The organism is Curvibacter gracilis ATCC BAA-807, assembly GCF_000518645.1.
In the GTDB taxonomy this organism is placed as follows: domain Bacteria; phylum Pseudomonadota; class Gammaproteobacteria; order Burkholderiales; family Burkholderiaceae_C; genus Curvibacter; species Curvibacter gracilis.
In genome coordinates, this window is record NZ_JADZ01000011.1 from 1 (window position 1) to 113660 (window position 113660).

Here is a 113660-nt window from a genome sequence, read left to right on the forward strand (position 1 = left end):
CCGTAGTGGGCCTGGGCACCCGACATCGGGGCGACGTGGCCGATCTTCACGACCTGAACGTCTTGTGCCGAGGCAGCGCCTGCCAGAACTGCCAGGGCAGCAACAGCGGTGATTTTCAACTTCATTTGCATAAGAGACTCCGAGATAAGTGCTGAGGTTGATCTTGACTCAGTGCGAAGCACGATAGCGCAATCCTCACGAATGAAACATCAGGGAACACGATAAGTTAAGAAAAACAACATCGATGACCTGAGGTGGATCAAACCGGGCTCACGGCCCTGTCATCGCGGTGAGGCCAGCTCCTGCGCCAAGGCCTCACTGAGCGAGCCTCGGACCACGGAGTCCAGCTCTTCGCGCAGCCTGGGCAGGAGGCTGCGCGTCTGCTCCTCGATCACATGGGTCACGGCCTGCCGCACCCGCTGCTCCAGCAAGGCGTCCACGCGCTGCATGACCCGGTGCACCAGTTGCTCTTCAAACGCCAGCGCGTCGAAGGCGGGCGGCGCCGCGGGCGGCGCCGCCACCTGCACCACCTCGGTCAGGGTGGGCACGAAACGCGGGGGAACTCGGGGGGGTTGGTTCATCAAGCACCTCCTTTGACCTGGATGTCGTGGCGCTGGATGGCATAGCCACGATCGGCATAGTGGCGCCAGCGGGCGCGCCCGGCCTGGCGGTCTGCGTCTTCGAGGCTGACCATCTCGATCACGCGCTCAAAGCGCTCGAAGCCGGACGGCACTTCAGCGCCGACATTGACCAGGACCTGGGGTTGGCTCTGCAGCGACAGGTCGGCGGTCAGCAGCACGGGGGAATGCTGCAGCACATGGGCTTCGGCACCCGCCGCACAGTGAGGGATGAACTCGTGGGGCGCCAGCTCCCACAGGCGCGTGTCCACCGTGCGCAACTGGGCCTCGGCCCCGGTCACGGTGACGCGCGCCCCGGCAGCCACCGCCTTGCGGATCAGCCGCAGCACATAGGGCAGCTTCTGCGGCATGTTGAAGTGGAAGGCGATCTCGGTCATGCCTTCTTGGCGGCGGACGGTTTGGCACGCGGTGCGCTGGCCTGGGCGATCACCTTGACGGGTGCCTTGGCGACGGCTTTGCCCGGCTTGCCGGCGGTCACGGTCTTGGCCGGCGCCTTGGCAGCGGGCTGGTGCGCATCGTGGTTGGCCTGGCTCAGCAGGTACTCCAGCAACAGGCCCACCGGTCGGCCCGTGGCCCCCTTGGCGCTGCCGCTCTTCCAGGCCGTGCCCGCGATGTCGAGGTGGGCCCAGGGGAACTTGCCGGCAAAGCGCTGCAGGAACTTGGCTGCCGTGACAGCACCACCGGCGCGCCCCGCCACATTGGCCACATCGGCAAAATTGCTCTTGAGGCCTTCGGCATAGTCTTCGTCCAGCGGCAGACGCCAGCACAGGTCTTGGGCCCGGTCACCGGCGGCCTGCAAGGCGTTGGCCAGGGTGTCGTCGGTGGCAAACAGGCCCGAGCGCACCGCACCCAGGGCCACCACGCAGGCCCCGGTGAGGGTGGCGATGTCGACCACGGCACGCGGCTTGAAGCGCTCGGCGTAGGTCAAGGCATCACACAGGATCAGGCGACCTTCGGCGTCGGTGTTCAAGACCTCGATGGTCTGCCCACTGAGGCTGGTCACCACATCGCCCGGCTTGAGGGCACGCCCGTCGGGCATGTTCTCGCAGGCCGGGATCAGGCCCACCACGTTGATCTTGGGCTTGAGTTCGGCCAACGCACGGAAGGTGCCCAGCACGCTGGCGGCACCGCACATGTCGAACTTCATCTCGTCCATTTCGCCGGCCGGCTTGATCGAGATGCCACCGGTGTCGAAGGTGATGCCCTTGCCCACCAGCACCACGGGTGCCTGGGTGCGGGCCGCGCCCTGGTAGCGCAGCACGATGAAGCGCAGCTCCTGCTCGGAGCCCTTGGCCACCGCCATGAAGGAGCCCATGCCCAGTTTGGCCACATCGCGCGGCAGCAGAATCTCGCATTGGACACCGGAGCCCCGGTTGGCCAGCGCCTTGGCGGCCGCCGCCAGATCGGTGGGCGTGGCATGGTTGGCCGGACGGTTGCCCCACTCCTTGGCCAGTTCAATGCCCAGCACGGCCGCGCTGGCCTGGGCCAGGGCGGCGCGCTGTTCGGCATTGGGGGTGGCGGCCAGACCCAGGGTCACTTTTTGCAACACACGGGCATCGGCGCGCGGCTTGGTGGCGGTGTAGACATAGCTGCCATCGGCCACGGCCTGGACGGCCGAGCGCACCGCTTGGGCGGAGACCTCAGCGCCGGCGAACACCAGCGTCAGGCGCTTGACGGATTCGGCCCGCACCGAGGCCACGGCCGCCTGCACGGCCTGACGAACGGCCTTGGCCGCGCCATCGCCCACACCGGCAAACACCACCCGGGCGCTGCCGACACCGGCCAGCCGGTAGGCCGACAGCAGGCGGGCCGCCTTGGTGCTGAAGTCTTCGGCCTTGAGCGCCTGCGCCAGCACGGTGGACAGGGTGTCCGGGCCGGGCTTGAAGCCCTCGGGCACCAGGATCACCAGAAGATCAGCCTTCTCGGCAGCGGCCGCAGACAGGCTGAGGGGTTTCAGTTCAAAGTTCATAATCACCCTTTTATCTCGTTCTATGTTATTCCATTCAACTCTGCGCAAGGAACTGGCCCGCAGTTTCGGCGCCACGCTGGTGGTGCTGGCCACGGTGGTCATGACCATGATGCTGATCCGCACCCTGGGACAGGCCTCGCGGGGCGCCGTCAGCCCGTCCGACGTGATGATGGTGATGGGCTACACAGTGCTGGGCCATCTGCCCACCATCCTGGCGCTGAGCCTTTTCGTATCCATTGTCGGCACCCTGTCGCGCATGTACCGCGACAGCGAGATGGTGATCTGGTTTGCCAGCGGACGCGGCCTGGCCAGTTTCGTCTCGCCCCTGTTCCGCTTCGCCTGGCCCGTGCTGCTGGTGATCGCGCTGCTGGCCCTGGTGGGCTGGCCCTGGTCCAACCAGCAGGTGCAGGACATGCGTGACCACTATGAGAAGCGCGGCGACGTGGAGCGGGTGGCGCCAGGCCAGTTCCAGGAATCGGCGAACGGGGCCCGGGTGTTCTTTGTGGACAAGCAGACCAATGACAACACCAGCGGCAGCAATGTGTTCATTGCCGCCCAGGAACATGGCAAGGAAGCCGTCACCTCGGCCCGTACGGCACGCATCGAAACCCTTCAGCAGGGGCGCTATGTGATGCTCAGCCAGGGCCAGCGCATGGAGCAGCTGATGAGCGACGGCAGCATCAAGGTCAGCGATTTCAGCGAATACGGCACCCTGGTCGGCAGCAACAACCTGAGCGACGCCGATGACGGACCGACCAAGGCCCTGTCCACCCTGCGCCTGTTGCGCGACCCGACCCCGCCCAACCTGGGCGAGCTGACCTGGCGCCTGGGCCTGGCCCTGGCCGGCCTGAACTTTGTGGTGCTGGCCCTGGCCGTGTCGGTGGTCAACCCGCGTGCCGGGCGCGCCGGCAGCCTGGTGTTCGCGCTGTTCGCGTTCGTGGTTTATTACAACTTCATCAACCTGGGGCAGAACTGGGTGGCCAACGGCAGCATCCAGGCGGCTCAGTTCATGCTGCTGCTGCACGGCGGTGCCGGTGTGGTGGGCCTGGCCCTGCTGGCCAAGCGCCACTACAACTGGAGCTGGCGCCACCTGCTGCTGCGCCGACTGAGCGCTGGGGAGCCGGCATGAACACCATCCGCCGCTACCTGTATGGGCAGATCCTGAGCGCGGTGTCCTTCGTGACCCTGGGCTTTCTGGCGCTGTTCTTCTTTTTCGATCTGGTCGACGAGTTGCGCTGGGTGAACCAGGGCAGCTACCACATCACCCAGGCCCTGATGTATGTGGGCCTGGCGATTCCCAGCCACCTGTATGAGCTGTTCCCGATCACCGTGCTGATCGGCACCATCTTCGTGATGGCCAACCTGGCGCAAAGCTCCGAGTTCACCATCCTGCGCACCAGCGGCCTGGGTCCCTGGCGCGCCCTGGGCACCCTGCTGACGCTGGGCCTGGCCTTTGTGCTGACCACCTTTGCCGTGGGCGACTACCTGGCGCCCGCTGCCGAACGGGCCGGGCAACTGATGAAGGCCCGCTACCAGGGCCGGCTGACCACCGGCCAGACGGGCGCCTGGATGAAGGAGCGCCAAGCCTACAGCTCGTATGCCGTGAACATCGCGCGCATGCGCCCGGATGGGGGCATGCAGAAGATCCGCATCTTCGAGTTCGACCCGCAAGGGCACCTCGTGTCGATGACGCGGGCCGAGACCGGGCGCTTCAATCAGGACGACTCGTGGCAACTCGAGAACGTGCAGCGCAGCGAGTTTCCCAACGATGAGCGCTCCAGTGCCCGCATCGACCAGCGCAAGCTTCCCGAGCTTCGCTGGCCGACCCAGATCACGGCCGAGATGGCCTCGGCCGCCCTGCTCAAGCCCGACCGCATGCGCACGATTGACCTGTTCGAGTACATCCAGCATCTGGACGCCAACGGACAGAGCGCCCAAAGCTACGAGATCGAGTTCTGGCGCAAGGTGTTCTACCCGCTGAGCTGCCTGGTGATGGTGGTGCTGGCCCTGCCCTTTGCCTACCTGCACTTCCGCTCGGGCGGCATTGCCACCTATGTGTTCGGTGGTGTGATGGCGGGCATCAGCTTCTTTCTGCTCAACAACGTGTTCGGCTACATCGGCAACCTGCAGAACTGGGTGCCCTGGGTGGTGGCCGCCGCGCCCGGACTGATTTATTCACTGATGTCGCTGGCCGCTTTTGGCTGGCTGGTGCTGCGCCGCTGACCCCACAGCCTGCAGCCCGAGAAAGTACCCCCACCCCATGACCGCCATCATCCTGTTTGCCCATGGCTCGCGCGACCCGGCCTGGGCGCGCCCGATCGAGGCCGTGGCCCAGCGCGTGCGCGAGCGTTCGCCCGGCACCCCGGTGACCTGCGCCTACCTCGAACTCACCTCCCCCAGCCTGCCCGAGGCCGCCGCAGCGCTGATCGCCCAGGGCGCCACGCGGGTGCGCGTGGTGCCCATGTTCCTGGGTGTGGGCCGCCACGCCCGCGAAGACCTGCCCGTGCTGATGGCCGAACTGGCCCGCCAGCACCCGGCGGTGGCCTTCGATCAAAGCGATGCCGTGGGTGAACACCCCGACATCCTGGACGCCCTGGCCGTGGTCGCCCTGGCACCGTGAAGAGGGTCTGGGGCCGCCGGATTCATTAGACTTCTGCAGCATAATGCCCAGCATCTTTAGCCGATATTCGATATGAACCTGCACCAATTCCGCTTCGTCCAGGAGGCCGCCCGGCGCAATCTGAACCTGACCGAAGCTGCCAAGGCGCTCCACACCTCGCAGCCCGGCGTGTCCAAGGCCATCATCGAGCTCGAAGAGGAATTGGGGGTTGAGATCTTTGCCCGCCACGGCAAGCGCCTCAAGCGCATCACCGAGCCGGGGCAGCACGTGCTCAAGAGCATCGAACTGATCATGCGCGAAGTGGGCAACCTGCGCCGCATCGGCGAGCAGTTCAGTGCCCAGGACAGCGGCACCCTGTCGATCGCCACCACCCACACCCAGGCCCGCTATGTGCTGCCGGTGCCGGTGGCGCGGCTGCGCGAGGCCTACCCCAAGGTCAATGTCAGCCTGCACCAGGGCGCCCCCGATCAAGTGGCCCGCATGGTGCTCGACGAGGTGGCGGAGATCGGCATCGCCACCGAATCGCTGGCCGACTATGCCGACCTGGTCACCCTGCCCTGCTACGAATGGCAACACGTGCTGGTGCTCCCGCCGGAGCACCCCCTGGTGCAGAAAGAGCGCCTCAGCCTCGAAGACATTGCCAACGAGCCGCTGATCACCTACCACCCCTCCTTCACGGGCCGCACGCGCATCGACCAGGCCTTTGCCGCCAAGAAGCTGCAGCCCCGCATCGCCCTGGAAGCCATCGACTCCGACGTGATCAAGACCTATGTGCGCCTGGGCCTGGGCGTGGGCATCGTGGCCGAGATGGCGGTGCGCGATGACCCGATCGGCGACCTGGCCGTGCGCCCCATGGGTCACCTGTTCGGTCAGAACGTGGCCCGCGTCGCCTTCAAGCGCAGCGCCTACCTGCGCAATTTCGTGTACAAATTTGCCGAGTTGCTGAGCGACCGCCTCAGCCGCGAACTGATCGCCAAGGCCTTGAGTGGCCATGTGAACGATTACGAACTCTGATCTGAACCCACTTCATCCGTCGTCCGCCATGAGCACCAACGCCAGCCCGGCCACCGGCCGCACCCCTCCGCTGCAAACCAAGCTGCCCGCTGTGGGCACCACCATCTTCACGGTGATGTCGGCCCTGGCCACCGAGACCGGCGCCGTCAACCTGGGCCAGGGCTTCCCCGACTTCAACTGCGACCCACGCCTGGTGGACGATGTGACCCAGGCCATGCAGCAGGGCCTGAACCAATACCCCCCCATGGCCGGCGTGCCGGCCCTGCGCGAGGCCATCTCGCGCAAGATCGAAGCCCTGCATGGCCGCCACTACAGTGCCGCCGACGAGATCACGGTCACGGCCGGCGCCACCCAGGCCATCATCACCGCCGTCCTGGCCATCGTGCGGGCCGGCGACGAAGTCATCGTGCTGGAGCCCTGCTACGACAGCTATGTGCCCAACATCGAGCTGGCCGGCGGCGTGGTGGTGCGCGTTCCGCTCTCGCCCGGCACCTTCCGCCCCGACTTTGACCTGATCGCTGCCGCCATCACGCCGCGCACCCGGGCCATCCTGATCAACTCGCCGCACAACCCCAGCGCCACCGTGTGGAGCGAAGCCGACATGCTGCGCCTGCAGGAGTTGCTGACCCCCACAGACATCTTCCTGATCAGTGACGAGGTGTACGAACACATGGTGTTCGATGGCCAGACGCATCAGAGCGCGGCCCGCTTTCCCGGCCTGGCCGCACGCGCCTTCATCGTCTCGAGCTTTGGCAAGACCTACCACGTGACCGGCTGGAAGGTGGGCTATGTGGCCGCCCCGGCACCGCTGACGGCCGAGTTCCGCAAGGTGCACCAGTTCAACGTGTTCACCGTGAACACCCCGGTGCAGCATGCCCTGGCCCGTTACATGGCCGACCCCACGCCCTACCTGGACCTGCCGGCCTTCTACCAGCGCAAGCGCGACCTGTTCCGCGCCGGGCTGGAGCGCACCCGTTTCAAGCTGCTGCCCAGCGAGGGCAGCTACTTCCAGTGCGTGGACATCTCCGAGGTCAGCGACCTGGGCGAGGCCGACTTTGCCCAGTGGCTCACGCGTGAGATCGGCGTGGCGGCCATCCCGCTGTCGGCCTTCTATGGCAATGGCTTCGACCAGCGCGTGGTGCGCTTTTGCTTTGCCAAGAAGGACGAGACGCTGCAGGCGGCGCTCGACCGACTGGCCAAGCTGTAAGCCGCCACGAGCGCACGGTGAAAGCGCTCAGACCTCGGACCAGATCTCGTCGAGGTACTTGAAGCCCCACTTCTCCTTGTCTTCCACCGCCACGATCTTCTCGTGGTTGTGCCGACCGGCCAGGTCCAGCACCTGGCGCGAAATGGGCTCGTTCGACTTGAGCGAGAAAAACACCGTCACCTTGGGCGTGAGCAGCGAGCTGTCGTTCTGCTCCGTCACCACCCCCAGGCGGCCGGACTCCAGCCGCACCAGCGACCCGACCGGGTAGATGCCGATGCTGCGGATGAAGGCCTTGAGGATCACCGGGTCGAAATGGCCGGCCCACGAATTCATGCGCCGGATCGAGGTGCCCGGATCCCATCCGGCCTTGTAGGGGCGGTTGGAAGTGATGGCGTCATACACATCGCAGACGGCGCCCATGCGCGACATCAGCGTGATGTCGGTGCTCTTGAGCCGATGCGGGTAGCCGGAGCCATCCACCTTCTCGTGGTGGTGCAGTGCGATGTCGAGGGTGGCCGCCGTGGCACCGCCCCCCTCCTTGAGCAGCTTCCAGCCGGCCTCGGGATGGCGTTTCATGATGCCGTACTCGTCCTCGGTCAGGCTGCCGGGCTTGTTGAGCACATCCAGAGGCATCAAGGCCTTGCCCAGATCGTGCATCAGCCCGCCCATGGCCGCGTCGCGGCTCTGCGCGTCGTCCAAGCCGAGTTGGCGGGCCAGCGCCACCATCAGCGCACACACCGCCACCGAGTGCATGTAGGTGTAATCGTCACGGTTTTTCAGGCGCACGATGCTCACCAGGGCGCCCGGGTTGCGCATCACCGACGAGGTCACCTCTTCGACCAGTGGTACTGCACCATTGACATCGATGGCCTTGCCCAAGCGCACGTCGTTGAACAGGGAGGTCACCGCCTCGCGGCTTTGCAGCAGGATGCGCTTGGCCTGCACCAGCTCCTGGCTCATGCTGGTGCCCGCTTGCCGCACGGGGGCTGGCGGCCCTGCCGGTGCCGGTGCGGGTGCCGGGGCGGGCGGTGGCGCGGGCTCAGCCACAGCCACCGGCGCCGCTGCGGGCAAGCCGCAGCCGCGTGAAAGATCGATCCACAGCTCGCTGACCCCACTGGCCAGGATCGCATCCAGGTCTTTTTGATCTTCCAGCAAAAAGGCACTGCGCCAGAAAGGGTGGTTCAACCAGGACCCTTCGAACTTGTGCACATACATGCCGAGCCTCAATTGCTTGGCATTTATGAGTTTCAACATGTTTCTATTCTAGGAAGTGACGAGCCCGGTCCTGGCTATCAGAGCAAAAAATCAAGGCAATTCAACGAAAATGCCGCACGACAAGTGCTATTGCGATCAGAAATTTTGCAGCACCCCCGCCCAACGAACAAAGCCAACCGGTCCTCTGTCCACACGACCCTCCCCATATGACGCCACTGCAGCAACTTGACGCCTTGAATGCCCGCTTCGATGAATTTCGCCAGGGCCGCCTGCCCCCCCATGAGTTCAGCCGCCAGGCCCGGCAATTCGACACCTTGCTGGCGGCACTGCCGCCGGCGTTCAGCGAGGTCCAGGGCCAGTTGCTCGACCGACTGGAATCCTCAGCCCTGTTCTCGGAAGAAAGCTGCTCGTTCAGCCAGCAAGGCCTGATCGACCACCTGCAGGTCTGGATCGAGAAGGCCCGCAGCCGCCTGACTTGACCTGGCACAGAAAGCCCCCGCGGGCTCGGCTTATCATCACGCCATGCGTCGTCCCGGCCTGCTGCTGCTGATCTGTCTGCTCACCCTCAGAGTGTGGGTGGGCGACGCCATGGCCTTCGCCAGCCTGCCGACCCTGCAGGGCAGTGCTTCGATCGCGGCAACCGAGCAGCCCCTGCCGCCCTGTCACGAAGCCGCCGCATGGGCCACCGCCATGCCGACCGACCCCACCCCCGATGCCGGGCCCGCCGATCACGGTGGCCCGTGCAATGCCTGCCAGGTGTGCCATCTGCCACTGCTGGCCTTGGCCTTGCCGGCCTGCCTCGGCAGCCCCCTGCCCCAGGCCGTGCACACAGCGCCTGTGGTTCGCTTCCGGAGCGCCCACCTGGCGCCACACCTCAAACCCCCCATCGGCTGAGAACCCCCTTGCCCTGCCCCGCCAGGCTCCTTCGAGCCTGCGGTGCCGTGTCCGCCTGCCCAGGCCTTGTGCCAGGCGGCGTCTGTTCTCACGATTCCGGAGTGACCCTCATGTCCCAATCCCCGGGTGGCTGTCGCCGCCCTGTATCCCTTCTCGCGTCCTGCCTGCTGGTGGCCGGCCTGCTGGGCGCTTGCGCCTCGCCGGGCAGCAACGCCGATGGCTCCGACACACCCGAAGTGCGCACGCTGGTGCAACAGCACGGCGGCCCCGAAGCCAAGCAATGGCAAGCCCCGGCCGGCGAAAGCGTGGGCGACGCCCGCCAACGCCTGCTGTCACACCCCCTGGACGCCGACGCGGCCCAGCGCCTGGCCCTGCTCAACAACCCGAACCTGGAGGCAGCGCTGGCCGCGTTGGACGTCTCAACCGCCCAGCGCCAGCAGATGGCGCTGTGGCCCAACCCCACGCTGGGCCTGGGGCGGGTGGTGGAAGGCCAGCAGGTCGAAATCGAGCGCCTGCTGCGCATCGACCTGTGGAGCCTGGTCACCCTGCCCTGGCGCCTGCAGTGGCAAGACCGACAACTGGCCCTGGGCCGCCTGCAGACCGCCCAGGAGGTGCTGCGCCTGAACGCCGAGGTGCGCCGCGCCTGGGTGCGCGCCGTGGCGGCCCAGCAGACGGCCGACTACCTGGCCCAGGTGCAGGAGGCCGCCGAGGCGGCCGCCGAGCTGGGCCAAGCCATGGTGCGGGCCGGCAACTGGAGCCGGCTGCAACAGGCCCGCGAGCAGGCCGTGTTGGCCGACATACGGGCCCAGCTGCAACGCAGCCGCCTGCAGGCCCAGGCCAGCCGGGAACAGCTGATCCGACTGCTGGGCCTGGAAAGCGGCGAATTGCTGCAACTGCCCGCCCAGCTGCCGGCCTTGCCCGACGCCCTGCAGCCCGCCCCCGACTACGAAGCCCAGGCCCTGCGCGAACGGCTGGATGTGCGGGCGGCCCAGGACGAATACCGCCATGTGGCCGCCAGCATGGGCTTCACGCGGGTGACGGGCTATGTCAGCGCCTTCGAGCTGGGCGCGGGCTACAACACCGTGACCAGCCCGGGCAACCGCGACAGCAAGCGCATTTTTGAAATCGCCGTGCCGCTGCCGCTGTTCGACCAGGGCCAGGCCCGCCAGGCCCGTGCCGAGGCCCAGTTGCGCCTGGGCCAGGCCCGGGTGCGCGAGGTGGCCGTGCTGGCCCGCAGCGAGGCCCGCACGCGTTGGCAGGCCTGGCAATCGGCCTGGGCCCTGGCCCGGCACTATGAGACCGAGGTGCTGCCGCTGCGCCGCCAGCTCAGCGACGAAACCCTGCTGCGCTACAACGGCATGCTGCTCAGCGTGTGGGATCTGCTGAGCGAAACCCGCAGCACCCTGCTGAGCGTGAACGCCGCCATCGAGGCCCGGCGCGACTTCTGGCTGGCCGACACCGACCTGCGCCTGGCGCTCAACGGCACCTCGCCCGGTGCCCTGAGCCTGACCGCCCCCCAAGGCGCCGCCCCCACCGCCCCACCCCAAGGACATTGAACATGCAAAGACGACAATTCTTCTCGGGCGCGTTGGCCGGTGCCGTGGCCAGCGCCGCCGTGGCCCGCAGCGCCCTCGCCGCCCTGCCCGACCCCGTCAGCCAGACCGACGCCGACAGCGCCGCCCCCTGGCGCCCCGAGGGGGCGACCTACAACCCGGTGCTGACCCTGAACGGCTGGACCCTGCCCTGGCGCATGAATGCCGGGGTGAAGGAGTTCCACCTGGTGGCCGAGCCCGTGGTGCGGGAGATGGCCCCCGGCATGAAGGTCAATCTCTGGGGTTACAACGGCCAGAGCCCCGGCCCCACCATCGAGGTGGTCGAGGGCGACCGGGTGCGCCTGTTCGTGACCAACCGCCTGCCCGAACACACCAGCGTGCACTGGCACGGCCAGCGCCTGCCCAATGGCATGGACGGCGTGGCCGGCCTGACCCAGCCGGCCATCCAGCCCGGTCAGACCTTTGTCTACGAGTTCACCGCGCGCCGCCCCGGCACCTTCATGTACCACCCGCATGCCGACGAAATGGTGCAGATGGCCATGGGCCTGATGGGCCTGTGGGTGACCCACCCACGCCAGCGCCACCCGCACATTGCCAAGGTCGATCGTGACTTCTGTTTTCTGATGGCGGCCTACAACATCGAGCCCGGCTCGATGACGCCCCAGGTCAGCACCATGCTCGACTTCAACCTCTGGACCTGGAACAGCCGGGTGTTTCCGGGCATCGACAGCCTCAACGTGCGCCAGGGCGACCGGGTGCGCATCCGGGTGGGCAACCTGACCATGACCAACCACCCACTGCACCTGCATGGCCATGAGTTCACGGTCACCGGCACCGATGGCGGCCCCGTGCCCCCCTCGGCCCGCTGGCCGGAGGTGACCACCGATGTGGCCGTGGGCCAGGTGCGGCAGATCGAGTTCGTGGCCGACGAGGAAGGCGACTGGTCGCTGCACTGCCACAAGAGCCACCACACCATGGGCCCGATGGGCCACGCCGTGCCCACCATGATCGGTGTGGACCAGCGCGCCGTGCTGGACAAGATCCAGAAGCTGGTGCCCGACTACATGCCCATGGGCGACCGGGGCATGGCCGACATGGGCGCCATGCGCATGCCCCTGCCCGAGAACACCCTGCCCATGATGACCGGCACCGGCCCCTACGGCCCGCTGGAGATGGGGGGCATGTTCAGCCTGCTCAAGGTGCGGCGCGGGCAGAAACCCGGCGACTACAGCGACCCCGGCCCCTTCCATCCCCCTGCCGGCAGCGTGGCCCGCGAGTGGACCGGCCCGCTGCCCGAGCCGGTGCGGGCCAAGGGCAGCCCGCCGGCGGCCCCGGCAGCCAACACACAGGGCGCCATGCACCACCACGGGCATGACCATGGACAGGCGGCAGGCGCGGCCGGCGATCATTCAGCCCACGGTACCCAGGCCGTCGAAGCAGCGCCCCCCGCCGCCAGCCCGCCGGTGCCGGAACCCGGTCTGCCCAGCGTGCGCAAGCCAGCCGCAGGCGCCCATGTGCACTGAGAAGGTCCACGGGGTCTGACGAGGTCAGAGGCGCTCAGGCCCCCGGCTTGACGCCCGGCAGCGCCCATAATCGGGCGCTGCCCGTCATCGCCACCCGCCCAACCCCATGACCACCGCCGTTCGTTCCCCCCGCTCCACCCCACCCACAGCGCCACGCCGCCGCCACCCCGGCAGCATCACCGAGGTACCCGGCATCGAGGTGGGGCATTTCACCGACCCGCGCCGCCCCACCGGCTGCACCGCCATCCTGGCGCGCGACGGGGCGGTGGCCGGGGTGGACGTGCGCGGCGCCGCCCCGGGCACCCGTGAAACCGATCTGCTCGACCCCTCGAACCTGGTGCAGCAGGTGCATGCCATCGTGCTGGCCGGCGGCAGCGCCTGGGGGCTGGAGGCCGCCACGGGCGCCGTGCGCTGGCTGGAGCAACAGGGTGTGGGCTTCAACGTGGGCGTGGGCCGGCTGCCCATCGTGCCCTCGGCCGTGTTGTTCGACCTGCTGGTGGGCGACATGCGCATCCGCCCGGACGCCGCAGCGGGCTATGCGGCCTGCTCGGCAGCCGGCACCCGCCGCCCGGCCGAAGGCAATGTGGGCGCCGGCACGGGTGCCGCCGTGGGCAAGATCTTCGGCATCGACCGGGCCATGAAGGGGGGCGTGGGCACGGCCTCTTTGACGGTGGCCGGCGTCACCGTGGGCGCGCTGGTGGCCTGCAATGCGCTGGGCGACGTGATCGACCCGGACACCGGCGCCGTGGTCGCCGGGGCTCGGACCCTGAACGGCAAGGGCCTGCTGGACAGCCGGCGCGCCCTGCTGCGCGGCGAGCCCCCCAAACCCTTGCTGCCCGGCACCAACACGACCCTGGCCGTGCTCGCCACCGACGCCCCGCTGAGCAAGGCCCAGGCCCATCGCCTGGCCGTCTCGGGGCACGACGGCCTGGCCCGGGCCATCAACCCGGTGCACACCCCCTCGGATGGCGACACCGTGTTCGCGCTGGCCACCGGCCGCGCCGCCAACTCGCCGGGCATGATGGTGCTGGCCACGCTGGCCGCCGAAGTCACCGCCCGGGCCACGCTGAACGCCGTGCTGGCCGCCCGGGGCCTGAGCACGGCCGAAGGCCTGCACCTGCCCGCCGCAGCCGATCTGCGCCGGGTTCGCTGAGGGGTCACCATGTCCAAGCTCTCACGCACCCTGCGTTATTACCTGCTCACCCTGCGCGACCTGCTGGTCTCGGCCGGGCCGATCGCGCTGTTGCCGGTGCTGCTGCTGGGGCTGGCCTACTGGTGGCTCAACCCCAACCCGCCGCGCGAGGTGACCCTGGCCACCGGCCCGGCCCAGAGCGCCTACGAACGCTTTGGCAAGGCCTATGCCGAGGCCCTGGCCCGCGAAGGCATCACCGTGCACCTGCTGCCGTCCGAGGGCTCGGCGGCCAACCTGCAACTGCTGGCCGAAGGCCGCGCCGACCTGGGCTTTGTGCAAGGGGGCACGGCCTCGGCAGAGAGCGCCGATGATGATCAGGCCCTGGTGTCGCTGGGCAGCCTGTTTGTCGAGCCGATCTGGGTGTTCTACCGGCCCAACCCGGCCAGCCCCGAGCCTGCGGGCAGCAAACTCACGCTCAACAGCCTGGTCCAGTTGCGGGGGCTGCGCGTCAACGTGGGCGCCCCCGGCACCGGCGTGCCGGCCCTGATGAACCAGATGCTGCAGGCCAATGGCCTGGACCCGGCCCGGCTCAAGCTGTCGCACCTGGCCCAGACCGAGGCCACGGTGGCGTTTCTGGCCGGCGAGCTGGATGTGGTGGTGTTTGCCTCGGCCCCCGAATCGGCCTTTGTGCGCATGCTGCTGCAGACGCCCGGCGTGCAGCTGATGAACTTTGTGCAAAGCGAGGCCTATGCGCGGCGCTTTCCCTACCTCAGCCCGGTGACCCTGCCGCGCGGCATGGTGGACCTGGCGCGGGACCTGCCCGGGCGCGACCTGCGCCTGGTGGCCTCGACCACCTCGCTGCTGGCCCACGAAGACACCCACCCGGCCCTGCAGCAGCTGTTTGCCCAGCAGGCGCTGCGCCTGCACGGCGGGGCGGGCTGGTTCAACCGGGCGCGCGAGTTCCCCAACCTCAACCACAGCGAGCTGCCACTGAGCCGCGAAGCCGAGCGCGCCTACACCGAGGGCCCGTCGATCCTGCAGCGGCACCTGCCCTTCTGGCTGGCCAACCTGGTGCAGCGCATGGCCCTGGCCCTGGGCGTGATCGTGGCCATCGTGCTGCCCCTGAGCCGGGTGATACCCCCGCTGTACACCTTCCGCGTGCGCTCCCGGGTGTTCCGCTGGTACGGGCGCCTGCGCGACATCGAAGGCCGTTTCGACCGCCAGGAGGCCGACGCCCCCAGCCTGCTGGCCGAACTGGACGAGGTGGAGCAGCAGCTCAGCCACATCCACCTGCCCCTGTCCTACACCGACGAGCTGTACGCGCTGCGCAGCCACCTGCAGTGGGTGCGGCGGCGCCTGCGCGGCGAAACGGACGCCAGCATGCCCGGCACCGAACCCGGCAACCTACCCAACTACGCCCCCGCCAACAGCACCACGCCCTGAGCCGCACCGAAGCGCTGCGATCCCGGCGATCTCGGCGATCCCGTCGTGTTCAGCAATCAGCCCCGGCCCTTGGCGGGACGGGGCTCTGGCGCCGCATCGGCCCCCGGCGTGGAGACGGTGTTGCGCAAGGCGGTGCGTGCCACCTCGTCCAGCGCACCGGCCACCACGGGCTGGGTGCTGAGCACACGCATCAGGCCTTCGCGCATCATGCGTTCGCGCATGCGCCGGGTCATGGACTGGGTGCTGCCATCGGGTCGGGTGAACAGGAACAAGGTGCCATGCGGGCTGGCCCAGGTCAGCTGGGTGCGCTGCCAGCCCTTACCGGTGTTCATCTCCACCCAATTGCCCAACTCCAGCGCGGGCAGCTCCTCGTCGGCCAGCATCGGCAACAGGGGCACCGCCTCGTCCTCGGCGGGCTTTTCGGTGGGCAGGGTCAGGAAGCCCGAGTCCCGCGCCTCTTGCGGCGCCAGCCAGGCCGGGTTGTCATCCAGTTCGATCTCGGTGCGGCTGCCCGCTGCCTGCTCGGGGCTGGCCGTGGCCGGCTGGGCGGGTGCCGCGCTCGGCGCCGGTGCCTGCGCAGGCAAGGGCAGCTGGGTGCGGTAGCCCGCCTGGTGCAACACGATCAGCTTTTCGAGAAAGGCGCTGGTCTGCACCGGCGGGTAGTCGATGGTCTTGAGGCCCTCGCGCAAGCGGCCCAGCAGGCTGGGGATCAGCCGTGTCAGGCGCCCCGGGTTGCGCCGGGTGAGCACGGGCTGGGCGCTCCAGAGCAATTCGTCGACCAACGCCAGGTAATGCCCCGGGTCCCCTTCTGACGCCCGTTCGCCCAATCGGGCCTGGGCCATCACCTGGGCCCACGGGCCCAGCAGGAACTCACTCACCTCGGGAGAGACCTGCGCCAGGTCCGGCAAGGCGCGAATCTCCTGCCGGATGCGGGTGGCCAGCAGATTGCGTTGTTCGGCATGCAGCAAGGCCTTGACGGCCAGATCGCGCTTGCGGCGCTCGGCCTCCTGGTGCTCGTTCCAGGCGCGCTCCAGTTCCTTGAACGCCACCTCGAAGGGGCCGGGGCCATCGATGGCGGCCTTGCCCAGCATCTCCACCACCTGGCGCACCGGGGCCATGAAGGCCTCAAAGCCCGCAGCGCTCTCATTTTCAAACGCCAGGCTGCGCTGGGTCAGCTCATCGAGCAGGCGGCGCGCCGGATGCGCCTTGTCGCTGAAAAAGCGCTGATCGGCCACCACCAGTTGGGCCAAGGGGGTTTCCAGCTCACGCACCGCCAGACGCACCGCCTGCGGCAGCCGGGCGTCACGCGTGATGTTGTCGATCATCAGGGCGACCACTTCCAGCGCCACCAGCGGCCCCACTTCCTGGCCTTGCTGGCGCAGCTGCTCGCGCAGTTCGCGCACACTGATCGGGCGGCCGATCGGGGCCACAGCCCCCTGGCGCTGTGCCAGGCGCTGCAGCACCTGACTCATCTCGCGCTCGTTGCTCAGGGCATCGAAAGCGGCCGGCAGGGTGCTGTCGAAATCGGTGTGCGACACCTCATCGGCCTCGGCCTCGGCTTCGAACCGCTGTTCGAACTGCTGGGCAAAGGCCTCCAGCCGCGCAGCATCCGGCCCCGCAGCGCGCGCCCCGGCCCCACGGGCAGGGCCATCGCTGGCCAGAAGACGCCGCAATTGGCCCACCGTGATGGCTGGCACGTCGCCCGAGGCAGACGGATTCGAGGGGCTCAGCGGACCGGGCTGGGACTGGGGCAAGGCATCCAGATACAGCGGCGGGGCCCCCGAACCGGTTCGGCGACCGGCGCTCGGCAAGCCCTGGGAGGCCGGGACACGATCGCCGGCCGAGGCTTGACGCGGCGCAGCCCCCCCCGGGCCCGCCCCGCCCACCCCAGGCGGCCCGCTGGACGCTGCGCCTCGGGGGGCGCTGCCTCGGCCCGCCGAGGGAGGGGCCTCCACAGGCAGGACATCCGGCACATACACGGGTCGGCTGCTGGCCTCCTGCTGGGCCACGGTGTAGAGGGCCGGCTTGATGCCGCGCTGCTTCAGCTTGTGGTTCAGAAAGCGGTAGAAATCGTTGAGCTCGGTACCCAGCAGGCTGCACATCTGCTGGGTCCACACCATGCGCACGGCGGCCGACACCGGCACGCTCTCCAGCGAAGCCTGCAGGGCGCGCAGGTACATCTCGGGGCGAAAGGGGTTGCGGTCGGGGATCACCACCGGCAGGCCTTGCAAGGCGCAGCTCAGGGTGTTGAGTTCGGGCAGCGTGGGATCGACCGCGTGCAGGGTCATCTGCAGGGCGCGCGCCAGCTCGACCCGGCTTTGCACCTGGTCCTCGTCCATCAGCTCCAGCTGGTCGAACTTGAGCTGCATCAGCGACTGGTTCTGGGATTTCTCCGTGGCGGCCTGAGGCGACTCCACCAGCCCCTGGTTGACCCGGGTCACAAAGCCGTCGACCAGCACCGTTTGATGGCGCCCCAACTCATCGATCGCCGCGGTGACCGCGTTGCGGTCGGTGAAGCTGCGCCCGGCGCTCTCGCGCTGACGCAGGTTGTGGCGGGTGAAATCGACCAGCTTCTCGATCAGCAGGCGCGCCTCGCGACGCGCGTCTTCCAGGCACTCCTGAAGCACGGCAGAGGGCGGGCTGCTGGGCGGCTGGGCGGACATGGACAGGCTCCTAGGGTACGGCCCGACCCGACACAAAAACGGGGCCATGGGGCCCCGTCATTGTTTCAGTTTTTTACGCTTATTTCAGTGCCTTGAATCGGACACGCTTGGGTTTGGCGCCTTCTTCACCCAGGCGCTTCTTCTTGTCGGCTTCGTACTCTTGGTAGTTGCCGTCGAAGAAGGTCCACTGGCTGTCGCCTTCGGCCGCCAGGATGTGGGTGGCGATGCGGTCCAGGAACCAGCGATCGTGGCTGATGACCAGGATGGTGCCGGCGAACTCGAGCAGCGCATCTTCCAGGGCGCGCAGGGTTTCCACGTCCAGGTCGTTCGAGGGTTCGTCCAGCAGCAGCACGTTGCCGCCTGCGATCAGGGTCTTGGCCAGGTGCAGACGGCCACGCTCACCGCCCGACAACAGGCCGACCTTCTTCTGCTGGTCGCCACCGTTGAAGTTGAAGCGACCGCAGTAGGCGCGGCTGGCCATCTGGAACTTGCCCACGGTGAGGATGTCCAGCCCGCCGGACACGTCTTCCCAGACGGTCTTGTCGTTGGCCAGCTCGTCGCGGTTCTGGTCCACATAGGCCATCTTGACGGTCTGACCCACCACCACTTCGCCCGAATCGGGCTGCTCGCGGCCCGCGATCATCTTGAACAGCGTCGATTTACCGGCCCCGTTCGGGCCGATGATGCCGACGATGGCGCCGGCCGGGATGTTGAAGCTGAGGTTGTCGATCAGCACGCGGTCACCGAAGGACTTGCTCACGCCCTTGAACTCGATCACCTGGCTGCCCAGGCGGTCGGCCACAGGAATGAAGATTTCCTGTGTTTCGTTGCGCTTCTGGTATTCGTAATCGCTCAGTTCCTCGAAGCGGGCGATACGGGCCTTGCTCTTGGCCTGACGGCCCTTGGCGTTCTGGCGCACCCATTCGAGTTCCTTCTTGAGCGCCTTGGCACGGGCTTCCTCGCCCTTTTGCTCGGACTCCAGGCGGGCCTGCTTCTGGTCCAGCCAGGTGCTGTAGTTGCCCTTGTAGGGAATGCCATGGCCCCGGTCGAGTTCCAGAATCCACTCGGCGGCGTTGTCCAGGAAGTAGCGATCGTGGGTGATGGCCACCACGGTGCCCGAGAAGCGGGCCAGGAACTGCTCCAGCCAGTCGACCGATTCGGCGTCCAAGTGGTTGGTGGGTTCGTCGAGCAGCAGCATGTCGGGCTTGGACAGCAGCAGGCGGCACAAGGCCACGCGGCGCTTTTCACCGCCCGAGAGCTTGCCGATCACGGCATCCCAGGGCGGCAGGCGCAGGGCGTCGGCCGCGATTTCGAGTTGGTGGTCGGAGGCGTCACCGGCGGTGGCGATGATGGCTTCGAGCTTGGCCTGCTCAGCGGCCAGGGCGTCGAAATCGGCGTCTTCCTCGGCGTAGGCGGCGTACACCTCTTCGAGGCGCTGCTGGGCGGCCTTGATCTCGCCCATGCCGCTTTCAACCGATTCGCGCACGGTCTGCTCGGGGTCGAGCTGGGGCTCCTGGGGCAGGTAACCGATCTTCAGGCCGGCCATGGGGATGGCTTCACCCTCGATCTCCTTGTCGATGCCGGCCATGATCTTCAGCAGGGTCGACTTGCCCGAGCCGTTCAAGCCCAGCACGCCGATCTTGGCGCCCGGGAAGAAACTCAGCGAAATGTCCTTCAGGATCTGACGCTTGGGCGGCACGATCTTGCCGACTCGGTTCATGGAAAAAACGTATTGGGCCATGTTCTGCTTTGATGGAAAAAGTGACGAATCAATCCGTGATTATCGACTCATGCGACAATCCCCCTCGTTGCGCTCACCAGTAAACGCAACATCAGCGATCTGCTGCGGGCCAGAAGGGCCTGAACCAAGCCCTTGCCTGACCCACCCTGAAGTTCATCTGCCTAGACTGGCCCAGCGCTGCCAAGCGCCTGGACAGGCCGATTCCCCAGTGCCCGGCAAGGGCACCACACCATGACTTTTGACGATCTGAACCTCGCTCCGGCGATTCTCAAAGCCGTTAGCGAACAAGGCTACGAAAACCCGACCCCCATTCAGGCACAGGCGATTCCCGCCGTGCTCGAAGGCCAGGATCTGCTGGCAGGTGCCCAGACCGGCACCGGCAAGACCGCCGCCTTCACCCTGCCCGTGCTGCACAAGCTGAGCCTGGGCAACCGCGCCACCAACCGCACGGGCGGCGTCGGCATCCGCGCCCTGGTGCTCACCCCCACCCGCGAACTCGCGGCCCAGGTGGAAGAGTCGGTGCGCGACTACGGCAAGTACCTGCAACTGACATCCGCCGTCATCTTCGGCGGCGTGGGCATGAACCCGCAGATCAGCACCCTCAAGCGTGGCGTCGACATCCTGGTGGCCACACCGGGCCGTCTGCTCGACCTGCAGCAACAGGGCCACCTGGACCTGTCCAGCGTGCAGATCCTGATCCTGGACGAAGCCGACCGCATGCTCGACATGGGCTTCATCCACGACGTGAAGAAGGTGCTGGCCCTGGTGCCCAAGGAAAAGCAGAGCCTGCTGTTCTCGGCCACCTTCAGCGACGAGATCCGTGACCTGGCCGCCACCTTGCTGCGCAACCCGCAAAGCATCCAGGTGACCCCGCGCAACACCACCGTGCAACGCATCACCCAGGTGATCCACCCGGTGGGCCGCGGCAAGAAGAAAGCCCTGCTGACCCACATCATCCAGGAGCACAACTGGAGCCAGGTGCTGGTGTTCACCCGCACCAAGTTCGGCGCCAACAACGTGGCCGAATACCTGACCAAGAACGGCATCAAGGCCATGGCGCTGCACGGCAACAAGAGCCAGAGCGCCCGCACCCAGGCCCTGCAGGGCTTCAAGAGCGGCGACATCCGCGCCCTGGTGGCCACCGACATCGCCGCCCGTGGCATCGACATCGATGAGCTGCCGCACGTGGTGAACTACGAAATCCCCAACGTCAGCGAAGACTACGTGCACCGCATCGGCCGCACCGGCCGTGCCGGTGCCAGCGGCGAGGCCGTGAGCTTGGTCTGCCTGGACGAAGAAGGCTTCATGCAGGACATCGAGCGCTTCACCAAGCAGAACATCGACGTCAAGGTCATCGAAGGCTTCGGCCCCGAACCCGGCGAGCGCGCCGAACCTATCGCCATGGGTCGCCAGACCATCTGGGGCGGCGCCGGCAAGCCGCCCAGCCGTGAAATCATGGCCGCAGCGGCCAAGGCGGCCCGTGCCGAGATGATGCAACGCATCCGCGAGAACAAAGCCGGCCAAGGCGGCGGCAACGGTGCAGCCCAGGGCAACGGCGGTGGTCGTGGCCAGGGCGGCGGTGCCGCCGGTGGCGGCCAGCGCAATGGCAACGGCCAAGGCCAAGGCCCCCGTGGCGGCCGTCCGGCCCGCGACGGCCAGGGTGAAGGCGGTGCTCAACGCGCCCAGGCGCCGCGTCCGCCGCGTGCCCCGGGTCATGGCCAAGGCCCGCGCGGCCCCCGCCAAGGCGGTGGCGGTGGTGCCGACCGTTTTGAAAGCCAGGCCGGCGTGCGCCACGACGCCTCCGCCGCACTGGCCAGCCTGACCGGTCGCGCTGTGCCGGCCCAGCGCAGCACGCCCGTGGGCCAGCCTGACCCGATGCGCACCAGCGTGGACAGCATGGCCGATCGCGGCCGGGGCGGTCGCGGGGGTCGCGGCGGCTTCGGTGGTGGTGGTGGCGGCCGCTCGGGCGGCGGCGGCTTCGGTGGTGGCAACCGCTCCGGCGGTGGTCGTTCCTTCGGTCGTTGAACCCAGCCATGTCGCAAGACCTGGCTCCTTCCTCCGGCGGCACCCGGTACGCCACCCTCTCGGTGGCGACCTGCAATGTGCTCAACCTGGCCAACCCTGGCCGGGTCTACTACCCCAACCAAGACCCTTACACCCAGCACGAGTTTGACCACAAACTCGCCTGGCTGGGTGAGCGCTTCGCCACCCTGAACGCCGACATCCTGGCCGTTCAGGAGGTCTGGGATGAGGCCGCCTTCAAGGGCGCCATCCACCGCAGCAAGCTGCACTACAACGAGATCCGGGTGCCAGGTGCCGAGAACAACGCCCACCAGCAGGGTGCCAGCGGCACCCCTAGGCTGGGCCTGGCCACCCGACTGGGCGTGGAAGAGATCCGCTCTCTCACCGACTACGCCCTGCCCCAGGCGCTCGACATCCCGGGCTGCGGCGTGCACGGACAGTTCGAGCGTCCGCCGCTGCTGGCCGTGTTGCGCATGAAGCATGGGCAGCGCATCAGGCTGCTGAACGTGCACCTCAAATCCAAGCGCCCGCGCTTTCTGCTTGACGCTCAGGGCCGGTCGCTGGAAGACCGGGACGACCCCAAGATCATGGCCCTGGCCACCCTGCGCTCGCTGATGATGCGCGGCGCCGAAGCTGCCGCCTTGCGGGGGCTGGTGGTGGACCTGCTCAACACCGACAACGCCCCTCTGGTGATGGTGGGCGACTTCAACGACAGCCCGACCAGCGTCACCACCCAACTCGTGGCCGCCACCTCCGAGGTGGCCTACGACAAGTCGGCCCGGCGCCTGGCCTTGTTCAATGCCTACGACGTGCAAAGCGAGATGGCGCTGCGCAAGGACGTGGCCTACTCCCACATCCACCAGGGCCGACCCGAGGTGCTGGACCAGATCCTGGTGAGCGAGGGCTTTCTGGCCGAAGGCCGCTTCAGCCTGGGCGATGTGCGCCGCATCCAGTACTTCACCGACCACCTCAACGAAGGGCACAGCCGCACCCGCTCGGACCATGGCTTTGTGCGCGCCCTGCTGCGCCTGCGCCTGCCCGAGGACTACCGGCCCTGACGCTGGAGGGCCTGCTGCCGCGACCTCAGTCGCGCAGGAACACGGTCACCAGCGGGTCGGGCCCCACCTGCCGGCTCCAATGCCCATGCACGGCCGGGTCGAACACCGCGCCTGCCGGCAGGGTGTCGGCCGAGTAGAAGTGCTGGCCCGGCCCGAACACGCGCGAGACCCCACCCTGCAGGCCGATCTCCATCTGCCCCTGCAGAATGAACACCCACTGCGGCTCGCCCGTGCAGTGGAAATCGCTGCGAAAGCCCACCGGGCTGTGGCGCAGCTGGTAGCCCTGAGCGCTCTTGAAGGGGCTCAGTTGCGAGGCCGGCTTGCCTTCGCTCAGGGGCAGCGATTCTTCATGGAAATAGGCTCGGCCATCGGCGCCGGTGGCCAACACCACACGGGTGAAACTGGATTGGCCGCTGGCGGCATCGGTTTGAATCAAGGGTGACATCGGATACGGAGCCCGGGGGCTGGAATGAGCGCCAAGCATAGCGCCTGTGAAGCCATGCTCAGGGCAACTGGGCAAGCTGTTAGCATGCCCCGATGACTTTCCCAAGCTCTTCCATCTCGTTCGGCCTGCAAGGCCGTGTGGCCATCGTGACCGGTGGCTCGCAAGGCATCGGCGAGGCCTGCGTGCGCCGCTTTGTGCGCGAACAGGCCCAGGTCGTGATCGCCGACGTGGCCGACGCCCGCGGCCAGGCCCTGGCGGCCGAGACCGGCGCCCTGTATGTGCACTGCGATGTCAGCCGCAAGGCCGATGTCGATGCCCTGGTCGCCCGCACGCTGCAGGCCCACGGCCGCATCGACATCCTGGTCAACAACGCCGGCATCTTCAAGGCCGCCGATTTTCTGGACATCACCGAGGCCGACTTCGATGCGGTGCTCGACGTCAACCTCAAGGGAGCCTTCCTGGTCGGCCAGGCCGTGGCCCGCGCCATGGTGCAGCAGGCCGGCACCGCCCCCGAGCGGGCGCCCGGCGCCATCATCAACATGAGTTCGGTCAACGGCGTGCTGACCATCCCCACCATCGCCAGCTACAACGTGAGCAAGGGCGGCATCAACCAGCTCACCCGCGTGATGGCCCTGGCCCTGGCCGACCACGGCATCCGTGTCAACGCCGTGGCCCCGGGCACCATCGCCACCGAACTGGCCGCCCAATCGGTGCTGACCAGTGACGAAGCCCGTCGCCGCATCATGAGCCGCACCCCGCTGAAACGCCTGGGCACGCCCGACGAGATGGCCGACGTGGTGGCCTGGCTGGCCAGCGATGCCTCCAGCTACGTGACCGGCGAGATTGTGGTGGCCGATGGTGGCCGCATGACGCTCAACTACACCGTGGCCACCTGAGCCCCTGGGCCGAAGATCAGGCCCTGGCCGCCTCTCCAGAGGCCGCCGGCCCCGGCGCAGGCTCGACCAGGCGCTCCATGCAGTCATCGATCAGCCCATGCAGGGCCACCACCGTGGACTCGCCCAGCATCTCGTTCAGGCTGAGTTGCGCCACCCGCCACAAGGCCTGCGCCTCGCGGCGTTTTTCGCGCCCGGCCTCGGTGATGTGAACCAGACGGCTGCGGGCGTTCTGCCCCGGGCCCAGCAACAGCCAGCCGGCGTCCATCAGCGGGCGCAGGTTGCGCGTGAGCGTGGAGGCGTCCATGGCCATGCTGCGCGCCAGCTCGGACGGCTGGATGGGCCCCAGGCGCTCCACCGTGTTCAGCAAGGAATACTGCGTGGTCTTCAGGCCGCAGGTGTTCATGTGGGCGTCGTAATGCTGGGCCACCTGTCGCATCAGACGGCGCAGCTTGAAATTCGTGCAGCCCTGCGGACGGGCTGTCGCGTCCTTGACAGTTTCGGAGGGGGTGCGCTTGTTCATGAGTTCATTGTATTTGCAATAATTGCATCTGCAATATTTGACGGAATTCAACCATGCGCACCGCCAACCCGCCCAGCAGCCACGCCGACACCGATCCTACGGCAGACTCCCGTGAAGCCACCCTGCAGCGTTGGCTGCAGGAGGAAGCCGCCATCCGCGCCCAACTGGACCAGGGCCCCGGCCCGGGCGTGGCCCGGCCCGAACAGATTGCCGGCAAGAACGGCCTGCAACAGATGCAAGCCCTGCTCGAGGGCACCCTGCCCTATGCCGAGATGGCGCGCACGCTGGATTTTCTCATTGTCGAAGTGGGTCCCGGGCGCGCCGTGTTCCAGGGCACGCCCAGACAACAACACCTGAACCCCATGGGCACCGTGCACGGAGGCTGGTTTGCCACCCTGCTCGATTCGGCCCTGGGTTGCGCCGTGCACACCTGCATGCTGCCGGGTCGGGGCTACACCACGGCCGAGCTGGGCGTGAACCTGGTCAAGGCCATCACCCCCAAGGTCGGCCGGGTGCGGGCCGAGGGCCGCGTGATCCATTGCGGCCGCCAACTGGCCACGGCCGAGGCGCGCCTGGTGGGGCCTGATGGCACCCTGTACGCCCATGCCACCACAACCTGCCTGGTGTTCGACCTGCCCACGCGCTGAGCCCCGAATAAGGCCGCAGAATAGGCGCCTTGTCTTTGCCTATTGATGGACCCTCGAATGCGGTTTCTGCACACCATGCTGCGCGTTGGCAACCTCCAGCGCTCGATCGACTTCTACACCCAGGTGCTGGGCATGCAATTGCTGCGCACCTCGGAAAACCCCGAGTACAAGTACTCGCTGGCCTTCCTGGGCTACGGCCGCAACCCCGAACATGCCGAGCTGGAACTGACCTACAACTGGGGCGTTGAAAGCTACGAACTGGGCACGGCCTACGGCCACATCGCCCTGGGCGTGCCCGACGCGTATGCCGCCTGCGAAAAGATCAAGGCCGCAGGCGGCAACGTCACGCGTGAGGCCGGCCCGGTCAAGGGCGGCAGCACCGTGATCGCCTTTGTGACGGATCCGGATGGGTACAAGATAGAACTCATCCAGCGCGCCGAGCACGAAGAAGGCAAGGGCCTGCGCTGAGGCCCTCGACCCTCAACAGGTCTCGCGCGGCAGGAAGCGCCCGGCACGCGCCCGTTCGTGCGGCTCACCGCCCACAAAGCTCAGCACGCCGTTGACCCACACCTGCTCGATGCCCGCGCTGAATTGCTCGGGCTGGTCGAAGGTGGCCCGGTCGCGCACCTGGGCCGGGTCGAGCACCACCACGTCGGCATGGGCCCCGGGCCGCAATTCACCGCGATCGGCCATGCGGAAACGACGCGCCGACAGGCCTGTCATCTTGTGGATGGCCAGCTCCAGGCTCAGCATCCCGGTATCGCGCCAATAGCGGCTCAGCACGCGCGGGAAAGCCCCCCACAGGCGCGGATGCGGGCGTTCGTCGTGGGGCAGGCCGTCAGAACCGATCATGGACAGGGGATGGGTCACCACCCGGTCGACGTCGTCCTGGTGCATCTGGAAGTAGCAGGCGCCGCCGGGCATCAGGCGCTCGCAAGCCTGTTGCTGGCTGACACCCCACTCCTGGGCGATGTCGGCGAGTTGCCGCCCGGCCATCTCCGGGTGGGGCACGCTGCCGGTGATGAGGATGTCGATCACGCCGTCCACCAGATCGGTGCGCAGCACCGTGGAGCCCGCCGTGTAGGGGTAGACGTCCAGGCCCAGTTCCTGGTCTCGGGCCAGGGCCTCCAGCAGGGGCAGGGTCTCGCGGGTGCGCCCCCAATTGGCAGGCCCGGCACATTTGTGGTGCGAGATCACCAGCGGCAAGCCGGCCTGGCGGGCGGTGCCTGCGGCCTCCAGCAAAGCCGGCAGGATGGCGTCGAGTTCGTCGCGGATGTGGGTGGCATACACGCCCCCGGCCCGTGCGGCCACGCTGGCCAAAGCGACCAATTCGTCGGCGTCGGCGGCATAGGCCTCCTGGTAGAACACCCCGGAGGACAGCCCCAGTGCGCCGGCGTCCATGGCGTCTTGCAGCTCGGCCTGCATGGCGGCCAGTTCGGCGGCCTGGGCGGGGCGGCTCAGATCCGCCATGTGGCGGATGCGCAGCGCGCTGTGGCCCACCAGGGCGGCCACGTTGACTGCAGGCCGTGCCTGCTCCACCGCCGCGGCGTAGTCGCTCATGCGTGGGTGGCGGAACTGGTGTGGGCCCAGCAGCTTGAGCAGGCCCGGCGGATCCTGGCTGAGCACCGGCACCAGCGAGATCCCGCAGTTGCCCACGATCACCGTGCTCACGCCCTGGGACAGCTTGGGCAGCATGGCCGGGTGGTCCAGCACGGCTGCGTCGTCATGGGTGTGGACATCAATGAAGCCCGGGGCCAGCACCCGGCCCTGGCAATCCACCACCTGGCAGCGCGGGTGGGCCGCCAACAGCGCTGGCGGGATCTGCCCCACGGCCAGCAGGCGGTCCCCCACCATCAACAGGTCACCCACCTGGCCAGGCCGGCCCGTGCCATCAACGATCAGGCCCTGGCGCAACAGGGTGGCAGGGGCTTGGTCAATCGGCATGTCGGCGCTCATCGGGGTTCATGCCGACAAATTCGGCACTGTCAAAGCCATGCTGCTCCAGCAGGTGGCGGAACTGCTGCAGGCCTTGGGTGGCCACCGGCCCCATCTTCTGGGCCAGGCGCACGGTCAGGATCTCGATCATGACGAGGTGGGCCAGGTAGGCCTCCGTGCCCACGCGCATGACGGCATCGGGCGGCACCGACACCTCCAGCAGCAGGTCGGCCATGGCCGCCAAGGGGGTTCCAGGCTGGGTCAGAGCCACCACGGTGGCGCCGCGTGACTGGGCAAAGCGCGCGGCCTCCAGGGTGTAGGGCATGCGCCCCACATGGGACACCACAAAGGCCACGCCCGTGGGCCCCAGGGTGTGCGCCGATACCAGCTGCTGATGGGCATCAAAAATGGCATGGGCCGGTCGCCCCAGGCGGAACAGGCGGCTTTGCAGCTCACTGGCCATGAACGTGGACGCCGCCCCGACCGAGTAGCAATCGATGCGCGAGGCCGCGGCCAGCTTGTCCACCACCTGGTCCACCCGGTCAGGGTTGATGCGGCGCCCCAGATCGGTCAGCGACGACACTGCCGCATGGATGATCTTGCTGGCCACATCGGGGCCAGAGTCCTCGTTCAACACCGAGCGATGCAGGTGCGAACCCGTGACAGCCAGGTCTTGCGCCAGGCTGACCATGAACTCGCGCACCGAGTCGTGGCCGAAGCTGCGTGCCGTGCGCACAATCGTGGGCATGGACACACCGGCCTGCTGGGCCAGTTGCTCCACCGTGGCGGCCACGGCCGCGCGGGGGTCGGACAGCACCAGTTGCACCACACGGCGTTGGGCCTCAGGCAGATCCGCCTGCCGATCACGCAGCTGCCGCAGCAGGCTGGGGTTGGTAAATTCAGACATGCGCGAGTGGCCTCAAAAATGGGTGCTGATGGCGGAGACAACCCGCCCTTGTTCGTCGAGCACAGGCATCCAGCGCCACTTGTCGAACGTGGTGCAGGGGTGGGAAATGCCCAAGCCCACCCGATCGCCCACCGCAGGCACCGGCCCGGCCGGATCAAAACGCAAATAGGCGTGGTGGTCGTTGAGAGCGTCGATGCGCCAATCGGCCGGCACGGCCTGGGCCTGAAGCAGGCTGCGTACACCGCGACGGGCCATCTGCAAGGGCACGGGCATCTCCAGGTCGTAGGACAGATCCCGTCGGCCACACGACAGCAAGGCCAAGCCCGGCTCAGGCACCGACTGCACCAGGGCCCACACGGTCAGGGCCGCCTGCAGCGAATCCGCCAGGCCCTCACGCTGCTCCAGCAACTTCAAAAAGCGCTGGTAGTTGCCATGGTCGTGGGTGATGTAGCAGCCCGAGCGCAAAACACCGCACACCGGGCGAGACAGGCCTTGCGCCTGCAACAGCGGCAAGACCAGATCAAACACCGCCGAGCCCCCTGCCGTCAGCAGGATCTCATCGCCCGACAGCAGGCCCTCGTCGTCGCAGGCCCGTGCAATGGCCAGCACACGGCGCACCAGATCGGTCACCTCACGGCTGTCGTGTGTGCTGTCACAAATGGCCGCGCCGCCCTCGTAACACTCGATGCCCCCAAGAAGGACGGCCTGGGAGGCCGCCAGGGCGCGCGCCAGGGTCAGGGCCTGCTCCAGGCTGCGGCAGCCGGTGCGCTTGCCCGGGATGCCCACCTCCAGCAGCACCTCGAAGGGCCGGGAACCGGCTCGGCGTGCCGCCCAGTCTTCGATCAGGGCCAGCTGGGCAGTCGAGTCGACCAGAAACCAGACCCGAAGATCCGGGTGCTGGCCCAGCAGCGCCTGCAAGCCATCGAGATCGGCATCGGCCAGCACCTGGTTGGCAATGATCACCCGCCGGGCCCCTGCCGCCACCCCCACGGCCGCCTGGTAGACCGTGGCAAAGGTCAGGCCCCAGGCGCCCGCCTGCAATTGCAGGGCGAACAGTTCGGGCGACAGGCTGGTCTTGCCATGGGGCGCCAGTTGCACCCCCCGGTCGTTGGCGTAGCGCTGCATCCAGGCCAGGTTGTGGCGCAAGGCGGCCTCGCTCAACACCGCCATCGGGTAAGGCAGGTCGTCGTTCAACAGCTGCCAGTTCAGCTCGCTCAGCTCGGCGGCTGGCCGCGCCGCGGCGGCCTGGGGGAAGTTCTTGTAGCGCCCCGTCAGGGTGAAGCCGGTCAACAGGGTGTCAGGAATCAAAGAGCTCATTCATTCTCTCCAGCAGGCCGTCCAATGGCCTGCGGACACTTCGCGCAAGGGGGTTGCAGACTCGGCACAACGGGCCTCGGCCTGCGGACACCGGGTGCGGAACACGCAACCCGAAGGGGGGTGGGCCGGGCTGGGCAGATCGCCCTTCAAAGGAATGATCGTGCGCCGCTGCATCGGGTCCAGCACCGGAGCCGCCGCCAGCAAGGCCTGCGTATACGGGTGCCGGGAACGACTGTACAGCGTGGCCGTGGGCGCCATCTCCATCACCCGCCCGAGGTACAGCACCACCACCCGGTCGCAGAGGTACTCGACCACGTCCAGGTCATGCGAAATGAACAACAGCGTGAGCCCGAGCTGTTCTTTCAGGTCGCCCAGCAGGTTCACCACCTGGGCCTGGATGGACACATCGAGGGCCGACAGCGGCTCATCGGCCACGATGAACTCTGGCTCCACGGCCAGAGCCCGGGCGATGCCGATGCGCTGCCGCTGCCCGCCAGAGAACTCATGCGGCAAGCGATCGGCATGCTCGGGCCGCAAGCCCACCTGCTGCAGCAGGGCCTGGATGCGCGGCTCCCGCGCCGCCCCCCGGGCCAGCCCGTGGGTGTCCAGCGCCTCGCCCAGCACCTGCCGGATGCGCATGCGCGGGTTCAGGCTGGCATAGGGGTCCTGGAAGATGATCTGCAGCCGCGCGCGCAGCGGCCGGTAGGCCGCCGCACTCAGCGCGGCCAGATCGGTCTGGCCCTGCTGGCTGTCCTGGTAGAGCATCTGCCCCGCATTCGGGTCGAGCAGGCGCGTGATCAGGCGCCCGATCGTGCTCTTGCCCGAGCCCGACTCACCGACCAGGCCCAAGGTCTCGCCGCGCGCGATCGAAAAGCTCACGTCGCTCACGGCACGCACCGGATGAGGCCCGGAGCCAAAGTGTTTGCTCAGGCCGCGGATGTCGAGCAAGGGTGGTTCGGCCTGGGGATTGCGCACAGGGTTCATGCCATGACCTCATCGTTGGAATGGATGCAACGGGACTGCCGTTGCCCGCTCAGCGCCCGCAACTCAGGCATCGCCAACTCACAGGCCGCCTCGCGCTGGCTGCAGCGCGGCCCGAAGGCACAGCCCGGTGGGGGGGCCAAGGGGCTGGACACCTGCCCCGGAATCGCCACCAGGCGCTGCCGCCCCGCGGGCCTTGCCAGCGGCGGCGCGCCCGCCCTCCCCGCCCCTTCGGCCTGGCGCCGTGCCATGCCGGGCAGGCAGGCCAGCAGGCCCTGGGTGTAGGGGTGGCTGGGGGCCCGGAACAAATCCTGCACCGGTGCCGACTCCACGATGCGGCCGGCATACATCACGGCCACCTGGTCGGCGTACTGCGCCACCACGCCCAGGTTGTGCGTGACAAACAGCAGCGTCATGCCGGTCTGCTTCTGCAGCCGCCCCATCAGGGCCAGGATCTGCGCCTGGATGGTCACGTCCAGGGCGGTGGTGGGTTCATCAGCGATCAGCAGGCTGGGTTCGCAGGCCATGGCCAGGGCGATCATCACGCGCTGCCGCATGCCGCCGGACAGCTGATGGGGATACTCGCCCAGGCGCTGCGCAGCGGCCGGGATTTCCACCCAGTCCAGCATCTCACGCGCCCGGGCCAGGGCGGCCCGGCGGTCCAGCCCCTTGTGCAGGCGCACCGATTCGGCGATCTGCTCGCCCACCGTCAGCACCGGGTTCAGGCTGGTCATGGGCTCCTGGAAGACCATGGCCACCTCGTTGCCCCGCAGGCGGCGCATCTCGGACTCGGGCAAGGCCAGCAGATTGACCCGCTGCCCATCGCGCCGCACAAACCAGGCCTCGCCCGCCACTTCAGGGCGGGCGCTGCGCGCATGCAGCCCCATCAACGACAGGCTGGTCACCGACTTGCCGGAGCCCGACTCGCCGACCAGGGCCAGCGTCTGGCCGGCCGGAATCTGAAACGACACCTCGGCCACGCTCTGGATGCGCCCTTCGGGCGTGCCGAACGAGGTCGACAGGCTGCGCACGTCCAGACGCGGCGCGGGGTTTTCAAGCGGCTTGTTCATGCGGCCTTCCTCAGTTTGGGGTCCAGCAGGTCGCGCACGCCATCGCCCAGCACCTGCAGCGACAAGGCCGTGAACACGATGGCCAGCCCCGGGTAAAGAATCACCCACAGGGCGCGGTCGGCGTAGTCGATGCTGCCGGCGATCATCGTGCCCCAGGTCGGGATCTCGGGCGGAACGCCCACCCCCAGAAAGGACAAGCCTGCCTCACACAGAATCGCATAGGCAAAAATGAAAGTCAGTTGCACCAGGATGGGCGAGGCCAGGTTGGGCAGGATGTGGCGCCACAGAATCCAGGGGGTGCGCACCCCCAGGGCGCGTGCGGCGTCAATGAACAGCAACTCGCGCAGCACCAGGGTGGCGGCCCGCACCACGCGGGCCACCCGTGGGGTGTAGACGATCACCAGGGCCAGCACCACGTTCCACAACGAGGGCCCCAGAATCGCCACCAGAGCGATGCCCAGCAGGATGTCGGGGAAGGACATCATCGCGTCCACCAGCCGCATCAAGGGCGCATCAAGTCGTCTGAAATAGCCGGCCAGCAGGCCCAGCAAGGTGCCCAGCACCACCGCCCCCGCCGCCGTCACCGAGCCGATCAACAGCGAGAACCTTGCCCCGTGCACGATGCGCAGCCACACGTCACGCCCCAGTTCGTCGGTGCCCGCCCAATGCGCGGCAGCAGGAGGCTGAAGGCGGGCACTGATGTCGATCGCACTGGGATCGGCGCTCGACAGCGCCGGCCACACCAAGGCCAGCGCCACCACCCCACCCAGCAGCACGGCGGCCACCAGCACCACGCGCCTGAGGAACAGGCGCCCCAGCACGGAACGCCAGGCGGGCACGGGCCGCCCCATGGCTTGCACAGTCGTCATTTGGCCTCCAGCCGGATGCGTGGGTCGACCACCGTGTAGAGCAGGTCGACCCCCAGGTTGATCAGGACATACACCGCAGCGATCACCAGCAAGGTGCCCTGGATCACCGGGTAATCACGCCGCAGCACCGCACGAACCACCAGATTGCCCACGCCGGGCAGGTTGAAGACCGTCTCGGTCACCACCGCCCCGCCAATCATCAGTGCCAAGGTCAAACCCAGCACGGTGACGATGGGCACCAAGGCGTTGCGCAGCACGTGGTGCAAGAGGATGCTGCGCTCGGGCAGGCCTTTGGCCCGCGCCGTGCGCACATAGTCTTCACTGAGGATGTCGAGCACCGAGGCCCGCGTGAAGCGGATGATCAGCGCCGAATTCAGCAGCCCCAGCACCAGGGCGGGCAGCACCAGGTGGTGCAGGCGCTCCAGCAGCGGCGTGTCCGGGTCACCATAGCCCGAGGCCGGAAACCAGCCCAGCTTGACGGCAAAGAACTGCATGAAGAGCAGGCCCAGCCAGAAGCTGGGCACACTGGCGCCCAGCATGGCCACACCGCTGAGCAACTGGTCGGCCCAATGGCCGCGCCAGACCGCGGCCACCGTGCCGCAGGGAATGCCGATGAGGGCCGCCACCGCCACAGCAAAGCCGGCCAGGAACAAGGTGGGCTCAGCGCGCTCCAGCAAGGCCTGGGTCACCGGGCGCTGCAGAAACAGCGACTCCCCGAGGTTGCCCTGTGCGACCTGGGCCAACCACAACAGAAACTGCGTGCCCAAAGGGCGATCGAGGCCGTATTCGGCCCGCACACGGGCAATGTCTGCCGCCGTGGCCTGATCGCCGAGCAACAAGGCCACCGGATCGCCCGAGGCGAGCCGGGTCAGCAGGAAGACCAGCACCGCCACCAGGGCGAGCACCATCAAGGCACCGGCCAGACGCCGGGTCAGAAATCGAAGCATGTCGAGGCCCCTGCTCAGCCCAGACGCACGTTGCAGAAGAAGGGCCAGACCAGCGGCACGTAGCCTTGCAGCTTGCTGGAGCGGGCCGACAGGGCGTTGAACTTGCCCAACTCCATGAACGGAACCTCGTCATAGACCAGTTGCTGCACACGGCCCCAGAGTGCTGCACGCTTGTTCAGGTCGGCTTCCTGGTTGAAAGCCGCCAGGTGCTGCCGCTTGGCCGGGGTGTCCCACCAGCCCGGGGCGTCGTCCCCCATCTGGGGTGGCGAGACCATGGGCTCAGGGAACAGGCCGGAGTGGGTGAAATACACATCCCAGAGTTTGGGATCGTTGCGGCGCTGAACCAGCGTGGCCCAGTCGACCACCACCAGCTCGGTCTTGAAGCCGGCCTTCTTGAGTTGCTCCGCCAGCACCAGGGCCATGTTGTAGTGGAACTCGTACTGCCGGCTGGCCATGATGCGGATCGGCTGCCCGTTGTAGCCCGCCTTGGCCGCCTGATCGCGGGCCAGCTGAGGGTTGCGCTCGTTGTAGAGCGTGGCGCCAGCGGTCGAGAAATATGGCGTGCCCTTGGGAAAGAAATTGGGCTCCACCGCAAAGAAGCGCCCGTCACCAAAGCCGGCCGCCAGCATCTCACCACTGCCGGCGGCCGTCTGAACCGCCCGGCGCAGGGCCTGAGAGGCCAGCACGCCTTCTCGGGTGTTGAACACCACATAGGGGAAGCCAAAGTTGGGCGTGAGGATCGCCTGCACCGCAGGCGCTCCTTTTTCGAGGCGCCCCATGGCCTCCACCGGCAGCAGGTCCGAAAAATGGAACTGTCCCGACAAAGCCCCTTCGACGCGGGTGTTGGCGTTGGGCACGGGCACAAAGCGCAGCTCGTCGATCAGGGCCTGGCGGCGCCCGGCGTAGCCATCCGCCGCCTCGGTGCGGGCGACATAGCCGGCGAACTTCGTCAGAACCGTGAACTGGTCGGGCCGGCGCTCCTTGAACCGGTAGGGACCGGTGCCGATGAACTCCTTGAGTTGCGGCGCCAGGCTCTCCTTGGGCATGATGGCGGCCATGGCCCCCGGCAGGGCCAGCTGGGCCAGCAAGGGGGCGTAAGCGGCCTTCAGCCGGATCTCCACCGTCAAGGGGCCGGTGGCCGTGAGCGAGGCCACCTCCTTGGCCACCGCCTTGCCACGTGCGGCCAATTCCATCCAGCGCTGCAGCGAGGCCACCACGTCGCCAGAGTTCATCTCACGCTCGTTGTGAAAGCGAACGCCCTTGCGCAGGGTGATGGTGTAGCTCAAGCCATCCTTGGACACCTTGGGCAAATCCTGCGCCAGCATGGGCGCCACGTTCCAGCGCGAGTCAAAGGTGTAGAGCGGCTCATAGACGTGCTGCATGATGGTGGCCACCAGGTCCGACGAGCTGAGCATCGGGTCCAGGCTCTGGGGCTCGGCCACCATGGCCAGGTTGACCGCACTGACCCCTTGGGCCCGGGCCGCACCGGCGCCCAGAAGCATCCCCCCGACCCACGCCCCGCCCGCCAGGCCCAGACAACTTCGCCGATCGAGGAGCGGGCCCGAGCCCTCGGGAGAAACATGAATGCTGGCTGAGTCTGAACGCTGAGTCATGGGGCCTCCAAGTAAAGTTATTACAATATTAACGAGTTAGGAAAAAATAAAACAAGGTATTTCTACCTATCTCGCCGTGTTTGTGTAATTTTCTTACAAAGGCAATCCTATGACTTCTCGTCGATGTGTCGAAATGTTGGGCCAAGCCCCCTTGGCCTCTGATCGGCTGGCACGCCCTCTTTCGCCCGCCACCCGCGCGGGCGACTTCGTCTTTGTGTCGGGCCAGGTGCCGACCGATGACAAGGGGCAGGTGATCGTGGGGGGGATTGAAGACCAGACCCGCCAGGTCTTCAAACGGGTGGAAGAAGCCTTGGCGCTCGCCGGCGCCACGCTCAAAGATGTCGCCAAGGTCAGTGTGTGGCTGGCCGATGCACGCGACTTCGGCAGCTTCAACCGGGTCTACATGGAGTGCTTTGGAGACCACCGACCCGCGCGGTCGACGGTGGAGTCGAGGCTGATGATCGATGCCAAGGTGGAAATCGACGTCACCGCCTACAAACCTCTGGACTGAAGACGCAAGCAGCGCTGCCATGGCGCTGGCTGCCGGTGTTCAAAGGGCCGGGCCACCCGCAAGAAGGCCCGGCAACCGCCCCGGATTCACCCGCGCAGGTGGCACCTCGGGGCTGTGGGGGCTCAGGCCCGCGGCAACTGGCTGGCCTCGCGCGCCAGCGCCTCGATGCGGGCCCAATCGCCCTGGGCCACGGCGTCGGCCGGGGTGAGCCACGAGCCGCCCACGCAGGCCACGTTCGGCAAGGCCAGAAACTCGGCCGCATTGGAGGGGCTGACGCCGCCCGTGGGGCAGAAGCGGATGTCGCCAAACGGGCCATGCCAGGCCTTGAGCATGGCGGGGCCGCCGGCCTGCATGGCCGGGAAGAACTTCAGCTCGGTCAGGCCGTCTTCCATGGCGGCCATGATCTCGCTGCCGGTGGCCACGCCGGGCAGCAAGGGCAGCGCCAGATCACGGCAGGCCTGGCCCAATGCGGCGGTGTAACCCGGGCTGACGCCAAAACGCGCGCCCGCGTTGACCGCGGCGCGGGCGTCGGCGGCGCTGCGCAGCGTGCCGGCACCGGCCACGGCCTCGGGCACCTCGCGGGCGATCGCTTCGATACAGGCCAGGGCCTGCGGCGTGCGCAGCGTCACCTCCAGCATGCGGATGCCGCCCGCGACCAGGGCACGGGCCAGCGGCACGGCATGGGCCACATCGTTGAGCACGATCACCGGGATCACCGGGGCATCGCGCATCACGGCGATGGCGTTCAGGGGGGTGGCAAGGGGTTTCACAGCCATGTGCAGGCTCCTTCTTCAGCGGTGAGGGCATGCCTGCGCATGCCGGTGAACAATTCGCGCCCGCAACCGAGCGCATTCGATGCCTGCAGCTCAGCAGGCATCTGGGCCAGCGCGCGCGCCGCCCAGGTGGTTTCATCGACCAGCACGTCCAGCGTACCGGCCACGGCATCGAGGCGGATCAGATCGCCGTCCTGCACCTTGGCCAGCGGACCGCCGGCCAAGGCCTCAGGGGACACGTGAATGGCCGCCGGCACCTTGCCCGAGGCACCGCTCATGCGGCCATCGGTCACCAGCGCCACCTTGAAGCCCCGGCCTTGCAGCACGGCCAGCGGCGGCGTGAGCTTGTGCAGCTCAGGCATGCCGTTGGCCCGCGGCCCCTGCCAGCGCACGACGCAGACCAGATCGCGATCCAGCTCGCCGGCCTTGAAGGCCGCATGCAACTCGTCCTGCGAGTTGAACACCCGGGCCGGGGCCTCGATCACATGGCGGTCTTCGGGCACGGCCGACACCTTGATCACGCTGCGGCCCAGTCGGCCCTGCAACAGGCGCAGGCCACCGGTGGCGCTGAAAGGCTGGCTGGCCGGGCGCACCACGCTGTCGTCGCCGCTGGCACCGATGTCGCGCCATCGCAAGGCCTGGCCGTCGGCGCCGGCCTCGGGGATGCGGGTGTACTCGCGCAGGCCGCCGGGGCGCACCGTCAGCACGTCCTCGTGCATCAGACCGGCATCCAGCAGTTCGCGGATCACATAGCCCGGGCCGCCCGCGGCCTGGAACTGGTTCACATCGGCACTGCCATTGGGGTAGACGCGGGTCAGCAGGGGCACCACGTCGGAGAGTTCGGAGAAATCGTTCCAGTCGATCAGGATGCCCGCGGCACGGGCCACCGCCACCCAGTGGATCAGGTGGTTGGTCGAGCCACCGGTGGCCAGCAAGGCCACCATGGCGTTGACGATGCAGCGCTCGTCCACCACACGCCCGATGGGGGCAAAGCGGCGCGCGTGGGTGATGCCCAGCACGGTGCGGGCGGCCTCGCGGGTCAGCTCGGCGCGCAGGGCCTGGCCCGGGTTGACGAAAGCCGTGCCCGGTACATGCAGGCCCATGGCCTCCAAAAGCATCTGGTTGCTGTTGGCCGTGCCATAGAAGGTGCAGGTGCCTTCGCCGTGGTAGGCCTTGATCTCGGCCTCGAGCAGGGCTTCGCGCCCGACCAGGCCTTGGGCGGCCTGCTCACGCACCTTGGCCTTGTCGTTGTTCGACAGGCCCGAGGTCATGGGCCCGGCGGGCACGAACACGGTGGGCAGGTGGCCGAACTGCAGCGCGCCGATCAAGAGGCCTGGCACGATCTTGTCGCACACGCCCAGCATCAAGGCGGCATCGAACACGTCGTGGCTCAAGGCCACCGCCGTGCTCATGGCAATCACATCGCGGCTGAACAGGCTCAGCTCCATGCCGGCGGTGCCCTGGGTCACACCATCGCACATGGCCGGCACACCACCCGCCACCTGGGCCGTGGCGCCCTGCAGGCGGGCCTCGGACTTGATCAGATCCGGGTAGTGCTGCAGCGGCGAGTGGGCCGACAGCATGTCGTTGTAGGCCGTGACGATGCCGATGTTGGGGGCTTTTTCAGCCACGATGCGGAACCGGTCGTTGCCGGGCACGCCGGCAAAGGCGTGGGCCACATTGGCGCAGCCCATGCGGTCGGCGCCCCGGGTCTGGCGCGCGGCGGCATCGATGCGGGCCAGGTAGGCGCCGCGGCCTGGGGCACTGCGCTCGACGATGCGGCGGGTGACGGCTTCAACGGTGGGATGGAGTTTCATGGTTTATGTAACTAAATTACAGGCCTATGGTAACGCCGAAGGCCCTGCCATGGGCCCAGCCCTGGTTACAGAATGGGTACGAACTTCACGGCGGCCGCGCCGGCCGCCGCGCGGTGCGCCCGCGCCACCCCCGGCAGTCTGCCTATCCTGCGGCTGTTTGACCATGGTCAAATTTGTGCACTGCCCCAGGCAAGCTACCCAAACCAGCATCTGAAACAATTCAGACATGCTTTTGCAGGTAGCCAGCAAGCCCACCCCCAGGCCATTCAGTGGCCCGACAGGGAACCGGACGCCCGCAAGCACTACGTAGCATCCACACGCCGGCCCCGGAGGGCCTGAGGGACACTTTGCGGGGCGCTAGCGCACCCACAAAAACAATTTCAAGCCAACTCATCATCTTATGTGCGCCATTTGGCGCTGTGATGAATCCATCTGAGGAGAAAGACAGCATGTACAAACACCTTTTCGTCCCCGTCGACGGCTCTGAACTGTCGCACCGTGCCATGGACGGCAGCATTGAACTGGCCCTGCAACTGGGCGCCAAGATCACGGGCTTCGTGGTGGAGCCCGACATGCCGCTGTCGACCATCAGCAGCGACGCCACCGTGGCCACGGCGCGCATGAAAGAACACGAAAGCCGCAACCAGAACCACTCGCATGCGCTGCTGAGCCAGTTCGAAGAGCGTGCCAAGGCCGCCGGGGTTGGCTTTGCCGGCCTGACCGTGACCGCCTACGCCGTGGACCACGCCATCCTCGAAGAGGCCGAGAAGGCCGGCTGCGACATGATTGTCATGGTCACCCACGGCCGTGGCCCGCTGGGCGAATTTGTCTTTGGCTCGCACACCAAGAAGATCATCGCCCGCAGCAAGCTGCCGGTGCTGGTGCTGCACTGATCTCACGCCGGGAGGCGGGGCGCGGCCCCTCGCCTCCCCCCCTGCTCCGCCCCGCAATGCCCCAGTCTGAGGCTCCACCTGCGCGGACAGTGCACCATTTTCCAACCTGCCTGAAGCCGCAGGTTCGGCCCGCTCCCCCGCCCCGACGCGGGGCTTCTTCTGCCTTTTTCCCTCTGTACGCCTGCAGCTGAGCAGGGGTTTGGCCCTGCCTCGCCCCCCGGATGGGCAGGGTTGGCACAGCGTTTGCATTCCTTCTTGTATCCAAGCTTGAATGCATTGACATGGTGCACCACCTCACTCCTCAGCAGACCAACCCGGCACCGGCCAGCACCGGCGCCGAACCGGCCTGGCTCCACCCGCTGGCCAAGCCCCTGCAGACCCACACCGGGGGCGCGTTGGCGGGCTTGAGCTTCGCGGTCAAGGACAACATCGATGTGGCAGGTCTGCCCACCACCGCGGCCTGCCCGGCCTTCAGCCACCCGGCGGCCCACCATGCCACGGCGGTGCAGCGTCTGCTGGCCGCCGGCGCCAGCTTGCACGGCAAAACCAATATGGACCAGTTTGCCTGCGGTCTGAACGGTACCCGTTCGCCCTACGGCCCGGTGCCGAATGCCTTCGACCCGCGCCTGGTCAGCGGGGGTTCCAGCTCGGGCTCGGCCTGGGTGGTGGCCACCGGCCAGGTGGACTTCGCCCTGGGCACCGACACCGCGGGCTCGGGCCGGGTGCCGGCCGGGCTGAACAACATCGTGGGCCTGAAACCCTCCAAGGGCCTGATCAGCACCCACGGCGTGCTGCCTGCGGCCCAAAGTGTGGACTGCGTGTCCATCTTCGCCCGCACGGTCGATGTCGCGGTGCAGGTGCTGCACACCCTGGCCGCGCACGACCCGGCCGACCCCTACTCGCGCGCCCTGCCCCTGCTCGACCAGCCCTTGCCCGCCGCCTTCGTGTTCGGCGTGCCCGACCGGCTGGAGTTCTTCGGCGACGAGTTGGCCCGGGCCGCTTTTGACGAGGCCCAGGCCCGCCTGCGCTCCCTGGGTGGCACCCCGCGCACCATCGACTACGCGCCGCTGGCCGAAGCCGCCGCCCTGCTCTACGAAAGCGCCCTGGTGGCCGAGCGCTATGCCGCCGTGCGCGACTTCTTCGACGCCCACGAAGCGGAGGTCATCGAGCCCGTGCGCAGCATCCTCGGGGCCGGCCGCCGCTACAGCGCGGCCGATCTGGTGCAGGCCCAGCTCCGCCTGAAGGCCTGCGCCCAGCGCGTGGTCGACCTGTGGCGGCAGATCGATGTGCTGCTGGTGCCCACCGCGCCCACCCACTACAGCATCGAGGCCATGCTGGCCGACCCGGTGACGCTGAACCGCAACCTGGGCCAGTACACCAACTTCGTCAACCTGCTCGACTACGCGGCCCTCTCGGTGCCCAGCAGCCTGCGCCCCGACGGCCTGCCCTTCGGCATCACCTTGATCGGCCCCTGCGGCAGCGACCTGCAGCTGGCCGAACTGGGCCAGCGCTACCACCAGGCCAGCGGTCTGCCCCTGGGCGCCACCGGCCAGGCCTTGCCAGCCCCCCAGCCCTTGCCAGGCCTGCGCAGCAGCACCGCCCCTGCCTGCCTCAAGCTGGCGGTGGTCGGCGCCCACCTGTCGGGCATGCCGCTCAACCACCAACTCACCGAGCGCGGCGCCACCTTGCTCGAAGCCACCACCACCTCGGCCCATTACCGGCTGTATGCGCTGCCGGGCACCACACCGCCCAAACCCGGCCTGCAACGCCGCCCGGGCCAGGGTGCGCCCATCGCCGTCGAGGTGTGGCGCGTGCCCATGGACCAGGTCGGCAGCTTTCTGGCCGGGGTGCCCGCGCCCCTGGGCCTGGGCAGCCTCGAGCTGATCGACGGCCGCTGGGTGCATGGCTTCATCTGCGAAGGCCACGCCCTGGAAGGCGCCACCGACATCACCGCCCGTGGCGGCTGGCGCGCCTACGTGGCCGACAGCAACGCAGGCCGCTGAAGCCCCTCTGACCCCACGAACCGTCCACCCGCCCACCCGACCAGGAGCCCGCCCATGAGCCCAGCCCCCCGTTCACCCCTCGCGCTGACCCGACGCCACCTGCTGCAAGCCGGCAGCACCCTGGCCCTGGCGGCCCCCGCCGTGCTGCGCGCCCAGAGCGGCCCCAAGATCCGCATCGGCTACTGGCCCATCGCCGCCGGCCTGCCCTTTTATGCGGCGGTGGAGATGGGCTTCTTCAAAGAGGCTGGCCTCCATGTGGAGGTGCAGCGCCACGCCGGCGCACAGCAGATCATGGAAGCCATGCTGTCGGACCGCTGCGACGGCAGCGCCAACGGCACCGGCTCGGCCAACATCGCCATCGGCGAGCTGGCCGCCCCCGGCACCTTCAAGATCTTCTGCTCCAACCCCAGCAACGCCAAGTACGTGCTCGATGAGGTGCTGGTGCCCAGCGCCAGCCCGGCCAAGGTGATGGCCGACCTCAAGGGCAAGCGCATCGCCTCGGGCCCCGGCATCCAGAACGTGACCCTGGCCAAGACCGTGCTGGAGCGCGGCGGCGCCACCGGCGCCACCGTCATCGAGCTGCCCATCGGCCAGCACGTGGCCGCCCTGGCCGCCGGTCAGGTCGATGGCTGCTACACCCTGGAGCCCACCGGCACCATCGGGCGCCTGAACAGCAGCACCCGGGTGCTGGAGGCCGGCGTGATCTCCCGCTACGTGCTGGGCGACCCCATGGCGCCGTGGTTCGGCGGCTCGGCCTCGCTGACCTCGGCCTTCATCAAGAAGTACCCGGCCGAGGCCCAGAAGTTCATCGCTGCCTATGCCAAGGGCGTGGCCCATGTGCGCAGCAAGCCGGCCGACGCGCGTCAGTACCTCAAGGGCTACACCGCCATCGAAGGCCCCCTGACCGGCGAGGTGCCCCTGGCGGCCTACACCCTCTACAACGAGTTCACGGCGGCCGACATCGCGCACTTCCAGAAGTTCTTCGACCTGTTCTCGGACAAGGGCATCTTCGCCTCGCGTCTGCTGGTCGACAGCATGCTCTACAAGGCTTGAGCGCCATGGGCACCGCCACCCCGACACCGGTTGCAACATCGGCTGCGACATCGGCTGCGATGTCGGCCAATGCACCGGCCACGACGCAGCCCGCCGCCCGCCCCTGGCAGGCGCCCTCGGCCCAGGCGCCGCAGGCCCCGCGCCGCTTCGCCTCCTCGGCCTCGGCCGCCCTGCCCTTTGCCGGCCCGCTGCTGCTCTTCATCGTGTGGGATCTGGTGGTGCGCGTGGGCTGGGTCAAGCCCATCCTGCTGCCGGCGCCGGCCGACACCCTGGCCACCTTGATCACCGGGCTGGCCGGGGGCGCCCTGCTGGGCGATTTTCTGACCACCGTGTGGCGCACCGTGCAGGCCTTTGTGATCGCCGCCGTGCTCGGCGTGCCCCTGGGCGTGCTGCTGGGCAGCCAGGAGCGTGCCTACCGCAGCGTCGAGTTCCTGATCGACTTCTTCCGCTCCACGCCCTCGTCGGCCCTGATCCCGCTGTTCCTGATGATCTTCGGGGTGTCCGACGTCAACAAGATCGCCATCGCCGCCTTCGGCGCCTGGCTGATCGTGGTCTTCAACAGCGCCTACGGCGTGATCAATGCACGCAAGCAGCGCGTGATGGCGGCCCAGGTCATGGGGGCCAGCCGCTGGCAGACCTTTCGCGACGTGCTGATCTGGGAAAGCCTGCAGCCCAGCTTCGTCGGCCTGCGCTCGGCCGTGTCCATGGCCCTGGTGATCGTCATCGTGGCCGAGATGTTCATCGGCGCCGACAGCGGCCTGGGCCACCGCATCATCAATTCACAGCAGGTGATGAATGTGCGTGACATGTACGCCTCCATCCTGGCCGCAGGTGCACTCGGCTATGTGCTCAACATCAGCTTCTTGCTGGCCGAACGCCGCATCGTCCACTGGAGCGGGAGATAAACCATGAGTGTGGTCGCCAACGCCCCTGTCTTCGCCGACCTGCCCACGCCGGCCTTTCGCCCCGGCCCGGCCGGAACCCACATCACCATCCGCGGCCTGACCAAGTACTTTGCCGGCTGGCCGCTGTACGAGAACTTCGACCTCGACATACCCAAAGGCAAGATCGTCTCGGTGTTCGGGCCCAACGGCTGCGGCAAGAGCACCCTGATCAACATGATCGCCGGCCTGGTGCCCATCGATTCGGGCGAGGTGCTGTTCGACGGCAAGTCGCTCAAGGACACCCAGATCGGCTACGTGTTCCAGAACTACCGCGAGGCGCTGTTCCCCTGGATGCGCACCCTGGACAACATCGCCTACCCGCTCAAGCTGCAGGGCTGCAGCAAGGCCGAGGTGGACCGGCGCATGGAAGAGCTGGTGGCCTCGTTCGACGTCAAGTTCGACCTGCGCCGCTACCCCTACGAGCTGTCGGGCGGCCAGCAGCAGACCGCCTCCATCATGCGGGCGCTGGCGCCACGGCCCGAGGTGCTGTTCCTGGACGAGCCCTTCTCGGCGCTCGACTTCGAGATGACGCTGTTCATCCGAGAAAAGCTGCAGGAGGTGTTCATGCAGACCGGCACCACCATGTTGCTGGTCTCGCACGACCTCGAAGAAGCCGTCTACCTGGCCGACGAGGTGCTGCTGCTGACCAAGCGCCCCACCCGGGTGGCCGAGATCCTGCGCTACGAGGCGCCCCGCCCGCGCACCGTCGACACCCTCAGCGAGCCCGATTTCGTGAGCACGCGCCGGCGCAGCCTGGAGATCTTCCAACGCGAGGTGCGCCGATGAGCCCGGACACCTCGCCCGAAGCCCTGGCCCGCTACGTGGAGGCCGCCGCCGACGCCCTGGGCCTGTCGCTGACCCCCGAGCAACGCCCCGGCGTGCAGGCCTATTTCGGCATGGCGGCACGCTTTGCCGCCGTGCTCGAAGCCACCGAGCTGCATGCGCACGATGAATCGGCCCTGCGCTTCGAGCCGGTATCCGCTGTACCCGCCCTGCCGCCTGTGGGAGCCGACCATGCCTCATGATGCCCTCCCCTGGCTGGGCCAGGACGCCAGCGCCATGGCCCAGGCCGTGCGCACCGGCCAGCTCAGCGCCAGCGCCCTGATCGAGGCCAGCCTGCGGCACATCACGACGCACGACACGCAGCTCAATGCCTTCACCTCGGTGCTGGCCGATCGGGCAAGGCAACGGGCGCGCCAGATGGATGCCGATCCACTGCTGCGCCAGGGCCCGCTGGCCGGCGTGCCCTTCGCCGTGAAGAACCTGTTCGACGTCGCCGGTCTGCCCACCCTGGCCGGTTCGCACATCGAGCGCGACAGCCCGCCCGCCAGCACGGACGCCTTGCTCGTGCGCCGGCTGGAGGCAGCGGGCGCGGTGCTGGTGGGCGCACTCAACATGGACGAATACGCCTATGGCTTCACCACCGAGAACAGCCACGAAGGCCCCTGCCGCAACCCACACGACACGGCGCGCATCGCGGGCGGCTCCTCGGGCGGCTCGGGGGCCGCGGTGGCGGGTGGGCAGGTGCCGCTGAGCCTGGGCTCGGACACCAATGGCTCGATCCGCGTGCCGGCCTCGCTGTGCGGGGTATTCGGCCTCAAGCCCACCTTCGGCCGCCTGCCGCGCACCGGCAGCTACCCCTTTGTCTCGAGCCTGGACCACCTGGGCCCGTTTGCCCGTTCGGTGCGCGACCTGGCCCTGAGCTACGACCTGATGCAGGGCCCCGAGGACGAACGCCAGGCCCGAGACCCCGGTTGTGCCCAGCGCGCGGTGCAAGCCTGCAGCCCGCTGCTGACCCAAGGCCTGGCCGGCCTGCGCGTGGGCGTTCTTGGCGGCTGGTTCGAAGAGCAGGCCAGCGCCCCCGCGCAGCGGGCCGTGCAGCAGGTGGCCCAGGCCCTGGGCGCCACCACCCGCCTCGAACTGCCCCTGGTCGAGGCCGGGCGCGCGGCCGCCTTTGTCATCACCAATGCCGAGGCCGCCAGCGGCCACCTGAACGATCTGCGCCGCCGCGCCGACGACTTCGAGCCCCTGTCGCGCGACCGCTTTCTGGCCGGCGCGCTGATCCCGGCGGCCTGGGTGGCCCGCGCCCAGCGCGTGCGACTGCGCTATGCCCAGGCCGTGGCGGCGGTGTTCCAGCAGGTGGACCTGCTGCTGGCCCCGGCCACCCCTTGTGTCGCCACACCGATCGGTGCCGAGACCCTGCAGCTCGGCGAGCGCCGACTGCCGCTGCGCCCCAGCATGGGCCTGCTCACCCAGCCCATTTCGTGCATCGGCCTGCCGGTGTGCAGCGTGCCGGTGTGGGGCTGCGACCCCGAGCTGCCCCACCTGCCCATCGGCGTGCAACTGATCGCCGCGCCCTGGCGCGAAGACCTGACCCTGCGCGCCGCCGCCGCGCTGGAGGCCCTGGGCCTGGCCCGGGCCCCGATCGCGCCGGACTTCCTGCCCCGATGAGAGTGATTGCCATGCCCCACGCCCCCTCCACCCTGCTGCCCATCAACCTGCCCGAGGTGCTTGCCGAAGTCCAGGCCGTCTTCGCCCGCTACGAAGACGCGCTGGTGCACAACCGCGTCGAGGTGCTCGACGAGCTGTTCTGGAACAGCCCGCACACCCTGCGCTACGGCGCCACCGAAAACCTGCTGGGCTACCAGGCCATCCAGGCCTTTCGCGCCGGCCGCTCGCCGCAAGGCCTGGCGCGCAGCCTGCACAACACCGTGATCACCACCTACGGGCCCGACTTTGCCACCGCCAACACCGAGTTCCGCCGTGCCGGCAGCACCCGCCTGGGGCGCCAAAGCCAGACCTGGATGCGCACGCCCGAGGGCTGGCGCGTGGTGGCCGCCCACGTGAGCCTGCTCGACTGAGCCCCCTTTTCTCTTGGGCAGCGTGGACCGGGGTTCCCGCTGTCAACCCTTGCAAGTGCCCCCGACCTGAACCCATGGAGCCCGAAACATGAACCGCAAGCTGAACCGCCGTCTCGCCCTGCAAACCCTCGCCAGTACCGGCGCCGTGGCCTCGTTCGGCCCGCTGAGCCTGCTGGCCCATGCCCAGAAGCCGCTCACCGTCGGCGTGATCTACGTCGGCCCGCGTGACGACTACGGCTACAACCAGGCCCATGCCCAGGCCGCCGCCGAGCTCAAGAAGCTGCCCGGCATCAAGGTGGTCGAAGAAGAGAACGTGCCCGAGACCGCCGCCGTGCAAAAGACCATGACCGGCATGATCGCCCAGGACGGCGCCGGCCTGCTGTTCCCCACCTCCTTCGGCTATTTCGACCCGCACATCCTGGCCCTGGCGCCCAAGTACCCCGATGTGCGCTTCTCGCACTGTGGCGGCCTGTGGACCGAAGGCAAGCACCCCAAGAACGTGGGCAGCTTCTTCGGCTACATCGATGAATGCCAGTACCTCAATGGCGTGGTGGCCGGCCACATGAGCAAGAGCCGCAAGATCGGCTTCGTGGCCGCCAAGCCGATTCCGCAGGTGCTGCGCAACATCAATGCATTCTTGCTGGGCGCGCGCTCGGTGCACCCCGACATCACCTGCAGCGTGATCTTCACGGGCGACTGGTCCATGGCCGTCAAGGAGGCCGAGGCCACCAACAGCCTGGCCGACCAGGGCGTGGACGTGTTCACCATGCACGTCGACGGCCCCAAGGTGGTGGTCGAGACCGCCGCCAAGCGCGGCAAGATGGTCTGTGGCTACCACGCCAGCCAGGCCAAGCTGGCCCCGGCCGCCTACCTGACCGGTGCCGAATGGAACTGGCTCACCGCCTACAAGACCATCATCGAGGCCGCCCAGGCCGGCAAGCCGCACCCCAACTTCCTGCGCGGCGGCCTGAAGGAAGGCTACGTGAAGATGTCGCCCTATGGCAGCAGCGTGAGCGAGGCGGCCAAGAAGAACGCCGACGAGGTCAAGGCCAAGATGCTCGCGGGCAGCTTCGACATCTTCAAGGGCCCGCTCAAGGACAACAAGGGCAACACCATCCTGGCCGCCGGCAAGGTGCTCAAGCAGACCGACCTCGAGCTCGAGAAGATGAACTACCTCGTCGAGGGCGTGGTCGGCTCGATCTGACGCCCGCACGGCCCACCCATCATGCGCAACGCCCTGCGGGAAATCGCTCTGCCCATCGGCGCCCTTGCGGCGGCGCTGCTGGTGTTCGGCGCACTGGTCTGGCTGGCCGGTGTGGATCCGTTCGACATGGCCTGGCTGCTCTTCAAAGGGGCCTTCGGTGATGCCTTCTCATGGCAGAACACCCTGCAACGGGCGGCCCCGCTGATGCTGACCGCGTTGTGCGTGGCCCTGCCGGCCCAGGCCGGCCTGGTGGTGATCGGGGGCGAAGGCGCCCTGGTGCTGGGCGGCCTGGCCTGTGCCGCCGCGGCCACCCAGCTGCCCCTGCCGGCCAACCTGGCCGGCAGCGTGCTGGCCTGCGTGGCCGGCGCCCTGGCCGGGGCGCTGTGGGTGATGCTGGCAGGCGCGCTGCGCCAGGTCCGGGGCATCAATGAGACCATCAGCAGCCTGTTGCTGGCCTATGTGGCCATCGGGCTGTTCAAGCACCTGGTCGAAGGGCCGCTGCGCGACCCGGCCAGCCTGAACAAGCCGTCCACCCTGTCGCTGCCCGAAGGCCTGCGCATCGGTGGCATCGCGGGCTCCGATGTGCACTGGGGCCTGGTGCTGGGCGTGCTGGCCTGCTTGCTGCTGGGCGGCTGGCTGCGCCTGACCGCCTCGGGCTTTGCGCTGCGGGTGGTGGGCGGCAACCTGCGCACGGCCCAGCTCATGGGCCTGCCGGCCACCCGCCTGGTGCTGCTGGCCTGCGCCCTCGGGGGCGCCTGCGCCGGCCTGGCCGGCGCGGTCGAGGTGGCCGCCGTGCACACCAATGCCAATGCCTCGCTGATCGCGGCCTACGGCTACGCGGGCATCCTGGTCTCGTTCATTGCGCGTCACCAGCCCCTGGCCATCGTGCCGGTGGCCATCCTGTTCGGCGGCTTTGGCGCGGCCGGCAGCCTGCTGCAACGCCGCCTCGGCCTGCCCGACGCCTCGGTGCTGGTGCTGCAGGGCCTGACCTTTGTCTTCATCCTGGCCAGCGAGGCCCTGCGCCAGGGCGACCCGGCGGCGCTGTGGCGCCGCCTGTGGCCGGCCCGTCCCGCTTTGAAGGAGTCCAGCCCATGAGCGCCGATCAATGGATCACCCTGCTGGCCGCCATCGTGGGCGGGGCCTTGCGTGTGGGCGCGCCTTTTCTGTTCGTGAGCCTGGGCGAGTGCCTGACCGAGAAGTCGGGCCGCATCAACCTGGGCCTGGAGGGCGTGCTGGTGCTGTCGGCCATGGCCTCGTTCGGTGGCGCCTACCTCAGCGGTTCGCCCTGGGTGGGGGTGCTGTGCGGGGCCCTGGCGGGCGCGGCCCTGGCCAGCCTGCATGCGGGCCTGTGCAGCCTGCCCGGTGTCAATGACGTGGCCACCGGCATCGCCCTGATGCTGCTCGGCACCGGCCTGGCCTTCTACCTGGGCAAGCCCCTGATCCAGCCGCAGGCGCCGCAGCTGCCCGCCCTGGCGCTGGGCCAATGGAGCAGCAGCCCCGCCGTGCAGGCCGCCTTGCAGGTGAATGCCCTGCTGCCGCTGGGCCTGGTGCTGGCCGGCCTGATGAGCTGGGCCTTTGCCAACACCCGCCTGGGCCTGCTGGTGCGCCTGGCGGGCGATTCGGCCGATGCCGCTCGGGCCCTGGGCTATTCCGTGGGCGGCATCCGCTGGGCGGCCACGGCCGGCGGGGGGCTGATCGCCGGCCTGGGCGGCGCCTCGCTCACGCTGTTCTACCCGGGCAGCTGGAACGAGGGCATCTCCAGCGGCCAGGGCCTGATCGCCGTGGCCCTGGTGATCTTTGCCCGCTGGAGCCCGCTGCGCTGCGTGGGGGCTGCCGCCCTGTTCGGCGGCGCCGGCGCCATCGGCCCGGCCCTGCAGTCGGTGGGCATCGGCTGGGGCTACCACCTGTTCAACACCGTGCCCTATGTGCTGACCCTGCTGATCCTGGTGATCACCTGCCGCCCCGGCAGCGTGGCCGCCGGCAGCCCGGGTGAATTGTCGTCACGCTGACCCCTTGATCGGAGCCTCTCTCGCCATGAGCCCCCTCCTTCCCACACCGACCGAACTCCACGTCGACGCCCAGCCCTATGCCTGGCCCTGGAACGGCGCCCTGCGCGCCGACAACACCGCCCTGATCGTGATCGACATGCAGACCGACTTCTGCGGCCCCGGCGGCTATGTCGACGTGATGGGCTACGACATCTCGCTCACCCGGGCCCCCATCCAGCCCCTGCGCCAGGTGCTGGCCCGGCTGCGCGCGCTGGGCTTTCTGGTGATCCACACCCGGGAGGGCCACCGCCCCGACCTGTCGGACCTGCCCGCCAACAAGCGCTGGCGCTCGCGCCAGATCGGCCGCGACGGCCTGGGCATCGGCGACGCCGGCCCCTGCGGCCGCATCCTGGTGCGCGGCGAGCCCGGCTGGGAGATCATCCCCGAGCTGGCCCCGCTGCCCGGCGAGCTGGTGATCGACAAGCCCGGCAAGGGCTCGTTCTACGCCACCGACCTGGACATGGTGCTGCGCCTGGCCGGCATCGAGAACCTGATCCTGGGCGGCATCACCACCGATGTCTGCGTGCACACCACGATGCGCGACGCCAACGACCGGGGCTTCGAGTGCCTGCTGCTGTCCGACGGCACGGCCGCCACCGACCCGGCCAACCACCAGGCCGCCCTCAACATGATCACCATGCAGGGGGGCGTGTTCGGCGCCCACGCCAGCTCGGATCAGCTGCTGGAGGCCCTGTCGGGGCTTTCATCCATCTAGGCGCAGGAGCCCACCATGCCCGACATGACCCGACCGCCCCAGGCCCCCCACCAGCACCAGCACCAGCACCAGCACCAGCATCCCATTGGCGCGCTGCCCCCAGGCACCGGCGCCCTGGCGCTGGACACCTACCGCCTCACCAAGCGCTTTGGCGCCTTCACCGCGCTGGACAGTGTGGACCTGAAGGTGGCCGCCGGCAGCGTGCACGCGCTGCTGGGCGAGAACGGCGCCGGCAAGAGCACGCTGGTCAAGTGCGTGGCCGGCTTCCAGCGCGCCGAAGAGGGCAGCGTGCTGATCGACGGGCGCGAGCAGGCCATCAGCAACCCGGTGGTGGCCCGGGCCCTGGGCATCGGCATGGTGTACCAGCACTTCACGCTGGCCCCGGGCATGAGCGTGGCCGAGAACCTGCTGCTGGCCGGTGGCCAGGTGCCGGGCCTGATCCACTGGCGCGACCGGCGCAGCGAACTCCAGCGCTTCATCGAGTCCACGCCGTTCCGCCTCGACCTGGATGCCCGGCCGGCCGAGCTGGCGGCTGGCGAGAAGCAGAAGCTCGAACTGCTCAAGCAGCTGTACCTGCGCCCGCGCCTGCTGATCCTGGACGAGCCCACCTCGGTGCTGACCCCGCAGGAGGCCAACGAGGTGCTGGGCCATGTGCGGGAGCTGGCGCGCCAGCGCCTGTGCACGGTGCTGATCATCACGCACAAATTCCGCGAGGTGATGGCCTTTGCCGACGCCGTGACCGTGCTGCGCCGCGGCCAGGCAGTGCTGCACGCCGAAGTGGGCGACACCAGCCCGGCCCGGCTGGCCCGCGCCATGATGGGCGAGACCGAGGCCTGTTCCAATACGGCCCCCGACGCCGCCCCCCACGCAGCGGCAGGCCAGCCCCCGCGCCGCGCCCTGCCCGCCGAGGCCCCCGTGGCGCTCGAGGTGCAGGGCCTGCAGGCCCCCGGCGACCGCGGCCTGCCGGCCGTGCACGGGCTGAGCCTGCAGGTGCGGGCCGGCGAGATCCTGGGCGTGGCCGGGGTCTCTGGCAACGGCCAGCGCGAGCTGGTCGAAGCCCTGGTCGGGCAGCGCGCGCGCACGGCCGGCAGCGTGCGCGTGGCAGGCCAGCCCTACCTGGCCCGGCGCGAGGAAACCCGCAGCCTGCGCGTGCGCAGCCTGCCCGAAGAGCCGCTGCGCAACGCCTGCGTGGGCGAGCTCAGCGTGGCCCAGAACATGGCCTTGCGCGATTTCGACCAGCCCCCGCTGAGCACCCATGGCTGGTTGCGACCCCGGTTGTGGCGCCAGCGCGCGCGCGACTGGATTGCGGCCTATGGCGTCAAGACGCGCAGCGAGAACGCGCCCATCAAAAGCCTGTCGGGCGGCAATGTGCAGCGGGCCGTGCTGGCGCGCGAGCTGGCCGGCGACATCCAGGTGCTGATCGCGGCCAACCCGGTGTTCGGCCTGGACTTTGCCGCCGTGCGCGAGATCCACCAGCGCATCGTGCAGGTGCGCGAGCGCGGCGGTGCGGTGCTGCTGGTCAGCGAAGACCTGGACGAGCTGCTGGAACTGGCCGACCGCGTGGTGGTGATGAGCGAAGGCCGCATCGTCTACGAAACCCCGGCCGCCAGCGCCGACCGGCTGGAGCTGGGCGCCCACATGGGCGGTGGCGCGCATTGAGGCGCCGCCAGCCAAGCATCCTCCCGCCACCCTGCCCCCCACCTCTGCACGGAGCCCCCATGAGCACCCTCACCCTGGCCGCCCGCCCCTTCGACTATGTGTTCGACCCGGCCCACACCGCCCTGCTGATCATCGACATGCAACGCGACTTCGTGGAGCCCGGGGGCTTTGGCGAGTCGCTGGGCAACGACGTGAGCCTGTTGCAGGCCATCGTGCCGGCCTGCCAGGCCGTGCTGCAGGCCTGGCGCGCGCTCGGCGGCTGCGTGGTGCACACGCGGGAAGCGCACCGCCCCGACCTCAGCGACTGCCCGCCGGCCAAGCGCCTGCGCGGCCAGCCCCGCCTGCGCATCGGCGACCCGGGGCCGATGGGGCGCATCCTGGTGGCCGGCGAGCCCGGCAACCAGATCATCCCCGAACTGGCCCCACAGCCCGGCGAGATCGAGATCGACAAACCCGGCAAGGGGGCTTTTTACGCCACCGGCCTGCATGAGTTGCTGCAGCAACGCGGCATCAGCCATCTGATCGTGATGGGGGTGACCACCGAGGTCTGCGTGCAGACCAGCCTGCGCGAGGCCAACGACCGCGGCTACGACTGCCTGCTGCTGGAAGACTGCACCGAGAGCTACTTTGCCGCCTTCAAGGCGGCCACGTTGGAGATGGTGAGCGCCCAGGGCGCCATCGTGGGCTGGGTGGCGCCCAGCTCCGCCTTGCTGGGCCTGCTGCGTCTGCAGGCGCCGGCCGCCTGATACAGTCCTGCCGTGCACACCACAGGTCAACAGATTCCCCGCGCCGCGCGCGCTCCCGCCCGGCGTTCGCGCGCCGACGATGTCTACGATCAGCTCAAGGCCGACATCGCCGGCTTCCAGCTGGTGCCCGGCGACCGCTTTTCCGAAAACGAGCTCTGCGACCGCCTGCAGGTGTCGCGCACGCCGGTGCGCCAGGCCCTGGTGCGCCTGCAGCAGGAGGGCTATGTCGAGGTGCAGTTTCGCAGCGGCTGGCGGGTGCTGCCCTTTGATTTCGAGCAGTTCGAGCAGCTCTACGACCTGCGCCAGGTGCTGGAATCGACCGCCGTGCAGCGCCTGTGCTCGGGCGACGAGAAGGTGGACCAGGCGCTGCTGCGCCAGCTCGAGGCCATCTGGCTGGTGCCCGAGGCCGAACGCAGCCACGACGGCACCGAGGTGTCACGCTGGGACGAAGGCTTTCACTGCGCGCTGGTCGAGGCCGCCGGCAACCGGGAGATGGCCCGCGTGCACCGCGAGGTGACCGAGCGCATCCGCATCATCCGCCGCCTGGACTTCACCAAGCAGGACCGCATCGCCGCCACCTACGAAGAGCACGGCAAGATCCTGAGCGCCATCCGCTCGCACCGCAGCGACCAGGCCGTGATGCTGTTGCGCGCCCACATCCAGACCAGCCAGGCCGAGGTGCGCAAGATCACGCTGCACCAGGTGCATCTGGCCCGCGCCGCGTCAACACCACCGGGCTGAGCCCTGTTGACGGTGTGAGGGCTCAGCCCAGGGCCACCAGGCAGGCATTGTGGAAGCGCGGCAGGCGCGGCAGGCCCACGGCGGCCAGGGTGTCGATCTCGCCCAGGGTCAGGGCCCCGCTCAGATCGGCCTGCCCGCTTTGCTGCTGCAGGGCCTGCAGCTCCTGCAAGGCCTGCTCACCGAGGTGCATGCGCCGCCCCGCGCAGTAGAAGTGCAGCCAGCGGCGGGTGGCCGCGCTGCCCTGACGTTCGGCCACGAAGGTGGCCAGTTCGCTCACCGCCGTGCCCTGCCCACCCTCGGGCGCACGCAGCAGGCGCATCAAGGTGTTGGGCGGAATCTCGCCCACGCAGATCAGCGAGCCGTCTTCGCCCAGCGCCACCGGGATGCGCACCAGCACATCGACCATCGTCACCAGGCCGAAGGGGAAATGCACCGCGTAGTCGTAGAAGTTCTCGCGGGTCAGGTGCACGCCGTACTCTTCGAGGATCAATTGCTGGTACACGTCAAAGGCCGGCCGGTGGTCGATGGTGTCGATGCGGTTGCCCTGGCCCGTGGTGGCGGTCATCAGCGCACGGCTGACCGGGTAGCCATGGCGGGTCAGCGCGTCCACCGCCGGGGGCAGCAGCAGGCTGATCACGCCCATGCCGGCCTGCCGCTCGGCATCGAACAGGCAGGCCATGGGCTGGAAGGTTTCGCTGCCCGCATTCACCCCCGAATAGCGCACCGGCTGTTCCAGCGCCATGTGGAGCTCGTCCACCAGCGAGCCCACGTCGGGCAGCATGCCGTCGAAGATCATGAAGAGCAGCGGCTCGGCACCGGGCGCCACGGGCTGGGTGGCCTGCATGAAGCGCACGGCCTCGTGCCAGGCCTCGCGCCCCGCAGCATCGAGCACGGGCTGGAACAGCCAGGGGGGCATGGGGGCCAGGCACAGCAGCAGCACCTGGTCGGTGACAAATCCCTGGGCGGTGAACAGGCTGGGGAACACCGCCCCCAGCAGCGGCACGCCGCGCTCACGGCACGCGGCCTGAAGGCTGGGCACCCGCTCGGCCAAGGCCTCGGGCACCAGGGCCAGCACGCCCATGTCAGGCCAACGGGTCTGCCAGGCCGAGAGCGTGGCGGACAGGTCTTGGAGATCGGCTGGGATCAGGTGCTGGGCGGCAAACATGGGCACGGCGAGGTTCTGGCGGAACGCCCATTCTCACACGTCGCCCGGCCCTTGACGGGGTTCCGTCACATGACAGACGCCTGCCAGCTGCGCAGCTTGCCGGGGTTGAGCAGGCCTTGCGGGTCGAAGCGCCGCTTCATGTCCAGCACGCCCTCGGCCAGCTTGCCGGCCTGCTTGCCGTCTTCCACCACGAACACATGCGGGTTGTTGATGAACACGCCGTGGTCGCGGTAGATCTGCATGATGGCGTTGAGGCGCTCCTCGGTGCTGTAGCGGATGATCTGCAGCCCGCTGCAGGTGAACACGCCCTCCTTGGTGCGCAAGAACTCCAGGTGCGTCATCACCTCGCCGGACAGAACCTCCTCCAGCGCCAACACCTGGGCCAGGTGGCGGCTGGGGTCGAAGCCGCTCTGGATGTAGGTCAGGCCCTTGTCCACCTTGAGCGCGTGCAAGGTGCTGTGGTTCCAGGTGTACTCCAGCAGGGTGCGGTGGCTGTCGGCCACCTCGTCCGCGGTCTTGCGGTAGCTGATGCGCCCGCCGTGGCGCGCCAGCAGGGCCTGCATGCCGACCTCGGCCGCCGGCGCCAGGATCAGCAGCACGGCGTGGCTGCCGGTGGGCAGGTGCTCGGCCAGATTGACGAAGTAGTCGGGGATGGGCGCGCCCAGAAAACACACCTCTTTCTTGAGCAGGCCCGGGGCGGCGCCGAATTCGCTGGCAAAGCGCAGCCCGGCCTCGAAATCCTCGAACACCGCGATGCACTCCAGCCAGGGCGTGGCCGGGGCCAGGGCCACCTCCAGCTCCAGCACGATGCCGTTGGTGCCGTAGGTGTGGTGCAGCAGCATGGCGTCTTCGCCGCGCAGCTCGGTGATCTGCGGCTCGGCTTCGACCGACATCACCCGCACCCCCAGCACATTGCCGCTGGCGGCCAGCGGGCCCCAGGTGATGGAACCGGCCCCGCCAAAGCCGCCACCGAACAGGCCGCCCAGGGTGGCGCTGCGGTAGGTGGAGGGCAGCCAGCGCAGCTCCCAGCCCAGGGGCTGGCTGCGCTGGTCGAAATCAGCCAGGCGGATGCCGGCCTGGGCCCGGCCCACACCGTCGCGGCACCACATGAAGCCGTTGTAGGCGCTCAGGTCCAGCACCACGCCGCCCGCCAGCGGTGTGCTCTGGCCGTAGTTGCCGGTGCCGCTGCCACGCACCGTGATGGGCACGCCCTGGCGCGCGCACAGCGACACCACCTGCCGGATCTCGTCTTCGGTGCGCGGGCGCACCACCACCTCGCCCACCTTGCCGCCCAGCTCGCGCTTGAGCACGGGGCTGAACCAGGCAAAGTCCTGCGACAGGCGCGCCACCCGGGAGGGGTCGGTGATCCAGTCGATCTGGGGCAGTTGGTCGGGCAGTTCGGCAGCGGTCAGGCTGGGGGCGGTCATGGTGGGGTCTCCGGAAAGCTGGGGAGGATCAAAGAGTGCTCAGGGAAGAGGCTCACTCGTGGGAGGTCTCGCTGGCATGCCAGCCGCTGAGGGCGCGCCGGCTCAGCCAGGCCATCAGCGCGAACAGCGCCACCCCGGTGAGCGAGATCAGCAGCAGCGCGGCAAACATGCGCGGGATGTTGAGCTGGAAGCCGGCCTGCAGGATCTGGTAGGCCAGCCCGGCGCCGGTGCCGCCGGTGCCAGCCACGAACTCGGCCACCACCGCCCCGATCAGGGCCAGGCCGCTGGAGATGCGCAGGCCGCCAAAGAAGTACGGCAAGGCGCTGGGGATGCGCAGGCGCACCAGCGACTGCCAGCGCGTGGCGTGGTTGAGCCGGAAGTAGTTCTGCAGGTCGGGCTCGATGCTGCGCAGGCCCAGCGTGGTGTTGCTGATGATCGGAAACAGCGCCACCAGCGCGGCGCAGATCACCATCGACAGCGTGGCATCGCGCACCCAGATGATGATCAGGGGGGCCACCGCCACGATGGGGGTCACCTGCAACAGCACGGCATACGGGAACAAGGCGGTCTCGATCAGGCGGCTCTGCACGAACAGGAAGGAAATCAGCACGCCCACCACCACCGCCAGGGCGAAGGCCAACAGCGTGATCTTCAGCGTGACCCACAGGGCCAGGCCCAGGGTGGCCCAGTCCTTGATCAGGGTCTGCAGCATCAGGCCCGGCGAGGGCACCAGGTAGGGGGGCAGCTCCAGCCCGGTGACCAGGCCCTGCCACAGCGCCAGCAGGAACAGGCCCACCAGCAGCGGGTAGACCACGCGCTGCACCTCGGGGCGGTGCAGCCAGGCCACGGGGGCTTTGGGTGCAGGGGCATGCGGGCTCATGGCTGGGGCTCCTCGGTGCTGGCGCGCAGCAGGCTGTCCTGCAACTGGCGGGCGTACTGGCTGAACTGGGGTGAGACCATGAAGTCGGCCTGCCGCGGGTGCGGCTCGTCGATGAAGAACTGCTCCACCACCCGGCCGGGGCGGGCCGCCATCATCACGACGCGGCTGGACAGGAACACCGCCTCATGGATCGAATGGGTGACGAAGATGACCGTGAGCTTCTTCTTGCGCCACAGCTCCAGCAGGTCGGCATCGAGCTTGTGACGGGTGATCTCGTCGAGGGCGCCGAAGGGCTCGTCCATCAGCAGCAGATCGGGCTCGGTGACCAGGCCGCGGGCAATCGACACCCGCATCTGCATGCCGCCGGAGAGGGCCCGGGGCAAGGCCCGGTCGAACTTGGACAGGCCCACCAGGGCCAGCACCTCGCTCACGCGGGCCTCGGCCTCGGCACGGGGCACGCCGGCCAGGTCCAGGGGCAGGCGCACATTGCTGCGCACGCTGGCCCAGGGCATCAGCGTGGGCGACTGGAACACAAAAGCCATGCGCCGCCCGGTCTGGGCCAGATCGGCCACGGGCTTGCGCCACAGCAGCAGGCGCCCGTCGCTGGGTTCGAGCAGGCCGGCCACCATCTTCAGCAAGGTGCTCTTGCCGCAGCCCGAGGGGCCCAGCAGGGTCACGAATTCGCCTTCGCGCAGGCTCAGGTCCACCGGCAGCAAGGCCCGGGTGCCGTTGGGGTAGATCTTCTCGGCCGACAGGATGTCGACGGCCGGCACCTCGGGCACAGGGGCCAGCTCGAGGACGGGTGGCCGGGGCGCGGAAGGCAGGTGGCTGGGGTCGGGTTTCATGGCGGGGCTTTCCGGATCGAGGCGGCCTGTGAGCGGGCACAGGCCGCCCTCAGCAAGGGCAATGCAGCAGAGTCACGGCAGCAGGGTCAATGCAGCAGAGTCAAGGCAGGACCTTCACGTCCTTGACGAACTCGGTGCTGTAGGCCTCGTTCACCTTGACCTTGGCCGGGTCGATCAGCTGGGTGCTGACCAGGAAGTCGTAGCTGGCCTTGATGCGCGCCTCGGTCATCACGCCGATGCCCAGCTTGGCCGCATCGCCGCCCCCCACCATGCCGGTTTCCTTGAGCTTGGCCACGCTGTAGGCCAGTTGCTCGTCGGTCATCTGCGGGTTGTCTTTCTTGATCAGGGCGTTGCCCGGGGCCGGGTCGGCCAGGTAGCTCTTCCAGCCCTCGATGGAGGCCTTCACAAAGGCGGCCACCGCCTTCTTGCGGGTCTGGGTGGTCTTGTCCATGCAGGAGATGGTGGTGGCATAGGCCGGGAAGCCGTGGTCGCTGAACATCAGGGTGTTGGCCTTGACGCCGGCCTTCTGGATGGCGAAGGGCTCGCTGGTCAGGTAGCCCTGCTGGGCCGTGTTCTTGTCGGCCACAAAGGGCTGGATGTTGAAGGTGTAGGGGCGGGTCTGGGCGTCGGTGAAGCCGTACTTGGCCTTGAGCCAGGGCCAGAAGCCCTTCTGGGCCGAGCCGGCGATCAGGATGGTCTTGCCCTTGAGGTCTTCGAACTTCTTCACGTCCTCATGGGCGATCAGCACCTGCGGGTCTTTCTGGAACAGCGCGGCCACGTTGACCACGGGCACGCCGCCTTCGCGGATCTGCACCATCTGCAGATCGCTGGAGCCCATCACGTAGTCGGCCTGGCCGGCGGCCATGATCTGCACCACATTGACCTGGGGGCCACCCATCTTGATGCTCACATCCAGGCCGGCCTTCTTGTACAGGCCGGTGGCCAGGGCCTGGTAGAAGCCGCCATGCTCGGCCTGGGCGTACCAGTTGGTCATGTACACAAAGGGCTCATCGGCCCGCACGGCACCGGAGCCCAGGGCGCACAGGGCCAGGCTGGCCAGGGCCAGCGGGCGCAGGCGGCGAAGAGTGGACGACACGGCAGAGAAGGTCATGGCATAGCTCCAGTGGGGGTGGTTGAAACAGGGGGGAACGGTGGATGGCAGCGGCACAGGCACAAAGCGGGCCAGGCCTCAGCCCTCGATGTGGCCGGTGTGCTGGGCGCGGCCCCAGGTGGGCTCGGCACGCGGTGCCCAGCTCAGCTCGTGCAACTCGGTGATGGCCTGGGCCCAGCTCTCGGCCAGCGAATCGAGGATGGCCTGGCCCTGCTCGGCCGTGGCCGGCAAGGGGTCGCCGATCACCCCGCTGGGGCCGAAATCACGCGCGCTCCAGGCGCAGGCGGGCCGCCCGTCGGGTGACAGCAGGCGCGAGGGGAATTCGGGGGGGTAGTTGCTCACGGCCAGCGACATGTCCACGGTGTCGGGGGCCAGGGCCAGCATGAGGGCCGTCTCGGCATGGCCGGCGTGCATGGCCAGCTTTTTCTCGCGCTCCGACAGGTAGCGCCCGGCCACATGGGGCACGCGCCATGTGAAGCTGGGCACCACGATGAAGTCACCATGGCGCAGGCGCAGTTCGCGCGCCGCCATCTCCATCACCTGGGGCTGGCCGCCGTGGCCGTTGACGATCAGCAGCTTGCGAAAGCCGGCGCGGTACACCGATTCGCCGATCTCGTTCATGGTGGCCAGCAGGGTTTCGCCGCTGAGCGTCATGGTGCCGGGAAAGTGCAGGTGCTCTTCGCTCTTGCCGTAGGTGATGGGCGCCATCGCATAGGCCGGCACCGAATCGCCCAGGCGGGCCAGCGCGTGGCCCACCACGCCGGCGGCGATCACCGAGTCCACCGCGCACGGCAGGTGCGGGCCGTGCTGCTCGGTGGCACCGGTGGGCAGCACGATGACGGTGTTGGCCGGGTCGGGCAGGTCAGCGATCTGGCGCCAGCTCAGGTAGGGCAGGTAGCGTTGGGGTGGGTTGTAGCCGTGCAGCATGGGGGTTCCTTGGGGTCAACGCCGGGGTTCAACGCAGCGGCAGGTAGGCGGTGGCCTCGACCTCGATCACGATGTCGGGGCTGGGCAGCATGCCGCTGACCTCGACCACGGTGGAGGCCGGCGGCTCGCCCGGGAAGAACAGGCGGCGCACCCGGCTGTAGCGGGGAAAGTCGTCCAGGCACTTGAAGTACTGGACCAGCTTGAACACATCGCTCATCTGGCCGCCGGCGGCCTCGATGGTGAGGCGGATGCGGTCCAGCACGAACCAGCTCTGGGCCAGGATGGGGCCGTCCTTGTAGTCGCTGGAGAACTCACCGGTGCGCCCGATCAGCTCGGCCGCCTCGTCCGGGATGTCGGCAAAGCCGCGCACGATCTTCTGCTGCGCCGGCTCCACCGCGATCACCCCCGACAGGAAGATGAAGTCGCCGGCGCGGCGCCAGGCGGCGTAGCGGGCCAAGGGTTGGGCGATGGTGGCGGGCTGACTCATGAGGTGGCCTCGTGCAGTGGATTCGAGGGGCTGAGACGCCTGCCCTGGCGCAGCACCACGCGGCGCGCGGTGCGCGAGGGAAAGCCCCAGGCGTTGGCATCGGGAAAGATCAGCAGGTCGGCCTCGCTGCCCACGCCCCAGGGGCGGGCTGCCCCGGTGCGGGCCAGCCAGTCGCGCCGGCACAGGGTGTCGGTCCAGTCGTCGAAGGCCTGCGTCAACTGCCCCATGGCCACCCCGACGCCAAAGGCCTCCAGCGGGTCGAAGCTGCCCAGGGGGCAGAAAGGGTCTTGCACGTTGTCGCTGGCCAGCAGCAGCGGGATGCCACGCGCCCTCGCCTCTTTCACCAGGGTCAGCCCGCGCTGGCGTGGCGTGCGCCCGGTGACGGCGTCCTGCAGCAGCAGGTTGGTGATGGGCAGGGTGACCAGGGTCAGGCCGGCGCGGGCCACCGCGTCCAGGGTGCGCAGGGCCCGGTCTTCGGGCATGGCGGCCAGGGCACAGGTGTGGCCGCACACCACGCGCCCCTGCAGGCCCAGGGCCGGCACCAGCTCGGCGATGTGAGCCAGGCCCTGGGCGCCGGCCTGCAGTTCCTCGTCCACATGCAGGTCCACATCCAGATCGTGCTGGCGGGCGGCCATCAGCAGGTGCCTGAGGGCCTGCGGGTCCCAGTTGGTGCTGTGCACAAAGCCCCCCAGGCAGGCGCCGGGGCCGGAGGCCGCCACCCGGGCGGCCAGTGAAAGCGCGGTGTCCAGCTCGGCAAACAGGTGCAGCGGGATCAGGCTGACGCGGTCGAGCTGCACCCGGCCACGCCAGTCTTCGGCCAGCTCGCGCAGCACCGGCCAGGCCACGGGCGTGACCTCGGGCTCCCACCAGTCGCAATGGCTGCGCAACTGCACCACCCCGGCGGCATGGGCCCACTGCAGGCCCTGGCTGGCGCGCTGGTGCACGTCCTGAGGCGTCCAGTGGGCGCGGTCGGCCATCATGGCCTCGATGGCACCCAGCAGGCCAGGCTGCACCTGGCCCATGCGCGGCAGGGTGAAGGCCTTGTCGAGGTGGGTGTGGGCATCGACCAGGCCGGGCAGCACAGGCGAGCCGCCCAGGGCCCAGGCCCCCGGCGGCAAAGGGGCGGCGCCCTGAGGGCGCACGGCGGTGATGCGCCCTCCTTCCAGCAGCACATCGGCCAGCACGGGCAGGCCCTGGCTGCGGGGCCACTCGGCCGGCAGCGCCCAGGCGGGCAGGCGCGCACCGCCCAGGGCGGGTGGTGCGTCGTCCAGGACGGCACCTGTGTTCAGGTTCAGGTTCAAGTTCAGGTCCAGCGGGCTCATGCGAAGCGCCTCATGGCCTGGCCGACGCGGGCCTTGAAGGCCTCCAGCGTCTTCGGGGTGGCCACGTTCATGTGGTAGTGGGCGTGGTAGCTGACCTTGGCCCCGCCGCCGGTGAGCAGGCGCAGGTAGCGCGAGATCACCTTGCGCGGCGGGTCGCCCATCAGCAGCGCCGTCCAGCGCGGGCGTCCGTAGGTGACCACGGCCGAGATGTGGCGGATGTGGGTCAGCGAGGGTTTGACGTTTTGCGGGTCGCTGATGTCGAAAGCCACGCCGGGCATCAGCACCCGGTCGAAAAAGCCCTTGAGGATGGCCGGCAGCCCGAAGCACCAGGTGGGGAAGCAGAACACCAGGGCCTCGGCCCACAGCAAGCGGTCCACATAGCGCTGCACCGGGCGCTGGTTGTGCGGCACCTCGTGGTAGCCCAGGCGCTCTTCACGCGACATCACGGGGTTGAACTCTTCTGCGTACAGATCGCAGTCATCCACCTCGTGGCCTGCCTGACGCAGGCTCTCCAGCACCTGGCGGTGCAGCGCCGCATTGAAGCTGGTCTCCACCGGGTGGGCGTATATCACCAGAATCCGCATCGACTTCTCCCCTTTCGTGGCGAAGGAATCAACCCCAGCGAAACCCGTTCGACTGAAAGCTGACCGTTTGATTTGATCAATCGGTCAAATCACTTGCAAACGCTGTGCCAGGCCTGTTTCGAGGCCAAAGCAGACATGACCCGGGTCAAGCGGCGCCGGATGCCCCAGGGCGATGCACCGGTGCGTCATCCGCGGGCAGACCGCAGCCCAGCAGCACGAAATTGGTGAGTTCCTGCACGATCGGCCCGCGTTCGATCGGTGCATCGGGGGGCAGCCCCAGCATCACCCGCACCTGCACGCCGTAGTCGGCGTAGTGCTGGGTCATGCCCCAGATCTGCATCAGCAGCACGCGCGGGTTGAGGGGGCGGATCAGCCCCTGCGCCATCCAGCGCTCGATGATGGCCACCTTGTCATCGGTGGACTGGCGGGCGATCGGCCAGTAGCGCCCCAGCTTGCGCCCGCCGGCCAGCACCTCGCTGGTGAAGATGCGCGACAGGCCGGGGTTGTCCAGCGCGTAGTCGAGCTTGCGGCGCACGTACTCGCGCAGCACCTCGCGCGGCTCGGCGGCATTGCCGTCGAACACGAAGGCATTGCTCCAGCCGGCCAGCACCGAACCCAGCAGTTCTTCGTACAGCTCGTCCTTGCCGCGGATGTAGTAGTGCAGCTGGGGCTTGGTCAGGCCGGCGCGCTCGGCAATGGCCTGGGTGGAGGCGCCCTTGAAGCCGTGCAGGCTGAACTCGGCGATGGCCGCCTCACGGATCAGCGCCAGCGTGCGCTCACGGCCCAGCCGATGCCGGGCCTGGGGGGCGGGCTCGTCCAGTGAGAGGGGCTCGGCACTCATGCGGGGCCTTTCAGACCTTCCAGGCGCCGACGTGCGAACGGCTGGCTTCTTCGATCAGCGCCGGGCCGATGCACTCGATGGCGTAGGGCGAGGCCTCGAACACATCGCGACACGACAGCTCGGCGTCGCGTTGGTCCAGGCGCTCGCCACGGAAGGCGCGCAGCCGCCAGGCGTCAATGCCGTACACCACGCGGCGGATGTTGGACCAGTAGATGGCCCCGGCACACATCACGCAGGGCTCGCCCGAGGAATACAGCGTGGCCTGGGCCAGCACGTCCCGGGAGTAACGGGGGCTGACGGCGCGCACCAGGCTGGTCTCGGCATGGCCGGTGCAGTCACCGGTCTCTGTGGTGTTGCACCAGGCCTCGCCCATCACCTCGCCTTCGGGTGACACCAGCACCGCCCCGAAGGGCCGATTGCCACGCGAGCGCCCCAGATCGGCCAGGCCGATGGCCTGGCGCAGGTAGCGGCCATCGCGCTCGTCCAGGGGCACTTCGGCCGGCAAGGCGGGGGCGGTATCAGGGGTTGCCAGAGGTGAATCAGAGGACATCAGGAACAGGCCCGAAGGCGAAATGAAGGAACACGGAGCCGCCGCAACCAGGGCCTGAAAGGCCACCGGCCCGAGCCCGGACCGAAGCATTTCCCATGCCACGGCGCAAGGGCTGCGCCGCGCCGGCGGATTGAAAAAACGACTTGACCCCAGCCTGAACGGCCCGGGATACTCTCGCCGCCGATCGGAAAATGATCATTATTAACAATTCAGACCGCTCCATGAACACCGCGCAGAACACCCGGCCCAAGCAGAAGATCGCCATTCTGGGAGGTGGCGTCGGCGCCATGACCAGCGCCTTCCAGATCACCAGCGAGCCCGGCTGGCAAGACCGCTACGAGGTGACGGTGTACCAGATGGGCTGGCGGCTGGGCGGCAAGGGGGCCAGCGGGCGGCGTGCCCCGCACTGGCGCATCGAGGAGCATGGGCTGCACATCTGGCTGGGCTTCTACCACAACGCCTTTCGCATGATGCAGCAGGCCCTCACCGAGGTGAACCCCGAGGCCGCACCGGTGGCCGTGGGCCACACACCGCCGCGCATCGCCAATGGCGTCTTCCTGCGTTGCGAGGACGCCTTCGAACCCCACAGCTATGTGGGCGCCTACGAGGCCTTCGACGGCGACCCCACCCCCTGGATGATGCAGATGCCCACCAATGACCAGAAGCCCTGGGAGGGCGGCGCCCTGCCCTCGCTGTGGTCCTACCTGTCCGAGCTGGTGCAGCTGCTGCTGGGCCAGGCCGGTCAGTCGGTGCATGCCCGGGTGTACCGCAATGAGCACCCGATCCACCACCACGGACTGATCGGCTGGATCAAGGAACAGGCCGAGGAACTTGCCCTGACCGTGGAGGAGGTGGCCGTCAGTGCGGGCCTGGGTGCCCTGGTGCTGTTGCAGCACCTGCTGGCCCGCCTGGCCAAGGACCCTGCGGCGCACCAAGCACGCGAGCGCGCGCTGATCGAAAGCCTGCTGGGCCACCTGCAGGCCTGGGTGGGGCACGAGTACGAGCGTCTGGACCCGGACGACCTGGCCGCGCTGCGTCACCTGCTGATGGTGGATCTGGTGGTGTCGGTGCTGCGCGGCCTGCTGGTGGACGAGGTGCTGGAAGGTCGCCCCCTGGGTGAGCTGGACGAGGAGATCCGGGTCTGGCTGAAGCGCCACGGCGCCATGCCGGCCACGCTGGACACCCGCATCAACCCCTTGCTGCGCCTGTTCTATGACTTTGTGTTCGCCTTCGACCGTGGCGACAGCGCAGACACCGAGCGCACGGCCAACTACGCCACCGCGCCCACGGTGCGCACCCTGTTTCGCATGTGCTGCACCTACAACGGCGCGATCTTCTGGAAGATGCGCGCCGGCATGGGCGACACCATCTTCACCCCGCTGTACAAGGTACTGGCCCAGCGCGGGGTTCAATTCCGCTTCTTCCACAAGGTGCAGAGCCTGGGCCTGTCGGAGGACCGCCGCTCGATCGAACGCATCGCCATGGTGCGCCAGGTCGACACCGCCGCCCCTTACCAGCCCTTGGTGAACGTCAAAGGCCTGGACTGCTGGCCGGCCGAGCCCGACTACAGCCAGCTGAGCCAGGGTGAGGCCTTGCGCCAGGCGGTGGCCGAACAGGGCCTGGACCTGGAATCGCTGTGGTTCCGCTGGGACAACGCGGCCGAGTTCGAGCTGCAGCGCGGGCGCGATTTCGACACCGTGGTGTTCGGCATCTCGCTGGGCAGCGTGCCCTTGCTGTGCGAGGAGCTGTGCCGGGCCGAGCCGCGTTGGCAGACCATGGTCGATCGGGTGAAGACGGTGTGCACCCAGGGCGTGCAGTTCTGGCTGCGGCCCAAGCTGCCCGAGCTGGGCTGGATCGCCCCACCGCCCATCGTCGACTCCTTCGTCGAGCCGCTGGACAGCTGGGCCGACATGAGCCACCTGCTGCCGATGGAGGTCTGGCCCGAAGGCCAGGCCCCGCAGAACGTGGCCTATTTCTGCGGGGCCCTGGACGAACCGCCGCTGGACCCGCAAGACACGGCCACACCGTACCGCGCGCTGGACAAGGTCAAGGCCGCCACCGCCGCCCTGACGCGCGAGCATGTGCGCCTGCTGTGGCCCCAGGCGGTGGACGGCGCGGGCGCCCTGCCCGCCGACACCGTGGTCGAGGTCTACCAGCGCGCCAACGTCGACCCCTCGGAACGCTATGTGATGTCGGTGGCCGGCAGCGCCTCGGCGCGCATCAAGGCCAATGAGACCGGCTTTGACAACCTGGTGATCACCGGCGACTGGATCGACAACGGCTTCAACGCCGGCTGCGTGGAAGCCGCGGCCATGGCCGGGCTGCAGGCCGGCAACGCGGTGCTGGGACGCCCGCTCTACGAAGGCGTCACAGGACAGGATCTGTGCTGAGCGGGCAGTTGCTGGCAGCCAGCGCCGCGCGCGCTTCGCGCACCACCCAGGTGTCCTGACCTTCGGTGACCTGGGCCAGCAGCTCGGGCAGCCAGGGCGCTGGCGGCCCGCCCGCCTGCGCCACCCGCCACAGCTGGGTGGCGATGCGCAGGCCCCAGGGCAGCTGGTGCAGGCGCTGGGCCAGCTCCAGGCCCCTGCGCAGATGGGCCAGGCCGAGTTCGGGCTGCTGCGGGTGGCGCAGCAGTTCAATCTCGCCGCGCACGCGCAGGATCTCGATGCGGCAGAAGAAATCGTCGTTCGCCTCGCAGGCCTGCAGCGCCGCTTCGATCTCGTCCGAGGCGTCCTGGTACTGGCCATCGAGCATCAGCGCCTCGGCCAGCTTGCAACGCCATTGGGGCTGGATCACCCCCACACCGATCGACCCCTGGAAGGCCAGCGCCGAACGCAAGGCCTCGATGCCCTCGGACAGGCGCCCGGTCATGGCCAGGGCCCAGCCCCGGCTGGCCGTGGTGGTGGCCAGCCAGAACACATGACCGACCTCGCGGCAATAGGCAATGTGCTGGTCGATCTCTTCGAGCAGGTGTGCGGGTTCATGCACCATCACGTTGTAGGCACTGCGGAAGGCCAGGCTCCAGGCCTGGCTGAAGGGGTGGTTGAGCGCACTGGACCAGCGCCCGGCGCGTTCGATGGCGGCCTGGGCCTGGTCCGTCAGGCCCAGCGCCCACAGGGCATACGAGCGGTAGCACTCGGCGGCCACGCGCGGATCGGAGCCGTAGATGCGGCAGGTCTCGGCATCGCGCACGGGGTCGTAGACCTCGACCGCGCGCAAAAAGGTTTCGTTGGCACGGCGGAAATCGCCCGTCCACAGCAGGGACACGCCGACCGAAAACGTGGCCTGGGCCAGCATGGTGGGTGCACCGGCACGCTGCACGAAGGCCAGGTTCTGCTCGGCCAGTTGCACCAGCCCCGACTGCTGCCCCTTGACCTGGCGGTAGCCCCAGACGCCATTCAGGGCCACAAAGATCTCGGGCCGGTCCGGCATCACCTGGCACAGGGCCTCGACCCGGGCGTACAGGGTTTCCAGTTCAGGAGCGGTGAAACCACGGGTCACCTTGATGGCCGGGGCCAGGGTGCCCAGCAGGCTGAGCTCGAGCTGGGCGCCCTCCTCCGGCGGCAGGTGTTTGACCAGCGCCAGGCCGGCACGCAGGTGCAGCACGGCTTCGTGGTTGGCCGAGCGGGCCAGGGCCATCTGGCCGGCTCGCAGCCAAAGCTGCACGGCCTTGGACCATTGGTGGGCTTCGCTGTGGTGGTGCGCCAGCAGTTCGGGCTGACGCTGCATCAGGCCGGGGTCACGCCGCACCAGCTCACCGGCCAGCAAGCCATGCAGCATGAGCCGATCGCGCCGCAGCATCGAGTCGTAGGCGGCGGCCTGGACCAGGGCGTGCTTGAACTCAAAATCCTGGTCACTGCCTTCCAGGGCAAACACCAGGCCAGCCGAGAGCAGTTCCTGCAGGCCCTGCTGCACCAGGGCCTCGTCGGCGCCGCACAGGGCGGCCAGCAGACCGCGCTGGAAACGCCGCCCGATCACGGACGCCCGCCGCGCCACGGCACGCCCGGCGTCGAGCCGGTCCAGGCGCGCGGCCAGCGAGTCGCGCAGGTTGTCCGGGATCAGCGCCACCGGCAAGGCCACGCGCAATTCAAAGCCGCCCGGGGTTTCCTGCAGCACATCGGATTCGAGCACGGTGCGGGTGAACTCTTCGATGAACAGCGGCACCCCGTCGGTGTTTTCGATGATGCGGCGCACCACCACCGCCGGCAGTCGCTTGCCATCCATGCATTGCAGCAACAGCGCCTCCGCCGCTTCGCTGGGCAGGCGGTCCAGCAGCAGGTGCCGCGTGCTCAGGGTCGGGGCCCAGCGTGCACTGTCGCCGGCGCGCTGGGTCAACACCAGCAGCAGCCGCTGCGAACCCAGATCCTCCGCCAGTGAAACAGCAAGCGCCAGGGTGGAGGGGTCGGCCCAGTGCAGGTCTTCGACGGCCAGCATCAAGGGGTGTTGCTGCACCACCAGTTTGAGCCAGCGCAGCACGGCGGCCTCGGTGCGCTTTTTGGCCAGTGCCGGGGCCAGGTTCAAGGTGACAGGCGGGCCCTCGGGGGCCGCCCGCAGCAGGCGCGCCAGCAATTGCACGTCCTGCTCATGCTCGAGCATGCCCTGGGGCAGGCATTTCAGCAGCTTGCGGTAGCGCTCATGGGCATCGTCGTGCGACTCGAACTGGGCCAGGCGCTCCATGCCCTCCACCACCGGAAACCATTCACTGGCCGCGTGGTAGGGCGAGCAGCGCAGCACCAGCGAGAGGGCGCTGCTCGCCTGCGCCTTCTGCCGTAACTGCGCCAGCAGATGCGACTTGCCAATCCCGGGCTCGCCCTCGATGAGGACCACGCGGGGTTGGCCGGCCAGGGCCTGCTGCCAGTCCTGCTCCAGGAGTGCCAGTTCAGCATCCCGCCCGATCTGGCGCCTGGCATGGGTGGGCCCCACCAGGGCGCCGGCTTCGCCGATGCGGCTCAAGCGCCAGGCCTCCACCGGGTGGGCCACGCCGCGCAGGCTGAGCGCCCCCAGCGCTTGCCAAGGCAGCGTGTCACGGATGCCCTGGCGTGTGGTGCCCGAGACCACCACCTCGTTGCCCTGGGCCACGGCCTGCAGACGGGCCGCGATGTTGGGGGTTTCGCCGATGGCCAGGCGCTCGTGGCGCGCCCCGGCCCCCACCTGCCCCACCACCACCATGCCGGTGTGGATGCCGATGCGCACCTGCAGGTCCACGGTGGTGATGTGGCGCAGGCGCGCGCTCAGGCGCGGCAAGGCCGAAATGATGCCCTCGGCCGCGCGCAAGGCGCGCGCCGGGGCGTCTTCGTGCGCCCGCGGGTAGCCGAAATAGACCAGCAGACCGTCACCCAGGTACTGCGCGATGTAGCCGTCGTACTGGCGGATGATGTCGGCCGCGATCGCCTGGTAGGCCTGGATGATCTCGCGCAGGTCTTCGGCGTCCACCGCGCCTGACAGGGCGGTGGAATCCACCAGGTCACAGAACAGCACGGTGAGGTGGCGCTTCTCGGCCGAGTCGGCGAGTTCTCCAGGGCCCGTGCCGGCGCTCTGAGAACTCAGACGGGCGCCGCACGAGGCACAGAAACGATGGGCCGGTGCCGCCGGGGTGCCGCAAGCCGAGCAGCGCATGCGCTGATCCTGCCCGCAGTGCGCGCACTGTGGGTCTCCATCGGCCAGCAAGCCGTGGCAGGCAATGCACAACATCTAGCAGACTCCTGGTGGTCGCCGCGCGGGCCCTCTCAAAGGCATGGCGACAGCGAACATGACAAACGGCCGGAGCACCCTGGTTTTCATGACGGGGTGCTGCCGGGCGGGCTGGCCCATCGGGGGCCATGGACAAGACGCTCGATCGCATTGAGCCAGCGCGGTGCCTTGGGGTCGACCGACCAGGTGTGCAAGGTGGCCTGGACCTCGCCCAGCAACTCGGTGGGCAGGACCAGCGGCCGGGTCTGACTGAGCAGAAAGGCCCAGACATACTGCTGCCCGATCAAGCGGGTGAAGAAGCGCGCCAGGGAAAAACCGGGCACGAACACGCGCACCAGCGCATCCAGTCCTCGCGTGACGGCCATGCCGAAGTTGAAGATCCAGGTGCTCAAGCCCCCCGCCGGGGTGCGCACGCCGATCTCGCGCGCCACCTCCTCACCGCACAGATGCTGAATCATCAAAGGCCCCACGGGCTTGAGCAGGCGCAAGGGAACAACACTTTCGAGGTTGGCCACCAGGGCGCGACCCAGCAGGGGGCGCACGTCCGGCATGGGCCGGCCGGCGCGGGCACGTTGCTGGATCAGGGCGAACAGCTGGGCCGCATCGCCGAAACTCCAGGCCAGCATCGCGTCGCTCACGCCCAGCAGGCGGGCGGCCCGGTTCCAGCAATGCAGGTAGGCGGTCTCTTGCTCCGGGCGCAGACCCAGGCCCAGGCGCCGCAGGCTGCGCAGAAAGACGTAGCTGAAGGTCAGCAAGGTGTAGCCCAGCTCTTCCTGGTTGCAAGGCATGCCATGCTGCTGCAGGTCCCATCCGTGCGACAGCAGGCTGGCCTGCAGCCCCTGCACCGGTGCGGCCGACGGCAGCGGGGGCACCATGCCCTGGGGCGTGCCGGCGGCCCGGCGCACCGACTCCAGCACCGCTTGAGGTTCGCCGCGCAGGATCAGGTGGCGGATGGTGGCATGGATCAGGCGCACCTTGAGGATCTGCCCCACCCCACGCCCGCTGGCCGAGGTCAGCCCACCGGGCAACATGACCGGAAAGATCATGGCGGCAGTGGCGCGGATGCGGTGGTCGGTATGCTGCTCCAGTTGGCCCGCCACATGCAGAACGTCGGACAGGTCGGGCACCACGTAGCACTCGGGCAGGCTGGCACAGAATTGAATCAGGCAGGACAACACGCCCAGCTCGGCAAACACCTGCTCGGCCTGGTCGACCTGCGGATCGGTCTCCCAGGCGTAGCCTTGCAGGGCCTGCTGAACATAGTCGACCAGGATGCCTGCCAGATCAGGGTGGGCCGGGGGCGGCAGAGGCCGCCAGTCGGCCAGACCACCATTGACCGGCATCTGGTGCAGCAGACGGGTGGCCGCGTTGAGGCGCTCCAGCGGCACCTGGTTGAGTTGCTGCAGCTGCTCGAGGCTTTGGCCTGCCTGGGGCCGGACCCAATCGTGCATCAACCGGGCCACCGTGGCATCGGCCAGCGGATCGCCAACGTACCGCAGCGCGTCCAGCGCTTCATTGCTCCAAGTCTGCATGGAACCCTTTTTGAGATCGATGGGTAAAAATATCATATTGAAACGAACAATCTGAAGAAATACTGTCGCCAACGGCAAATCCGCCTCTTTTCTGGCGTTCGATTCGATGGGAATACCGGTGGAATCATTCTGAAAACCACACGCGAGCCCACCGGCCCGGTGCGCTGGCGCAAAATACCCACTCCACACTGACCGCAGCGTCCCGGATTTCGATGCACCCATGAGTGAATTCACCCCAGCAGGCATGACGGCCTTGCGCGACCCCGGCCCCATGTTGGAACACACCCGACGCCAGTGGGGCGGGCAGCACGACTTGTGGGTCTTTGCCTACGGATCGCTGATCTGGCGCCCCGAGTTTGCGTTTGATGAGCAGCGCCCGGCGCGGGTGCATGGCTGGCACCGCGCCCTCAAGATGTGGAGCCGCATCAACCGGGGCACGCCCGAGTGCCCGGGGCTGGTGTTCGGCATGCTGTCGGGCGGGAGCTGCCAGGGGGCGGTGTTCCGCATCCCGCGCCACGAGGCCGAATCGGCCCTGGTGCGCCTGTGGCACCGCGAGATGATGACCGGGGTGTACGACCCGCGCTGGCTGCGCTGCCACACCCCGCAGGGCCCGGTGTCGGCGCTGGCCTTCACGCTGTCGCGGCGCAGCCCCAGCCACACGGGCAACCTTAGCGAAGCCGATTACCGGCGCATCTTCAGCCAATCCTGCGGCAAGTTCGGCACCACCCTCGACTACGTGCGCCAGACCCATGAGGGGCTGCTGAAGCTGGGCATTCACGACCGCAGCCTGGCGCGCCTGTTGCAGCTGGCGCCCTGCAGCCCAGGCTGATCAAGGCCACAGGCGGACGACTCGGGCCGCGCGGGCCAGGTCGTCCAGGGTGTCGATGTCGGTCACGGTGCCGGCATCGTCCAGGTCCAGCGTGAGCACCTGCCCCAGCGTCTGCCATTGCCGCAGCACCGAGGCCGCGCCCACATCGCCCGACAGGCCCAGCAAGCCTTCGCGGCAGACGGCAGCAAAACCCACCGGATGGCCTTTTTCACCGGCATGGCGCGGCAGCACGACCGGCCAGCTCGACAAGGCCTGCGCCACGCGCCGCAGGCTCTCGGGCCGCACCAGCGGCAGGTCCCCGGGCAGGATCAGCCAGCCCGGGGCCTGGGCGGTGGCCCGCACGGCCGCCGCAATGCTGTCGCCCATGCCCGGGTGGCCCCGGTCTTCCAGATGCCAGGCCAGGCCGCTGGCGCGCACTGCGTCCAGGGTGCGCTGCAGCACAGTACGCCCTCCCAGATCGGCCTGCAGCTTGTGCGTCTGGCCACCCGAGGCGCGAAAACGTTCGCCTCGCCCTGAAGCCAGCACCAGCACGACCGGGCCCGGGCCAGGCGGGGCATGTGCGGGTTCGAAGGCCGTCTTGTGCTCATGTTCCATGCGCCCGATTCTGCCCATGCGGGCGACTCGGACACTGGGCCCGGGCGAAAAAAAGACGAGCCCGGGCTCGTCTTTCGGATGGCCGCCCCGCGAAGCACGCGGGGCGGCCAGGATCAGATCAGCGTGACGCCGGTCTTGGATTGCAAGAACTCACGGGTCACGCCCGGGGCCAGTTCCACCACCTTGAGGCCTTCGGGGGTGACGTCCATCACGGCCAGGTCGGTGATGATGCGGTCCACCACACCCACGCCGGTCAGCGGCAGGGTGCATTGCGGCAGGATCTTCAGGTCTTCAGTGCCGTCCTTCTTCTTGGCCACGTGTTCCATCAGCACGATCACGCGCTTGACGCCGGCCACCAGGTCCATCGCACCGCCCATGCCCTTGACCATCTTGCCCGGGATCATCCAGTTGGCCAGGTCACCCTTCTCGCTGACCTGCATGGCGCCCAGGATGGACAGGTTGATCTTGCCGCCGCGGATCATGGCAAAGCTGTCATGGCTGCCGAAGATGGACGAGCCCTTGATGGTGGTGACGGTCTGCTTGCCGGCGTTGATCAGGTCGGCATCGACCTCGTCCTCGGTCGGGAAGGGGCCGATGCCCAGCATGCCGTTCTCGGACTGCAGCCACACCTCGATGGTGGAAGGCACATGGTTGGCCACCAGGGTGGGGATGCCGATGCCCAGGTTGACGTAGAAGCCGTCTTCCAGCTCGTGCGCGGCACGGGCCGCCATTTGGTCTTGATTCCAGGGCATGTTCAGACTCCTGCCTTTTCGGTGATGGTGCGTTTCTCGATGCGCTTCTCGGGCTGGGTGTTGAGCACCAGGCGGTGCACATAGATGCCGGGCAGGTGCACGTCATCGGGCGCGATCTCGCCCACCTCGACGATCTTCTCGACCTCGACGATGCACAGCTTGCCAGCCATGGCCACGGCCGGGTTGAAGTTGCGCGCGGTGTAGCGGAAGCGCAGGTTGCCGGCCTTGTCGGCCACATCGGCCTTCACCAGGGCCACGTCGGGCACCAGGGAGCGCTCCATCACATAGGTCTCGCCATCGAATTCACGCAGTTCCTTGCCGTCGGCCACCACGGTGCCCACGCCGGTCTTGGTGAAGAAGGCCGGGATGCCGGCGCCGCCCGCGCGCAGCTTTTCGGCCAGCGTGCCCTGGGGGGTGAATTCCAGCTCCAACTCGCCCGCCAGGTACTGGCGTTCGAACTCCTTGTTTTCACCCACATAGCTGGAGATCATCTTCTTGATCTGGCGGGTTTCGAGCAGCTTGCCCAGGCCGAAACCGTCAACACCCGCGTTGTTCGAGATCACGGTGAGGTTCTTGGCGCCGGTGTCGCGCAGCGCGTCGATCAGGGCCTCAGGGATGCCGCAGAGGCCGAAACCGCCGACGGCCAGCAATTGCCCGTCACTGACCACGCCCTTGAGCGCTTCGGTGGCGGAGGGAAAAAGTTTGTTCACAAATGTCTCCTGAAGATGCGTGCAGGTGGAACTTAGAATTGCAGAAGATACTACCTATTTGAATACGTAGAAGCTCGTAAGCAAGACCCTGTAGGACAACCCCCTTGATTCCACTGGACTACCGCCTGGCATTCGACCTCGCCCCCGTCGGGCTGGTGTTGTCGCGCCACCGCGCCATCGTGGACTGCAACCTGCATGTGTGCGAGATGTTCGGCACCACGCGAGACCAGCTCGTGGGCCAGTCGTTCAAGGTGCTGTACCCGAGCGCCGACGAGTACGAGCGCACCGGTGAACGCATCGCGCCCATCCTGAATGCCCACGGCCATTACTCGGACGACCGGGTCATGAAGCGGGTGGACGGGCGCTTCAAGGGCGAGACCTTCTGGTGCCACGTGACCGGCCGGGCGCTGAACCGCGACAACCCGCATGAGGCGGGCATCTGGACTTTTGAAGACCTGAGCTCGCGCCGCCCCGTCAAGGCCGAGCTGACGGCCCGCGAACGCGAGGTGGCCGCCCATTTGATGAACGGCTTGACGTCCAAGGAGATCGGGCGCTCCCTGGCCATCAGCCACCGCACCGTCGAGATCTACCGCGCCCGTCTGATGCGCAAGTACAAGGCCAACACCACCGCCGACCTGGTGCACCGGCTGCTCGCGGGGTGATGATGGGGTGATCGTGAGCGGATCGGCAGACATGCCGGTTTTGACGGATCATCACGGCTTTCCGCGTTACACAACAGAAAGCCCCCATGAGCATTTCGATGTACCAGGCCAGCGTGCCCGTTTTTGTGCGCCAGTTGAGCGCCCTGTCCCACATTCTTGAAAAAGCGGCTGCCCATGCGGCGGCCCAGGGCACCGACCCCGCCACCTACGGGCAGTTGCGCATGGCGCCCGACATGCTGCCCCTGACCAGCCAGGTCTTCATTGCGGCCGACACCGCCAAAGGCTGTGCCGCCCGCCTGGCGGGGGTGGAAGCGCCGGCCTTCCCGGACACCGAAGTGACGCTGGCCGAGCTGCAGGCGCGCATCGCCAAGACCCTGGACTACCTGAAGACCATCGCCCCGGCCCAGATCGATGGCTCGGAGGCCCGTGAGGTGGTGCTGAAGCTGCGCAGCGGCGACCGGCACTTCACCGGCATCGACTACCTGTTGAGCTTCGCCCTGCCCAACTTCTTCTTCCACGTGACCACCGCCTATGACCTGCTGCGCCACCAGGGCGTGCCCCTGGGCAAGCTGGACTACCTGGGCGCTCGCTGAGCCGCGGCACCGCCCCTGGGCTCAGGCGGCGGTGCCCCAGCCCACCGAGGCCGCCCACTCCTGTACGCTCTGCCACCAGGCCTGCTGCCACGCCTGGTCACCGACATTCAACGTGACGGCCCTCATGACAGGCCCCCGTTGGGCCAAAGCTGCACCATCGCCCAGATCAGGCCCACCCCATTGATGCCCAGTCCGAGCCACTGACGGCTGCGTGTGAAGCTGAGTCTGCGCCCAGGCGCTGTGGTCTTCGCTTGCATGGGTTTCTCCTTCAGTTTGTCATCATCGAATGACCTGCACGGATGGTAGGCCGGCCCTATCCATCGGTAAATTCAATTAAGAAAATTCAGTTGATAGTTTTTATCAACCAACTTTTGAGGACAGCCATCGGCATTCGGTATGCGCCCTATGATGAAAGTCGACATCGACAACGACACGGAGACACCGATGAGTACTTCACGCTACGCGCCGCCCGCCCTGGACCAGATTCCGGACGACATCCGCGAAAAGATTCTGGCGGTGCAGGAAAAAGCCGGCTTTGTTCCACAGGTCTTCCTCGGCCTGGCCCGACGCCCGGCAGAATGGCGGGCCTTCTTCGCCTACCACGACGCCCTCATGCTCAAGGAAGAAGGCTCGCTGACCAAGGGCGATCGCGAGATGATTGTCACCACGACCAGCGCGGCCAACCAGTGCCTGTATTGCGTGGTGGCCCATGGCGCGCTGTTGCGCATCTACGAAAAGAAACCCCTGGTAGCCGACCAGGTGGCGATCAACTACCGCAAGGCCGACATCAGCCCGCGCCAGCGCGCCATGCTGGACTTCGCGATGAAGGTCTGCGAACGCTCGCACGAGGTGGACGAGGCCGACTTCACCGCGCTGCATGCCCACGGCTTCTCAGATGAAGACATCTGGGACATTGCGGCCATCACGGCCTTCTTCGGCATGTCCAACCGCATCGCGAGCTTCAGCGGCATGATGCCCAACCCCGAGTTCTACCTGATGGGTCGTGTGCCCAAGGCCAAGGCTTGACGGGCGGGCCATGACTGCGCAGAGCACCTTGCATGTTCGCAGGCTGGAGGTCGACCTGAGCACCGGCTTCGAACGCCATTGGCATGGCGGCGACGCCTTTCGCAGCATGTTCTTCAATGCCCTGTCGATGAGCTTTCCGGTGGGCGAGCAGTTTTTCATCGACTCGGTGCGCGAGGCCCTGAAACGACTGCCCGAGAAGCCCCGGCACGAGGCCTTGCGCGAGACGATCCAGGGATTCATCGGGCAGGAGGCCACCCACCGACGCGTGCACGGTCTCTACAACGAACAGCTCGAGCGCCAGGGCCTGGTCAACCGCTGGCAACACTGGGCGCAGCGGCGCATTGAGCGCGCTCGCCACCTCAAGCCCCTGCACCCCTTGGCCGTGACCTGCGCTTACGAGCATTGCACCGCCGTGCTGGCCGACCTCACGCTGCGCCACGGCGCCTTGCTGGCCGGTGCCGAGCCCCGCATGCAGACTTTGTGGCGCTGGCATGCCGCCGAGGAGACCGAGCACGGTGCCGTGGCGTTTGACCTCTACCAGGCCTTGGGGGGCAACCTGACCTGGCGCCGCCGCTGGTTCACCTATGTGCTGATCATCTTCAGTCTGGACTGCCTGGGCCAGACCCTGCTCAACCTGAAGCGGGACGGCAGCCTGTGGCGCCTGGGCACCTGGCGCAGCGCGCTGCATTTCATGCTGGGGCGAAACGGCGTGTTGCGGCTTTCTGTGCCGGCCCTGCTGCGTTATTACCGGGCTGATTTCCATCCGGCACATCAGGCCGACAGCCGGCCTGACCGGGGCGAGCACGCGGGCGTCTCGGCCCAGCAGTTGGCACAGCGCTGGCTGCAGGCCAACGCCGAGCACTACCGCGTGGTGCGCTGAGGCTTCAGTCGGCCACGTGGGCGCGCATCCAGTCGGGCAGAGGCACCGCCTTCTGCTTCGGGAAATCCACCCAGATGGTGGTGGCCCCGCCGGCCGCACAGATCACGTCGGGCTGGTCCACCCGGGCCAGCGTGGCCCAGGTCTCGAAGGTGGTGCGGGCCGGGTCGCTCACGTACATGCGCGCCAGCACCTCGCCCGGGTATTCCAGCTGGCGGTAGAAATTGCAGAAAGCATTGACGATCACCGGGCCCTCACCCTGGGGTGCCGGCGGGCAGCCGATGGACTGCATCCAGGCTATGCGCAAGGTTTCAAGGTAGCGGAAATAGCTGGTGTTGTTGACGTGGCCCATGGCGTCCATGTCACCCCATCGGATGGGGATGCGCATCTCATGGACCAGTCGCTTGCGTTCGGGGATCTCGATGCGCACGATGCCGCGCCCTCAGACGGCAAAACCGTCGTCGGCCGCGATGATCGCGCCGTTGACGAAATGGCTCTGATCGCTGGCCAGCATCACCAGCAGAGCGTCCAGGTCTTCGGGCTTGCCCACGCGCTTGCGCGGCAGCATGTTGACCAGCTTCTGCCCCTGTTCGGTCTGCCAGTGGTGGTGGTTGATCTCGGTGTCGATGTAGCCAGGGCAGATGGCGTTCACATTGATGCCGAAACGGCCCCACTCCAGCGCCATGGCCTTGGTCATCTGCACCACGGCGGCCTTGCTCATGCAGTAGGCGCCGATCTGGGGCAGCACCTTCAGGCCCGCCATCGAGGCGATGTTGATGATGCGCCCACCGGTGTAGGTGCCGGGTGCGGCGCCGCGGGCACGCGCCAGCATGCGCTTGCCCACCTCTTGCGCCACGAAGAAGGAACCCTTGACATTGGTGTTGAAGATGAAGTCGAAATCGTCTTCGCCCACGTCCTGGATGCGCTGCGTGGTGCTGACGCCCGAGTTGTTGACCAGGATGTCGATCGAGCCCACCTCGGTCTCGGCATGCGCGACTGCGGCGCGGATGCTGTCCAGATCGGTCACGTCCAGGGGCAGCACATGGGCACTGCCGCCCTCGCCCTCGATGTGGGCGCGCAGCTCCTTGAGCTTCTCGACCCGGCGGCTGGCCAGCACCACGGCGGCACCGGCACGGGCCAGCGTGCGGGCAAACTGGGCGCCCAGCCCACTGGAGGCCCCGGTCACAAAGGCCACACGGCCCGACAAATCGATGCTGAAAGCCATTTACAGTGTCTCCACAAGGACAAAAAAACGAACGACCGTTCTAATTCAACCATGCTGCGAATAAAATGCCGCGCAGCCGGTTACAACTGAGTCACCGAAACCAAATCATTATCCAGCGAGACGCCCCATGACCAACGAAGAAATCCTGTCCCAATACGGCCCGCGAGAGGCCATGGAATACGACGTCGTCGTCGTGGGGGGCGGCCCGGGCGGCCTGGCCACCGCGATCCGGCTCAAACAACTGGCCGCCGAAAAAGGCACGGACGTGTCGGTGGTGGTGCTGGAAAAAGGCTCCGAGCCAGGCGCCCACATCCTGTCGGGCGCCATCATGGACCCCAAGGCCCTGACCGAGCTGCTGCCCAACTGGAAGGCCGATGGCGCCCCGCTGAACCAGCCGGTGACCGACGATGCCTACATCTTCCTCGGTGAGAAGTCGAGCTTCCGCGTGCCCAACCGGCTGCTGCCGCCCTTTGCGCACAACGGCGGCAACTACATCGTGAGCCTGGGCGCCGTCACCAAGTGGCTGGGCGAACAGGCCGAAGCCCTGGGCGTGGAGATCTTCCCCGGCTTCAGCGCGGCCGAAGTGCTCTACAACGACGACGGCTCGGTCAAGGGCGTGGCCACGGGCAACATGGGCATCAACAAGGAAGGCGAGCCCACGGGCGACTTCCAGCTGGGCATGGAACTGCATGCCAAGTACACCGTGTTCGCCGAGGGCGCACGCGGCCACCTGGGCAAACAGCTGATCGCGCGCTTCAAGCTCGACGAAGGCCGTGACCCGCAGAGCTTCGGCATCGGCATCAAGGAGTTGTGGGAGATCGACCCGGCCCGCCACAAGCCGGGCTTTGTGATGCACACCGCCGGCTGGCCCATGGAGTCCGACACCTATGGTGGCGCCTTCCTGTACCACCTGGAAGGCAACAAGGTCGCACTGGGCTTTGTCACCGGTCTGGGCTACAGCAACCCCTACCTGAGCCCGTTCGAAGAGTTCCAGCGCTGGAAGACGCACCGCAACGTGCGCTACTACTTCGAAAACGACAAGGGCGAAGTCACCGCCAAGCGCCTGTCCTATGGCGCCCGTGCCATCAACGCCAGCGGCATCAACGCCCTGCCCAAGACGGTGTTCCCGGGCGGTGCACTGGTGGGCTGCAACGCCGGCTACCTCAACGTGAGCCGCATCAAGGGCAGCCACGCCGCCATCAAGACCGGCATGCTGGCCGCCGAAGCCGCCTACGACGCGGTGGTGGCCGGTCGCCAGCACGATGAGCTGACGGCCTACCCCGAGGCCTTCGAGAAGAGCTGGCTGCACACCGAACTGAACAAGGACCGCAACTTCAAGAACTGGTTCAAGTACGGCCTGACCACGGCAACCCTGATGAACGGTTTCGAACAGTTCGTGCTGCGCGGCCACATCCCCTGGACGCTGCGCCGCAACAAGCCCGACCACGCCTACCTGAAGCCGGCGGCCGAGTGCCAGCCGATCACCTACCCCAAGCCCGATGGCAAGCTGACGTTCGATCGCCTGTCCAGCGTGTTCATCAGCAACACCAACCACGCCGAAAACCAGCCGGCCCACCTGACGCTGAAAGACGCCTCGGTGCCAGTGAAGGTGAACCTGGCCAAGTACGCAGGCCCCGAGGCCCGCTACTGCCCGGCGGGCGTGTACGAGTTCGTCAAGAACGCCGACAACAGCGACCGACTGCAGATCAACGCCCAGAACTGCGTGCACTGCAAGACCTGCGACATCAAGGACCCGACCCAGAACATCGTCTGGGTGACACCCGAAGGCGGCGGCGGCCCGAACTACTCGGGCATGTGAGCCCGGGGGTCTTCCACCGCGGCAGGCCCTTCGCCCCCTTCAAAGCGCCCCTGGTGGGCGCTTTTTCTTTGCCGCGGCACCGTCAAGGCGGCTGGAAGTCACCTGGACGACCCGCAGGCGTTGGTGGCCTGCCAAAGCTAGCGAAAACCCGGATTCAGCCGTCCGTCCCCGCCCCGCATAATGAAAAAGTTGTATGACAAATTTACTTTGACTCGCAACCGAAACAAGCACAAGCAAGGAGACAAGATGACCATTTCCCGCACCGCACTGTCCATGATGCTGGCCGCCGGCCTCACAGGCGCCGCCTTCGCACAGACCACCACGCTGAAGATCGGCTATGCCACCACCAAGGACTCGCATTACGGTGTCGGCTCCACGGTGTTCTGCGACGAGATCGAGAAAGGCACCCAAGGCCGTTACAAGTGCCAGCAGTTCCCCAGCTCCGCCCTGGGCGGCGAGCGCGAGATGATCGAGGCGGTGCAACTGGGCACGCAGGATCTGGTCAACACCTCGACCGGCCCGGTGGGCAACTTTGTGCCCGAAGTGAAGATCGTCGACATCCCCTTCCTGTTCCGCGACTACGACCATGCCCGCAAGGTGATGGACGGCCCGATCGGTCAGGACCTGCTGAGCAAATTCCCCTCCAAGGGCCTGATCGCCCTGGCCTGGACGGAAAACGGCTTCCGCCACATGACCAACAACAAGCGCGACATCGTCAAGCCCAGCGATGCCGCCGGCCTGAAGATGCGCACCATGGAGAACAAGGTGCACATGGAGGGTTACAAGACCTTCGGCATCCTGCCCACACCCATGGCCTTCCCCGAACTCTTCGGCGCCCTGCAGCAAGGCACGGTCGACGGCCAGGAAAACCCGATCCCGGTGATCCTGTCGTCCAAGTTCTCCCAGGTGCAAAAGCACCTGTCGCTGACCGGCCACGTGTACTCGCCCGCCCTGCTGCTGGTGTCCCAGCGTGTCTGGAGCAAGCTCAGCGACGCCGACAAGAAGGTGTTCCAGGAGGCCGCCAAGAAAGGCGCCGTGGCCCAGCGCAAAAAGGTCAACGATGACGAGAACAACGGCATTGCCCAGTTGGAGAAGGACGGCATGACCGTGACCCGCAAGGTCGACAGCGCGGCCTTCCGCGAGGCCCTCAAGCCCGCCTACGTGAGCTACGCCAAGGAGTTTGGCGCCGACAACATCAAGAAGATCCAGGACGTGCGCTGAGCGCCGCCCTGCCGGCCCGGTGCCCCTTGCGGCTGCCGGGCCGGCCCCCGCGCCGCCGCTGTGGCGGCGCGCATCCACCCGCCCCGGGCGCACCGCGCTGAATCCCCATGAACACCTTTGAACGCTACTTTGTGGCCACCAACCGCTGGGCCCTGATCGTGCTGCTGGCGGCCATGTCGGTCATCATCTTTGCCAACGTGGCCCTGCGCTACCTGACCAATGCCTCGATCGAATGGGCCGAAGAAGTGGCCCGCCACATGATGATCTGGCTGACCTTCATCGGCTCGGGCATGGTGATGCGCTACGGCGGCCACATCGCGGTCGAGAACCTGCAGGATGCGTTTCCCCGCCCGGTGGGCCAGGCCATCCGCGTGCTGGTGGCCATCCTGCTGATGGCCTTCTTCGTGATGATGACCTGGATCGGCTGGCAATACACCCAGCGCGCCATGTTCCAGATGACGGCGGCCACCCAGATCCCCTTCGGCTACATCTACATGGCCATTCCCGTCGGTGGGCTGCTGCTGTGCGTCCACTTCCTGCTGGTGCTGCGCCACTACATCACCGACCGCAAGTTCGCCACCGATGCGCAGTTCGATGCCACGGCCAGCGCTTCCATCTGACCCCGCAAGGCCTTTCCCATGAACCCCAGTCTTGTTCTGATCATTGCGGCCTGCGTGTACCTGGCCATCGGTGTGCCCGTGGCCTTTGCCCTGGGCCTGGCCACCGCCACGGCCCTGGTGCTGACCGACAGCTACCCCTTGCTGGTGCTGCTGAAGGAAACCTTCACCGGCGTCGACAGCTTTCCGCTGATGGCCGTCCCCTTCTTCATCCTGGCCGCCGAGTTGATGAGTGGTGGCTCCCTGACCGAGGTCCTGCTCAAGTTTGCCGGCCAGTTCGTGGGCCACAAGCGCGGCGGCCTGGGCTACACCAACGTGGTGTCGCTCACCTTCTTCTCGGGCATCTCGGGCTCGGCCCTGGCCGATGCGGCCGGCCCCGGCTCGATGCTGATCCGCATGATGGACAAGGCCGGCTATGACAAGTCGTACGCCGCCGCCCTGACGGCCTCGACCGCCATCGTGGGCCCCATCATCCCGCCCTCGATCACCATGATCGTCTATGCGCTGCAAGACGAGAGCGTGTCGGTGGGCGCCCTGTTCGTGGCCGGCATCCTGCCGGGCATCCTGATCGCCGTGGCCATGTGCATCGTCAACTGGCATGTCTCGAAAAAGCGCAACTACAAGGGCGCCGGCCAGTTGCCCCCGCTCAAGGAGATCCTGGTCAACACCTGGAAGGCCCTGCCCGCCCTGATGCTGCCCATCCTGATCCTGGGCGGCATGCGCGCCGGCTGGTTCACGCCCACCGAGGCCTCGGTGGTGGCGGTGTTCTATGCGCTGTTCTGCGGCAAGTACGTGTACCGCACCCTGAAGTGGTCGGCCGTGCCCAACATCCTGGCCTATTCGTCGCTGCTGACGGCCTCGGTGCTGATCATCATCGGCCTGTCGGGTTCGTTTGCCTGGCTGCTGACCATCGAGGGCCTGCCCCAGCTGATGGCCGACTGGCTGATCGGCATGAACCTGTCGCCCTGGATGTTCCTGATCGTGGTGAACGTGTTCCTGCTGGTGTTCGGCATCTTCATCGAGCCGCTGCCCGGCGTGATGGTGCTGGTGCCCATCCTGGCACCGGTGGCCCTGAAGCTCGGCGTGGACCCGATCCAGTTCGCCATGATCGTGATCTACAACCTCACACTGGGCATGATCACGCCGCCGGTGGGGGGCTTGCTGTTCGTGACCTCGAACGTGTCCAAGGTGCCCTTGTCTGAGCTGACGCGCGAGCTGATGCCCTTTCTGTGGGCCCACGGTGTGGTGCTGGTGGTGATCACCTTTGTGCCGGCGCTGAGCAGCTGGCTGCCGCACGCGCTCGGTTTCAAATAATCGGCCCCAGGCCTGGGCGGCCACGTTATACTGCCGCCCGTCAGGAGAGAGCCCGATCCCGAATCGGGCCGCCGAAGGCGAAAGCGAAGCCCACCGACCGGTGCATCGCCCTAACGCTCAGGCAGAAGGACTGACACCCGTCTGGCAACAGACGTTTCCCAGCTGGAGAGAGGCTGCACCATCTGAGCATGGCGCGGCCCACCGAAGGAGCAAGCCCGCATCGCCGGGTGAATCTCTCAGGTAAAGCGGACAGCCGGGGCCCCTGCGCAGCAGCCGTTGTGGCTGCGCGTGCCGTGCCCCCTCTGCCAAAGGCTTGACCGTGACCGATTCCGCTCTGCTGACCACCCCCCTGAACGCCCTGCACCTTGAACTTGGCGCCCGCATGGTGCCTTTTGCCGGCTACTCGATGCCGGTGCAGTACCCGGCCGGCCTGATGGCCGAGCACCTGCACACCCGCAGCGCCGCCGGCCTGTTCGACGTGTCGCACATGGGCCAGTTGCGCCTGGTCGGGCCCGATGCGGCAGCCGCCTTCGAGAGCCTGATGCCGGTCGATGTGATCGGCCTGGGCGTGGGCAAGCAGCGCTATGGCCTGCTGCTCAATGACGAGGGCGGCATCCTGGACGACCTGATGTTCGTGAACCGGGGCGACGACCTGTTCGTGATCGTGAACGGCGCCTGCAAGGTGGCCGACATCGCCCACATCCAGGCCCGCATCGGCCAGCGCTGCCAGGTGATCCCCCTGCCCGAGCAGGCCCTGCTGGCCCTGCAGGGCCCGCAGGCCGTGACGGCCCTGAGTCGCCTGGCCCCTGGCGTGGCCCAGCTGGTGTTCATGACCGGAGGTGCCTTCAGCATCGACGGCATCGACTGCTATGTGACCCGCAGCGGCTACACCGGTGAAGACGGCTTCGAGATCTCGGTGCCCGCGGCCCAGGCCGAGGGCCTGGCGCGCACCCTGCTGGCCCAGCCCGAGGTCAAGCCCATCGGCCTGGGCGCGCGCAACTCGCTGCGCCTGGAAGCCGGCCTGTGCCTGTACGGCAACGACCTGGACACCAGCACCACCCCGGTCGAGGCCGGCCTGACCTGGGCCATCCAAAAGGTGCGCCGTGCCGGTGGCGAGCGCGAGGGTGGCTTCCCGGGCGCAGCCAAGGTGCTGGCCCAACTGGCCGACCTGCAGGGCACGGCCGGCGTGCTGACCCGCAAACGCGTGGGGCTGGTGGCCCTGGATCGGGTGCCGGTGCGCGAACACACCGAGCTGCAGACCCTGGCTGGCGAGCGCGTCGGCGAGGTCAGCAGCGGCCTGCTGGGCCCCAGCATCAACCAGCCCGTGGCCATGGCCTATGTGCGTGCCGACCAGGCGGCCCTGGGCACCCGGCTGAACGCCATCGTGCGCGGCAAGCCGGTGGCCATGCAAGTTGCTGCCATGCCCTTCGTTCCCAACCGATACTACCGGGGCTGATTTGCATCCAGCCTCACAAGCAACACACCTATTTCAGGAGAAATCATGAGCGTCAAATTTTCCAAAGAGCACGAGTGGATCAACGCCGCCGACAGCAACGCTGCCGTGGTCGGCATCACCGTCCATGCGCAAGATGCGCTGGGTGACGTGGTCTTCGTCGACCTGCCCGAAGTCGGCAAGACCTTTGCCGCGGGCGACGTGGCCGGTGTGGTCGAGTCGGTGAAGGCCGCTGCCGACGTCTACATGCCGGTGGACGGCGAGATCGTTGAAGTCAACGAAGCCCTGCGCGACGACCCCTCGCTGGCCAACAGCGATCCGCTGGCCAGCGGCTGGTTCTTCAAGGTCAAGCTGTCCAACCCGGCCCAGCTCGACGGCCTGATGGACGAGACCACCTACTCCGACTTCACCAAGAACGCCTGAGCCCAGGCGCCTCACCCCCGAGTTTTCCCATGCTGATGCAATCCGCCCTTCCCCTCGCTGAACTTGAGAACCCGGCCGAATTCCGGGCCCGCCACATCGGCATCGGCCCCGAAGACGAAGCCCACATGCTGAGCACCGTGGGCGCCGCCTCGCGCCGGGCCCTCATCGAAGGCATCGTGCCGCGCAGCATTGCGCGCGGCACGGCCATGGACCTGCCCGCCCCCGTGACGGAAGCAGACGCCCTGGCCGAGTTGAAGGCGATGGCATCCAAGAACAGAATTTTGCGCAGCCACATCGGTCAGGGCTACTACGGTACCCACACGCCCGGTGTGATCCTGCGCAACATCCTGGAAAACCCCGCCTGGTACACCGCCTACACGCCGTACCAGGCCGAAATCTCGCAAGGCCGCATGGAGGCGCTGGTCAACTTCCAGACCCTGGTGTGCGACCTGACCGCCATGCCCATGGCCAATGCCTCCATGCTCGACGAGGCCACCGCCGCCGCCGAGGCCATGACCCTGGCCAAGCGCTCGGTCAAGTCCAAGGCCAGCGCCATCGTGGTGGCCGGCGACTGTCACCCACAGAGCATCGAGGTGATCCAGACCCGTGCCGCGCCGCTGGGCCTCGACGTGATCGTGGCCCGCACGGCCGACGAATGGACCACCGCCCTGGCCGAGCGCGACTACTTTGCCGCCGTGGCCCAGTACCCCGGCACGTTTGGCGAACTGCGTGACTTCCGCGCCGATGTGGCCACGGTGCACGCCAAGCAGGCCGCCTTCATCGTGGCGGCGGACCTGCTGGCCCTGACCCTGCTCACGCCCCCTGGCGAATGGGATGCCGACATCGTGATCGGCAGCACCCAGCGCTTTGGCATGCCCATGGGCGCCGGCGGCCCGCACGCCGCCTTCATGGCCTGCCGCGATGAGTTCAAGCGCTCCATGCCCGGCCGCCTGGTGGGTGTCAGCGTCGACAGCCACGGCCAGCCGGCCTACCGCCTGGCCCTGCAGACGCGCGAGCAGCACATCCGCCGCGAAAAAGCCACGTCCAACATCTGCACCGCGCAGGTGCTGCCTGCGGTGGTGGCCAGCATGTACGCCGTCTACCACGGCCCCGTCGGCCTCAAGCGCATTGCCAGCCGCATCGCGGCCTACACGGCGGTGCTGGCCGCCGGCCTGCAGCAGTTGGGCCACACGATCCAGCAAAGCGGCGCTTTTGACACGGTGAGTGTGACTGCCGGCCCGCAAGCCCAGGCCATCCTGGCCAAGGCCCTGGCCGCAGGCGTGAACCTGCGCCTGTCGGCAGGCGGCACGCTCAGCGTCTCGCTCGACGAGACCACCACCCGCGAGCACGTCGAAGACCTGTGGGCCTTCTTTGCCACAGCGGGCCAGGCCCTGCCCTCGATGGCGGCCTTCGAAAAAGGCATCGAGCCGCTGATCCCGGCCGAACTGCGCCGCAGCAGCCCCTACCTGACGCACCCGGTGTTCAACACCCACCACAGCGAAACCAGCATGCTGCGCTACCTGCGCCGCCTGGCCGACAAGGACCTGGCTCTGGACCGCAGCATGATCCCCCTGGGCAGCTGCACCATGAAGCTCAACGCCACCAGCGAGATGATCCCCATCACCTGGCCCGAGTTTGCCAATCTGCACCCCTTTGCCCCGGCCGACCAACTGCAAGGCTACAAAGAGTTGGACGAGCAGCTGCGCCAGTGGCTGTGCCAGGCCACCGGCTACGCCGGCATCAGCCTGCAGCCCAATGCCGGCAGCCAGGGCGAGTACGCCGGCCTGCTGGTCATCAAGGCCTGGCATGCCTCGCGCGGCGACAGCCACCGCAACATCTGCCTGATCCCCTCCTCGGCCCACGGCACCAACCCGGCCAGCGCCCAGATGGTGGGCCTGCAGGTGGTGGTCACGGCCTGCGACGCCAACGGCAACGTCGACCTGGCCGACCTGCGCGCCAAGTGCGAACAGTACAGCGACCGCCTGGCCGCCGTGATGATCACCTACCCCAGCACCCACGGCGTGTTCGAGACCAGCGTCAAAGAGCTTTGCGCCCTGGTGCACCAGCACGGTGGCCGCGTCTATGTGGACGGCGCCAACATGAACGCGCTGGTCGGCGTGGCCGCCCCCGGCGAGTTCGGCGGCGACGTGAGCCACCTGAACCTGCACAAGACCTTCTGCATCCCGCACGGCGGTGGCGGCCCCGGTGTCGGCCCGGTCTGCGTGGTCGAAGACCTGGTGCCCTTCCTGCCCGGTCATGCCACCGCGGGCCTGCCGGTCAATGGCGTGGGCGCCATCAGCGCCGCCCCGCTGGGCAACGCCGCCGTGCTGCCCATCAGCTGGATGTACTGCCGCATGATGGGCGCCGAGGGCCTGCAGGCGGCCACCGAGGCCGCCATCCTGTCGGCCAACTACATCAGCGCCCGCCTCAAGAACCACTACCCCACGCTGTACGCCAGCGAGAACGGCCATGTGGCGCACGAGTGCATCCTGGACCTGCGTCCCCTGAAGGACGCCACCGGCGTGGCCGCCGAAGACGTGGCCAAGCGCCTGATCGACTACGGCTTCCACGCCCCCACGCTGAGCTTCCCGGTGCCCGGCACCCTGATGGTCGAGCCCACCGAGAGCGAGACCCGCGACGAGCTGGACCGCTTCATCGACGCCATGATCGCCATCCGTGAAGAGATCCGTCAGATCGAGGCCGGCACCTGGCCGCAGGACGACAACCCGCTGAAGAACGCCCCCCACACCGCCGCCAGCCTGATGGGCGCCGACTGGGCCCACCCCTACTCCCGCGAGGTGGCCGCCTACCCGGTGGCCAGCCTGCGCCAGACCAAGTACTGGTCCCCCGTGGGCCGGGTGGACAACGTGTGGGGTGATCGCAACCTGTTCTGCAGCTGCGTGCCGGTGAGCGAGTACGCGGCCTGAGGCCCAGGGCTGTATCAGACCAGCGCCGGCTCAAGTCGGGTCGGGTATGTCGTAGATCAACATGTCGACGGAGCCATCTTCGTTCTCGAAGACCTCCAGCGCCGTGTTGACCAGGTCTTCCAGTTCGGTCACCTGATTCAGGGCCATCTGGAACAGTGCATGCTGTCGCAAGAGGTCGAGGGGGTGCACTGAGCCCAGGCACACCAGGCCCGCATGGATGGGCTGCTTGGCGTGCTCCCCTGCCAGGCGGTCTGGACCGCCTCCACGAAAGTCGATGGCGTTTTGCGTCACCAGCGTCCAGTCATCCGCCACCACGTGCTCTATGAGCTTCCAATCCTTGGTGCCGGTGAGTCCGCTGTCTCGCACGCAGCTGGACTCGGGATACCCTGCCTGAACAGCGCGTTGAACCAGCTCAGGCGACAGACACTCGTCGATCAGGAAGCGTATCGTCATGCGCCTGCGGCGTGCCGCACGACCCGCATGATGCGTGGTTCAAGCGCGGGGCTCAGATCGGCCAGGCGGCGCGGTCGACCTCTTCTGGGGTGCACGAGTGCGAACACCTGGGCCGATTCGATGTGGGCTTCGGTCAGAAAAGGGTAGGAGTCCTGAAGTCGATCCAGCCCGATGTCCGCCGCCAGCGAGCCCAGCACGACCTCACTGGGCACCCGGGTTCCGGCAAAGACCGGGGTGCCCCCCAGGATCTCCGGGTCCGTGACCACCAGCGCATCAGCCTGCTCCACCTGCTTCACGCGCTGCAGGGCTTGCTCAAGAAAAGGCAACACGTCGACCTCCACAAAATTGCGCTCCACCTTCCAACTGATGGCATCCAGTTGCATCAAGGTCAGCAGTGCGTCTTTCATCGGCAAATGTTCGATGCGAGCACTGAGTTCGTCCAGCACCTGCCGCCTAGTCCTTGCCATCAGCAGATCCTCGGTCGCGAAATAGAAACTGGCGAACCCGGCCCCCAGTCGGGTGAACAGGCGGGTGCTGCCTCGCTGTTGAAAAACGCTGTCCGGCAGCAAACGTTCATCCACCACCCGGTGCATCTGCCGATCCGACAGGTCCGCGATGAAAGCGGCCTCTGCACTAGGAATGAAGAGTGACGCGGACATATAAACCTCCGATCCATCGGAAGTATATAGAGCACTCACGCCGCCACAGACATGAATGCACTCCACCGCCTCAGCCGCCAGTCATTACACTTGGGCCTCAGTTTCGACCGCCCATGACTTCTCCCGCCTTTTACTCCCAGGATATGACCGACCCGGCGCGGCCCTTGCCGACCGACGGCGCCGAGGTGCTGCGCCGGCTCGTGGCCGAGCTGCAAAGCCAGAACGAGATCCTGCGCTACAGCCAGGCCAATGCGGAGAGTGCCTCGGAGCGTTTCGAGACCCTGTTCTCCAGCGTGCCCCTGCCGCTGATGGTGATCGACGAACACGACATCGTGGCCCAGGCCAATTCGATGGCACACCGGCGCTTCCAGCCCACCGAAGCCGACCGCCCCCTGGTGTCGCTGATGCCTTTTGTGAGCGAGGCCCATGTCGGCAAGGTGCAGCAGGCCCTGGCCCAGGCGCAAAGCGAAGGCCAGGGCGAGGCCACCGAGGTGGTGTTCGCCATCGGTGACAGCGGCCAACTGACCGGCGATCTGCACGTGCGCCGGCTCGAAACCCACCAGGACGGCGCGCCGCCCCTGGTGCAGTACATCTGCGCGGTGATCGACCAGGGCCCGCTGCTGGCCGAGCGCCGCGCACTGCAGGAGAGCGCCGCCGCGCTGCAGGAGCGCAATGAACAGCTGCACGCCAGCGAACGGCGCCTGGAGGCCATCATCAACTCGGCGCTGGATGCCATCGTGTGCGTGGACAAGGACCAGCGCATCACCGTTTTCAACCCCACGGCGGCGGCCCTGTTCCAGTGCCCCGCCAGCGACGCCCTGGGCAGCCCGCTGGAACGCTTTCTGCCCAACGCCAGCGAGGCCCTGGCCTTCACCCAGACCGCCAGCCAGGCCCTGCTGGGCGACCTGACGGCCCGCACCGCCAGTGGCAAGGAGCTGTCGGTCGAGGTCAGCGTCTCGGTAGAGCGCCATGCCGAAGGCGAGACCATCACCGTGTTCGCGCGCGACCTGACCGCCCGCAAGCGCGCCGAGGCGCACCGGGCCGAACTCGAGGTGCAGCTGCGTGAATCGCAGAAGATGCAGGCCGTGGGCACCATGGCCGGCGGCATTGCGCACGATTTCAACAACATCCTGGGCGCCATCCTGGGCAACGTCGAACTGGCCCGGGGCGACCTGAGCGCCGAATCGCCGGCCCTGATCAGCCTCAATGAGATCGACAAGGCCGGCCGCCGGGCCCGCGAACTGGTGCGCCAGATCCTGACCTTCAGCCGCAACGAGGCGCCGCGGCGCAGCCCCCTGGCGCTGGAGGAAGTGGTTCACGAGACCGAGCGCCTGCTGCACGTCACGCTACCGCCAGGCATCACCCTGCACCTGGACCTGGCGCCCCACACACCGAGGGTGCTGGCCGACGCCACCCAGGTCGAACAGGCCCTGCTCAACCTGTGCACCAATGCCATCCACGCCATGGAACCCGGCCCCGGTCGGGTGACCATCCGGCTGGCCCCGCTGATGCCCGATCCCCGCTTGCGCGAGCGCCTGCGCCTGCCCCCCGGCCCCTACCTGTGCCTGAGCGTGCATGACAGCGGCCAGGGCATGGACGCGGCCACCCTGCAGCGCATCTTCGAGCCTTTCTTCACCACCAAGCCCGTGGGACAAGGCACGGGCCTGGGCCTGGCCGTGGTGCACGGCGTGATGCGCACCCACGACGGCGCGGTGGATGTGCAGAGCAAACCCGGCCAGGGCAGCACCTTCTCGCTGTACTTTCCCGCCCTGCGCGGGGCCCAGGCCGTCAACCCCTTTCACGAGACGCACGGCGGTGCAGCCACGGCACCGAGCGCCCCGCCCGCCAGCCCGGCCCCTGGGGTCAAGGAAGCCGCCCCGGCCCCGGAAGGCCAGGGCCACCGCGTGATGTACGTCGATGACGATACCGCCCTGGTGTTTCTGGTGGAACGCCTGCTGCGCCGCCGCGGCTACCGCGTCAGCACCTACACCGATCCCCAGGAGGCGGCCGCCGCACTGCGCGCCGACCCGCAGGCCTGCGACCTGCTGGTGACCGACTACAACATGCCGGGCTACTCGGGTGTCGACCTGCTGCGCGAGGTGCGCGGCATCCGCCCTGACCTGCCGGTGGCCCTGGCCTCGGGCTATGTGACGGCCGAGATCGAGCGCAGCGCGCTGGCCGAAGGCGCCCGCGCCCTGATCCACAAACCCAACGATGTCGAAGAGCTGTGCGCCACCGTGCAGCGCCTGCTGAGCTGAGAACGGTTGCCGTTCTGAAACCAGCCCCGCCCCTGAACCCCCATGCCGACCTTCCACGTTCGTGCTGCCGACGGCAGCCTGCAAGCCCCCGCCCGCCAGCCCACCCCGGCGCCTGAACCCAGGCCCGCCCTCACCGGCCGTGCCGCCCGCCGCGAACGCGCCGCGCAGGCGGCCGCAGCCCGGCCGGTGCCCCCGGTGGTGGTCGCGCCCAGCACCCTGTACCTGGGCCAGGGCAACACCCAGGCGGCCCGTGTGCTGAACACCCCGGCCGGCCCCATCACCTGCCTGTACGAAGATGCCAGCGTGCTGGCCTTCGACAAGCCCGCCGGCATGCACTCGGTGCCCGGCAAGGGCGAGGACAAGCAGGATTGCCTGTCGGCCCGGGTGCAGGCCCTGTTTCCCGAGGCCCGCGTGGTGCACCGGCTTGATCTGGACACCTCCGGCATCATCGTGATGGCCCGCGGCGCCGAGGCCCAGCGCCGCATCAACCGCAGCTTCGAGCAACGCGAGGTCGACAAGCGCTATGTGGCCGTGGTGCAAGGCTGCCTCACTGCGCCGGCCAGCGACTGGGGCCTGATCGACCTGCCCATCGCCCTGGACTGGGTCAACCGCCCCCTGCACATCGTGGACGCCGCCACCGGCCGGCCCAGCCAGACCCATTGGCATCTGCTGGCCGTCGACGAGGCCGCCAGCACCTCGCGCGTGCTGCTGGAGCCCTTCACCGGGCGCTCGCACCAACTGCGCGTGCACCTGCAGGCCCTGGGCCACCCCATGCTGGGCGACCGCCTGTACGGCGGCCCCATTGCCACCCCCCGTGCGCCCCGCCTGCTGCTGCACGCCACCCAGATCCGCCTGCCCCACCCGGACAGCGGCGCCCCGCTGTTCATCGAGAGCCCTGTCCCTTTCTGAGCCGCCCCCATGACCCGCCTTGCCGTCGACCTCGCCAAAGCCACCCGCCTGCTCAACCACGGGCCCACCGTGCTGGTGTCCAGTGCCCATGCCGGGCGCCACAATGTCATGGCAGCGGCCTGGTCCATGCCCCTGGACTTCGAGCCCCCCAAGGTGGCGGTGGTGATCGACAAGGCCACGCTGACGCGCGAGCTGGTCGACGCCTCGGGCGAGTTCGTGCTCAACATCCCACCGGCCGCCATGGCCCAGGCCACCTTGCGCCTGGGTCGCGAAAGCGGGCGCGACCAGCCCGACAAGCTGGCCCGCAGCGGCATCCGGCTGGAACCCGCCAGCCGTGTGCAGGCCCCGCTGGTGCAAGGCTGCATCGCCTGGCTCGAATGCCGCGTGCTGCCCACCAGCGCCGCCGTGGCCGGCCCGCACGACCTGTTCCTGGCCGAGGTACTGGCCGCCTGGGCCGACGAGCGCGTGTTCCGCGACGGGCACTGGCGCTTCGAAGAGGCCCCGGACGAGCTGCGCAGCCTGCACTACGTGGCAGGAGGTCATTTTTACCAAATTGGTTCAAGCATCGACGTTGAATCTTGAGAAATCTCTCGCACAATCACTAATTTCAGGCGAATTAATTCCATATAAATCACATATTTCATTTTTAAATCGGAATGTGATAAATTTCAGGCACCGCTTTGCGTGTGCCATGCCGTTCCCAGTGGAAGCCCATGCCCCAAGCAAAGCCTTGTTGCACTTTCCAGGAGCGATGCTTTGGACTCCACCAGCCCACCTGCCTCACCGATCACTCTGCTGTGTGTGGACGACGATGCCACCGTGCTGTCGGCCTTGCGCACCTTGCTGAAGAACACCTTGGGCACCCATTGCCAGATTGAGCTGGCTGAAAGCGGACAGGAGGCGCTCGAGATCTGCGAAGAGTTGCAAGCCGAGGGGCAGGCTGTGAATGTGGTGATCTCCGACTTCATCATGCCCAGCATGCGCGGCGACGAACTGCTGGTGCGCCTGCACGAGAAGTTTCCGGACATGGTCAAGATCATGCTCACCGGCCAGAGTGACTTTGCCGGGGTCAAACGCGTGATCAACGAAGCCCGGCTCTACCGCTTCATCGAGAAGCCCTTCAACAACGCCGATCTGGTGCTGACGGCCAAGGCGGCCATCGAGGCCAAGCGCAGCGAAGCCCAGATGCAGGCCGAGATCAGTGAACTGAAGCGCCGCGTGGCCGAGTTGGAACAGGCCTTGGCCGTGCGATGAGCGGCAGCCCCATGGCCACCGTGCTGCCAACACCTGCCGCACCCGCCACTGCGCACCGGCCCCTGACAGGCCTGTGGGCACGCCTGCTCGATCAGGCCTCGACCCTGCGCAGAGGCGCGTCCACGCGCCCGGGACGGGCCACGCTGGTCTGGGCCGTCGCCGTCATGACCGGGGTAGGCCTGGCGGTGGCGTGGACGCTGCAAACCCAGCGTGACAACGTGTTGCAGGCCCAGCAAACACAAAGCATCAACCTGGCACGGACCTTGAGCGAGCAGACCCTGCGTGTGCTGACCCCTCTCGACTACGCCACCCAGAAAGCCGAACAATGGGCACGCTCGCAAAGCCTGCAAGGTGACGCCCTTCAACGCCTGGTGTCCGAGACTGGCCTGGGCGACAACATCCTGACCCAGATTTCTTGGGTGGATGCACAGGGACGCTTCGTGGCCAGCAACCTCGATCCTCAGGGACGCCAGTCCGGGCGACTGGATCTGTCGACCCGGCCCCATGTGCAGGTGCACCTGCAAGACGGTGAAACCTCCACTGTGCTGTACTTTGGTGCCACCCTGACCGGCAAGGTCTCAGGCAAACGCACCATCCAGATCTCGCGTGCCCTGCGCAACACGGAGGGCCAATTGATCGGCATTCTGGTGGTGTCGGTCAACCCGGCGTATTTTGAACAGCTCTACCAAGGCCTGCAGCTGGGCCGCCTGGGCGCCATCGAGCTGACCGGCGCCGACGGCCGCATCCGGGCCCGTGTGCAAGGGGGGCTGCCTGCTTTTGAGGAGGGGTTGGCCACCGACCCGCGTCTGCCCTGGCCGGGCGCGCTCGCCGAGGCCGTGACGACGTTGTCCCATGCGGGTCACCTGAAGAGCTGGGTCGGTACACGCATCTCGGACTATCCGCTCGCCATCTGGATCAGTGTGGATGTCGATGAGGCGTTGACCGACTGGTTCAAAACCCGGCGTCTGATCTGGCTGCTGGCGGCGGCGTTCTGCCTGGCGATCGCGGCGGCCACGGCACTGATGCTGAACTCGTTCCAGCGGCTGCTGCAGTCGCGGGCCGAGTTGAAACAACAGGTGCGGGAACGCACCCAGCACCTGAGCGAAAGCCACAGCGCGCTGGAGCGCAAGACCCAGGCCCTGGAGCAGACCCTGCACCAGCTCCAGGCGGCACAGTCCCAACTGGTGCAGTCCGAAAAAATGGCCTCCCTGGGCCAGTTGGTGGCCAATGTGGCCCACGAGATCAACACCCCCATCGGCGCGGTGAAATCCAGCGGCCACAGCATTGCCGAAGCACTGTCGCGCATGTTGGAGCGCCTGCCCCGGGTATTGCTGGACCTGGACGAGGCCAGCCGGCCGGTCTTTCTGGCCTTGATCGCCGCCGCCCATCACCCAGCGGCCGTGATCAGCACCCGGGAAGAGCGCCAGATCACCCGGCAGTTGACGCAGCAGCTGGAGGCCCTGGGGCTGAGCGATGCACGCCACAAGGCCGAACTGCTGCTGCAGTTGCACGCGCATCACGCGCCAGTGGCCTTCATTGACCTGCTGCGCCGACCGGACTGCGAAGCCCTGCTCGCCGCCGCCGCCGATGTGGCCACCCTGGTCAGCAGCAGCGCCAACATCAACACCGCCGTCGAGCGCGCCAGCAAGATTGTGTTTGCCCTCAAGAGCTATGCCCACGCCGCACCGGACAAGGCACTGCGCCCCACAGACCTGCGCCAGGGCATGGACACCGTGCTGACGCTCTACCAGCACCAGATCAAACAAGGCGTGGAGCTGGACTACCAGGCCGACGAACTGCCCCCCGTGCAGGGCCTGCCCGACGAGCTCAACCAGGTCTGGACCAATCTGATCCACAACGCACTGCAGGCCATGCATCATCAGGGCCGCCTGAGCATCCGGATGAACACCGAAGGCCAGGGGGTGCTGGTGTCGGTGGAGGACAGTGGCCCGGGGATTCCGGAATCGATCCGGGAGCGCATCTTCGAGCCCTTCTTCACCACCAAACCCGCGGGCGAAGGCAGCGGGCTGGGCCTGGACATCGTGCGCAAGATCGTCCAACAGCATGGAGGACGGATCGACTTCAGCAGCGAAGCCGGCGTGGGTACCACCTTCCGGGTCTGGCTGCCCCTGGCAGGCCCGGGCGCCAACACCCATGCATGAATCTGGCGCTGTTGGTTCGGAACAACCCTGTCAACACCGCCGGGCGCTTGGCGCTAGCATGACGTCATGACCACCTCCTTGTACATCCTCACCGGCGCCTCGCGCGGCATGGGCTTGGCCTTGGCTGAGCAACTGCTGCAAGCGGGCAACACCTTGCTGACCCTGCAGCGCAGCCCGCACCCCGACCTGCCCGCCCTGGCCGAGGCCCGGGGGGCGCGCCTGCTGGCCTGGTCGGTCGACCTGGCCGACAGCACCGGGGCCGCGCACGAACTGGGCCTGTGGCTGCGCACCCAGGACCCGGCCGCCTACCAGCGGGCCGTGCTGATCAACAACGCGGGGGTGATCCCGCCCATTGCGCCGTTGTCGGACAGCAGCCCCGAGCTGGTGGCCGCCGCACTGCGCGTGGGGCTGGAGGCACCCATGCTGTTGTGCGCGGCCTTTTTGAACGGCACCGCCGGCTGGTCACTGCCACGCCAGGTGCTGAACATCTCCTCGGGCCTGGGCCGGCGGGCCATGGCCTCGCAGGCGCCCTACTGCGCCGCCAAGGCCGGCATGGACCACTTCACGCGCTGCCTGGCGCTGGACGAGGCCCAGAAACCCAACGGCGCCAAGGTCTGCTCGCTGGCCCCCGGCGTGATCGACACCGACATGCAGGTGCAGTTGCGCAGCACGCCAGCCGAGGCCTTCCCCGACCAAGGCAACTTTGCCGCGCTCAAGAACAAGGGCCAGCTGACGTCGCCGCAAGAGGCCGCAGCCCGCCTGCTGGCCTACCTGCAACGGCCCGACTTCGGCAACCAGCCCGTGGCCGACGTACGCGACGCCTGAACGGCCACCTCAGAAGTTCAGCCGCAGCCCCAGGCGCAGGGTGCGCGGCTCCAGGGGGTGGATCAGGCGCCCATCGATGGCCGAGCCACTGCCGCAGCCCCCGGTGCCACCCAGGGCCTCGCGCTGGGTGCAGGCACCGCCCCAGTATTCGATGTCGTTGGCGCGCCGGTCAAACAGGTTGAGCACATCCAGACTGGCCTGCCAGCGGCTCGATCCGGTCTGGAAGCGGTAGCCCAGCTTCAGGCTGCCCAGCCAGTAGCCGCGCGACTGCTGCTGCCCGGTCTCCTCCAGGTCATAGGCTCCCAGGTAGCGCAGACGCAGCCCAGCAAACCAGGGCCCGCCCTGATCCCAGTTCAAGCCCATCGAAGCCGTCAGCGGCACGGCATTGGGCACATGGCTGCCGCCATTGACGGCCTGCACAAAGCGCGCCCGTGACCAGGCCAGGTTGCCATCCCACGCCAGGCCGGGCGCCAGCTGCACGTCCTGGGCCCACTCCAGGCCCCAGCGCCGCGAGGCCCCCCGGGGTTCGGTGACGCCCTCGTCGCCCACAAACACCAGCTCCGAGGCCAGTTGCATCTGCCAGAGGCTGAGTCGGGTCTGCCAGCCCGGCAGCGGCTGGGTGCGCAGGCCGATTTCATGGCCGCGGGCCTTGACCAGCAGAGGCACCGGGCTGACGGCGCTGCCATCCTGCGGGCTGGTGCGGGTGGTGGCCCCACGGGCATCGTTGCTGTGAAAGCCCTGGCCCGCGTTGGCAAAGAACTCGGTGCCCCCCAGCGCCTGGAACGGCCCCAGCACCAGGCCCATACGTGGGCTGAGCTGGCGGGCCGACACGCTGCCGCCATTGTCGGCATTGAAAGCCCCGGCCAACGGTGTGACCCGGGCCTGCAGGTGGTCCTGCCGCAGGCCCAGGCTGGTGCGCAACCAGGGCTGCCAGGTGGTGCGGGCCTCCAGCGACAGGCCGACCGCGGTCTCGGTGATGCGGTCCTGACGCAGCACCTCGGTGCGCTGGCGGTTCACGGTGCTGAACAGGCCCACGTTGCTGATGCGGTCCTGCCGCAGCAGCGTGCCCAGCGTCAGCTCGGTGGCCCCGGCACCCTCGCCCAGAAACCAGCTGTGCTGCCAGCCCCCGCCCCACAGCACACGCTGATCGGCCTGCTCATGCTGGTCACCCGCAAGACCGTTCACAAAGCCCGACGGCGCCGAAAACAGGTTCAGCCCGTAGTCAACCACATAGGCCTGGGCCCGGCTGGCGCTGGTGGCACCGCTGTCGGCCCATTCGGCCGACAGGCTGTAGCGGTGGGTGCGCCCGCCGTCGCCCGGCGACAACACGCCGTAGCGCCCGATCTCGCCCGACACGATGGCCCGCTCGGGCACATGCTCGGTGGCCTGCCAATCGGCCTGGTACGCCAGAGCGCTGATCGAATAGCCGCGCGCCGCGGTGCCCGACGACAGCTTGAGCACCGCGTTCTGCTTGCCCAGGCGCTCGGGCTGCTGCCAGGGGCCGTTGTTGTGCGTCAGCTCCAGGGCCATCAGGAGCGACTTGTCGTCGATGACACGGCTGTCTGCCACGAGGCTGCGGCGGTAGCCCCTCGGCCCCAAACTCAGATCGATGAAAGGCGCAGGCAACTGCCGCACATAGTCGATCCGGGCGCTGCCGGCCACGGCAAAGTCGGCGTCTTCAGCGTGGTACACGCCCTTGCGGTATTGCAGGCTGCTGACCAGCTCAGGGATCAGGAAGTTCAAATCCATGTAGCCCTGGCCATGGGCGTGCGACACCATGTTGATCGGCATGCCCATGAGGTGGGTCGCAAAGTCGCTGCCATGGTCGAGGTTGAAGCCGCGCAGAAAGTACTGGTTGGCCTTGCCATCGCCCGAATGCTGGGTGACCACCAGGCCGGGCACCGACTCCATCAGGTCCGCCGGACGCAGCAAGGGGCGCCGGGTCAGTCGATCGGCCGTGACGCGGCCCTCGCTGGCGCTGTCTGACTCGCCTGCTGCGGTGGCCTCGCCCGCCGACACGCGGATCTCCGACAACTGCGGCATGGCGGGCTGGGCCATCACTGCGGAGGTGGCAAGGCAGCCCAGCAAGGGGCCGAACAGCCAGCGATGGCGGATGGGTTGAAAGTGGCCGGCAAGAACAGGGCCGAGACATGAAAACAAAGGCATCTCCGGTGGGACTGCAGAGGCGGCACCGCGCCAAGACGAACCGGAAAAGCCCACGGGCACCCGCGCACGGGCGCCCAGGCACAGGCATGCCCAGGGGCCCCGAAGGGTGTCCGACAGAACCCTTCCCTCACCCCGAGGACTGGCACCACGCGTGGATCAGGCCGGTCTTCTGGCTCGCCTTCATCCTTCCCCGGGCCTTCCCATGCAAGTTCATGCACAGTGGCGTCATCCGGCGTCGTCTGGCTCACAGCAGCGGGGGCTGCGCCGGAATGGTTGATGGCATCAACGTCACCGGCTTCCCGTTTAACCCGCGCGTCGAGAACGACGGCAGGCACCTGAAACGGGAGCGAGTGTAACCAACTTAACAATCTGTTGACCTGTCAGAGGCCCCCTCGCCACCCCCGCGACAGGCCCCGGGATGGGCGCCCTGCGGCAGCGGCTAAGATCAACGGTCTGGATCTGTAATTAAGAATTCAATCTCAACCCTAGGAGTCAACATGTCCCGTGAAGTCGTCGTCGTCAGCGGTGTGCGCACCGCCATTGGTACCTTTGGCGGAAGCCTGAAGGACATCCCGCCCACCGCCTTGGGCGCCCAGGTGGTGCGCGAGTCGCTCAAGCGCGCCCAGGTTGACGGGGCCGACGTGGGCCATGTGGTGTTCGGCCATGTGGTGAACACCGAGCCGCGCGACATGTACCTGTCGCGCGTGGCCGCGATCGATGGCGGCTGCGCCGAAGGCACACCGGCCTTCAACGTGAACCGCCTGTGCGGCTCGGGCCTGCAAGCCATCATCTCGGCCAGCCAGGCGATTCTGCTGGGCGACACCGACATCGCCATCGGCGGCGGTGCCGAGAACATGAGCCGTGCGCCCTACGCCAGCCTGGCCACCCGTTTTGGTGCCCGCATGGGCGACACCAAGTTGGTCGACATGATGATCGGCGCCTTGCACGACCCCTTCCACAACATCCACATGGGCGTGACGGCCGAGAACATCGCCGCCAAATGGGGCATCACCCGTGCCGACCAGGACGCCCTGGCCGTGGAAAGCCACAACCGCGCCGAACGCGCCACCGCCGCAGGCTACTTCAAGGACCAGATCACTCCGGTGATGCTGAAAAGCCGCAAGGGCGAAGTGGCCTACGACACCGACGAGCACTTCCGCGCTGGCGCCACGCTGGCCGACATGGACAAGCTCAAGCCGGTGTTCATCAAGGAAAACGGCACCGTCACGGCCGGCAACGCCTCGGGCATCAATGACGCCGCCGCCGCCGTGGTGCTGATGGAAGCCGGCACCGCCAAGGCCCGCGGCCTGCAACCGCTGGCCCGTCTGGTGGCTTACGCCCATGCGGGCGTCGACCCCAAGTACATGGGCATCGGCCCGGTGCCGGCCACGCAGTTGGCCCTCAAGAAAGCCGGCCTGACGGTCAACGACCTGGACGTGATCGAGGCCAACGAGGCCTTTGCCGCCCAGGCCTGCGCCGTGACCCGCGACCTGGGCCTGGACCCGGCCAAGGTCAACCCGAACGGCTCGGGCATCTCGCTGGGCCACCCGATCGGTGCCACCGGCGCGGTGATCACCGTGAAGGCCCTGTACGAGTTGCAGCGCATCCAGGGCCGTTATGCACTGGTGACCATGTGCATTGGCGGCGGCCAAGGCATTGCAGCCATCTTCGAGCGCCTCTGATCGTACGGATTGGATCGTACGGATGGCATTGCTCCAGCCCTTCGGGGCTGGGCCTGCCATCGGTCAGCGGCGGCAGGCCGCCCATGGCTGGCTTCAGGGCGCCTGAACCATGCCCGTCTTGGCCCAGTTGCGCAAAGCGGTCAGCGTGTTGCTGACATGCTTCATCGGGTTCAGGCTGGTGTACTGGTAGATGATCTTGCCATTCGGGGCGATCACATAGGACACCCGGTTGGCATAGTCGGGCCGGAAATGCAGCACCGCGTCATAGGCTTTCATGATCGACTGATCAGCATCCGACGCCACCGGGAACTTGCCCCGGCACTCCTGCACCGAGAACTTCTTCTGCGTCTCAAGGTCGTCGCGGGACACCCCTACCACCGAGGCACCCAAGGCCTTGTAGTCGTCCAGTGCCTCGGCAAATTCATGCGCTTCAATCGAACAGCCCACGGAAAAAGCTGACGGAAAGAAGTACAGCACCACCGGGCCCCGGCTCAATTCATCACGCAGAGAATAGCTCTGCACGTTGCCGGCCAGCGCCACCTTTGCCGTAAACTCCGGCGCAGTCTCCCCAATGTCGAGCGCCGCTTGGGCCAGGCCCCACAACAGGCTCAACCCGCAAAAGACAACAGTCCCAAACCGTGCGTTCATCGCGTTACCTGATGGCAGCTTTGTATCCATATCAGTATAGCGACCACCATGGCGCGGTCTCGGCGCCTGGCTCTTACCCGGCCAGCCAGCCCAGGCATTCGGGCCAGGAGCCTGCGTGGGTGGCCGCCCGGTGGCCGGCAAGATTGCTGCTGTGGGGGTTCAGCCTTCTCTTGCTGGCGCTTGCCGGCTGTGCCACCCGCCTGCCACAGGTGGACCGGGAGCGGCTCGCCAGCGAGGCCATCCCGGCCTCGGCGCACAGCACACTGGGCCGCATCGCGCTGGAATCGCAGCCGGCCCCCGATCAGTCGGGCTTCCGGCTCATGCCGCTGGGGACCTTCTCCCTCGATGCGCGGCTGCAGCTGGCTCGCCGAGCCGAGGTCTCACTCGACGTGCAGTACTACAACATCGAAGGCGATGCCACCGGCCGCTACTTTCTGCGGGCCCTGCGGGACGCGGCACAACGGGGTGTGCGGGTTCGTCTGCTGGTCGATGACCTCTACACCGGCGGGCACGACACCTTGTTTCTCGGGCTCGCGGCCTACCCCAACGTCCAGGTGCGGCTTTTCAATCCCTTCTGTTGCGCCCGAGAAAAAGGCCAGCTCACCCGTTTCCTGGCCTCCACCGGCGACTGGAGCCGGCTCGATCACCGCATGCACAACAAGATGTTCATCGCCGACGGTGCGATGGCCATCATCGGCGGGCGCAATGTGGCGAATGAGTACTACCTGAGGGGCTCATCGGACAATTTCGTCGATGTCGATGCCTTCACCACCGGGGCGGTCCTGCCGGCCATGCAGGCGCTGTTCGACCGCTACTGGAACAGCCTGGCGGTCTACCCCCTGACCAGCATCGCCAGCAGCCCCCTGAGCCCTGAGGCGCTGCAGCACCAGTTCGAGCGCGCCACGGGTCCGGCCACCACCGCAGCCCCGGCCCCGTTGCCGCCCAATGACGTGCTGGGCTATGCCCCGATCGCCGATGACCTGGATGCCGGACGCCTGGGCCTGAATTGGGGGCAAGCCTATGTCTTTGCCGACCATCCCGACAAGCCCTTTGATGGGGTCGCCGGTGGCGAGCTGCTGGAAACCAGTGTCACCTACAACGTGCTGGAGGCAGTGGCCAAGGCCAAACAGGAGGTGGTGGCCTCATCGCCCTACTTTGTGCCGGGCCCCAAAGGCATGGCGTTCTTGAAGTCCTTGCGCGAGCGAAGCGTCAAAGTGACGGTGCTGACCAACTCGCTGAGTTCAACCGACGAACCGGCGGTCCATGTCGGCTACAGCCGTTACCGGGAGGACATGCTGAAGATGGGCGTCGATCTCTACGAACTCAGCCCTTCGAAGGTCAGCAACAACAAGCATCCCTTCCTGTTCGGCAAGTCCCTGGGCCGGCTGCATGCCAAGCTGTTCGTCATCGACCGGCGCACCTCCTTCATCGGCTCGATGAACCTGGACCCGCGCTCCGCCACCATCAACACAGAATTCGGCGCCGTGATCGACAGCCCTGAAGTGGCACGTGAGCTGATCCGCATCATCGACATCGACCGGCTGCAAAGCGCCTACCGCCTGCGCCTGGCCCCGGATGGCCGCGGTCTGCAATGGCTGGGATTCCAGGACGACAGTGAAATGGTGCTCGACTCCGAGCCCGATGCCTCGCTGAAGCTGCGGCTCAAGGCCTGGTTGCTGGGGCCGCTGGTGCCTGAAGAACTGCTGTGAAACCTGGGGGGCGCCTGCGCCTGGGGCAGGCGACTCAGGCTATTTGGTCATGTACCACTGGATCACGAACTTGGCGGCAAAACCCACCAGGCCCAGGCCCAGGCCCAGAAACAGCACGAAGGTGCCAAACTTGCCAGCCTTCGACTCCCAGGCCAGGTGGCCAATGATGAACAACATGTAGAGCATGAAGCCCCCCACCCCGAACGTGAGGCCGAAGGTGGAGATCTGCTCTTCTGAAAAACCAAACATCAGTGTCTGACCTGAACAAGAACGGGGGCCAGGCCGGCATCCCGGGCCGGCAACGTCGAGACGTCCACCAGATCGCGGTAAGCGTGCCAGCTGGCGTGCCCCAACATGGGCATGACCGCAATCAGGCCCAACAAAAGTGACCCCACCCCCAGCAGCGTGAAGCCGGCGATCAAGGCCGCCCAGAACGCCATGGGAATCGGGTTGTAGAGAACGGTGCGCCAGCTGGTGAGCACCGCCTGCATCAGGGTGATGCGGCGGTCGAGCAGCAACGGAATCGACACCACGCTGGAGGCAAAGATGGGCGCCGCCAGAAAGCCGCCCAAGGCCAGCCACAGCTCGAACAGCCCCGATTCGGAGTCGGCCACCACCACGCGCAGGAAATCCACCGGTGTGCGCACGGGCTCAGGGGCCAGCAAGGTGATCAGCGCCGCCGAAGTCAGCACCCAGGTGGTGGCCGCCAGGGCCAGCAGCAAACCGAACTGCACCAGGCACCAGTACTGGCTGGTCCACTTGTTGAAATGGCTGTGCTGCCAGTTGAACCAGGTCTTGAACACCACCTGCATCGAGGCCGGCTCGCCACGCTCCAGGGCCCGGCTCAGCGCGTACAGGCTGGTGGCCAGCACTGGCGCCACCACCAGAAAACCCGACAAGGCCCCGGCGAGCAGCCAGAAACGGTTGCCGGCCACGGCGATGATGAGCCCGCCGAACACCGTCATTGCCAGGCCATGGGCGAAGCTGATCCAGCCCGCGCGTGCCATGTCGCGCCAGGCCAGTGCCAGCCAGGTCAAGGGTTGCATGATGCCGATGGTACGAACCAGGGGAAGCGTTTCCGGGGTGGAAGACATGGTGGTGTGGGCCTGGGGCGCAAAGTGCAGATCGTGCAACCATGCTATCAAGCCTGACCAACGGAGAAAGCCCCCAGGCGCCCCAACCTAGGGACAACCATGAGAGCCATTTCCCGCCCCTGGGTCAAAGGCCCCGGAGGGCCTTGCGGGCGGTATTCAGTCGCGCACCACCAGCACCGGCAGGTGGGCGTCCGACAGCACCTTCTGGGCCACGCTGCCCAGCACCAGCTTCTCGATGCCGCGGCGGCCGTGCGAGCCCATCACGATCAGGTCGGTGCCCAGGGTCTGGGCCGTGTCCAGAATGCCGCGGTGGATGGCATGGCCTTCCACGACCGTGGTCTTCACCGGCACGGCTGCCGCCTCGAAGGCCGCCCGTGCGCTGGCCAGGGCGGCATTGGCTTCCGCCGTGGCGGCGCTCAAGTATTGCGACTGACCGTAGGCGAAATCAGCGCCCACGCCGGTGAACGGGTAGGGATCGATGACGTAGATGACGGTCACATCGCTGGCAAAGGCCTTGGCCAGACCGATCGCCTTGTCCACGGCCAGCGTCGCTGTGGCAGAACCGTCGACCGGAATCAGGATGTGCTTGAACATGGAGAGCTCCTTGTGGGTTGATGCCCCTGAGTGTGCCGGAATGTTCGCCTGTCGCATTGACACGCATCAAATCAGAAAAAGAACGGCGTCAAACCGGCAATCCCTGGAACCCGCCCGATCGGCAGGTCAACACCAGGGTATCGCGGTGGGCCCCATCGGCCAGGGGCTGGATGGGGGTGGACTCGTGGATCACGCGGGCGTCGTCCAGCAGCAACAGCGACCAGGGCTCGGACAGGGTGAAACGTTGGCCGTTGGGACCATCGGCCTCGAAGACCCGGGTTTCACCACCCTTGATGCCGCTGCGTTCGATCAGAAAAACAGCCACCAGATCGACGCCATCGCGGTGCGCCCCCTCGGGGGTGGGCCGACCGATGCCATCGGTGGTGTCGATGCGGAACTGGTGCGCTTCGATGAACCAGGGTTCGGGGCTGGCACCCGCGGGCCGCTTGAGAGCGGCCGTCACCCCCGCCACCGCCCGCAACAGTTGCGCCCAGACCGGCTGGGCCACGGTGTCGGGCAACATGGGTTCGAACCAGCGCTCCATGCCGCCGTGCAAGGCGTTGTACTCCAGGGGTTGCCAGTGGGACCGGTGCGGCACCTGCTCCACGCGTTCGCCCTCCACCACAAAGCAGGAATGGCGGCGGCGACGGTAGCGGCCACCGTCCTTCAGAAAGTTGTCCGGGGGCAGGCCATCCCAATCCGGTCGCAGGCCCTGCAACTGGGGCAGCGCGCAGGCCGCCCATTGGCTGACGGTGGCCGCATTCAGCACCGCATAACCGCGCGCGCGGAGTTGGGGCAGCACTTGGTCGGCCTCGACGGCCGGAGGGGGAAAAGTGGTGGTGGTCATGGCCCTGAAGCTTACCGCGTGGCAGCCACGCTCCAGCCCACACCGGGATTCAAGCGAGGTGACTTCTTCTTATTCAGCGGCGGCAGTGGCCGCGCTGGTGGCTTCGGCAGGCGGCGCGGCCGCCTCGGCCCGACCCGCCGAGGCGCGCGCCCAACGCTGCGCATCGACAAAATGCACCGGCGTGGCACAGGCCCTGTGGCGGGCACAGTGCTGGGCCCAGTGGCGGCGCTCGGCCGGGGGCACGTTCAGGTAGATGGGCTCCACGACATGCCCGGCCGTCTTACGCACCTGCACCGGCTGCTCATTGAGCACGGGTGGTGGCTGTTCACCCCAATCACTGACGCGGCCATAGACCCCCGGAACGACCGGAACCAGCGCCCCCTCGATGGGGCCGGGTCCCAGCTGCCCGGCCCAGGCCAGCACCCCCACCCCGCAGCCCAGGCCGACCTGCAGCAGGCGCCGGCCGATCACAGCGAAACTCCAGACGCCCTGCAGCCAGGCGCAGTCAGGTCATCAGGCAGGTGCTCAGTCAGGGGGGCGGTCACAGAAGGCGAATTGAACAGGGCCATGGGCATCGTGCGGCGTTCAGACAGCCACTTGTCATCAGAAACCGCCTGTTTGTACCTCATTTCGACGACAAAACCGTCACAAAGCAGCGCTTTGGCGTGACAGATGTCACCAACAGATACTCATTCAGCTCGATTCAGGCAAGGCAGCGCCACAGTGATGGCAGAACCGCGCCGCCGCCAGATGCCCTTCGCTCAGGCACTCCGGGCAACTGCGCGTGCTGGGCGCTGGCGGGGCCTGGCGGCGCTTCTGTGCCATTTCACTGGTCACGATGCCGGTGGGCACGGCCAGGGTGCCCCAACCCAGCAGCATCATGGCCGAGGCGATGAAGCGCCCGAGATCGGTCTTGGGGGTGATGTCGCCAAAGCCCACCGTGGTCATGGTGGTGATGGCCCAATACATCGAGGTCGGGATGCTGGAATAACCGTTCTCGGCCCCCTCCACCAAGTACATCACCGTGCCGGCCACCAGCACGATCATCAGCACCACCGACATGAAGATCAGGATCTTGCGCCGGGTGGCCACCAAGGCCTCAGCCAGCATCTGGTATTCGTTGACATAGGCGGCCAGCTTGAATACCCGGAACACCCGCAGCAGGCGCAGCACGCGCACGTCGATCAACAGGTGCAGCTCGGGCACGAACAGGGCGAGGTAGGTGGGCAGCAGGGCCAGCAGGTCCACCAGTCCGAAGAAGCTCAGGGCATAGCGCCAGGGATGGCGCACACAGAACAGGCGCAACAGATACTCGGCCGTGAAGATCGCGGTGAACAGCCACTCCAAGCCGTTGAAGACCGTGCCGAAGCGCCCACGCAGGGCCTCCACACTGTCGGCCATCACCACCGCCACACTGAGCAGGATGGTGACGATCAGGCTGTAGTCGAAGACACGGCCGGCACGGCTGTCGGCTTCGAAGACGATGCGGAACAGACGTTCACGCCAGCCGGCGGCCGGCGCGTGGGCAAAACGGGCAGCGCCCGGGGAAGTGGAGGACATGGACCCGGAGTTTAGGTCGCGTGCCCAACCACTTGTCGGCGCTGAATGCCGCTCAGGCAGGCAGACGGAAACGCGAGACCTGGCCGGCCAACTGAGTCGCCTGATCGCGCATCGCACTGGCTGCCGCAGCGGTCTGTTCGACCAGGGCGGCATTCTGCTGCGTCATGCGGTCCAGCTCCTGCAAGGCCTGGCCAACCTGCCCCACCCCCTGGGCCTGCTCGCGTGCGCCCACCGAGATCTCGCCCAGCAGCACATTCACCCGGCGGGCCGAGTCCACGATGCTCTGGATCGCGCTGCCCGCACGGTGCACCACGCCCGTGCCCTGCTCGACTTGCTCGACACTGGTGCTGATCAGGCTCTTGATCTCGCGGGCCGCCTCGGCGCTGCGTTGTGCCAGCATGCGCACCTCGCCAGCGACCACCGCGAAGCCACGCCCCTGTTCGCCGGCGCGGGCGGCCTCCACCGCAGCGTTCAGGGCCAGGATGTTGGTCTGGAAGGCAATGCCATCGATGGTGCCGATGATCTCGGCAATGCGTGCCGACGAGCCCCGGATGCGGTCCATGGTGGACACCACCTCGCCCATGACCTGCCCGCCCTGGATGGCCGACTCGGCATTGTGGTTGGCCACCTGGCTCGCCTCGTCGGTGTTGGCATAGGTCACTTTCACCGTGGCCGAGATCTGCTCCATCGAAGCTGCCGACTCTTCCAGACTGGCTGCGGCCTGTTCGGTGCGCGATGACAAATCCATGGAGCCCAGCGCCACCTCGTTGCTCGAATGGACGATCTGGTCGCTGGACTGCCGCACCAGGGCGACCATGTCCCGCATCGAGGCCTGCATGTTGCGCAACTCCAGCATCAGTTGGGCCGCTTCATCACGCCCCCAGGGCGAAGGCGAGGTGGTGAGGTCGCCATCGGTCATGGCGCGCAGGTGGCGCCGGGTTTCCTTCAGGCCGCCATCCATCACCCGGTAGAAACTGAGGAACAGGTAGCCCGCCACCAACACCGCGGCCAGCACGATGGACACGCTGAACACCACCGTGCGCTGCACATCGGCCCGCAGATCGTCCACATAGATGCCCGAGCCCACCACCCAACCCCAGGGGGCAAAGCCCTTGACAAAACTCACCTTGTCCACGGGCTTGTCATGCCCGGGCTTGGGCCACTGGTAGTTCACAAAACCTTCACCACGGCTGCGCGCCATGTCGGCAAACGCCTTGAACAAGGCCAGGCCGTTGGGATCCTTGACGTCGGACACATCCTGCCCATTGAGCTCGGGCTTGAAGGGGTGCATCACCACCTTCGGCTGCAGGTCATTGATCCAGAAATATTCCTGCTGGTCGTAGCGCAAGCGGCTGATGGCCTCCTTGGCCATGTCCTGAGCCTGGGCAGAACTCAGCTTGCCCGACTTTTCCTGCGCGTGGGCCCACTCCAGCAGGCCATAGGCGATCTCGACATGCTGCCGGGTGGCCGTCTTTCGGGCCTCCATGGCCTTTTCCGCATGGGCATCCAGTTGCCAGGTGAGCAAGGCCAGCAGCGGCAACAGGAATGCCAGGGAGATGATCAGGGCCTTGGAGGCGAACCGCAGCTTGCGGAACAGGCGCACACCGGGCGCCCAGACGCCGTGGTAGGCGAAAAAGCCGGTGTCATGCCCCTCTCTGGAGGACGCGGGGTAAGACTGACTGGAGGCTGCAGAAGGAATCAGGGCTGACATGCGGATGGGACTCAATGGGGTGAACGGATATGTCAGAAATGACAGGTTTCATTTCCTTACATTATGTCCACTCACATATTAAGGTTTTCCACTAGGGAGAGACCCTCCAGGGGATCCCGACTGCCAGACCCCATGGATCACGAAGCCATCCACAGCCCTCCCCTCAAAAGGCCATGGGCCTGGAAGGGAAAAACGCGAAATCACCATCTTGGTGCGCGCGAATGGCGCGCAAACCACCTCGTTTGAGACAGGAACGCCACGGGGGTGCGCATCCACGCCCCAAAAGCCAAGCGTCTGCCATCGCAAAAGACGATGGCAGACGATGGTGATGTTCCAACATGGAGGGGGCTCAACCCCAGGAAACTCAGCTTGACCAAGCCAGTCGAGACTGTCCTGCGGGCCCGGTGGCAGCCAGCAAGGCACGGGCATCCTCCTCCCCTTCGGGCAGGCGGAACAAAGACACGCCCTTGAGCAGTTCCTGCGCCTGCTGCCGCAGGCTGGAGGCTGCGGCTGCACTCTCTTCGACCAGGGCCGCATTCTGTTGGGTGACCTGATCGATCTGCCCCACCGCCGCCACCACTTCAGACACACCGGTGCTCTGCTCTGCGCTGGCATCGCTGATCGCGCCCACCACCTCGCTGACCCGTTCGATCTCCACCACCACATCGTCCATGGCACGGCGAGCCGCATCAACCAGGCGGCTGCCCTGATCGACCCGCTCGACGCTGGCACCGATCAGGGCCCGCACCTCGCGCGCCGATTCCGCGCTGCGCTGCGCCAGACGCCGCACCTCGCCGGCCACCACCGCAAAGCCCCGCCCCTGCTCGCCGGCCCGAGCCGCTTCGACGGCCGCATTCAAGGCCAGGATGTTGGTCTGGAAGGCGATCCCATCGATCGTGCCCACGATGTCTGAAATCTGCCGTGAGCTGTCGTTGATGTTCTTCATCGTCTCGACCACCTCGCCCACCACCGAACTGCCCCGCGCCGCCACCTCCCGGGCACCGTGGGCCAATTGCTTGGCCTGGCGCGCGTTGTCTGCGTTCTGCCGCACCGCTTCGTCCAGCTCAGCCATGGCGGCGGCCGTCTCCTCCAGGGCCGAGGCCTGGCGCTCGGTTCGCTCACTCAGATCGTGGTTGCCACTGGCAATTTCGGCGCTGGCCAAGGCCACCTGGCGGGCATTGCCACGCACCTGGCCCACGGTCTGCACCAGGCTGTCCTGCATGGTGCGCAGCGCCCCCTGCAGTTGCGCGGTCTCATCACGCCCACTGACCTCGATGGGCTCGCTCAGGTCGCCAGCCGCCACACGATGGGACACCTTGACGGCCTGCAGCAAGGGCCCTGTGATGCTGCGGATGATCAGCACGGCCAGGCCCAGGCTGGCCAGCACCGACAGAACCGAGATCAGGATCAACAGGGCCGTGTTGCGCTCGATCTCCTTGGCAGCGGCGGCCTCGTCCTGCTCAGTCAACCGACTGGCCACCAGAACGGTGGCGTCGATGGCCTGGCGATGGGTTTCGTACAACCCACTCAAGCGCTCCAGAGCCGCACGGATCGCCACCGCGTCACCCTGGCGCACGGCGGGCAGCAGGCTCTGATCAGCCCCGGCAAAAAAGGCCAAGGCCGACTCATGGGCACGCTTGAGCAGCAACTCTGTCAACTCCGGGCCCAGCTTGGCACGCTCCCAATAGGCATGTCGTTCGTCATAGGCCTTGCGCAGGCTGGCCCACTGATCGAGGAGTTTGGCCTGCCGGGCCGCATCCGTGGCCGCCGCCAGTTGGAAACACACCAGGTAGGGCTCCAAAACGTACTCGGGCGGCGGCAGGATATCGGCCACCAAGTCCTTGCCCTGCACGATGTGTTCATACAAGGGCCCATTGACCTTGAGGTAGCTCAGGGTGCGCAGCGACCAGAAGCCGGTGACCAGAAAGCCGAGCAGAAACAAGGCCAACAAGGCCACGAACCGCTGGCGGATGGAAACATGGGACAACTTCATGTGGCAACTCCAGCAACAAAGACAAAAGAGAAGTGGATTCGGTGGCGGCCCCGTGCGCAGGCCCGCGCCGCATCTCAGCGGCGGCGAGCAAAAGGAACTGCACCCGCTTGAAATGAATTATATGATCGAAATTAAATTAAATTGATATTTATGAATATTTAATTTCAGATTCAAGTGATGTATTTGGTTTTATTTGATATCCGGCATTTGTGTTCGCACAACGAAAAAACCCGACAGGGCACCGCTGTGGCGATACCTCTGTCGGGTTTGCCCGATGGATCAGGGCCTGAATCGGGTCAGCCGCCTGAGCAGCGCAGGGTCACGCTGCTTCCAACTCCTGCAACTGCCGCCACATGACCTTGCCACTGCCGCTCTTGGGCAGTGCATCCACAAACTGCACCACCCGGGGCACCTTGTAGACGGCCATGTTGTCACGGCACCAATCGATGATGTCGGCCTCGCTCAGGTGCTGGTGGCTGGCGCGGCGCACCACCACCGCCTTGACGGATTCCCCCCGGTAGGCGTCTTTGGTGGCGATGATGCAGGCCTCCTGGATGCCCGGGTGGCGGAACATCAGGGCCTCGACTTCAGCGGGCCAGACCTTGTAGCCGGAGGCATTGATCATGCGTTTGAGCCGGTCGGTCATGAAGAAATAGCCGTCCTCATCGACCCGGCCCATGTCGCCTGAGCGGAAGAAACGCTTGCCCTTGAACTCGATGAAGGCCGCGGCCGTGGCGTCTGGACGCTTCCAGTAGCCCTGGAATACCTCGGGCCCATGGATGATGATCTCGCCGGCCTCGCCTTGGGGCACCTCCTGCAGGGTGTCGGGGTCGATCACATAGGCCTCGGTGCTGAGAAAGGGGATGCCCAGGCACTGCTGCTTGGGGGCATCGACCGGGTTGGTGTGCGAAGGGGCCGAGGTTTCGGTCAAGCCATAGCCCTCGACATAGCGCAGGCCGTAGTTTTCGAACAGCCGCTGGGCCACGGCCTGCGGCATGGCGGCCCCGCCGCCGCCGATGTAGGTGAGCGAGGACAGGTCGTACTGCGCAAAGTTCGGGCTGGCCAGCAGGTCGATCACCATGGTGGGGATGTTGGTCCAGTTGGTGACCCTGTAGCGCGAGATCAGGCGCCCGGCCAGATCACGGTCCCAGCGGGGCATCAGGATCAGGGTGCCGCCCACATACAGCGTGGCGTGCATCACGGCCACCATGCCGGTGATGTGGAACATGGGCACCACGCCCAGCACCACGTTCTCCGAGGTGGCGCCGCCCCAGGCGGCGCTGGCCACGGCGTTGTGCATCAGGCTGGAATGGATGTGGATGCAGCCCTTGGGCAAACCCGTGGTCCCACTGGTGTAGGGCAGGACCGCCATGTCCGCGCCACCGGTTTCAGGCGCCGGTGGCTGGCCCTGGCCGGTGAGCGACGCTTGCCAGGTGTGCACGGCGCCACCCGCCAACGGCGGCGCCGGGTGCTCGGCCAGCAGCCAGGGCTCCCAGGCCGGGGGCAAGGCGTCGCCATCGGGCTGGGCCGGATCGAAGGCATCGGTGAATTGGGTGACGATCAGGTGCTTCAGGCGCTGGGCCTCGGGCAGTTCGTTGCTGGCCTTGGCCAGTTCGGCAGCCAGATCGGCCGTGGTGATGGCCACCGCCGCGTCAGGGTCGGTGATGTAGTGCTTGAGTTCTTCGGCCCGGTTCATGGGGTTGACCGGCACCACCACCGCATTGGCGCGCAGGATGGCGAAATGGGCCACCACCAGTTGCGGGCAGTTCTGCATGTTCAGCAGCACCCGGTCGCCCTTGCGCACACCCAGCGCATGCAGACTGGCCGCCAACTGCTCGACCTGGGCCAGCAGCTCGCGGTAAGAGGTGCTGCGGCCGAGAAAGACCAGGGCCGGCTTGTCAGGAAAACGCCGGGCGTTCACGGCCACGTTGTCCCACAAAGGGGTGGCCGGGGGGGTGATTTGGCGAGGCAGGCGCTTGGGCCAGAACTTGTCATGCAGGCTCATAAGATCTCCTTGCGCGGAGCTTACCGAGCCCCCTGCCCCACCGCATCGGGGAAGGCCCGGGGCCTGATCGTCACATTCGTGACCAATCTTCCGACGGTTTTATTGCTGCAATCGAACCCAGCCCGGCGAGCACTCAGCTGTTGATCTGGGCCCAGGCCTTGTCCAGGCGCTTGAGGCTCACCGGCTGCGGGGTGCGCAACTCCTGCGCAAAAAAGCTCACCCGAAGCTCCTCGAGCAACCAGCGGAACTCCTGCATGCGGGCATCCACAGCCCCTTTGCGTTCGGCCACCAGGCGCCAGTAGCGCTGCTCTTGCGGGCGCAGTTCGGCCAGTCGTGTGGCGTCGCGCGCCGGATCAGCCCGGTACTTGTCCAGGCGCAGCGTGATGGCCTTGAGGTAGCGCGAGAAATGCTGCAACTGGGCCCAGGGCGTCAGGGCCAGGAACTTCTTGGGCATCAGGCGCTGCAGCTGCTGGGCTGCATCGGCCGTGGCCTCCGGTGCGTTCTTGGTGTCCTTGATCTTGCGCGCGGCGGCGGCGTACTCCAGCAGGATGGCCGCGGCCAGGCGCGCCACCTCGATGGCGATCAGCGTCAGACGCCCGCGGCCCTCCTCGATGCGGCGCTTGAAGGCGTATTCGTCGGTGGGCAGCGGCTCCAGCAGAAAGGCGCGTTCCAGTGCCACGTCCAGGATCTGCTCGCGTAGCTCCTCTTGCGTGCCCAGCGGCATGTAGGCCACGGCCATCTTCTGCAGGTCGGGGATGTTCTTTTCGAGGTACTTGAGCGCGTCACGGATCTGCAGGGCAAACAACCGACGCAGGCCGGCGCGGTGCTTGGCCGCCGCGACATCGGGCTCGTCGAACACCTCGATGCTGACGGCATCGCCGCCATCGATCAGGGCCGGAAAGCCGATCAGGGTCTGCTGACCGCGACGGATCTCCATCAACTCGGGCAGTTCGCCAAAGGTCCAGGCGGTGTAGCGCTGCTCGGCGCTGCGTGCGGGGGGGGCCGGCGGGGCCGTCGGCGCCGGGGCCTTGCCCCGGCCGGCCGGCTCGGCTTGCCGGGCCTCAGGCGCCGGCTTGGGTGCGGCCGCCACCTTGAGGCCAGCCAGGGCCTGGAAGGCCCCCCGTGCCTTTGAGCCCAACTCGGCCTTCAGAGCCCCGAGGTTGCGCCCGATGCCCAGTTGCCGGCCGTGCTCGTCCACCACCCGGATGTTCATGAACAGGTGGGTGGCCAGCATGTCGAGCTTGAAGTCGGCGCGCTTCACATCCAGCTGCACCTGCTCACGCACCAGCTTGAGCAGGGCGTCGGTCAGGCTGCCATGGCCGTACACGGCCGGCTCGATCAGCCGCTCGGTGAAGCGGGCGGCGCTCTCAGGCAGCGGCACCAGGCGGGCGCGGGGCTTTTGCGGCAGGCTCTTGAGCAAGGCCTGCACCTTGTCCTTGAGCATGCCGGGCACCAGCCATTCGCAGCGCTCATCGTTGACCTGGTTCAGCACGAACAGCGGCACATCCACGGTGACACCGTCCTTGGCATCGCCGGGCTGGTGCAGGTAGGTGGCCACGCAATCCACGCCGCCCATGCGCACATGGCGCGGAAAGGCGCTGGTGGTGATGCCGGCGGCCTCGTGGCGCATCAACTCTTCGCGGGTCAGGTACAGCAGCTTGGGGTTGAGCTTCGAGGCCTCTTTGTACCAATGCTCCAGCGTGGCGCCGCTGTAGACGTCGGCGGGCAGCAGTTTGTCGTAGAAGGCGTAGATCAGCTCTTCATCGACCAGCACGTCCTGGCGGCGCGATTTGTGCTCCAGGTCTTCCACCTGGCGGATCAGTTTCTGGTTGGCGGCCAGGAAGGGCAGCTTGGTGTCGAACTCGCCTTCCACCAGGGCCTGGCGGATGAAGATCTCGCGCGCGGCCACCTGGTCGATGC

General features: G+C 67.4%; 105 protein-coding genes, 1 pseudogene and 3 riboswitches (1 of these 109 running past the window's edge). Of the genes and pseudogenes, 54 read left to right on the plus strand and 52 right to left on the minus strand.

The annotated features are described in order from the left end of the window. The 4 genes and pseudogenes from L880_RS36315 to L880_RS0108285 all read right to left on the minus strand — a co-directional run. A pseudogene (locus L880_RS36315) lies at positions 1–131 on the minus strand (branched-chain amino acid ABC transporter substrate-binding protein); the annotation flags it as partial. A 150-nt stretch (positions 132–281) separates the two neighbouring features. After that, the gene (locus L880_RS0108275) at positions 282–581 is read right to left on the minus strand and encodes a hypothetical protein (RefSeq protein WP_043328978.1); all 300 of its coding nucleotides are present in this window, start codon (positions 579–581) and stop codon (positions 282–284) included. After that, the gene (locus L880_RS0108280; protein ID WP_027475283.1) at positions 581–1015 is read right to left on the minus strand and encodes a DNA polymerase III subunit chi; all 435 of its coding nucleotides are present in this window, start codon (positions 1013–1015) and stop codon (positions 581–583) included. The genes L880_RS0108275 and L880_RS0108280 overlap by 1 nt, the downstream gene beginning before the upstream one ends. Next, positions 1012–2607: a leucyl aminopeptidase gene (locus L880_RS0108285; protein ID WP_027475284.1), complete on the minus strand. Its 1596-nt coding sequence runs from the start codon at positions 2605–2607 to the stop codon at positions 1012–1014. Before L880_RS0108285 ends, L880_RS0108280 begins: the two co-directional genes overlap by 4 nt. A gap of 22 nt (positions 2608–2629) precedes the next feature. Between L880_RS0108285 and lptF the strand changes: the two genes are divergently transcribed. The 5 genes from lptF to L880_RS0108310 all read left to right on the plus strand — a co-directional run bounded on the left by lptF (position 2630) and on the right by L880_RS0108310 (position 7448). Beyond that, a complete protein-coding gene (gene lptF, locus L880_RS0108290) occupies positions 2630–3736 on the plus strand; it encodes an LPS export ABC transporter permease LptF (RefSeq protein WP_027475285.1) in 1107 nt (368 codons plus the stop codon). After that, positions 3733–4830 carry an LPS export ABC transporter permease LptG gene (lptG, locus tag L880_RS0108295; RefSeq protein ID WP_027475286.1) on the plus strand — a complete coding sequence of 366 codons (1098 nt, stop codon included), beginning with the start codon at positions 3733–3735 and terminating at the stop codon, positions 4828–4830. Before lptF ends, lptG begins: the two co-directional genes overlap by 4 nt. Before the next feature lie 37 nt (positions 4831–4867). After that, positions 4868–5227: a sirohydrochlorin chelatase gene (locus tag L880_RS0108300; protein ID WP_027475287.1), complete on the plus strand. Its 360-nt coding sequence runs from the start codon at positions 4868–4870 to the stop codon at positions 5225–5227. Positions 5228–5299: 72 nt separating this feature from the next. Further along, complete coding sequence (locus L880_RS0108305) at positions 5300–6241, plus strand: CysB family HTH-type transcriptional regulator (RefSeq protein WP_019575161.1); 942 nt, start codon at positions 5300–5302, stop codon at positions 6239–6241. Between the two features lie 28 nt (positions 6242–6269). After that, positions 6270–7448: a pyridoxal phosphate-dependent aminotransferase gene (locus L880_RS0108310; RefSeq protein WP_027475288.1), complete on the plus strand. Its 1179-nt coding sequence runs from the start codon at positions 6270–6272 to the stop codon at positions 7446–7448. Positions 7449–7475: 27 nt separating this feature from the next. Here the strand turns inward: L880_RS0108310 and L880_RS0108315 are convergent, their stop codons facing one another. Next, positions 7476–8702, minus strand: a complete 1227-nt coding sequence (locus tag L880_RS0108315; RefSeq protein WP_027475289.1) for a cyclic di-GMP phosphodiesterase — start codon at positions 8700–8702, stop codon at positions 7476–7478. A gap of 167 nt (positions 8703–8869) precedes the next feature. On the opposite strand from L880_RS0108315, the gene L880_RS0108320 reads away from it, so the two are divergent. The 6 genes from L880_RS0108320 to L880_RS31990 all read left to right on the plus strand — a co-directional run bounded on the left by L880_RS0108320 (position 8870) and on the right by L880_RS31990 (position 15208). Next, a complete protein-coding gene (locus L880_RS0108320) occupies positions 8870–9142 on the plus strand; it encodes a hypothetical protein (RefSeq protein ID WP_027475290.1) in 273 nt (90 codons plus the stop codon). A gap of 43 nt (positions 9143–9185) precedes the next feature. Then, positions 9186–9557, plus strand: a complete 372-nt coding sequence (locus L880_RS0108325) for a hypothetical protein (RefSeq protein WP_027475291.1) — start codon at positions 9186–9188, stop codon at positions 9555–9557. Positions 9558–9667: 110 nt separating this feature from the next. Continuing rightward, complete coding sequence (locus L880_RS0108330; protein WP_027475292.1) at positions 9668–11113, plus strand: TolC family protein; 1446 nt, start codon at positions 9668–9670, stop codon at positions 11111–11113. A gap of 2 nt (positions 11114–11115) precedes the next feature. Continuing rightward, a complete protein-coding gene (locus L880_RS31985) occupies positions 11116–12633 on the plus strand; it encodes a multicopper oxidase family protein (protein WP_043328982.1) in 1518 nt (505 codons plus the stop codon). A gap of 106 nt (positions 12634–12739) precedes the next feature. Further along, positions 12740–13786 carry a P1 family peptidase gene (locus L880_RS0108340; protein ID WP_211245298.1) on the plus strand — a complete coding sequence of 349 codons (1047 nt, stop codon included), beginning with the start codon at positions 12740–12742 and terminating at the stop codon, positions 13784–13786. A 9-nt stretch (positions 13787–13795) separates the two neighbouring features. Then, positions 13796–15208 (plus strand): TAXI family TRAP transporter solute-binding subunit, encoded by a 1413-nt coding sequence (locus tag L880_RS31990; protein WP_051443173.1) that lies wholly within the window; start codon positions 13796–13798, stop codon positions 15206–15208. Between the two features lie 56 nt (positions 15209–15264). Here the strand turns inward: L880_RS31990 and L880_RS0108350 are convergent, their stop codons facing one another. Both L880_RS0108350 and ettA read right to left on the minus strand, forming a co-directional pair. Continuing rightward, on the minus strand, positions 15265–17871 hold the full coding sequence (locus L880_RS0108350) for a DUF1631 family protein (protein ID WP_027475294.1): 2607 nt from the start codon (positions 17869–17871) through the stop codon (positions 15265–15267). Between the two features lie 79 nt (positions 17872–17950). Then, positions 17951–19612 (minus strand): energy-dependent translational throttle protein EttA, encoded by a 1662-nt coding sequence (gene ettA / locus L880_RS0108355; protein WP_027475295.1) that lies wholly within the window; start codon positions 19610–19612, stop codon positions 17951–17953. A 231-nt stretch (positions 19613–19843) separates the two neighbouring features. Here ettA and L880_RS0108360 point away from each other — a divergent pair, with 231 nt between their 5' ends. Further along, positions 19844–21637 (plus strand): DEAD/DEAH box helicase, encoded by a 1794-nt coding sequence (locus tag L880_RS0108360; RefSeq protein ID WP_027475296.1) that lies wholly within the window; start codon positions 19844–19846, stop codon positions 21635–21637. 8 nt (positions 21638–21645) lie between these two features. Next, positions 21646–22692 (plus strand): endonuclease/exonuclease/phosphatase family protein, encoded by a 1047-nt coding sequence (locus L880_RS0108365; RefSeq protein ID WP_043328984.1) that lies wholly within the window; start codon positions 21646–21648, stop codon positions 22690–22692. A 25-nt stretch (positions 22693–22717) separates the two neighbouring features. Here the strand turns inward: L880_RS0108365 and L880_RS0108370 are convergent, their stop codons facing one another. Continuing rightward, positions 22718–23137: a cupin domain-containing protein gene (locus L880_RS0108370; RefSeq protein ID WP_051443174.1), complete on the minus strand. Its 420-nt coding sequence runs from the start codon at positions 23135–23137 to the stop codon at positions 22718–22720. A gap of 92 nt (positions 23138–23229) precedes the next feature. Here L880_RS0108370 and L880_RS0108375 point away from each other — a divergent pair, with 92 nt between their 5' ends. Continuing rightward, on the plus strand, positions 23230–24033 hold the full coding sequence (locus tag L880_RS0108375) for an SDR family NAD(P)-dependent oxidoreductase (protein WP_027475299.1): 804 nt from the start codon (positions 23230–23232) through the stop codon (positions 24031–24033). A gap of 16 nt (positions 24034–24049) precedes the next feature. Here the strand turns inward: L880_RS0108375 and L880_RS0108380 are convergent, their stop codons facing one another. Then, positions 24050–24553, minus strand: coding sequence for a MarR family winged helix-turn-helix transcriptional regulator (locus tag L880_RS0108380; protein WP_027475300.1), 504 nt, complete (start codon positions 24551–24553; stop codon positions 24050–24052). 53 nt (positions 24554–24606) lie between these two features. On the opposite strand from L880_RS0108380, the gene L880_RS0108385 reads away from it, so the two are divergent. Then, entirely contained in the window at positions 24607–25200 is a 594-nt protein-coding gene (locus tag L880_RS0108385; RefSeq protein ID WP_027475301.1) for a PaaI family thioesterase, read from the plus strand. Between the two features lie 57 nt (positions 25201–25257). Beyond that, positions 25258–25668 carry a lactoylglutathione lyase gene (gloA, locus tag L880_RS0108390; RefSeq protein ID WP_019575178.1) on the plus strand — a complete coding sequence of 137 codons (411 nt, stop codon included), beginning with the start codon at positions 25258–25260 and terminating at the stop codon, positions 25666–25668. A 12-nt stretch (positions 25669–25680) separates the two neighbouring features. On the opposite strand, the gene L880_RS0108395 is transcribed toward gloA, so the two are convergent. The 8 genes from L880_RS0108395 to L880_RS0108430 are packed head-to-tail and all read right to left on the minus strand — an operon-like array spanning position 25681 to position 34728. Next, positions 25681–27144, minus strand: a complete 1464-nt coding sequence (locus L880_RS0108395; RefSeq protein WP_027475302.1) for an N-acyl-D-amino-acid deacylase family protein — start codon at positions 27142–27144, stop codon at positions 25681–25683. Beyond that, complete coding sequence (locus L880_RS0108400; protein WP_027475303.1) at positions 27134–28042, minus strand: MurR/RpiR family transcriptional regulator; 909 nt, start codon at positions 28040–28042, stop codon at positions 27134–27136. Before L880_RS0108400 ends, L880_RS0108395 begins: the two co-directional genes overlap by 11 nt. A gap of 12 nt (positions 28043–28054) precedes the next feature. Beyond that, entirely contained in the window at positions 28055–29359 is a 1305-nt protein-coding gene (locus tag L880_RS0108405; protein ID WP_043328987.1) for an alanine racemase, read from the minus strand. Then, positions 29360–30343: an ABC transporter ATP-binding protein gene (locus tag L880_RS0108410; RefSeq protein ID WP_027475305.1), complete on the minus strand. Its 984-nt coding sequence runs from the start codon at positions 30341–30343 to the stop codon at positions 29360–29362. Then, entirely contained in the window at positions 30340–31410 is a 1071-nt protein-coding gene (locus tag L880_RS0108415) for an ABC transporter ATP-binding protein (protein ID WP_027475306.1), read from the minus strand. Before L880_RS0108415 ends, L880_RS0108410 begins: the two co-directional genes overlap by 4 nt. Continuing rightward, positions 31407–32279 carry an ABC transporter permease gene (locus L880_RS0108420; RefSeq protein ID WP_245615034.1) on the minus strand — a complete coding sequence of 291 codons (873 nt, stop codon included), beginning with the start codon at positions 32277–32279 and terminating at the stop codon, positions 31407–31409. Before L880_RS0108420 ends, L880_RS0108415 begins: the two co-directional genes overlap by 4 nt. Further along, complete coding sequence (locus L880_RS0108425) at positions 32276–33226, minus strand: ABC transporter permease (RefSeq protein WP_027475308.1); 951 nt, start codon at positions 33224–33226, stop codon at positions 32276–32278. The genes L880_RS0108420 and L880_RS0108425 overlap by 4 nt, the downstream gene beginning before the upstream one ends. A 14-nt stretch (positions 33227–33240) precedes the next feature. Next, positions 33241–34728 carry an ABC transporter substrate-binding protein gene (locus L880_RS0108430; protein ID WP_157462723.1) on the minus strand — a complete coding sequence of 496 codons (1488 nt, stop codon included), beginning with the start codon at positions 34726–34728 and terminating at the stop codon, positions 33241–33243. A 244-nt stretch (positions 34729–34972) separates the two neighbouring features. Here L880_RS0108430 and L880_RS0108435 point away from each other — a divergent pair, with 244 nt between their 5' ends. Then, positions 34973–35350 (plus strand): RidA family protein, encoded by a 378-nt coding sequence (locus L880_RS0108435; protein WP_245615036.1) that lies wholly within the window; start codon positions 34973–34975, stop codon positions 35348–35350. Between the two features lie 122 nt (positions 35351–35472). On the opposite strand, the gene eda is transcribed toward L880_RS0108435, so the two are convergent. Together eda and edd are read right to left on the minus strand one after the other, a co-directional pair. Then, the gene (gene eda / locus L880_RS0108440) at positions 35473–36126 is read right to left on the minus strand and encodes a bifunctional 4-hydroxy-2-oxoglutarate aldolase/2-dehydro-3-deoxy-phosphogluconate aldolase (protein WP_027475311.1); all 654 of its coding nucleotides are present in this window, start codon (positions 36124–36126) and stop codon (positions 35473–35475) included. Beyond that, positions 36117–37940: a phosphogluconate dehydratase gene (gene edd, locus L880_RS0108445; RefSeq protein ID WP_027475312.1), complete on the minus strand. Its 1824-nt coding sequence runs from the start codon at positions 37938–37940 to the stop codon at positions 36117–36119. The genes eda and edd overlap by 10 nt, the downstream gene beginning before the upstream one ends. 449 nt (positions 37941–38389) lie before the next feature. Between edd and L880_RS0108450 the strand changes: the two genes are divergently transcribed. From L880_RS0108450 to L880_RS0108520, 15 genes are all read left to right on the plus strand, one after another. Next, positions 38390–38833: a universal stress protein gene (locus L880_RS0108450; RefSeq protein ID WP_027475313.1), complete on the plus strand. Its 444-nt coding sequence runs from the start codon at positions 38390–38392 to the stop codon at positions 38831–38833. A 281-nt stretch (positions 38834–39114) separates the two neighbouring features. Further along, complete coding sequence (gene atzF, locus L880_RS31995; RefSeq protein ID WP_245615038.1) at positions 39115–40836, plus strand: allophanate hydrolase; 1722 nt, start codon at positions 39115–39117, stop codon at positions 40834–40836. Positions 40837–40890: 54 nt separating this feature from the next. Further along, positions 40891–41889 carry an ABC transporter substrate-binding protein gene (locus L880_RS0108460; protein ID WP_027475314.1) on the plus strand — a complete coding sequence of 333 codons (999 nt, stop codon included), beginning with the start codon at positions 40891–40893 and terminating at the stop codon, positions 41887–41889. A gap of 59 nt (positions 41890–41948) precedes the next feature. Beyond that, positions 41949–42794 carry an ABC transporter permease gene (locus L880_RS0108465; protein ID WP_027475315.1) on the plus strand — a complete coding sequence of 282 codons (846 nt, stop codon included), beginning with the start codon at positions 41949–41951 and terminating at the stop codon, positions 42792–42794. 3 nt (positions 42795–42797) lie between these two features. Next, a complete protein-coding gene (locus L880_RS0108470) occupies positions 42798–43619 on the plus strand; it encodes an ABC transporter ATP-binding protein (RefSeq protein WP_027475316.1) in 822 nt (273 codons plus the stop codon). Continuing rightward, positions 43616–43858, plus strand: coding sequence for a DUF4089 domain-containing protein (locus L880_RS0108475; RefSeq protein WP_027475317.1), 243 nt, complete (start codon positions 43616–43618; stop codon positions 43856–43858). The genes L880_RS0108470 and L880_RS0108475 overlap by 4 nt, the downstream gene beginning before the upstream one ends. After that, positions 43848–45284: an AtzE family amidohydrolase gene (locus L880_RS0108480; RefSeq protein WP_027475318.1), complete on the plus strand. Its 1437-nt coding sequence runs from the start codon at positions 43848–43850 to the stop codon at positions 45282–45284. The genes L880_RS0108475 and L880_RS0108480 overlap by 11 nt, the downstream gene beginning before the upstream one ends. An 11-nt stretch (positions 45285–45295) precedes the next feature. Next, entirely contained in the window at positions 45296–45694 is a 399-nt protein-coding gene (hpxZ, locus tag L880_RS0108485) for an oxalurate catabolism protein HpxZ (protein WP_211245299.1), read from the plus strand. An 88-nt stretch (positions 45695–45782) separates the two neighbouring features. Next, the gene (locus L880_RS0108490; protein ID WP_019575189.1) at positions 45783–46898 is read left to right on the plus strand and encodes a BMP family ABC transporter substrate-binding protein; all 1116 of its coding nucleotides are present in this window, start codon (positions 45783–45785) and stop codon (positions 46896–46898) included. A 21-nt stretch (positions 46899–46919) separates the two neighbouring features. Then, the gene (locus tag L880_RS0108495) at positions 46920–47993 is read left to right on the plus strand and encodes an ABC transporter permease (protein WP_027475320.1); all 1074 of its coding nucleotides are present in this window, start codon (positions 46920–46922) and stop codon (positions 47991–47993) included. After that, a complete protein-coding gene (locus L880_RS0108500; protein WP_027475321.1) occupies positions 47990–48907 on the plus strand; it encodes an ABC transporter permease in 918 nt (305 codons plus the stop codon). Before L880_RS0108495 ends, L880_RS0108500 begins: the two co-directional genes overlap by 4 nt. A 25-nt stretch (positions 48908–48932) precedes the next feature. Beyond that, positions 48933–49661: a biuret amidohydrolase gene (gene biuH, locus L880_RS0108505; protein WP_027475322.1), complete on the plus strand. Its 729-nt coding sequence runs from the start codon at positions 48933–48935 to the stop codon at positions 49659–49661. Between the two features lie 24 nt (positions 49662–49685). After that, positions 49686–51320: an ABC transporter ATP-binding protein gene (locus L880_RS0108510; protein WP_051443203.1), complete on the plus strand. Its 1635-nt coding sequence runs from the start codon at positions 49686–49688 to the stop codon at positions 51318–51320. A gap of 59 nt (positions 51321–51379) precedes the next feature. Continuing rightward, positions 51380–52066, plus strand: a complete 687-nt coding sequence (locus tag L880_RS0108515; protein ID WP_027475324.1) for a cysteine hydrolase family protein — start codon at positions 51380–51382, stop codon at positions 52064–52066. 12 nt (positions 52067–52078) lie between these two features. Then, a complete protein-coding gene (locus tag L880_RS0108520) occupies positions 52079–52807 on the plus strand; it encodes a GntR family transcriptional regulator (RefSeq protein ID WP_027475325.1) in 729 nt (242 codons plus the stop codon). A gap of 22 nt (positions 52808–52829) precedes the next feature. Here the strand turns inward: L880_RS0108520 and L880_RS0108525 are convergent, their stop codons facing one another. From L880_RS0108525 to L880_RS0108575, 11 genes are all read right to left on the minus strand, one after another. Next, positions 52830–53972, minus strand: a complete 1143-nt coding sequence (locus L880_RS0108525; RefSeq protein WP_027475326.1) for an FIST C-terminal domain-containing protein — start codon at positions 53970–53972, stop codon at positions 52830–52832. Positions 53973–54037: 65 nt separating this feature from the next. After that, positions 54038–55399: an FAD-binding oxidoreductase gene (locus L880_RS0108530; RefSeq protein WP_027475327.1), complete on the minus strand. Its 1362-nt coding sequence runs from the start codon at positions 55397–55399 to the stop codon at positions 54038–54040. A 52-nt stretch (positions 55400–55451) separates the two neighbouring features. Further along, positions 55452–56279: an ABC transporter permease gene (locus L880_RS0108535; RefSeq protein ID WP_019575198.1), complete on the minus strand. Its 828-nt coding sequence runs from the start codon at positions 56277–56279 to the stop codon at positions 55452–55454. After that, the gene (locus L880_RS0108540) at positions 56276–57124 is read right to left on the minus strand and encodes an ABC transporter ATP-binding protein (RefSeq protein WP_245615042.1); all 849 of its coding nucleotides are present in this window, start codon (positions 57122–57124) and stop codon (positions 56276–56278) included. Before L880_RS0108540 ends, L880_RS0108535 begins: the two co-directional genes overlap by 4 nt. Before the next feature lie 100 nt (positions 57125–57224). Further along, positions 57225–58235 (minus strand): ABC transporter substrate-binding protein, encoded by a 1011-nt coding sequence (locus L880_RS0108545; RefSeq protein WP_027475330.1) that lies wholly within the window; start codon positions 58233–58235, stop codon positions 57225–57227. 78 nt (positions 58236–58313) lie between these two features. After that, positions 58314–59162: a creatininase family protein gene (locus L880_RS0108550; protein ID WP_027475331.1), complete on the minus strand. Its 849-nt coding sequence runs from the start codon at positions 59160–59162 to the stop codon at positions 58314–58316. Between the two features lie 28 nt (positions 59163–59190). Further along, the gene (locus L880_RS0108555) at positions 59191–59649 is read right to left on the minus strand and encodes a RidA family protein (RefSeq protein ID WP_027475332.1); all 459 of its coding nucleotides are present in this window, start codon (positions 59647–59649) and stop codon (positions 59191–59193) included. Continuing rightward, positions 59646–60971 carry an amidohydrolase family protein gene (locus L880_RS0108560; protein ID WP_157462727.1) on the minus strand — a complete coding sequence of 442 codons (1326 nt, stop codon included), beginning with the start codon at positions 60969–60971 and terminating at the stop codon, positions 59646–59648. Before L880_RS0108560 ends, L880_RS0108555 begins: the two co-directional genes overlap by 4 nt. Continuing rightward, positions 60968–61555, minus strand: coding sequence for an NAD(P)H-dependent oxidoreductase (locus L880_RS0108565; protein WP_019575204.1), 588 nt, complete (start codon positions 61553–61555; stop codon positions 60968–60970). The genes L880_RS0108560 and L880_RS0108565 overlap by 4 nt, the downstream gene beginning before the upstream one ends. Before the next feature lie 145 nt (positions 61556–61700). Next, the gene (locus tag L880_RS0108570) at positions 61701–62396 is read right to left on the minus strand and encodes a TetR/AcrR family transcriptional regulator (protein ID WP_027475334.1); all 696 of its coding nucleotides are present in this window, start codon (positions 62394–62396) and stop codon (positions 61701–61703) included. Between the two features lie 10 nt (positions 62397–62406). Beyond that, positions 62407–62946 (minus strand): nucleoside deaminase, encoded by a 540-nt coding sequence (locus L880_RS0108575; RefSeq protein ID WP_043329048.1) that lies wholly within the window; start codon positions 62944–62946, stop codon positions 62407–62409. A gap of 221 nt (positions 62947–63167) precedes the next feature. Here L880_RS0108575 and L880_RS32000 point away from each other — a divergent pair, with 221 nt between their 5' ends. Beyond that, entirely contained in the window at positions 63168–65336 is a 2169-nt protein-coding gene (locus L880_RS32000) for an NAD(P)-binding protein (RefSeq protein WP_043328994.1), read from the plus strand. Here L880_RS32000 and L880_RS0108585 read toward each other — a convergent pair. After that, positions 65314–68637 carry an adenylate/guanylate cyclase domain-containing protein gene (locus L880_RS0108585; protein WP_027475336.1) on the minus strand — a complete coding sequence of 1108 codons (3324 nt, stop codon included), beginning with the start codon at positions 68635–68637 and terminating at the stop codon, positions 65314–65316. The two genes, L880_RS32000 and L880_RS0108585, sit on opposite strands and share 23 nt — an antisense overlap. Before the next feature lie 86 nt (positions 68638–68723). After that, positions 68724–70169: an oxygenase MpaB family protein gene (locus L880_RS32005; protein WP_051443176.1), complete on the minus strand. Its 1446-nt coding sequence runs from the start codon at positions 70167–70169 to the stop codon at positions 68724–68726. A gap of 220 nt (positions 70170–70389) precedes the next feature. On the opposite strand from L880_RS32005, the gene L880_RS0108595 reads away from it, so the two are divergent. Then, positions 70390–70998 (plus strand): gamma-glutamylcyclotransferase, encoded by a 609-nt coding sequence (locus tag L880_RS0108595; RefSeq protein WP_425389173.1) that lies wholly within the window; start codon positions 70390–70392, stop codon positions 70996–70998. Here L880_RS0108595 and L880_RS0108600 read toward each other — a convergent pair whose 3' ends face one another. The 3 genes from L880_RS0108600 to L880_RS0108610 all read right to left on the minus strand — a co-directional run bounded on the left by L880_RS0108600 (position 70999) and on the right by L880_RS0108610 (position 73054). Beyond that, on the minus strand, positions 70999–71592 hold the full coding sequence (locus L880_RS0108600) for a nucleotidyltransferase family protein (RefSeq protein ID WP_051443177.1): 594 nt from the start codon (positions 71590–71592) through the stop codon (positions 70999–71001). Between the two features lie 113 nt (positions 71593–71705). Beyond that, positions 71706–72344, minus strand: coding sequence for a CoA transferase subunit B (locus L880_RS0108605; RefSeq protein ID WP_019575212.1), 639 nt, complete (start codon positions 72342–72344; stop codon positions 71706–71708). A gap of 2 nt (positions 72345–72346) precedes the next feature. Beyond that, positions 72347–73054, minus strand: coding sequence for a CoA transferase subunit A (locus L880_RS0108610; RefSeq protein ID WP_027475339.1), 708 nt, complete (start codon positions 73052–73054; stop codon positions 72347–72349). Positions 73055–73161: 107 nt separating this feature from the next. On the opposite strand from L880_RS0108610, the gene L880_RS0108615 reads away from it, so the two are divergent. Together L880_RS0108615 and L880_RS0108620 are read left to right on the plus strand one after the other, a co-directional pair. Further along, positions 73162–73716, plus strand: coding sequence for a PAS and helix-turn-helix domain-containing protein (locus tag L880_RS0108615; protein ID WP_027475340.1), 555 nt, complete (start codon positions 73162–73164; stop codon positions 73714–73716). 86 nt (positions 73717–73802) lie between these two features. Next, complete coding sequence (locus L880_RS0108620; RefSeq protein WP_027475341.1) at positions 73803–74309, plus strand: DUF1993 domain-containing protein; 507 nt, start codon at positions 73803–73805, stop codon at positions 74307–74309. A 122-nt stretch (positions 74310–74431) separates the two neighbouring features. Here the strand turns inward: L880_RS0108620 and L880_RS36640 are convergent, their stop codons facing one another. Further along, a complete protein-coding gene (locus tag L880_RS36640) occupies positions 74432–74566 on the minus strand; it encodes a hypothetical protein (protein ID WP_281174757.1) in 135 nt (44 codons plus the stop codon). Positions 74567–74753: 187 nt separating this feature from the next. Between L880_RS36640 and L880_RS0108630 the strand changes: the two genes are divergently transcribed. Both L880_RS0108630 and L880_RS0108635 read left to right on the plus strand, forming a co-directional pair. Beyond that, complete coding sequence (locus tag L880_RS0108630; RefSeq protein ID WP_027475342.1) at positions 74754–75335, plus strand: peroxidase-related enzyme; 582 nt, start codon at positions 74754–74756, stop codon at positions 75333–75335. A gap of 10 nt (positions 75336–75345) precedes the next feature. Further along, complete coding sequence (locus tag L880_RS0108635; protein WP_027475343.1) at positions 75346–76215, plus strand: metal-dependent hydrolase; 870 nt, start codon at positions 75346–75348, stop codon at positions 76213–76215. 4 nt (positions 76216–76219) lie between these two features. On the opposite strand, the gene L880_RS0108640 is transcribed toward L880_RS0108635, so the two are convergent. Together L880_RS0108640 and L880_RS0108645 are read right to left on the minus strand one after the other, a co-directional pair. Beyond that, positions 76220–76642 (minus strand): acyl-CoA thioesterase, encoded by a 423-nt coding sequence (locus tag L880_RS0108640; RefSeq protein WP_027475344.1) that lies wholly within the window; start codon positions 76640–76642, stop codon positions 76220–76222. A gap of 12 nt (positions 76643–76654) precedes the next feature. Beyond that, positions 76655–77437, minus strand: a complete 783-nt coding sequence (locus L880_RS0108645; protein WP_027475345.1) for an SDR family oxidoreductase — start codon at positions 77435–77437, stop codon at positions 76655–76657. A 127-nt stretch (positions 77438–77564) separates the two neighbouring features. Here L880_RS0108645 and L880_RS0108650 point away from each other — a divergent pair, with 127 nt between their 5' ends. The 7 genes from L880_RS0108650 (at position 77565) to gcvP (ending at position 87211) form a co-directional block, all read left to right on the plus strand. Further along, positions 77565–79256: an electron transfer flavoprotein-ubiquinone oxidoreductase gene (locus tag L880_RS0108650; RefSeq protein ID WP_027475346.1), complete on the plus strand. Its 1692-nt coding sequence runs from the start codon at positions 77565–77567 to the stop codon at positions 79254–79256. A gap of 246 nt (positions 79257–79502) precedes the next feature. After that, positions 79503–80477 (plus strand): TRAP transporter substrate-binding protein, encoded by a 975-nt coding sequence (locus tag L880_RS0108655; RefSeq protein ID WP_027475347.1) that lies wholly within the window; start codon positions 79503–79505, stop codon positions 80475–80477. A gap of 107 nt (positions 80478–80584) precedes the next feature. Next, on the plus strand, positions 80585–81097 hold the full coding sequence (locus tag L880_RS0108660) for a TRAP transporter small permease (protein ID WP_027475348.1): 513 nt from the start codon (positions 80585–80587) through the stop codon (positions 81095–81097). Positions 81098–81115: 18 nt separating this feature from the next. Continuing rightward, a complete protein-coding gene (locus L880_RS0108665; protein WP_027475349.1) occupies positions 81116–82408 on the plus strand; it encodes a TRAP transporter large permease in 1293 nt (430 codons plus the stop codon). A 31-nt stretch (positions 82409–82439) separates the two neighbouring features. Beyond that, a riboswitch (glycine riboswitch) is annotated at positions 82440–82551 on the plus strand. Between the two features lie 9 nt (positions 82552–82560). Then, positions 82561–82671: riboswitch (glycine riboswitch) on the plus strand. A gap of 50 nt (positions 82672–82721) precedes the next feature. Continuing rightward, complete coding sequence (gene gcvT, locus L880_RS0108670; protein ID WP_027475350.1) at positions 82722–83864, plus strand: glycine cleavage system aminomethyltransferase GcvT; 1143 nt, start codon at positions 82722–82724, stop codon at positions 83862–83864. A gap of 45 nt (positions 83865–83909) precedes the next feature. Next, positions 83910–84284: a glycine cleavage system protein GcvH gene (gene gcvH / locus L880_RS0108675; RefSeq protein WP_019575226.1), complete on the plus strand. Its 375-nt coding sequence runs from the start codon at positions 83910–83912 to the stop codon at positions 84282–84284. A gap of 29 nt (positions 84285–84313) precedes the next feature. After that, positions 84314–87211, plus strand: a complete 2898-nt coding sequence (gcvP, locus tag L880_RS0108680; RefSeq protein WP_027475351.1) for an aminomethyl-transferring glycine dehydrogenase — start codon at positions 84314–84316, stop codon at positions 87209–87211. Positions 87212–87241: 30 nt separating this feature from the next. Here gcvP and L880_RS0108685 read toward each other — a convergent pair whose 3' ends face one another. Both L880_RS0108685 and L880_RS0108690 read right to left on the minus strand, forming a co-directional pair. Continuing rightward, entirely contained in the window at positions 87242–87664 is a 423-nt protein-coding gene (locus L880_RS0108685) for a DUF5615 family PIN-like protein (protein WP_027475352.1), read from the minus strand. After that, positions 87661–88323, minus strand: coding sequence for a DUF433 domain-containing protein (locus tag L880_RS0108690; protein ID WP_027475353.1), 663 nt, complete (start codon positions 88321–88323; stop codon positions 87661–87663). Before L880_RS0108690 ends, L880_RS0108685 begins: the two co-directional genes overlap by 4 nt. Before the next feature lie 143 nt (positions 88324–88466). On the opposite strand from L880_RS0108690, the gene L880_RS0108695 reads away from it, so the two are divergent. From L880_RS0108695 to L880_RS0108720, 6 genes are all read left to right on the plus strand, one after another. Then, a complete protein-coding gene (locus tag L880_RS0108695) occupies positions 88467–90581 on the plus strand; it encodes a PAS domain-containing hybrid sensor histidine kinase/response regulator (RefSeq protein WP_027475354.1) in 2115 nt (704 codons plus the stop codon). Between the two features lie 42 nt (positions 90582–90623). Then, positions 90624–91490, plus strand: coding sequence for a pseudouridine synthase (locus L880_RS0108700; RefSeq protein ID WP_157462730.1), 867 nt, complete (start codon positions 90624–90626; stop codon positions 91488–91490). Between the two features lie 9 nt (positions 91491–91499). Beyond that, positions 91500–92072: a flavin reductase family protein gene (locus tag L880_RS0108705; RefSeq protein ID WP_027475356.1), complete on the plus strand. Its 573-nt coding sequence runs from the start codon at positions 91500–91502 to the stop codon at positions 92070–92072. Between the two features lie 174 nt (positions 92073–92246). Further along, a complete protein-coding gene (locus tag L880_RS32010) occupies positions 92247–92744 on the plus strand; it encodes a response regulator (RefSeq protein ID WP_051443178.1) in 498 nt (165 codons plus the stop codon). An 11-nt stretch (positions 92745–92755) separates the two neighbouring features. Beyond that, positions 92756–94906: an ATP-binding protein gene (locus L880_RS34335; RefSeq protein WP_169737740.1), complete on the plus strand. Its 2151-nt coding sequence runs from the start codon at positions 92756–92758 to the stop codon at positions 94904–94906. Positions 94907–94972: 66 nt separating this feature from the next. Then, entirely contained in the window at positions 94973–95731 is a 759-nt protein-coding gene (locus L880_RS0108720; protein WP_027475357.1) for an SDR family NAD(P)-dependent oxidoreductase, read from the plus strand. 9 nt (positions 95732–95740) lie between these two features. Here the strand turns inward: L880_RS0108720 and L880_RS0108725 are convergent, their stop codons facing one another. Then, complete coding sequence (locus L880_RS0108725; protein ID WP_245615044.1) at positions 95741–97891, minus strand: TonB-dependent receptor; 2151 nt, start codon at positions 97889–97891, stop codon at positions 95741–95743. A gap of 148 nt (positions 97892–98039) precedes the next feature. Next, positions 98040–98251: riboswitch (cobalamin riboswitch) on the minus strand. A 143-nt stretch (positions 98252–98394) separates the two neighbouring features. Here L880_RS0108725 and bktB point away from each other — a divergent pair. Further along, positions 98395–99579 (plus strand): beta-ketothiolase BktB, encoded by a 1185-nt coding sequence (bktB, locus tag L880_RS0108735; RefSeq protein WP_027475360.1) that lies wholly within the window; start codon positions 98395–98397, stop codon positions 99577–99579. Positions 99580–99672: 93 nt separating this feature from the next. On the opposite strand, the gene L880_RS0108740 is transcribed toward bktB, so the two are convergent. Continuing rightward, positions 99673–100227 (minus strand): peroxiredoxin, encoded by a 555-nt coding sequence (locus L880_RS0108740; protein WP_043328997.1) that lies wholly within the window; start codon positions 100225–100227, stop codon positions 99673–99675. Positions 100228–100397: 170 nt separating this feature from the next. Here L880_RS0108740 and L880_RS0108745 point away from each other — a divergent pair, with 170 nt between their 5' ends. Beyond that, positions 100398–101936, plus strand: coding sequence for a phospholipase D family protein (locus L880_RS0108745; RefSeq protein WP_245615045.1), 1539 nt, complete (start codon positions 100398–100400; stop codon positions 101934–101936). Between the two features lie 39 nt (positions 101937–101975). Here the strand turns inward: L880_RS0108745 and L880_RS0108750 are convergent, their stop codons facing one another. The 8 genes from L880_RS0108750 to L880_RS0108785 form a co-directional block, all read right to left on the minus strand. Continuing rightward, the gene (locus L880_RS0108750) at positions 101976–102185 is read right to left on the minus strand and encodes a DUF2788 domain-containing protein (RefSeq protein WP_019575240.1); all 210 of its coding nucleotides are present in this window, start codon (positions 102183–102185) and stop codon (positions 101976–101978) included. Beyond that, the gene (locus L880_RS0108755; RefSeq protein ID WP_043329058.1) at positions 102185–103030 is read right to left on the minus strand and encodes a DUF2189 domain-containing protein; all 846 of its coding nucleotides are present in this window, start codon (positions 103028–103030) and stop codon (positions 102185–102187) included. Before L880_RS0108755 ends, L880_RS0108750 begins: the two co-directional genes overlap by 1 nt. A 156-nt stretch (positions 103031–103186) precedes the next feature. Then, entirely contained in the window at positions 103187–103624 is a 438-nt protein-coding gene (locus L880_RS0108760; protein ID WP_027475364.1) for a universal stress protein, read from the minus strand. An 88-nt stretch (positions 103625–103712) separates the two neighbouring features. Beyond that, a complete protein-coding gene (locus tag L880_RS0108765) occupies positions 103713–104471 on the minus strand; it encodes a 2OG-Fe dioxygenase family protein (protein WP_027475365.1) in 759 nt (252 codons plus the stop codon). Between the two features lie 69 nt (positions 104472–104540). Further along, the gene (locus L880_RS34340; RefSeq protein ID WP_051443180.1) at positions 104541–104942 is read right to left on the minus strand and encodes a hypothetical protein; all 402 of its coding nucleotides are present in this window, start codon (positions 104940–104942) and stop codon (positions 104541–104543) included. A gap of 222 nt (positions 104943–105164) precedes the next feature. After that, on the minus strand, positions 105165–106031 hold the full coding sequence (locus tag L880_RS0108775; RefSeq protein WP_027475366.1) for an ion transporter: 867 nt from the start codon (positions 106029–106031) through the stop codon (positions 105165–105167). A gap of 52 nt (positions 106032–106083) precedes the next feature. Next, entirely contained in the window at positions 106084–107742 is a 1659-nt protein-coding gene (locus L880_RS32025) for a methyl-accepting chemotaxis protein (protein WP_051443181.1), read from the minus strand. A gap of 364 nt (positions 107743–108106) precedes the next feature. Continuing rightward, entirely contained in the window at positions 108107–109735 is a 1629-nt protein-coding gene (locus L880_RS0108785) for a methyl-accepting chemotaxis protein (protein ID WP_027475367.1), read from the minus strand. Here L880_RS0108785 and L880_RS35550 point away from each other — a divergent pair. After that, complete coding sequence (locus L880_RS35550; protein WP_157462733.1) at positions 109734–109880, plus strand: hypothetical protein; 147 nt, start codon at positions 109734–109736, stop codon at positions 109878–109880. The two genes, L880_RS0108785 and L880_RS35550, sit on opposite strands and share 2 nt — an antisense overlap. 174 nt (positions 109881–110054) lie before the next feature. On the opposite strand, the gene L880_RS0108790 is transcribed toward L880_RS35550, so the two are convergent. Together L880_RS0108790 and hrpA are read right to left on the minus strand one after the other, a co-directional pair. Next, a complete protein-coding gene (locus L880_RS0108790) occupies positions 110055–111740 on the minus strand; it encodes a long-chain fatty acid--CoA ligase (protein WP_027475368.1) in 1686 nt (561 codons plus the stop codon). Between the two features lie 133 nt (positions 111741–111873). Further along, a protein-coding gene (hrpA, locus tag L880_RS0108795; RefSeq protein ID WP_245615053.1) for an ATP-dependent RNA helicase HrpA crosses the window boundary here: on the minus strand, positions 111874–113660 show its 3' portion. It continues 2149 nt past the right edge of the window; 1787 of the gene's 3936 nt are visible here — the last part of the coding sequence; its start codon lies off the right edge, out of view; the stop codon is at positions 111874–111876.

Coding starts and splice junctions, on each gene's coding strand:
- L880_RS0108275 (WP_043328978.1), bottom strand. CDS start 581: ATGAACCAACCCCCCCGAGTTCCCCCGCGTTTCGTGCCCACCCTGACC.
- L880_RS0108280 (WP_027475283.1), bottom strand. CDS start 1,015: ATGACCGAGATCGCCTTCCACTTCAACATGCCGCAGAAGCTGCCCTAT.
- L880_RS0108285 (WP_027475284.1), bottom strand. CDS start 2,607: ATGAACTTTGAACTGAAACCCCTCAGCCTGTCTGCGGCCGCTGCCGAG.
- lptF (WP_027475285.1), top strand. CDS start 2,630: ATGTTATTCCATTCAACTCTGCGCAAGGAACTGGCCCGCAGTTTCGGC.
- lptG (WP_027475286.1), top strand. CDS start 3,733: ATGAACACCATCCGCCGCTACCTGTATGGGCAGATCCTGAGCGCGGTG.
- L880_RS0108300 (WP_027475287.1), top strand. CDS start 4,868: ATGACCGCCATCATCCTGTTTGCCCATGGCTCGCGCGACCCGGCCTGG.
- L880_RS0108305 (WP_019575161.1), top strand. CDS start 5,300: ATGAACCTGCACCAATTCCGCTTCGTCCAGGAGGCCGCCCGGCGCAAT.
- L880_RS0108310 (WP_027475288.1), top strand. CDS start 6,270: ATGAGCACCAACGCCAGCCCGGCCACCGGCCGCACCCCTCCGCTGCAA.
- L880_RS0108315 (WP_027475289.1), bottom strand. CDS start 8,702: ATGTTGAAACTCATAAATGCCAAGCAATTGAGGCTCGGCATGTATGTG.
- L880_RS0108320 (WP_027475290.1), top strand. CDS start 8,870: ATGACGCCACTGCAGCAACTTGACGCCTTGAATGCCCGCTTCGATGAA.
- L880_RS0108325 (WP_027475291.1), top strand. CDS start 9,186: ATGCGTCGTCCCGGCCTGCTGCTGCTGATCTGTCTGCTCACCCTCAGA.
- L880_RS0108330 (WP_027475292.1), top strand. CDS start 9,668: ATGTCCCAATCCCCGGGTGGCTGTCGCCGCCCTGTATCCCTTCTCGCG.
- L880_RS31985 (WP_043328982.1), top strand. CDS start 11,116: ATGCAAAGACGACAATTCTTCTCGGGCGCGTTGGCCGGTGCCGTGGCC.
- L880_RS0108340 (WP_211245298.1), top strand. CDS start 12,740: ATGACCACCGCCGTTCGTTCCCCCCGCTCCACCCCACCCACAGCGCCA.
- L880_RS31990 (WP_051443173.1), top strand. CDS start 13,796: ATGTCCAAGCTCTCACGCACCCTGCGTTATTACCTGCTCACCCTGCGC.
- L880_RS0108350 (WP_027475294.1), bottom strand. CDS start 17,871: ATGTCCGCCCAGCCGCCCAGCAGCCCGCCCTCTGCCGTGCTTCAGGAG.
- ettA (WP_027475295.1), bottom strand. CDS start 19,612: ATGGCCCAATACGTTTTTTCCATGAACCGAGTCGGCAAGATCGTGCCG.
- L880_RS0108360 (WP_027475296.1), top strand. CDS start 19,844: ATGACTTTTGACGATCTGAACCTCGCTCCGGCGATTCTCAAAGCCGTT.
- L880_RS0108365 (WP_043328984.1), top strand. CDS start 21,646: ATGTCGCAAGACCTGGCTCCTTCCTCCGGCGGCACCCGGTACGCCACC.
- L880_RS0108370 (WP_051443174.1), bottom strand. CDS start 23,137: ATGTCACCCTTGATTCAAACCGATGCCGCCAGCGGCCAATCCAGTTTC.
- L880_RS0108375 (WP_027475299.1), top strand. CDS start 23,230: ATGACTTTCCCAAGCTCTTCCATCTCGTTCGGCCTGCAAGGCCGTGTG.
- L880_RS0108380 (WP_027475300.1), bottom strand. CDS start 24,553: ATGAACAAGCGCACCCCCTCCGAAACTGTCAAGGACGCGACAGCCCGT.
- L880_RS0108385 (WP_027475301.1), top strand. CDS start 24,607: ATGCGCACCGCCAACCCGCCCAGCAGCCACGCCGACACCGATCCTACG.
- gloA (WP_019575178.1), top strand. CDS start 25,258: ATGCGGTTTCTGCACACCATGCTGCGCGTTGGCAACCTCCAGCGCTCG.
- L880_RS0108395 (WP_027475302.1), bottom strand. CDS start 27,144: ATGCCGATTGACCAAGCCCCTGCCACCCTGTTGCGCCAGGGCCTGATC.
- L880_RS0108400 (WP_027475303.1), bottom strand. CDS start 28,042: ATGTCTGAATTTACCAACCCCAGCCTGCTGCGGCAGCTGCGTGATCGG.
- L880_RS0108405 (WP_043328987.1), bottom strand. CDS start 29,359: ATGAGCTCTTTGATTCCTGACACCCTGTTGACCGGCTTCACCCTGACG.
- L880_RS0108410 (WP_027475305.1), bottom strand. CDS start 30,343: ATGAACCCTGTGCGCAATCCCCAGGCCGAACCACCCTTGCTCGACATC.
- L880_RS0108415 (WP_027475306.1), bottom strand. CDS start 31,410: ATGAACAAGCCGCTTGAAAACCCCGCGCCGCGTCTGGACGTGCGCAGC.
- L880_RS0108420 (WP_245615034.1), bottom strand. CDS start 32,279: ATGACGACTGTGCAAGCCATGGGGCGGCCCGTGCCCGCCTGGCGTTCC.
- L880_RS0108425 (WP_027475308.1), bottom strand. CDS start 33,226: ATGCTTCGATTTCTGACCCGGCGTCTGGCCGGTGCCTTGATGGTGCTC.
- L880_RS0108430 (WP_157462723.1), bottom strand. CDS start 34,728: ATGCTTCTGGGCGCCGGTGCGGCCCGGGCCCAAGGGGTCAGTGCGGTC.
- L880_RS0108435 (WP_245615036.1), top strand. CDS start 34,973: ATGTTGGGCCAAGCCCCCTTGGCCTCTGATCGGCTGGCACGCCCTCTT.
- eda (WP_027475311.1), bottom strand. CDS start 36,126: ATGGCTGTGAAACCCCTTGCCACCCCCCTGAACGCCATCGCCGTGATG.
- edd (WP_027475312.1), bottom strand. CDS start 37,940: ATGAAACTCCATCCCACCGTTGAAGCCGTCACCCGCCGCATCGTCGAG.
- L880_RS0108450 (WP_027475313.1), top strand. CDS start 38,390: ATGTACAAACACCTTTTCGTCCCCGTCGACGGCTCTGAACTGTCGCAC.
- atzF (WP_245615038.1), top strand. CDS start 39,115: ATGGTGCACCACCTCACTCCTCAGCAGACCAACCCGGCACCGGCCAGC.
- L880_RS0108460 (WP_027475314.1), top strand. CDS start 40,891: ATGAGCCCAGCCCCCCGTTCACCCCTCGCGCTGACCCGACGCCACCTG.
- L880_RS0108465 (WP_027475315.1), top strand. CDS start 41,949: ATGTCGGCCAATGCACCGGCCACGACGCAGCCCGCCGCCCGCCCCTGG.
- L880_RS0108470 (WP_027475316.1), top strand. CDS start 42,798: ATGAGTGTGGTCGCCAACGCCCCTGTCTTCGCCGACCTGCCCACGCCG.
- L880_RS0108475 (WP_027475317.1), top strand. CDS start 43,616: ATGAGCCCGGACACCTCGCCCGAAGCCCTGGCCCGCTACGTGGAGGCC.
- L880_RS0108480 (WP_027475318.1), top strand. CDS start 43,848: ATGCCTCATGATGCCCTCCCCTGGCTGGGCCAGGACGCCAGCGCCATG.
- hpxZ (WP_211245299.1), top strand. CDS start 45,296: ATGCCCCACGCCCCCTCCACCCTGCTGCCCATCAACCTGCCCGAGGTG.
- L880_RS0108490 (WP_019575189.1), top strand. CDS start 45,783: ATGAACCGCAAGCTGAACCGCCGTCTCGCCCTGCAAACCCTCGCCAGT.
- L880_RS0108495 (WP_027475320.1), top strand. CDS start 46,920: ATGCGCAACGCCCTGCGGGAAATCGCTCTGCCCATCGGCGCCCTTGCG.
- L880_RS0108500 (WP_027475321.1), top strand. CDS start 47,990: ATGAGCGCCGATCAATGGATCACCCTGCTGGCCGCCATCGTGGGCGGG.
- biuH (WP_027475322.1), top strand. CDS start 48,933: ATGAGCCCCCTCCTTCCCACACCGACCGAACTCCACGTCGACGCCCAG.
- L880_RS0108510 (WP_051443203.1), top strand. CDS start 49,686: ATGACCCGACCGCCCCAGGCCCCCCACCAGCACCAGCACCAGCACCAG.
- L880_RS0108515 (WP_027475324.1), top strand. CDS start 51,380: ATGAGCACCCTCACCCTGGCCGCCCGCCCCTTCGACTATGTGTTCGAC.
- L880_RS0108525 (WP_027475326.1), bottom strand. CDS start 53,972: ATGTTTGCCGCCCAGCACCTGATCCCAGCCGATCTCCAAGACCTGTCC.
- L880_RS0108530 (WP_027475327.1), bottom strand. CDS start 55,399: ATGACCGCCCCCAGCCTGACCGCTGCCGAACTGCCCGACCAACTGCCC.
- L880_RS0108535 (WP_019575198.1), bottom strand. CDS start 56,279: ATGAGCCCGCATGCCCCTGCACCCAAAGCCCCCGTGGCCTGGCTGCAC.
- L880_RS0108540 (WP_245615042.1), bottom strand. CDS start 57,124: ATGAAACCCGACCCCAGCCACCTGCCTTCCGCGCCCCGGCCACCCGTC.
- L880_RS0108545 (WP_027475330.1), bottom strand. CDS start 58,235: ATGACCTTCTCTGCCGTGTCGTCCACTCTTCGCCGCCTGCGCCCGCTG.
- L880_RS0108550 (WP_027475331.1), bottom strand. CDS start 59,162: ATGCTGCACGGCTACAACCCACCCCAACGCTACCTGCCCTACCTGAGC.
- L880_RS0108555 (WP_027475332.1), bottom strand. CDS start 59,649: ATGAGTCAGCCCGCCACCATCGCCCAACCCTTGGCCCGCTACGCCGCC.
- L880_RS0108560 (WP_157462727.1), bottom strand. CDS start 60,971: ATGAGCCCGCTGGACCTGAACTTGAACCTGAACCTGAACACAGGTGCC.
- L880_RS0108565 (WP_019575204.1), bottom strand. CDS start 61,555: ATGCGGATTCTGGTGATATACGCCCACCCGGTGGAGACCAGCTTCAAT.
- L880_RS0108570 (WP_027475334.1), bottom strand. CDS start 62,396: ATGAGTGCCGAGCCCCTCTCACTGGACGAGCCCGCCCCCCAGGCCCGG.
- L880_RS0108575 (WP_043329048.1), bottom strand. CDS start 62,946: ATGTCCTCTGATTCACCTCTGGCAACCCCTGATACCGCCCCCGCCTTG.
- L880_RS32000 (WP_043328994.1), top strand. CDS start 63,168: ATGAACACCGCGCAGAACACCCGGCCCAAGCAGAAGATCGCCATTCTG.
- L880_RS0108585 (WP_027475336.1), bottom strand. CDS start 68,637: ATGTTGTGCATTGCCTGCCACGGCTTGCTGGCCGATGGAGACCCACAG.
- L880_RS32005 (WP_051443176.1), bottom strand. CDS start 70,169: ATGCAGACTTGGAGCAATGAAGCGCTGGACGCGCTGCGGTACGTTGGC.
- L880_RS0108595 (WP_425389173.1), top strand. CDS start 70,390: ATGAGTGAATTCACCCCAGCAGGCATGACGGCCTTGCGCGACCCCGGC.
- L880_RS0108600 (WP_051443177.1), bottom strand. CDS start 71,592: ATGGAACATGAGCACAAGACGGCCTTCGAACCCGCACATGCCCCGCCT.
- L880_RS0108605 (WP_019575212.1), bottom strand. CDS start 72,344: ATGCCCTGGAATCAAGACCAAATGGCGGCCCGTGCCGCGCACGAGCTG.
- L880_RS0108620 (WP_027475341.1), top strand. CDS start 73,803: ATGAGCATTTCGATGTACCAGGCCAGCGTGCCCGTTTTTGTGCGCCAG.
- L880_RS36640 (WP_281174757.1), bottom strand. CDS start 74,566: ATGCAAGCGAAGACCACAGCGCCTGGGCGCAGACTCAGCTTCACACGC.
- L880_RS0108630 (WP_027475342.1), top strand. CDS start 74,754: ATGAGTACTTCACGCTACGCGCCGCCCGCCCTGGACCAGATTCCGGAC.
- L880_RS0108635 (WP_027475343.1), top strand. CDS start 75,346: ATGACTGCGCAGAGCACCTTGCATGTTCGCAGGCTGGAGGTCGACCTG.
- L880_RS0108645 (WP_027475345.1), bottom strand. CDS start 77,437: ATGGCTTTCAGCATCGATTTGTCGGGCCGTGTGGCCTTTGTGACCGGG.
- L880_RS0108650 (WP_027475346.1), top strand. CDS start 77,565: ATGACCAACGAAGAAATCCTGTCCCAATACGGCCCGCGAGAGGCCATG.
- L880_RS0108655 (WP_027475347.1), top strand. CDS start 79,503: ATGACCATTTCCCGCACCGCACTGTCCATGATGCTGGCCGCCGGCCTC.
- L880_RS0108660 (WP_027475348.1), top strand. CDS start 80,585: ATGAACACCTTTGAACGCTACTTTGTGGCCACCAACCGCTGGGCCCTG.
- L880_RS0108665 (WP_027475349.1), top strand. CDS start 81,116: ATGAACCCCAGTCTTGTTCTGATCATTGCGGCCTGCGTGTACCTGGCC.
- gcvH (WP_019575226.1), top strand. CDS start 83,910: ATGAGCGTCAAATTTTCCAAAGAGCACGAGTGGATCAACGCCGCCGAC.
- gcvP (WP_027475351.1), top strand. CDS start 84,314: ATGCTGATGCAATCCGCCCTTCCCCTCGCTGAACTTGAGAACCCGGCC.
- L880_RS0108685 (WP_027475352.1), bottom strand. CDS start 87,664: ATGACGATACGCTTCCTGATCGACGAGTGTCTGTCGCCTGAGCTGGTT.
- L880_RS0108690 (WP_027475353.1), bottom strand. CDS start 88,323: ATGTCCGCGTCACTCTTCATTCCTAGTGCAGAGGCCGCTTTCATCGCG.
- L880_RS0108695 (WP_027475354.1), top strand. CDS start 88,467: ATGACCGACCCGGCGCGGCCCTTGCCGACCGACGGCGCCGAGGTGCTG.
- L880_RS0108700 (WP_157462730.1), top strand. CDS start 90,624: ATGCCGACCTTCCACGTTCGTGCTGCCGACGGCAGCCTGCAAGCCCCC.
- L880_RS0108705 (WP_027475356.1), top strand. CDS start 91,500: ATGACCCGCCTTGCCGTCGACCTCGCCAAAGCCACCCGCCTGCTCAAC.
- L880_RS34335 (WP_169737740.1), top strand. CDS start 92,756: ATGGCCACCGTGCTGCCAACACCTGCCGCACCCGCCACTGCGCACCGG.
- L880_RS0108720 (WP_027475357.1), top strand. CDS start 94,973: ATGACCACCTCCTTGTACATCCTCACCGGCGCCTCGCGCGGCATGGGC.
- bktB (WP_027475360.1), top strand. CDS start 98,395: ATGTCCCGTGAAGTCGTCGTCGTCAGCGGTGTGCGCACCGCCATTGGT.
- L880_RS0108740 (WP_043328997.1), bottom strand. CDS start 100,227: ATGAACGCACGGTTTGGGACTGTTGTCTTTTGCGGGTTGAGCCTGTTG.
- L880_RS0108750 (WP_019575240.1), bottom strand. CDS start 102,185: ATGTTTGGTTTTTCAGAAGAGCAGATCTCCACCTTCGGCCTCACGTTC.
- L880_RS0108755 (WP_043329058.1), bottom strand. CDS start 103,030: ATGTCTTCCACCCCGGAAACGCTTCCCCTGGTTCGTACCATCGGCATC.
- L880_RS0108760 (WP_027475364.1), bottom strand. CDS start 103,624: ATGTTCAAGCACATCCTGATTCCGGTCGACGGTTCTGCCACAGCGACG.
- L880_RS0108765 (WP_027475365.1), bottom strand. CDS start 104,471: ATGACCACCACCACTTTTCCCCCTCCGGCCGTCGAGGCCGACCAAGTG.
- L880_RS0108775 (WP_027475366.1), bottom strand. CDS start 106,031: ATGTCCTCCACTTCCCCGGGCGCTGCCCGTTTTGCCCACGCGCCGGCC.
- L880_RS32025 (WP_051443181.1), bottom strand. CDS start 107,742: ATGTCAGCCCTGATTCCTTCTGCAGCCTCCAGTCAGTCTTACCCCGCG.
- L880_RS35550 (WP_157462733.1), top strand. CDS start 109,734: ATGTGGCAACTCCAGCAACAAAGACAAAAGAGAAGTGGATTCGGTGGC.
- L880_RS0108785 (WP_027475367.1), bottom strand. CDS start 109,735: ATGAAGTTGTCCCATGTTTCCATCCGCCAGCGGTTCGTGGCCTTGTTG.
- L880_RS0108790 (WP_027475368.1), bottom strand. CDS start 111,740: ATGAGCCTGCATGACAAGTTCTGGCCCAAGCGCCTGCCTCGCCAAATC.